The organism is Cognatundibacterium rugosum (genome assembly GCF_014284365.1).
Lineage (GTDB): Bacteria > Pseudomonadota > Gammaproteobacteria > Burkholderiales > Burkholderiaceae_D > Undibacterium > Undibacterium rugosum.
In genome coordinates this window covers 173,015-288,357 of the sequence record NZ_JACOGG010000001.1, presented here as the reverse complement: position 1 = coordinate 288,357, position 115,343 = coordinate 173,015, and the positions used below count along the sequence as shown (strand labels likewise).

The following is a 115,343-nucleotide window of genomic DNA, read 5'->3' as shown; positions in this document are numbered from 1 at the left end:
CTGTGTTCCAGGCTGACCTCAGCGAAATGACCATATTTCACTGCATTGTCGATCAGGTTGGTCAGACAGCGGCGTAAAGCCTGCGGCCTGGCCAGCACGATATAGCCGGGCTGACCACTGAAGCGCACATCCTGTCCGGCATCCACCGCATCGGTACACACACTGTCCAGCAACGAGTGCAGGTCCAGTACGCTGCGCTGTTCCTGGCTATCCATACTGCGTGCCAGATCCAGACCTTCCCGTATCATCATCTGCATCGCTGACAAATCGCCGATCAGACGGTCTTTTAAATCTGTATCCTGCACTTTTTCCAGCCGTAGCCGTAAGCGTGTGAGCGGCGTTTGTAAGTCATGGGTGATTGCGGCCAGCATATGCGTACGCTGCGCAATGTGTTGTCGGATCTGAGCCTGCATCGCATTAAAAGCACGTGTCGCTTGCCGGATTTCGCTGCTGCCCTGCTCATTCAGGGCGGGACGATTGATATCCTGACCCAGTGCGCTGGCAGCCGCAGCCATTTGCTGTAAAGGGCGCATCGTCATACGTGCGATCAGATAAGCCAAAATACCGATGCTGATAATCAGAATCATCAGATACTGGATAAAGTCTTGCCGTACCGGTGGCGGTGGGGTACGCGGTGGCATGACCACCAGCTTCAGTGTGGTACCGTCATTGAGTGTGATGCCCAGCGCTTCACATTGCAGGCGACGCTTTTGTTTATCGCGTAAATCGTGGGGGCAGGATTCGTCAGCGGCCTCCGCCAGCGAGTACACTGCAAAATTCTTCCCCAGCCTTTCGCTAACTGCGCGTGCGTATTCTGTGCGTGGCAAACCGGTGTTACTGTGGTTGGTCAGCTTGGTTACCTGCAAACCCAGCCGTGGTGCGGTCGCCAGAAACTGGGCACGGTTTTCGGTCGGCAGCACATCAAGTGCACGGACCAGCTGTTCGACGCGGTCTATCGTATGGGATTCGCGGAACTGGCTCAGTGTTTTTTCACGCTCGCCCAGCGCCAGCCAGCTGGTCAGGCCAGCTGTTACCGTCACGCCTAGCAGGAGCAGGGCAAATACCCGCCCCCACATTGACGCCAGGATGTTCATGCATATTCCGTGCTGACTGTCATCGCCAGCACATAGCCACCATTCCTGACAGTTTTGATGATTTGCGGCGATCTCGCATCTTCACGCAGTTTCTGACGCAGACGACTGATCTGGATATCGATAGAGCGGTCAAAAGGATCTGCGTCACGGCCATGCGTCATGTTGAGTAACTGATCGCGGTTCATGACCCGGTTAGGATGTTCAAGGAAGATACTCAGCATTTTGAATTCAGCACCGGACAGTGAAATGACCGTTCCTTCCGGGCTCAGCAAATGGCGCGCCGTGGTATCGAGCGTCCATTCGCCGAAGACATATTTGCGCGGACCCAGCTGGTCAGGCTGTTGTGGGGTGTGAGCACGCCGCAATACACTGCGTATGCGCGCCAGCAATTCACGTGGCTCAAAGGGTTTAGGCAGATAATCATCCGCACCCATTTCCAGCCCGATAATCCGGTCCAGTGGTTCACTGCGCGCAGTCAGCATAATGACTGGCAAATTGGATTTCCCACGTAGCGTACGGCACAGCGTGAGCCCATCATCGCCAGGCAAATTCAGATCCAGCACGATCAGCTCAAAGTGTTGCTCGGCCAGCGCAGCCCACATACCTTTACCATCGGCGACCATGGTCGCCTGGTAGCCGTTATCGTTCAGGTAATCCGCTAACAGGCTGCGGATGTCGTGATCGTCGTCGACGATTAAAATTTTCTGTTTGGTATCCATAAGCATGATTATGCAGGGCTGGTGTGTTGCTATTGTAGGTGGTTTTGTATCGTCTTGTTATCATACGCCTTGAAATACATACTGTGAAACAGAGCATCATGGTGAGCAGACTTGCCTCTTTCATCATCTGTTACACGGGGATACAAAGCCAGCCTAAATTGAAACGCCGGCTTTAAAAAAAACAGGCAATATGCGTCCCATGCAATTGACGGAAAAGCGAAATTGCTGCATTAACCTAACCCACACCAGAAAGCCAGCCTAAGCCAGTGTTTTTCGGTGTCTGCTCAGAGAGAGATCATGAAAAGCATACAAACAGTGATTACCAGCATGTTGCTGACTTCCGGCATTGCATTATCAGCCGCTGCCAGCGCCCAATCTGTCCCACCCCAGCCACCACCACCTCCTCCGGGCGCAGGTCAGGAAGGTGCACCTGGCTATCATGCGATCGATATGGCGAAATGGCAGGAAAAAATGAAGGAAAGAATGGCGAAGCGGCAGGCTGAATTGCATGAGTTGCTAAAGCTTACGCCGGCGCAGGAACCTGCCTGGAAAACGTATGTTCAGAGCATGGAACTCAAGAATATGCCGCAGCCGCAAGATCCAAGAGAGATGGATAAACTCAGTACGCCGGAACGCATGGAGCGTTCGCTGGAGCGGATGAAAGAGCATCAGGCCAGTTTGCAAAACCGTTTGGCTGCGTTGAAGACTTTTTATGGCACGCTGACACCGGAGCAGCAAAAACTGTTCGATGAAAATCACCGTCGCATCAAAAAAGACATGCAAGACCGCATGGCTAAAGAGATGCAGCGTAAAGACGGACCACCACCACCTATGCCGCGTCCATAAAAAAAATAAAAAAAAACGGGCTGTTCAGCCCGTTTTTTTTCATTGGGCACAGATCGTACAATCATGATGCGGAGCGGTTCAACACGATATAGGTTTTGCTTGCTGTTGCGCCACCCAAGCAATCAGGTCATCTTCCAGCATGGGCCGGCCGATGAAAAAGCCTTGTCCCTCGTGGCAGCCCATGGCTTTGAGTTTATCCCAGTGTTGCTGGGTTTCTATCCCTTCCGCAATCACAGCCAGACCAAGTTTACGACCGAGCTGGGTAATCAATTCCGCTATCCTGGGGCCGCCCGGTGTATCAATCTGGGTTACAAAAGCGCGGTCGATTTTGAGCCGGTCTACCGGCAATTTATCCAGATAACTGAGCGAAGAAAATCCGGTACCGAAATCATCAATCGCAATTTGTATCCCCATTTTTTTGAGCGCATGTAAGTGCTGTTCAAATATCGCAGTTCCGGCCACGGTCACAGATTCCGTGATTTCCAGTTCCAGATGCTGTGGATTGAGCCCGCTGTCATCCAGCGCCTTTTTGACGTTCAGGATGAAATCTTCCTGACGGAACTGCACTACCGACACATTGATGGCAATGCGCAGCGGTGCGATTCCGGCTTTTTGCAGTCTGACCATATAAAAGCAGGCGGTGCGTAATACCCAGGCGCCCAGGCTGACAATCAGACCGGAATATTCAGCGAGTGGAATAAAATCGACTGGGGGGATCATTTCACCTTCGTCGCTACGCCAGCGTATCAGTGCCTCCATACCGATGAAGCGACCGCTGTTGAGTTCGATTTGTGGCTGATACATCAGGAACAGACGCTCAGCATCAAATGCGCGGTGCAGATTCTGCATCAGCGTCGCGCGTTCGCGTATCTCTATACCCATTTTGCGGGTGAACACCGTAAAGCTGCCACGTTGCATGGTCTTACTGCGCTTCAAGGCGATGCTGGCATCCTTAAGGGCCTCAGCACCATCACCTTCATAACCATCCAACGCTACCATACCGATAGAGCAGGACACAGAATGGGCTGTTTCATTGATGAGGTAAGGCGTGCTAAACAGTTGTTTCAGTTGTTCAGGCAGCAGCTTATCTTCATTGCCGAGCAGACCAAATACATCGCCGGAAATCCGCGCAATGAAGACTTCATCACCAAGTGCTTTGCCCAGCCTGTCAGCAACTGCCTGCAGTAACAGGTCGCCATAATGATGGCCCAGCACGTCATTGATTTCAGCAAAATCGTCGATGTCTATCAATGCCACCATTTGCGGTGCGGCCTGCGCATGACGGCTGCTGTCGATCTGACCGATAAAGCGTAAGCGGTTAGGCAGGCTTAGTAACTGATCGCGGTAGGCGTGATTTTTAAGTTGATTCACCAGCGTCAGATTATCCAGGCAGACGCCCAGGTTAGAACAAAATACTTCCAGCAAATTGCGGTTAATTTCGCTGAGCGCGAATGGCAAATCAATATACGCTGCGAGCGGGCGGTTGCCGCGTCCGGCGAAATACAGCGTCATATTTTTTTCGCTGAATAAGGGTTCTCTGTGTGTCAGAACATACTTCAGCGCATTACGGATTTCAGGGTTGCGGATATCATCAATCGCACAATTCATGAGCTTGCTGTACTGACCGGCGGAAGCGATCACATTGAATTGTTGACTGGGACTGTCATCACAGCCATCGCCCTGAGCACACAGCACACCCTCAGGGGGGACACCACAGAGTGCCGCGATCTGGGTAATCACACCGGCGGCAAAGGCTTGTATGCCATGGTCGAAGGTAAACGAAGCACTCGATTCTATGATTTGGTGCAAGCCCTTGCGGCTGGTATCGATGGTCCGTATCTGTTCATAGGAGCGTATTGCCGCCGTCAGCGAGGTCAGCAATTTTTTGCGGGTCAGTTCGCTCTTGGTTTTGTAGTCATTGATGTCAAAGTCGCGGATCGCGTCTTCTTCCGGTGCATAACCTGGCTGTCCGGTACGCAGGATAATGCGGGTATCGTGCCATTTGAGTTCGTCGCGGATATAACTGACGAGTTCCAGTCCTGCGTGTTCGGTTTCCATCACCACATCCAGCAGGATGACGGCAATATCGGATTGAGTGGAAAACACCGCACGCGTTTCGTCTTTAGAATAGGTGTGAATGAATTCCAGTGGACGGTTCAATATCAGCGCATGTTGTAAGGCAAAGCAGGTCGTTTTGTGGACATCTTCATCGTCGTCCACAATGGCGATTTTCCAGCAGCGTCCTGCTTGGGGTGGCGGTACCAGGTCGCCGCTATCTTCTTCTATGAACAGTGCATCATCATCCAGGTCAGACATGTCGACTCCATTCAGGAAGCCCACAGTAGGCGCCGCGGGCATGGCAAAACAATATTTTTTGCTTTACTGCACCTGCTACCTGCTACCACCACACGTTCGCCAGAATAAGTGCGCTGGCAGGTGGTGTGATTGGCGTGAGTATAACCTAGCTGCCATCAGGAAATGTAGCGTTTAAGCAAATCTCCGTGCCGCATCCAGTGCCAATCCTGCACCGATGCTACCGAACAGGTCACCCTCTACGCTGCGAGCATGTGGCACCACGGCGCTGATTTGCTGACGTAAGCCACGCACTCCGCTGGAACCGCCCGTGAAAAATACGGTATCGACCTGGTCAGCCTGTATGCCCGCCATCGTAATGACTTGCCCGACAGTCGCGGCAATCTGGCTGCCCAGACTGTGTACCGATTGCTGGAAGCTGGCCTGGTCCAGCTCTAATACACAAGGCTGATCCGCTTGCTTGCTGCGCAAACGGTCCAGCTCCAGCCGGATCTGATCCTGATCGGACAACATGATCTTGGCGCTTTCTGCCTGTATCGCCAGCCAGTGACCGTCGCGGTAATCCACCAGATTGAGCAGACGCTCAAATGCCGCTTTGGTGGCTGGCTCACGGATGTCGCGGTAGACGTCCTGCAATTCGCGCCAGATTTTCTGGGTGTACACCAGGTTAATCGTGTGCCAGGTCGCCAGATTGAAGTAATACCCGGAAGGGATATCACTGGCATTCCCAAGTCGCCCGCCCAGACCCAGCAGTGGCATCAGATGCGCCAGGCTCAGGTATTTATCGAAATCTGTACCACCCAGATGGACACCGGCATTGGCCAGAATGTCATCGCGCCGGTCGCTCAGATGCGCGCGTTGTGGGGATAGCCTTACCAGAGAAAAGTCCGAGGTACCGCCGCCTATATCGGCAATCAGCACCAGCTGTTCACGGTCTATGCGCGATTCATAATCGAACGCCGCTGCGATCGGCTCGAACTGGAAGTGGATGTCTTTAAAGCCCGCGGCACGTGCAATTTGCTCCAGCGTATCCTGTGCCAGTTGATCGGCTACCGGGTTATCGTCGATAAAGTGAACCGGACGACCGAGTACCACCTGGCTGAAGTTCTGGCCAGCGCTGCGTTCTGCACGCTGTTTTAATTCAGCGATGAACTGGCTCAGTAGTGTGCGAAAGGCCAGCGATTTACCCTGTACTTCAGTCTGCCCATCCATCAGGGAGGTGCCGAGCAGGCTCTTCATTGAGCGCATCAGGCGGCCTTCGGTACCGGCCAGATAGCTGGCCAGCGCAGCGCGACCATACTGAATCTGATCTTCTTCAGCATCAAAAAACACTACGGACGGCAAGGTGACTTTATCTTCTTCCAGCGCCAGCATTGCAGCCTTGTCGGCTTGCAGCCAGCCTACCGTTGAATTCGAGGTACCAAAATCTACACCACAAGCTTGCGACATGAAAAACATCCTGAAAAAACGAAAACGCCGTCAGGGAAAAGCCTGGCGGCGTGGAAAATTAAGATTCGGGGGTGACCGGCGGCGCATTGGTACGCACCACCAGCAATTGATCAATCCGGTAATGGTCGATATCGACCACTTCAAATTTGTACGCGCCTACCATCACGAAATCAGTCCGTTTCGGAATTTTTTTCAGCATCGTCATCATGAAGCCCGCAATAGTCTCATAGCTGCCCTGTTCCGGCAAGCTGTCGATCTCCAGTGCGCGGCATACATCTTCGATCGTGGTGGCACCATCGATGAGCCAGGAGTTGCTGTCGCGCTGGACGATCTGATCTTCCAGGAAGGGGTGGACCAGGTTGCCCATCAGTGTGCTCAGCACATCATTGAGCGTGATCACCCCTACCACCAGCGCATATTCATTGAGGATGACCGCAAAATCTTCGCGCGTACCTTTGAACTGTTCCAGCATCTCAGACAGCGTCAGCGAATCGGGTACTGCCAGCGCGGTGCGCAGCGATAATTCCTGTACCTTGGTGAAGGGCTGATTGGTCAGCACGCGTTTCAGTATGTCTTTGGACTCGACATAACCAACCACATTATCGATATGGCCGTCACACACCAGAAATTTGGTATGCGGATGTTCTGCGATTTTCTGGCGTATCACCACATCACTGTCCTGTAAGGTAAAAAACACGATACTGTCACGTTGCGACATGGCTGAAGGTACGGTGCGGCTTTCCAGCTCGAATACATTGCCTATCATATGGTGCTCGCGCGCTTGCAGCACCCCGGCTTCGGCCCCCGCATCTACCATGGCGTAGATTTCATCCGGGGTGATTTGTTCATCACGCTCGGTCGGCAAATTCAGGATATTAAAAATCAGATTGGACAAGCCATTGAAGACCCAGACCAGTGGCTTGAATAAGCGGACTGACAACATCATCGGTGTCACGATCATGACGGCGACCCGCTCAGGCGCAATCATGGCGAGTTTTTTCGGAATCAGGTCAGCAAACAGAATAAATAGGGAGGTGACGAATAAAAACGAAGTCAGAAAGCTGGCGGTATTGACCCAGCTATCATACCCAAATAGCGATTGAAATACCCTCTCCAGATACGGGGTCAGCGCCTGTTCACCCAGAATACCGCCCAATATTGCGACGCCATTCAAACCGATCTGAACCACGGTAAAGAAATGGCCGGGCTCCTGCTGTAACTGTAAGACCTTGCTGGCGCGCAGTTCGCCCTCCGCTTCCAGCACCTGCAATTTCCCTTTACGGGCGGCGGCCAGCGAAATCTCGGACATGGAAAAAAACGCGCTGATCACCACCAACAGGGCAATCACCAGAAAATGATCGAATAATGCCATTCTGACTCCTTTAAGACGGGACTGCTATTGCATCAGCTGTTGCATCATATACTATCGTGTTGTTTTTATGACCGATGCAACGGCGCAGCTACACCTGCTTCAGTAGCCCAACTTTGCTTACGTCCCGAGTGCGTTGTCCCCGTAATGCCGTTGGGCTTTGCGTCATATTGCCTGTTTCTTGCCCGCCTGGCACGGGTATTTTCTGAAAGCGTACTGAATGACTTCACCTACTGCACAGGATAGCGGTGCCCTGGCACCCAATGTCCGTTTTGTATTACTGACGGTATTTCTGGATATTCTGGGGATAGGCCTGATCATCCCGGTCTTGCCAGCGCTGGTGGCCACATTTCATCTGCCGGCGGATCAGCAGGCATACTGGTATGGGCTGATCGTGGCGGCGTACGGCCTGATGCAGTTTTTCTTTGCGCCACTGATCGGCGCGCTGAGTGACCGCTACGGGCGGCGTCCTGTATTGCTGACCTGCGTATTCGGACTGGGCCTGAATTTTCTCTTGATGCCGCTGGCTGCCAACGTGAGCTGGTTACTGCTGATCCGAGCGGTGGGCGGTGTTACCGCGGGCAATCTGTCGGTGGCCAGTGCCTATATCGCTGATGTCTCCACGCCGGAAAATCGCAGTAAGGCACTGGGTAAAATCGGCGCTATGTTCGGGCTGGGCTTTATCTGTGGCCCGGTCATCGGTGGCGTGCTGGGGGAAGTCGATGTGCACTATCCTTTCTTCCTGGCCGCTGCGGTATCGATGGGCAATGTGTTATACGGTTACCTGGCTTTGCCGGAGTCGCTGCTGCAGACCCACCGCAAACCGTTCACATTCAAGTCCGCCAATCCTTTTTCTGGTTTGCTGGGTCTCGCACATCTGCGTGATGTCGGTGGCCTGATCTGGGTCTATGCATTGTTCAATTTTGCCCAGTTCACGCTGCAAACCACCTGGGTATTATCGACGCAGCTGCGTTTTGGCTGGACGCCGCTGCAAAATGGACTGTCGCTGTTTATGGTCGGCGTTTCTGCTGTGCTCATGCAGGGCGTGTTTCTGGGGGCGTATACCAAGCGGGTCGGTGATGAAAAAGCGGTGCAATATGGCTTGATGTCCTCTTGTGTGGCGTTGACCTTGTACGGGCTGGCGACCGAAGGCTGGATGATGTATGTGTTGATACTGTGTAATTTGCTCGCGTTTGCTGCAGGGCCCGCCTTACAGGCGATTTTTTCCAGGGCGGTCGATGCCGGTTCTCAAGGCATGGCGATGGGCTCTTTAAGCTCCCTGGCCAGCGTGATGAGTGTTACCGCTACGTTGGCAGGCAATAATTTGCTGGGCTATGTCAGCCATGCGCCTCAGCATAGCTGGACACTGGGCGCGCCGTTTTTCATGGCGGCAGCGGTACAGCTGCTGGCCTTGTTGCTGGCAACCCGCTATCTGCGTCGAAAGCGTGTCGTAGCGAGTGCATAAACGCGGTTTCGCTGTTTGACATATATGCCGAATGAGTGAAGAAAAGGGTGAGATTTAGATAATTTTTTGACATAAATAAGCGAGCTCGCCAGAATGTTCCGCCTATTTATGTCTTTTTGAACAAAATGCCGATCAAGTCTGATTTCCCCCATCTCCGCCAGTGGGGCTGGCTGGTCTGTTTTTTATTGCCTGGTTTGCTGACTGCGTGCTCCAGTCCGTATTCCCGTTTGCATTACCAGTCGGATTGTTCCGCTACGTTTGCCCAGCAAGCGATCAACTGGAGTTTTATCCATCAGGTGCCTGGCGCTAAACGACAATGGCTGATCGACCCCAGCGGCATACAGACCCAGGATGAGGCGATCCGGGTAGCCAGCACACTCGCACCCCTGTTTTTGCTGGATAGTTACGCGATCAGGCCGGAGCCGGTTTCCGGTTATGACGCGGCTTCGGCATACAGAACTTTATTCACTGCCAAAGGCGCGGCAACGCCATTTCGCGCCGGACCGTTTCCGGGTGGTGACACGAAGATGCAGCGCAGCGGTTTCAGCCGCGCTTATGACTGGCAGTTTGTGAGCCCGAATGCACTCCATGTCTCGCTCGACTTTTTCGATAAAGACGCGCAACAGATATACACAGATCGCATCGTTCTGCTTGGCAGGGATAGTTTGTGGCAGTTTGACGGTTATGCCGATACCGGGCGCACTACCCGGCCGTATCAGGCGCGTAGCAGTTATTGCAGCTTATAAGGCGTGAGCGTGGCAGCGTTTAGTCAGCAAGACGAAAAAAAAGCGGATCAGCCGATCCGCTTTTTTGTTGGTACAGCTGGATTTCAGCGCACGTTCATTTGCTGAGGATGACGGTCATGCATCGCTTCATAGTCCACATCGTCGACCGGAGTAGGTGCATCCAGTTCCGCATTGAGGGTTTGCATATTCACGTCATTGCCCCATTTGCCAACCACGATGGTTGCGACACCGTTACCGATCAGATTGGTCAGTGCACGTGCTTCTGACATGAAGCGATCGATGCCCAGTATCAGCGCCAGGCCAGCTACCGGTATGCCGCCAACTGCCGACAAAGTCGCTGCCAGTACGATAAAGCCACTGCCTGTGATACCTGCTGCACCTTTGGACGTCAGCAGCAATACCGCCAGCAAGGTCAGCTGCTGCATCAGTGACATTGGTGTGTCCGTTGCCTGTGCAATAAATACCGCCGCCATCGTCAGGTAAATTGAGGTGCCATCCAGGTTGAATGAGTAACCGGTAGGGATCACCAGACCCACCACGGATTTTTTCACACCCAGTTTTTCCAGCTTGGCGATGATACCTGGCAGTGCAGATTCAGACGAGGAAGTGCCGAGTACGATCAGCAATTCTTCTTTAATGTACTTGATGAATTTCCAGATGCTGAAGCCATGCACAGCGGCGATAGTGCCGAGTACTACAAAAATAAACAGCAGGCAGGTCACATAAAAGCTGGCCATGAGATTCGCCAGCGACAGCAGCGAAGCGATGCCGAACTTACCAATCGTGAATGCCATCGCACCGAAAGCGCCAATAGGAGCGACTTTCATGATGTAGCCGATGATCACGAACAGCACATGGGAGAATTTTTCGATGCAATCAAAAATCAGGGTGCCACGGCCACCAAAACGGTGCAGTGCGAAACCAAAAAACACGGAGATCACCAGTACCTGCAGGATTTCACCTTTAGCAAATGCGTCGACAAAAGTCGTCGGTATCATTGCCATCAGAAATTCCACCGTGGTCTGCATCTTACCGGGCGCTGTATAGGTCGCAATTTCTTTGGTGCTAAGGGTGTGCGGGTCGATATGCATGCCTGCACCGGGTTGCCAGATATTGACGACCAGCAGACCCACAATCAGCGCTAAAGTACTGACAACTTCAAAGTACAACAAAGCCATACCGCCAGTCTTACCGACTTTTTTCATGTCTTCCATACCGGCGATACCCACCACCACGGTACAGAAAATAATCGGCGCTATCATCATCTTAATCAGCTTGATGAACGCATCACCAAGCGGCTTTAAGGATGCGCCGGTTTCAGGATAATAGTGACCAACCAGCACACCAATCACGATGGCTGAGATCACCTGAAAATACAGGGATTTATAAAAGGGTTGCGATTGCATGACTAGTCTCCGGATTGGGTATCATTTTTTTTGCCCGCCTGGCGGCTGACGACGGATAGGTAGATTACCGTCTTTTCACGATTATCGAAAACTGCTTGTTGCTTGACTATTGTGAATATCCACACTGAGGCTTGCGGCTACTACTTAGCTACAGGAAGCTATTCACCGAATTGGTGCAGTTTTCCTGTATTTTTACCACAAAAACGTTGTCAGGCGACTGCTTTGCGTGGTTTTTGGTGTGCGACAATTAAACCCAGATTGCGCATCGCTGCATCCAGCTCCTCGGAATAATGGGTGCCGCAATTAATCCTCAGGAAATGATCAAAGCGGTTGGAGTTGGAGTACAGCAGGCCGGGTGAAATCAGTATGCCTTGTTCCAGCGCGGCGTCGAATACTGCCTGAGACGAACAGTAGGCCGGCATTTCTACCCAGATTGAGACACCGCCATCGGGCATGCTGAAGCGTGTACCCTCCGGAAAATAGCGTGCAATCGCTTCGGCCATTTTTTCGCGTTGTTGTCTCAGCGTCACACGCAATCTGCGCAAGTGGCGGTCGTAATGCGTCGATTGCAAAAATGCTGCCGCCACTTTTTGCGACAACTCTTCGTTATAGCGGGTCTGTGCGTATTTGAACATGTCGACCCTGGCTTGCCAGCGTCCGGCCAGCATCCAGCCTATGCGCAGGCCCGGGGCCATGATTTTATGCAGCGAGGCGCAGTAGATCACATTGCCGCTTTTATCCCAGTGTTTGCAGGCAGTCGGGATGTTGTCGGCGTTACATAAGGCGCTGTAGGAGTCGTCTTCGATCAGTGGAATATGCTGCGCCTCGCATAAGCTGACCAGCCTTTGCTTATGCGTGTCCGGCATGATGCTGCCCAGCGGATTTTGCAAATGTGGCACCACCACCACCGCTTTGATATTGTCATAAGTCTGCATCGCCAGTTCCAGCGCTTCGATAGAAATCCCGGTATGCGGGCTGGTCGGGATTTCCAAAGCTTTCATGCCCAGGCTTTCCAACACCTGCAGCAAGCCGTAAAAGGTCGGTGACTCAACCGCAATCACATCACCCGCGTGCGCGACGGCACGTAGTGCCAGATTCAGTGCTTCGATGCAGCCATGGGTGATCACCACTTCATCGGCGCGGGTGCTGATGCCTACGTCCAGCGCACGCTTGGCCAGCGCAGCGCGCAGTTCGCGGTTGCCGCCTGGTGATATTGCCTTGGTCAGCAGATAAGGATGCTGGCGCAGGATGCTGCTGGTCAGCTGACGCAATTGCTGATGCGGATACAGTTCTGGCGCACCAGTGGCGCGTGCCAGATTCACCTTCACCTGACGCTGACCCTGAGCAATGATGGCAGATACCCGTTCATGGATGCCGACAAACTGAGCCGGATCGATGCGCTTGACCGGCCTGGGTTCCGCGGCTGGCGCCAGGTTCATGCGGCGCGGCTGACGGACGAAATAGCCTGAGCGTGGCCGCGCTTCCAGCCAGCCTTGCGCTTCCAGATAGCGGCACATTTGCAATGCCGTCGACAGACTGATGTGATGCAACTGCATCAGCTTACGCACTGAAGGCATGCGTTCACCGCAGGCCAGGGTACCGGCCTGTATCGCACTCAGATAATGGTCGGCCAGCTGGCGGTAAAGAATGGGTGTGGACATGCTGAATTCTTCAAAAACTAAATTAAGTGGTGACCGTCGCAGATTGGCGTGCCTGCGTGACAGCGGGACTGACACCGGCATCATCAGGCTAAGCACGCTGCGGGCAAAGATACAGTTTGCGCTGATTCTGACAATAACAGAAGGAAAAATCGCGAATTGCTGCGATACAGTTTCTGCTTCTCTGTGCCTGTTATGCTGTGCCGCTCAGGCTTAAGCTGTGCTCACCATGCTCAGTCGGGGTTGAGGCCAGGAAGGATGAATACGATGCAGATCGAATTGCAGAACACACAGTGTTGGTATGGCTATCTGGAAAAAGGGACTTGCGTCAAGCTGCACAGCGGTCGCGCGCTGCTACGCAATCTCAGCGCGGAAATCAGCGGTGTACCGCACACCCTTATCCTGGAGCAGGATGTGCCGCAGGTATTAACACAGTCAGGCTGGATGTTGATTGCGGCGCAGTCGGCGCTAACCTGCACCTGTGAGCCGCCACCCGAGCATTCTTTGCTGCAATTTCTCAGGGACAGGCTGGCGGATACCGGATTACTGCGCCTTATCCGAAAAACTCTCTCATCAGGAAGTTTTCCAGCTCGGCGCTGTCCTGAGGACGGGCCGACAGGGTGATCACTTTACCCAGGCGGCGTGATTCCCAGCTGAAGTCGCCCTGATAATGGGTGCGTATCAGCTCTATCATGCGTCTGACCATGGCCAGCTCGACGTTACCCCCCAGCCCTGCGTCGACTTCGATCACCTGCTTCCAGCTGCTGCTGGAATTCGGACGCCAGCCCCGGAAAGAGAAGGTACCGACCCGCGTGCTCTTACTGAGTATCTGGAATACGCCATTGGTTCCGTCGCGGCCAGCGGCTTGTTGCATACTGCGTCGCACATTGGCTTCCGCCACTTCCTGCGGCGACATACCGCGCCCATTCTGGGAAGACGAGCTTTCTTGTGGCGTATTGTCTTGCTGTGCCTGACGTTTGGCACGTACCGCATTGAGCATGGCCATCATGTCTTCAGCAGGTGCCGCCTGCGCCACGGGTGGCGGGGTTTGCGCGATCGGTGCCGGCGCTTCCACCGGTGGCACTGGGCTGGGCAGATTGGGTGTCTGTCTGGTTTTGGGGATGCTGACTGGCGGTTTGGCTTTGGGCTCGGATTTCTTAGGCGCTGCCTGTTTGGCCTGTACCACCTTATCCATGATCAGCATCATGGGGGTATTGGAGGCAGCGTTATCGCCCTGCTTTTTCTTTTTTTCCAACTGCATGTGCAGCAGAAAATACAATAACACCGCGTGCATCAGCACCACTAACAGCAGACCTGTCATGCTGGCCGGACGAAAACGGATGTGCAGATGCACTTCGCCGGGCTCTGCAATGTCATTTTCAGGTGCTTCTATACTGAACTTCATGGATAGCTGGATTTCATGCACGAATCATAGAGCTCGCAAGCATACAACAAACTTTACTTGTTTCTGTAACAAAGATGCTGGTCCCGGCAGATGCGTCTTTGAGCACCGTCGCAAGAAAGTGTAACAAAGCATGACATTTGTTGCGACGGCAAACGCCATGTTCCGCTATGAAAACTGAATAAATTCAAACCGAATATTTCAGACTGGCAGGGAATTGCACGGATGGGCAATAGGAAAGCGGTCTTCTTTCTACTAAGATAGACACACTCATTAATCAGGATGTACCCAAAATCGTTCCGCCAGCCGTATGGCTTCTTGTCATACCCGCGCCATGATTGACTGGAATAATTTTTGCCTGAATTCTCATATTGAAAAAAAGGTAGCGCCATGCCAGATGAAGTGGTTGACATATCAGCAATGACCGAAATACGTATTGCATCGCCAGCAGACGGAAAGCCCGAAATAGCCAGTACCTCCAATTTACCTGTCATCGCTGCAACAGCGGCTGCCAGTCTCGCACTGACTGCCTGTGGCGGCGGCGGGACAGGTAGCAGTGATAGCGGTGGTAGTGGCAGCACTCCGCCGGTGACACCACCTAAAGCTTTGACGGAGGCCGAAGCGGCGCGTTTTCTTGCTCAGGCTGCCGTCGGCATTACACGCACTCATATCGCCAGAGTACAGGCTATCGGTTACTCGGCCTGGATCGATGAACAAATCGCGCTGGCACCGTCGACCAGCCGCTGGGACTGGCTCAAAGCCAAGGGCTTTGATGCCGCGACCAATATTTTCACGCAAAATGGTTTTGACGGTGCTGTCTGGGGCAAACTGATTTCTTCGCCGGACACCCTGCGTCAGCGTGTCACGCAAGCCTTGTCCGAAATTATCGTGGTGGGAATAGATGGTTTGGTTGGCGCGGGCTGGCAGTCTTTCTCGGCAGCGGCTTATCTCGATATGCTGGAGGCGAACTGCTTCGGTAACTTCCGCAGCTTGCTCGAGTCCGTCTCTACCAGTGTCGCGATGGGACAGTATCTGACTTTCCGTGGCAATACCAAATTCAATGCCAAGACAGGCGCGCTGCCAGACGAAAATTATGCGCGTGAAATTATGCAGTTATTCACTATCGGCCTGGTGCAACTGAATCTGGATGGTACGCCTAAGCTCGGTAGTAACGGCGCGCAGCAGGAAACCTATACGCTCGACGATATCACCGGTTTAGCGCGGGTATTCACAGGCTGGGATTTTGATCTGAGTACCAGCAAAACCGATACGCCGGATTTCGCCAAACGTCCGATGACACAAGTCGCGGCCAGGCACGAGACTGGAGAGAAAAAATTCCTGGGCAGTACTATTGCAGCAGGAATGGACGGCGTGCAAAGCCTGAAAGCGGCACTGGATATCATTTTCGTGCATCCGAATGTCGCGCCTTTCATCAGCAAACAATTAATTCAGCGTCTGGTCACCAGCAACCCTTCGCCTGCTTATGTCGCGCGGGTAGCAACCATCTTTAATAACGATGGAAACAATGTGAAAGGCAATCTGGCCGCCGTGGTGAAGGCGATACTGTTGGATGACGAGGCGCGTAATGCGGCAAATCTCAGCAGCGCACAATTTGGCAAAATCCGCGAGCCTATTTTCCGTTTTCTGGCCTGGGCCAGAGCATTTAATCTGCGTACTGTGAGCGACCTTTGGAATGTCGGCAATACCAGTGATCCTTCGACACGACTGGGACAAAGTCCTATGCGTTCGGGGTCGGTATTTAATTTTTTCCGGCCGGGTTATGTACCGCCTAACAGTCCCGTTGGCGACGCGGCACTGGTTGCACCAGAACTGCAAATCACCAATGAATCCACGGTGGTTGGATATGTCAATTTTATGCAGCGCATGGCATCGCAGACCAATACGGATCTGGTTGCCGATTACAGCAGTTTGCTTAAGCTGGTCAGTGACCCGGCCGGTCTGGTCAAGGAACTCAATCTGGTGCTGGCTGCGGGTCAGCTCAGTGATGCGACTGTCAGTACGATTGTGTCCGCAATCGGTGGCATGGCCAGTGAAACCGATGCCCAGAAAAACAACCGTATCTATGCAGCATTAACCCTGGTGCTGGCTGCTCCGGAATTTATAGTTATTAAATAAGCGGATTGATGCGAGAGCGTCACGGTGACTTGCAGGCTTGCTCGCTACGAGCGCCAGACTTTACCGGGATGCTTTTGCTTCAGTCCTGATTAGGAAAAATCATGACGAAACCGACTACCATGAATGCCTCGCGCCGTGCTTTTATGCAGCGTGCTTCCGCCCTGTCTGTGGCCGGTGTGGCGACGCCCTGGGCACTGAATCTGGCGGCCTTGTCCGAAGCGTCTGCTGCGACTGCGAGCGATTACAAAGCCATCGTCTGTGTCTTTCTGTATGGCGGCAATGACTATGGCAACACCTTAGTGCCTTACGATACCAGTGGGTATAACGCCTATCAGGCTTTACGGCCTACGCTGGCCTATGCGCGCGACGCCTTGACCCCGACGGCGCTCAAGCCCGTAGCGGATCCAAAAGACAGTGCTGGCTTCAGCCATCAGTATGCGCTGGCACCGGGACTGGCGCCTTTACTACCTGTCTTCAATGCCGGGAAACTGGGCGTGGTGCTGAACGTGGGTACCTTGATACAGCCAACTACCAAGCTCCAATACACCAACAAAAGTGTGTTGTTACCGCCTAAGCTGTTTTCGCATAATGACCAGCAATCCGTGTGGCAATCTTCGGCCGCCGAAGGTGCGCGTTCCGGCTGGGGTGGACGCATGGGTGATCTGTTTCAGTCTGGTAACGCAGTTTCCACATTTACCTGCGTGAATGTATCTGGTAACGCGGTGTATTTATCGGGAAAAACAGCAGTGCAGTATCAGGTGTCAACGAGTGGATCCGTGCCATTGTCTGCTTTGCAGTCACCCTTATTTGGTTCGGCAGCCTGCTCGAATGCCTTACGCAGCCTGGTTACGCAGAGCCGGACGCATTTACTGGAAAACGAATACAACCGTGTGACTAACCGTGCGATTGATGCCAATGTGACCCTGACTGCTGCACTGGCATCGGCACCGGTATTAAAAACCGTATTCCCGGCCAAAAATAGTCTGGCGGATCAGTTGAAGCTGGTGAGTAAAATGATTTCGACAGCGTCCACGCTGGGCGCGAAGCGCCAGGTGTTTTTTGTATCCATTGGTGGTTTCGATACCCATGATGGCCTGGTCGATAAACATCCTGTACTGATGACGCAGGTTGGTGACGCGATGGCTGCGTTTTACAACGCGACGGTCGAGTTGGGCGTGGATAGTCAGGTCACGACTTTTACTGCCTCGGATTTTGGCCGTACATTAAGCGGTAATAATGATGGTTCTGATCACGGCTGGGGCAGTATGCATTTCGTGATGGGCGGTGCCGTCAATGGACAGCGTTTTTACGGCACGTCGCCGGTGATTGCGTCTAACGGTCCGGATGATGTGGGACAAGGCCGTTTATTACCAACCACCTCGGTCGATCAGTACGCTGCGACACTCGGTAAATGGCTAGGCGTATCGGACAGCGATTTGCTGATGTTGTTACCCAATCTGGCTAACTATAACGTCAGCAGCCGCAATCTGGGTTTCGTTTAAGTCAGTTTTTTTGGCTTTATTGTGAAGCAGCAGGCTGGCTTAAACCCAGCCTGCCCAGCCGCATAGCGCACCGGCTGCCAGCAGCCACAATAAGTGCAGCCGGGTACGCCAGACGATGATGGCGGAGAGCCCGGTAATCAGCCACAGTGGCCAGTCATACTGTACATCATGGTGGGTACTGCCCATAATCCAGCCAGTCGCTATCAGTAAGCCTATCACTACCGGTGCCATCCCAAGTTTGAAGCTACGTACGGCCAGCATCTCGCGGTTGGCATGTCCCCAGCGTGCCGCAACATAGGTCAGGGTAGCACTAGGTAGCAGAATACCGCTCATCGTGACCAACACACCAAGCAAACCGGCCCACATGCTGCCGGTATTCAGACCCACATGCCAGCCCATCAGCGCCACAAACAGGACATTCGGTCCCGGGGCAGCCTGAGCTATCGCGACCGAGGCATTGAACTGCGCGTCGCTGAGCCAGCCCTGCTGATCCACCAGATAGCGATGCATATCGGGTAAGGTCGAGACTGCGCCGCCTATCGACAGCAGCGACAACATCAGATAGTGACCGAGCAGACTGAACCAGTCATGCCAGTGCAGCTGCAGTGTCAGCAAGGGTGCGGCGGCGCTCATGGCTTCCTCATGATATGGTAGACCCAGAACCAGCAGGTGCCGCCCAGCACCAGCAAGACATAAAACAAAGGAATGCGTATCCAGGCAACGCTAATAAAACATAGTGCGGCCATGCTGATGGCTTTCGCTCTGCCCATAGGATGTAGTCTGAGTGCGGAACTTAATTTCAGACCGGTCGCGATAATCAGACCAGCCGTGACTGCACTCATGCCGCGTAATGCGCCGATGACTTGTGGATTTTGAGAGAAATGCGAATAGACGATGGCGAGGCACAGGACGATGATCAGCGGCACGGTCAGCATACCGGCCAGTGCGGCTAGCGCACCGCGTAGCCCGAAGTAACGGCTGCCTATCATCATCGACAGATTCATCACGTTTGGACCGGGCATGATTTGCGCGACCGCCCAGTCCTCAACAAATTCTTCGGTCGTAAGCCAGCGTTTACGCTCTACGATTTCCCTTTGCACTACAGCGAGTACACCGCCAAAACCCTGCAGCGCAAGCCAGGTAAAAGAAAAGAACAAATCTGCCAGTGAGGCAGGACGCGGTGTTTGGGGGGTGAGGGCTGGATCAGACATGGCAGTACCTGTAAGTGTAGCCCTATATTAGCAGAGCTTAGGTTTCAGTCTGCTTGCGAACACTACGGTGGGCACGGATGCGCGCCCGCCATTCACCCAACACGGTCAGTGCCTCCTGGAATTCACGTTCGATCAGATCGGCTTCTGAGTCCGTGATCACGCCATCGAGTAAGGCTGTCGAGACGGCTTCTGCCACATCACCAACCCGACTCATGACACGGCACACGGTTTGCGACAAGTCGTCGTCGCTGACTGCGCTGGGTTCTGGTACGACGAAGGCGGCCAGACCATGGCGGCCCAATAAAGCATGCAAGGGAAGATGTGACTCTTTGACACCAGCTTCGTGGCAGTGCTCTATAATGACAGACAGCTCTTCGAAAGACGGGTAATGTGATTCTATGCCCGGGGCGAGCTTATTGCGCAGCACATTAACCGACATTCCCATGCGCGCAGCGAGGGCCTCTAAGCCACCAGGATAAGCGCGTGCCACTTTATACAGCGCATCATGCTGGTTCATGTCCGAATATTTGCGGGTCATGGTGAATCCTTTAATTTATTACCGATGAACTTGTTGATCGTGCTCACTATCATGCGTTGCAGACAGTGATACGGGATTGTACAGATTCGTTAGCAACTTCTCCATATACGAAAGACCATGAATTCATACCGACAAAAGATTTTGGTCGTCATCTTGGCAGCGCTGCTGCCGCTGACCAGCATAGCGGCATCCTCCAGTGGACGATCAGGCGGCTCTTCTTCTGGCATGCGTGGTGGTTTTTCGTCGCAAAAACAAGCTGTGAATAAAGCGCCTGCACGGCAAACGAATTCTTCTTTCGGCAGTTTCAGCCAGAATAAAGACAGTGCCGCCGCACCTGCCGGTAATTCCCGCTCCGCCATGCAACGTGATATGGATACCACTCAGGCGCGCAGCAATGCATTGAAGAATATGGATGCACGTGAAGCACCATCCCGTCAGGCCAGCAATGCGCCCGACTATCGCTACAACAATAATCAGAACAATCCGGCTTCGCCTGGGTATGGCAACGCAGGTGGGAATAACAATGCCTTTGGTAACAGCGCGCGTCAGCCTGGCTATGGGTATGGTTCACCACAAAACCAGCCAGCTCAGGCGCAGCAACAAGTCTATTCTCAGCCCCCTGTGGTTCAGCGTAATAATTCTGGCCTGATGACCGGTGCGGTTGCGGGCATGGTACTGGGCAGCGTGATGAGTCATGGTCACGCCAATGGCAATCCTCAGCCTGCAGCTACCCGTAGCAATCAACAGATTTTTGAACCCCTGCCGGATGCAGGTACTGTGTCCCCTGCACCGCAAGCAGACAATAGCATCAGCGTGTCTGAGGCCACCTCAGTGCCGGCAGTGCAACCATCCGCGCGTACTGACACTGTGACGCCGCAAGCAAGGGCCAATGCGGGCATGGGTGCAGGTGGCGTATTCGTGATTCTGCTGTTACTAGGCATCTGCGCCTGGGCCGGGCATCGTATCTGGCGCAAAATGAATGAAAACAAACAGGAAAAATCTGTTCACTACAGCTTAGGAAAGGGTTAAGTCATGGCATGGAGAGACGCCTATCAGTATCTGGGTAAGATGTTTCAGTCTTCCGGTAAGCCGGATTCAGCCGGGCAGCAACATGAAGAGCAGAATCGTCAGGATGCCGGTCTGCCGCTGGCAGCCCGTATAGGCAGTATCGTTCATCTGCAACAGACGCCGCTGATCCGGGCCCAGGCCATGGGTTCTCTGATCAGTTTGCCGGATGCTGATGAAGACCGTATCGTCGCGATCAGCCGTGTACAGTTTGCGATGCAGGGCAATGTCTACCGTTATTACTTGTCCACCAGCGAAGAAGGGGTGGAGAAATTCATCGAGCTGTATTGTGCACATGAGCAGGAAATCAGTGAGCTGCGTTATTGCAGCCGCCTGACCCGCCTGATACCGGAAAGCACGGAAGACCAGCAAGCTTACACCGGTGAACTTGGCTATGGCCTGGGTGACCGCAGCTATACCTTGTGGCGTGCACAATTGCAGGATATGGGCTGGAGTGCAGCTGATCTCGATACCGTATTTGCCGATCAGGAAAGCATTAGCTATGAACGTGAAGCTGGTGATGCCGGATTAGATTTTGTTGCACCTTATCGCGGTAAAGAAACCCGTATCGACGACGCGCAGGGCCAGCATGGTTTGCAGCAGGATATTGTGTTCATGCCCTATGGCCGTGTATTGCCGGCGGATCAGCAAGTGCACGAGCAGTTACTGATCACCACGGAGATGATACGTTCTGTGAATGGTGATCGTCAGCAACGAGGAATATACGTCGATTTCACGATAGCGCTGGCCATAGAGCCTGAGCGTTTATCGATACAGTAGCACCCTGCATACACAGGTTAATTTTTACCCTCAGGACTGACGCTTACATCGCAGTTTGCGTACAGCCCTCACTCTCTGAAAGGAAGTAACATGAGCAATTTAAATGGCTGGGGTTTAACCGCACGTCTGATTTCCAAACATTTTGGTGCACTGGGTGACCGGGTTTCCGAAGCCATCGCGAATTTTGATCCTGAGACAGCGACCGAAGCTGATCGCGACCGTCTGGCCGTGACCCTGCGTGAAACTGCGCAGAAACTCGCTTCGGCGCGTTCTGCTTTCGATAAAGAACATGGTGACGTGGTGCGTTTGCGTGAGTTGATCGCGAACGATGAAAAAGCCGCACTGACGCTGGCAGAACGTCTTGCCGCTGGCAAAATTTCAGAAGCTACCGTAAGCCTGTTCTGTGACGAACTGGAAGCGAATAAGGCGCGCTTACCTATCGAGATTCAGGAAGAAGCCGATGCGCGAGAATACATGGACGAGTTACAGAAAATCGTCGATGCATTGTCTAAGCAATTGGCTGATTTTGATGCTGCCGCTAAAAAAGCGCTGCAGGAACTGGCGGCTGCCAAGGCACAGAAAGACTTACAGCAATTGCGTATGGAGAGACAGGAGCAATTGTCCAGCCTGAGCAGTATGCAAACGCACTCCACCGCACTCAATGCCCTGACCCGCCGTGCACAATCAGTCAGCAATGAAGCGGCAGGTCTGCGCATCGTGGCTGACATCGCACAAAAACCGCTGGATCAGGCGGCAGAAATCAATGCGATCCGCCAGTCCGTTGCACAGGCAGATACGGCTGGTGAAACCGCCTTACAGCGCCTGCAGCGTTTATCAGGTGCCAAGCCAGATGCAGCTTAAGCGTTGTTACGCAGATGCTGAACGCAGGCTGAGTGCTTGCAAATAACGATCTGCCTCACTGACTTCGCTGATCACCAGAGCGAAGTCAGTGACGGTGCGCGCTGCACGTTCCAGCAATTGAATATCTGCTTCGTGTTGACGCGCGACATGCGGATCTTCGAGAAACAGGATGCGGCGTATTTTGCGTTCCAGCACCAGTTCAGCCAGCTGCGCGTCGCCGCCTAAAGGGCCGGAACGATACGGATGCACCCAGGCAGGCAGCTCTGTTGCTTTGAGTCGGCTGGCGGTTTGATTTAATAAACCACCCGTAGTGCCAGTCGCATAGCGACAGGCAAAGCGATCCAGGACCGCAAAATGCTTTTCCGCCAGTGTCAGCATTGCTGGTTTGAGCGCATCATGCGCAATCAGAGCGATGCCTTCCCGCTCCAGTTGAAAGCGCGCATCCAAGGCCGGGTTGCTTGTTTTGCCAAGCAGGCAGGCTTGTAGTTCCAGCCATTCCTGAGCGCTGGCCAGTGTCGCTAAAAAAGGCTTTTGATGGATCACGCACTGACGCTTCAGTGCGACGGCTTCCGGAAATACGGAGGAAGGATCGACCGGATCGATGAGATAGATGACAGCATCCACGGCACGTAGCGGATCTTCATCCACCACACGCGACACCAGTTTCATGAGCCCGCCTTCGCGACCGTAAGGAAAACGTTCGATAGCAGGGCATAGTGTGTCCAGCCCATGCTTGTGGATCGCATCCAGCGTGCGGCCAACGACCACGAATTCTATGTTCAAATAGGTGATCGCTGCCTGAGAACCCGTCAGCAGTTGTACCAGCGCAGATTGTGGATCGTCCTGATGGGAGCGATTAGCGATCAGGCCTATCCGGCGTTTTGGCATTGCAGCCGCAGAGCGAAGAACTTGCACACGGAACTCCGTAACAGTCAGTAGAGAAAGCATGCAGTGTAGCTTGAGATTTGCAACATTTGTGGCAACTGCCTACAATTCGTTACTGAAAGCAAGTACAGAGATATATGATTCTTAAAAGAAATGCGTACACTTTGTACACCATGTCAAAACGGGGTAGGCCAGCATGAAAAAAATGCGCCATCTTTTATTGTGCCTGACGATATTGCTCGCTTGTGGCAGCGCGCTGAGCGATGACGAGTTCGAGGATGATGAAAGCCTGCTGCAGCGCTGGGCAATGCTAGGCGATATGCAGGCACAAAATACACTGGGTTTGCTGTATTTGAATGGTGATCTGGGTTTTCAAAGTATAGAAGATGCCAAACTTTGGCTGAACCGCGCTGCGCTACAGGGGCATCCGGGTGCTCAGACGAATCTTGGACTGTTGTACCTGACTGGCGAGGGGAATGAGCGTGATGAGGGGAAGGCCCTGGAATTTCTGAATATGGCCGCGCGTCAGCAATTTTCTTCCGCGCAGATGATTATGGGTTTTTTGTATGAAAATGGACGCGGTGTCACCCAGAATTATCAACAGGCAGCCAGCTGGTATGAGGCTGCGGCCAATCAGGGTAACAGCAGCGCACAATATCACCTGGCGATGATGTATCGTGATAGCAGAGGTGTGCACCGGAACGAGGCCAAGGCGGCTTACTGGTTCCGTCAGGCGGCTGATCGCGGCATGTCGTCGGCCAGTTTTCAGTTAGGCATGCTGTATCTGTATGGCCAGGGCGTGGAAAAAAACCTACTGACCGGTTATCAGTATCTGCTGTCAGCCAGTTTGCAGATAGGCTTGAAAGCAATGGATAGCCGCGATCTGGTCAGCAGTGCGTTGACCGCTGAACAAATCGCCGATATTCAGGAAGAAACCCGCAACTGGCAGCTCAAACCCTGACCAGATAAGAACAAATTCTCAAATTCAGTCGCGCTGACAGCCGGTGAGCACAGAAAGCCCTGATACTCATCGCATTGCAAACGATCGAGTAAGCAGCGTTGCTGTTCAGTTTCCACACCTTCAGCGATCACTTGTTTCTGTAAAGCGTGGGCGAGATGCACAATCGCTGTCACGATAGCGACATCGCTGTCATCGTCAGGTAAATCATCCACAAAAGAACGGTCGATTTTCAGCTTATGAATCGGGAAGCGCTTCAGATAGCTGAGACTGGAGTAGCCGGTACCAAAATCATCGATCGACAAGCGTACACCCAGCTGTGACAAGGCTTCCAGTTTGCGCAGGGTTTCTTCGGCGTCACGTATCAGGACAGATTCGGTCAGCTCTAATTCGATACCATCCGCTGCAACATCATATTCTTCCAGCGTCTGCGCCACACTGCTGACAAAATTCGCCTGTTGAAATTGCAGGGCTGAGACATTGAATGCCATACATATCTGATGGCCGGCACGACGCCATTGTGCCGCCTGGGAAATGGCTTCACGCATCACCCAGTGACCGATAGCGACGATGGCACCGGATTCTTCCGCAATCGGAATAAACTGCGCAGGACTGATCTCACCCAGCTCTTCGTCATGCCAGCGTATCAGCGCTTCAGCACCAAATATCCGCCCGGTTTTCAGATGGATCTGCGGCTGGTAATGTAGCCGGAATTCCTGTCGCTCCAGAGCCTGACGCATGGCATGATCCAGCTTCATCCGTGACAACAGGCCGATATTCATTTTCTTTTGATAAAAACGAAAATCCGAGCGGCCACGTTCTTTGACGTGATACATCGCGCTGTCAGCATTCTTAATCAGATCCGCCATATTGGCGCCATCACCCGGGAACATCGCAATACCGATACTCGATGTGACGGTAAAGCTCATGCTGTCTAACAAGATTGGCGCGGTCAGTTCTTCCAGTACGCGGCGGGCACAGATTTCTGCGCCCTCTGCATTGGCTTCATGCAGCAACAATACAAATTCGTCACCGCCCAGACGCGCGGCGGTATCGACCTGACGTATGCAGTGCTTCAGGCGTTCAGTCACTTCGAGTAAGACGCGGTCACCGAAAGGATGGCCCAGCGAATCATTAATCTGTTTGAAGTGATCCAGATCCAGAAACAGTAAGGCGAAGGTCCCGTTTTTGCGGCTGGCAATCGTAATCGATTGTTTGATCCGTTCCGCCAGTAAGACGCGGTTTGGCAAACCGGTCAGCGCATCGGTAAACGCCAGCTCTTCGATGCGTTGTTTTGCCAGATGGGTTTCGGTACGGTCTTTGAAAAAACCGATGTAATGGATGGTTTTACCGTATTGATCCTGCACCCGGACCAGAGTGATCATGCACAGATAGGCATGGCCATTTTTGCGCCGATTCCATAATTCCCCTTCCCAGAAACCAGCGAGTTCCAGCTTTTGCAGGATTTGGTCGATCAGGTCTGCATTACTTTCAGATGAAAAAAACTCACGCGGCGTTTTGCCCCGCATCTCATCTTCGTGGTAGCTGCTCAGACGTTCAAAACTGGGATTGGTGGTGATGATGCGCTGATCGGCATCGGTAATAAAAATCGCATCAGTACTGGACTCAAATACCTTGGCCGCCAGTTGCAGGCGCGCTTCATCTTCCAGTTTTTGGGTAATGTCACGATAAGAAAAAACTCTGCCTATCGGTCTGCCTCTTGCATACTGCGGCAAGGTAACACGCTCCAGTATTTTTCCGGAGCGCAGTACCAGCACATCGGTTGCTTCCATCAGGGGAGAGCGTGTGATCGTCCCCAGACGCTCCGTATAATGCTCGGCATCGATCATGCACTTATCCATCCATGCATAGATCGCGGCATCGTCGCGCTGCGTCATGAGCTTATCGGGCAATCCCCACAATTCTGCAAACAAGTGATTGTAGCTGCGGATGCCACCTTCCATATCTGTCACCAGTATGCCGTCCGCCGTGGATTCCAGTGTGGCGCGCAATTCAGCGATCAGTTTTTCCAACTCATTTTCGACATGACGCTGATCAGAGTGATCGCAAATAGCGACTACGTACACAGAGCTGTCCATGCCGACTTTGACCAGACTGACCCGGCGTTCAACTTGCACTACGCTGTTATCGGCCCGGCGTAACAGGGTTTCAGAATAAATACTGTCGGATAAACCAGCTGCCACATCCTCCCAAAAAAACACATCTTCAGGTGCAGCCGCAATATCGATCACTGAGCTGCCGTGTAAGCAGTTTTCTGGCAATTGCAATATCTGATGTATCTGGCGGTTAGCCGCGATGATTTTCAATTCTATCGGGTCGACCAGAATGACTGCTTCCAGCATGCCCTCTATCAGTGCCTGAAGTTGATGTGGCTTCATATGCCTTCTCCCAGCGGTGCGCCGGCTTCCAGCCCACGCTCAAAGAAATAGCAAAGACGTTTGCGTGGCGACAGATAGTCGTAAGCCGCCTTCGGAAGTTGTAAGGGTTTCAGACTGCGATGTATACCCAGCTGCTTTTCATGTTCCAGATTGATCACCAGTGCGTCTTCGCGTGGCACACGGCTATCATGGATAATGACTTTGGGTTTGATCGGGCGGCTGGAATTCACCGATACCACCAATGCATAGCGGTCATCGGTCAGTTGTACCACTGAGCCTGGTGGGTAGATACCCATCATGCGGATAAAAGCCGTCAGTGTGGCTGGATCAAAGCGCGCCTTACCCTGGGTAAAAATCTGGGACAGGGCTTCATGGGGGGTGACTGCAAGTGCAGGATTAGACGGATTGCACAGATTATCGTAATGATTGACCAGTGCGACAATGCGCGCCAGAGGTGAAATTTTATCGCCGTTGACGCGGCTGGGATAACCGCTGCCATCGATAAATTCATGATGCTGGGCGATCAGTAACATCGCCGATGGGGTCAGTGCCATCTTACGTGCCAGCGCGACGCTATGGCTCACATGCTCATGGAAAAGCAGTTTTTCCGCATGGTTGAAATGTTCATCCATCCAGCGCAGACGGTCGGGCAAATTGACTTTGCCAATATCGTGCAGCAGCGCGCCCAAGCCCAGTTGCAGCATGTCGGCTTTGCTCAGTTGCATGGCTTTTCCCAGCAGCAGGGAAATCACAGTCACATTAATTGCGTGCAGCGAGGTTTTTTCACCAGCTTTTTCTGACAGCAAGCGTATTGCAGCTTCATCTTCACTCAGCACTTCACCCAGGAAGGCCTGAATTAATTGCTCCGTCAACTCCTTAGCCAGCTCAGGTTGCGCATGCACCTGTTCGTTCACTTGCCGCAAGGTCTGGGCCGCATGATTGAATTGTTTTTCACAGACTTGCAGGCTGGCCGCCTGGCTAGCCAGTAATTCACGGCGCAGTCTGGCAGCCCGGCTTTGTTCGGATTCCTGAGCAGCAGGGGTCAGGCGGTCATTTGCAGCCCCGACGGGTTCAGGCGCTGGCGTACTTTTTTCAGGCGCATAGCGCACTTGCTCCAGACCTAACGAACGTATGGTATTGATTTGTTCCTGGCTGCTGATTTTGAAATTACTTACAGGAAATGGATGGTCCATCCACCCCATATCCAGGTAGATAAACATCCCGATTCTAAGCAGGGATACATCAATAAACTGGGTCTGAATATCAGTCATAGTTCCTGCTGTACTCATCTTGTTTTAAGGCGGCATTCATCTCTTAAGAAAATGCTAAATAGTCTGAGCGCCCTATGTTACATCAAAGCATGGCAACAATTAGTACATTGCCATGCAGAATTGTTGTTCTGCAAGGAATGCGGCTTTCCGCACAAGATTGCCGCGTGCGACACGCAATAATCATTTTCATACAATAAGATGATTGTCCCTAGTCCTCACGCCGGCTACGGAATGCGAGCCACCCGGCGATCAGGGTAAAACTGATGACGATCGCAACCACGATCCAGAAACCAAATTCATGTTGTGCCAGCGGAATTCCACCTACGTTCATACCCAGCAGACCGGCGATGATATTGATCGGTAACGCCAGTACCGTGACGATAGTCAATACGAACAATGAGCGGTTATTTTGTTGGTTGACGCTGGCCGCAATTTCTTCCTGCAGCAATTTGATTCTTTCCTGCAAAGAGGCCATATCACTGAGTACCATCGCAAATTCCTCGGTGGATTGCCGTAATTCCTGAATATCGCTTTCGGCAACCCAGGCAGGTGGCTTCTGTAGCAGGCGGAATAAGGCTGCAGGTTCCGGCGCGAGCAACCTTTGCAAGCGCACCAACACGCGGCGTATTCCACCCAGATTAGCGCGCTTATGATTCAGACGTTCAGCCAGTAAATGGTCTTCGATTTCATCGACTTTGCGAATCACGGTACGGACGATGCCAATCAGCACATCAGCCTGATCGCGTAGCAAATGGATCAGTAAATCCGTTGGTGAATGAAAGCGCTCACCATGGTTGACCGCATGGCGCAAACGATCGACGGCTTTGAGTGAGGTGCGGCGGGTGCTGATCATCATGCCCTGATTCAGACATATCCACAGGGTGGCGATGTCTGAGGCTTCGTAGGAAAAATCATGCACGACGTCATTCACCACCGCGATCAGATGCCGGTCAGCATGCTCTATCCGGGTTGAGCGTGAGCCTTCATGCAGGGTTTCAAAAAATTCTTCGGGCGCTTCCGCATGTTCATGCAACCATTTTTCTGTTGACACATTGCTGAGATTGAAATGCAGCCAGATAAAGCTGCCATCATCCGCAAGCTGGCGCTGTTGCAGCCAATGTGCGGCTTCTTCGCTGGAAATCGCTTTACCCGCCTGATTGGCACAGAACAAATAGCCGCAAATTAAACCGGTCGCGTCCGAGCCATAAGAAAGGTGTTCCAATGCCATATCCAATTCCCAGCAGAAATGATCGTGATGGCAGCATTGTAAGGGCTTTGTTGTGCATGTTGTGCAATTCAGCATGCGCAAATTGAGGGCGCTATTCGCCATGCGCGGCGGAAAAGAAAACGGCAGCTTTGCAGCTGCCGTTTTTTTAAGCATGCTTAAACACTTCTAAGCATACTAAGGTCATCAAAGCTTTTGTATCAGTCTTCTGCGCTGGCCAGGAAGTTATACACAGCTGCACCTATCACGGCACCAACCACGGGAGCGACCCAGAACAGCCATAGTTGTTCCACCGCCCAGCCACCTGCATATAAGGCGACGCCGGTACTGCGGGCCGGATTGACTGAGGTATTCGTGACAGGAATACTAATCAGATGTATCAGGGTCAGGCACAGACCGATGGCGATAGGTGCAAACCCTTTCGGTGCGCGTGCATCCGTGGCGCCCATAATCACCAGCAGGAACATGGCCGTCATCACCACTTCAGTGACCAGTGCTGCAACCATGGAATAGCCGCCAGGCGAATGTTCGGCATAACCATTCAGCGCAAAGCCTGCGCTGATATCAAAGCCAGGTTTGCCGCTGGCGATCAGCAACAGTACGCCACCGGCCAGTAATCCACCGGCGATCTGAGCAATAATGTAAGGTAACAATTGCTTGCCAGGGAAGCGTCCACCTACCCACAAGCCCACAGAGACGGCGGGATTCAAATGACAACCTGAAATATGGCCAATTGCAAACGCCATCGTCAGTACCGTCAGACCAAATGCCAAAGATACCCCGTGCAAGCCTATACCCACGCCGGGAATAGCGGCCGCCAGCACTGCACTGCCACAGCCACCGAGCACCAGCCAGAAAGTGCCGAAAAATTCTGCTGCATATCGTTTCATGTCGATTCTCCTGTCAATTAAGTTCTTGGTGATACTGAGTCGTTCACCAGTTCCCGCATGCTAGGGCAGCAATCCTGATCGTGGCTGTTAATTTTTGTCAAAAATGAAATATTGGAATGTCATTTAACAATTCTTCATCGAAAAATTTCTCATAGGAATTGAATTAAATCCTGGCATCATAAAATACCTGATGGCTGGCGCTACGCTGGCCACGGATATTGCTGTATTTATTCAGACTAGGGTGGGTAGTACCAGTCGTGTAATTTGTCCAGATCAATTCCAGATCACAATAACTCACCAGTGCGGTATTCGCGTTATTGTTATTGGCTGCTACGCTGCGCGCATTTAGTGCGCGGTCCAGATCGAGGGTGTCAATGCGGTAGGCATCCGGATCCAGCTTATATGGCAGATCTGATTGCTCGTTGAAACTGCTGCCATCGTAGCGCGTACATTTCATGGTGACGCCGACAGCCACGTTATCCGGCATGCTGCGGCTGAACTGGACCCGCAGTTTGCCTGCACTGCGTGCCAGGGTGACAGGGCCAGCAGGATTCACGATGCTGAATACTGCTGGCAGTGTGACCATATTCGGATAGGCGGTACCAGCCCTGATGAAATTCACAGTGACGACAGGTTGTACACTCGCATCCGGGATTTGTGCGCGATATTTATAACGCGTTCCATCTATATCGCTAAGCATCACAGTCTGACCATTGGAGCTGGCGCTGAGCTGATCACCGCCGCTGGGGCGAACCACGGTCAGGAGGTTGGCACTTTGGCCCAGACCTCCATCGACCTGTACCACACCATTACGCTGCGTGACGATAAAATGCATGGAAATATCCTGCAAGCTCACATCCGCTGAGTCTTTGCAATTCGTCAAGGCACAGGCAATCCCGGCACCGAGCGCGTTTCCCATATCGTTGGCAATATCGGAGCCAATACCGCAGGCGCTCAGACTCAGCAGCATGCCCGCGATACCGCTTTGTTTCAGTAGGGATGTTGAATAGTGCTTGCGCATGACAGTCTCCTGGTGGCATTGAGGACTGTATCTGCATCACCGTAGACAGAAGCTGGCAATCACTTTCGGGATGAGCGGATGAGCCCTGATTATTTTCTGTTAATTTTAATAATAACAAAAAAATATCAGTCCATGTGTTTGTCTGGCAAGATTTTTTTTGACTCAGCTAGGCAAGGCATCCAGCCTGCCCGCCTCAGCCAGTTCACGTATCACTTTGACGGTATCGATATCCGCTTCCTGGTAAGCGGATTTACGGTAGTCGTTGTACATCTTGCTTTCCTGGTCTTGCGCCTCCGGCATGCCATCGTCATAGATAAAACGCAGGAACAGCCGCTGATCCTGTGGCTCTTCAATTTGCATACGCAATGTGGACGCGGTAATTTCACCCTGGGCTGGTACCGCGTAATGCACATGTTGCTGATGCTCGAAAGTCACGCTGTCACGCACTTCCAGCGCGCCGTACTTCAATGTGCGCTGCATGCTGACGTCACTACGGTCTGCGATCAGTGCCTCATCCAGGTAGGGAATAAACATTTTCGGCGCTTCGGCGCGCAGTATCAGTCCGCGCCACAGTTGTTCGCGTGTGATGAAGTAAGCGAGGGGGTTGAGCAGGTCGTTGATTTCGACCAGATGTTCAAATTTCATGGGTTGCCCTTTCAAGTTGGGCATAGTTTACCGGAGTTTGCGTTGCTGTATGTTGCGCTGTGCCTGAATCCAGGCACAGCGTTGTGCTTCAGGCCGCTGTACAAAATCCTGATGTTAACCCTGATTCAGCCTGCAGTCCGGGTTTTACGACTCTGAATTAACGCATCACCGGAGCCAAAATCCACTGGCGATTGCGCAGCCATCCACGCAAACACGGCAAACGCAGCGCAGGACTGGCGCAGGCGTGCCGGGTCGATTTTATCGAAGGTATCGTCAGCTGTATGATGCAGATCGAAGTAATCATCGGCCTGCATATCCAGACTGAAGCTGGCGGCACCCGCTTCGCGTAACACGCCCATGTCTGGCCCCGGATGGGCCTGATTGCCACCGGCATTGACGCCCAGTCCAGTCAGTACCTGTTGTATCTGGCCGACTACCGCCAATGCGGCTGGGCGCACATCGGAACGCAACATCTTGACCGGTCCCTGACCCGAATCGGCTTCTGAGGCAGCCTGGATGCGGCTGATCTCATGGCGATGTGCGGTATGGTATGCGCGGCCGCCGATCAGGCCCTGCTCTTCATTGGCATACAACACCACACGTATGCTGCGGCGTGGCCGCAACTGATGACGCCGTAAAAACTCCGCCGCACCCAGCGTGATGGCGCAGCCTGCACCATCATCGACCGCACCCGTGCCCAGATCCCAGGAATCCAGATGACCACCGATGAGCACATAGTCATCCGGCTGCTCACTGCCGCGCAATTCACCGATCACGTTATACGAGGTGAAGTGACCACCCATCGCCGTTTGTATGCGCAAATCCAGCCGCACCGGCTCGCCTCGGTCCAGCATGCGCACTAACAGATCGGCATCGGGATTCGAGATCGCGGCGGCAGCAATGCGTGGTGCATCATCATCGTAATGCATCACACCGGTATGCGGCAGCCGGTGGCTGTCGGTCCCGACCGAGCGTATCACCAGTGCCAGCGCACCTTTACGTGCTGCCTCCGAGGCGCCACGCGAACGGCCCGCAGCGACCTCGCCATAGTCTGCCGATTTCTTTAATTTGTGGTCGATGAACACGATCTTGCCGTGTACTTTGGCCGGATCGGTATTTTTTAAGTCTTGCAGGCTGGCGACGCGTACGATGTCGGCCTGCACGCCGCCCTCGGGTGTCGATACGCTGTGACCCAGCGCAGTGACCTGTAAGCGGTGTGGATAAGGACTGATCACACTGGCTAGTTCCGACAAACGCTGCCAGACCGGATACTGCACCGGCTCTTTCCAGACCTTGTCCAGCCCTAACGCACGCATTTTGGCTTCGGCCCAGGCCACCGCACGCAGATCGGCTTCGCTGCCAGCCAGGCGCGCCCCGACTTCGGTGGTCAGGCTTTCCAGAATTTCATAGCTGCGGTTATCGCTGAGTGCATGCTCGCGTATCCATGCCGCAGTTTGCATCTCTGCTTCGCTGAGCCGTGCCGGACCCGCCGCTGGTATGGCGTCCGCCGCCTTCAGCAGCGGACTGAGGCTGACACCACCCAGCATCGTGAGTAAACCTGTGATTGCACGGCGACGGCCGGCCTGATGTTGCTGATCCATGTCATTCCCCTTTGTTGCCACCCGTTGCGTGGCGTTTTTTTTCGTCTTGTCAGGCTGATTGAGCGCTATTGCGCTGCTTAGTATCGGAATTCCGATAAGAGTTCCCGCTCTGGGCTAGAATACGTCGCTCAACCAGAAGAGCGAGTTATGTCACACGGATTAAATGCCCCCCAGCGCAATGCAGTCAACTACATGGACGGCCCATGTCTGGTGCTGGCCGGAGCCGGCTCCGGCAAGACCCGCGTGATTACCCAAAAAATCGTGAACCTGATCGAATTGCATGGTTACGATCCTAAACACATCGCTGCGCTGACCTTTACCAACAAGGCAGCGCTGGAAATGCAGGAAAGGATAGGCAAACTACTGGCAGAGCCACGCCAGGCGCGGCAATTGACGGTGTCCACTTTTCACTCGCTGGGCGTCAAAATTTTACGGCAGGAAGCGCAGGCGCTGGGTTTGAAAGACCGCTTTTCCATCATGGACAGCGATGATTGCTTTTCACTGGTACAGGATTTGGCGATCACCACGGACAAGCAATTGATACGCCGCATACAGACTGCCATGTCGCTCTGGAAAAATGCGCTGATCACGCCTGAGCTGGCGCTGCAGCAGGCCAAAGACGACGATGAAGCAACGGCGGCGCGGATTTACGCGAGTTATGTCGCCACCCTGTCGGCCTATCAGGCAGTGGATTTCGATGACCTGATACGCTTACCGGTCGAGCTGTTCCGCCACAATGAAGCGGTACGCGATAAATGGCAGCGCCGCCTGCGCTATTTGCTGGTGGACGAATACCAGGATACCAATACCTGCCAGTACGAACTGGTCAAGCTGCTGGTGACTGGCATAGGCAAGAAGCCCATGTTTACTGCGGTGGGCGACGATGATCAGGCGATCTACGCCTGGCGCGGCGCCACCATAGAAAACCTGAAAACCCTGCAAGTTGATTTTCCGAATCTGGAAATCATCAAGCTGGAACAAAACTACCGCTCCACCACCCGCATCCTGCAGGCAGCCAATGCGGTGATCGGCAATAATCCCAAGCTGTTTGAAAAATCCCTATGGTCAGAACATGGCTTAGGTGATCCCATCAAAGTGCTGGGCATGGCCGATGATGAACAAGAGGCTGAGCAGGTTGCGATTATGTTATCGGCACACCGTTTCGAGCGACGTGCCAAATTTTCGGATTACGCGATTCTGTATCGCGGTAACCATCAGGCACGTGTAATCGAACAGGCTTTACGACGCGAACGTATTCCTTACACCATCTCCGGTGGTCAGAGTTTTTTTGACCGCGCTGAAATCAAGGACATCATCGCTTATCTGCGTCTGATCGCCAATGAAGACGATGATCCGGCCTTCATCCGTGCTATTACGACACCCAAACGTGGCGTTGGTCAGGCCACGCTGGAAGTGCTGGGTGCGTTTGCCGGACAATGGCAGTGCTCCTTATTTTCTGCCGTGTTCAAAGGTGGCATAGAAGCGAAACTGACTGATCGCCAGCTGCGCCCTCTGCGTGAATTCTGTACCTTTATTAATCAGGTCGAGGCCCATGCCCATCGTGAGGGCCATGCGGAGCAATTGCTGGACGACCTGATGAAAGAAATTAATTACGAAGCCTATCTGTACGACAGCTTTGATGATCGTGCTGCGCAAAACAAATGGCAGAACGTGCTCGACTTTACCCAGTGGCTGAAAACCAAGGGCAGTGGCGGCAAAGACGGCACCGACGATCACCGCAGCCTGCTCGATTTGACTCAGATGGTCGCGCTCATGAGTATGATGGAAGGCAAAGACGAAGAGCCGGACGCGGTGCGCATGTCCACCCTGCATGCCTCCAAGGGATTGGAATATCCGCATGTATTTCTGGTCGGCGTGGAAGAAGGCATACTGCCGCATAAAGGCGACAGCGACGCCCCGATAGAAACCCTGGCCGCGCGCATAGAAGAAGAGCGCAGGCTGATGTATGTTGGCATCACACGCGCCCAGCGCAGTCTGCATGTGACCTGGTGCAAAAAGCGCAAACGCGCCGGTGCACCGGTACATTGTGACCCGTCGCGCTTTATCAAAGAAATGAAATTGGATGAGGGCGATGCCCCACCCAAAGAAAACGAGATACTCACGCCCAAAGAAAGACTGGCGAATCTCAAAGCCCTGCTCAGTCAGCCCAAAGATACCAATCCGTTGTAAGCCGCAGGATATGAACCATACTTCATCAGGCAGGTAACACCATGATATCAACTCTCCCATTGTTGCGTCGCATATCACAAGGTTTGGCTGCGGTCTGTGGCAGCCTGCTGATCGCTGGCAGCGTGCTGGCCGAAGGTGCCAGCCGCACACCGGAAAGCCCGGCCAAGGGCGTGTTATGGGAAGTCGTTCAAGGTGGGAAAACCGCCTATCTGTTTGGCTCGGTACATCTGGCTAAAAAAAGCTTTTATCCTTTTCCTGAAGCGGTACAGCAAGCCTATCAGCAAGCCGATACGCTGGCTGTGGAGGTCGACAGCAGCGATGCCCAGGCCAATCTGAAAGCCATGCCTTTGCTGATGTACAGCGGTGGCGACAAACTGGAAAACCATCTGCAAAAATCGACCTGGGAAGACTTGCGTAAAACCGTAGGTGCTGCCTCCGCGCAGTTCCAGCCATTGAAGCCCGCCATCGTTGCGACCGGCCTGATGATGGGCGTGTTTTCTCAACTCGGCTATGACCCGCGTCTGGGCGTGGATTTGCATTTCATCGAGCGTGCCAAAAAAGATAAGAAAACCGTGGTCGAACTGGAGAGCATGGAATTTCAGGCCCAGGTACTCGGTGGACTCAGCGATGAAGAAGGCGATGCCATGCTGGCACAAACCCTGAGCGCGATGAAAAACGGTGAAGCCCTGCGCGATACCCAGTTCATGATCGACGCGTGGAAACGTGGTGATGCCGAGACCCTGGCCACTATCATGGAAGACATCGCGAATAAAGACGAAGGCTCGCGCAAAACCATGAAGTCCTTGCTCGACGACAGAAACCTGCCCATGGTTGAAAAAATCCTGAGCATGATGGACAGTGGAAAACGCCTGTTCATCGTCGTTGGCGCCGGCCACCTGTCCGGCAAAAACAGCCTGACCGATTTACTGCGTCAACGTGGGGTGCAGGTGAGGCAGATTAAGTAGGCAGATGGTACTTTTGAAGGGGGCTTACGTTTGTAAACATTATTCTCAGCATGAATATTCCACGATCAGAGAGAAAGTCCGAGATGTTCATAGGAGAGTGTGACGTTCAAACTTGGTCAGGTGCTGAACGTTGCCACGGCAAAGAGCCGTATGCACGCTGAAGCGCATCATCACCGGGGCTTAATTAAAAGCGACTATGCCGTTTCCGTATTCGGTGCTGGGTGTAAGAATTCAAACAATTTTGCAGTGGATGAGCTCATCCTCATCAAATCCATACACAGCACAGAGTCGGTGATAGCCATCAGCGATGATGACTTTGGCATTCGCTTCATCTCTGACTAATAGCAACGGTGACAGGCTGTTGCCTTTTCTGATTTTTTTCCTGTCTTTTTCTACATGCGAATTACTGACACCGAGCAAAGATAATTGGGAGGCTCTGAAAATATCTTTAGCCTTGAATTGGACGATGGCAGCATCTCTTAGTTTTGCAACCAGCTCCCTGGCCTTGTTTTCAGCGTAGATAATGCTGAGGTAGGATTCTGCAGCCGGGTAGTCATGTTCTTCCACTTCACTGAGCCACAGGATTTGCACAGTATTCTGGGATTCTTGCATCAAAGTTCTCCGTCATAGCCGGTGGTCAGTGCGCTTGAATCAGCTCTACTCCGCGCTGTTCAGTGCATCACATCCATCGTAGGATGAATTGGATTAGGAATGCAGGCTGGCGCCATTCGTGGCTGTGGCCTGCATGCCACGCTGGATCGTCGGGTTGGCTTACTTCACGACGCCGCAAGCGACGCGTGCACCGCCACCGCCCAACGGTGCAGGATGATCAGAATGGTTGTCACCACCGGCATGTACCATCACGGAGCGTCCGGCCAGATCGGCGAGTTTCAGGCGCGGTGCCAGCACAGGCTGTGTTGCATTGCCTGTGGCATCGACGAATAGCGGTGGCAGATCGCCTAAATGCCCGTCGCCCCAAGGTTCGCCATGCTTATTGCTGCCTGCCGGGTCCAGGTGGCCGCCGGCGCCCAGCGCAGGAATCAGTTTGCCGTCTTTTTCTTTGGTATCGCAGCTGGCGTTTTGATGGATATGAAAACCATGCAGACCTGGAGTCAGGCCACGCAATGTGGGTGTCAACACCAGCCCGTATTTGGTATCGACGGCAGAGATACTGCCTATGGCGGTGCCTACGCCTTTTTCATCGACGATATTCAGGCTGATCTCTGTACGCGCGTTGGCGTTCGCAGCGGCGATTGACAATAGGGCGATCAGCGAAAGTTGTAATTTCATGTTGACTCTCCAGTGAGGTAACTACAAAAATTCTGGGTAAGCCGTAAGTCATGAACACTATTCTGAGCGTCATGAAATCTGGCGGCAGCTTGCATGATAGTGAAATATACGAAACCGCGCAGTGTATACCTTACAACAAAGAGAAAACAGGCTGATCCAGCTGTGTGCTGGTGCCATGCGCTGAAATTTCTCCGGGTGAGGGTTATGTGATGATTTTTCAGGCCGGATAGCAATGAAGGCTTGCCCCGTTGATACCGCCATCCATTACAATCTGCGTCCCGGCCTGACATCGGTGTCTGCCGGATATGGAAAGTCCCTCAACGACCGTGTGTCGGTCTTAATTGCAAAGTAGATGGAATGAAAACGGAAGTAAAGCGCTATCCTGACCTGCCCTGGGTCGTGCTGGAAGATATCCATGAGGCGGAAGCCTGGCTGGATTTGTATAACCGTGAGCTGCAGCAGCTGATACCGCCACAACAGCAGTCGCAGGGGCAGGGTGTGTGTCTGACTTTATTGCATGGCGGCGAGCTGTATCTGCACACCAATGGCGATGGCGATATCTTGCTCGACATGCTGCCGGAAGCAGCCTGGGTAGCACCGGTACTGAGCGCGATTACTGGTGTGCAGCCGCCACGTGGCCAGGTCTGGCTGATCGCAGCAGACCATTTGTTGCCGCTGGTGCTGGGTTTGAATAGTCTGATTGCAAGCACCCGTCTGGTGTTACAACATGATTTTGGTCTTCGCCGTCAGTTCTGAGCTGGCCTGACTAAGGCTGAACCTGCCTCACTGGCTGAACATTTTCTGGAATGCGTCGCTTTGTTTGAGTTTGATCAGGGCAGCATCCAGCTTTTGTAGTTTGTCCTGATTGATGTCATGGCGGATCGCAAAATGGATGTCGACGTTGGAGATGGGTTTGGACTGTACGCAGAACAGTTTCTCGGATTGGCTGGCCTGACCCTGAATTTCTGAAAAATAGTAGTGATTCAGGCTGGTTTCCAGTGCAGCGGGATGTAGATAACTGTAGTGAAAAAAACCATCCATGCGACCTTGCAGTAATTTCGTCATGCGGCCTGACAAACGGCTGGTGTCCTGTTCGACCTGAAACAGCTTACCCATTTGTTGGTCGACCGTTTCACCATAGCTGGTTCCGCGTACGACACCGATGCGCTTATTTGCTAAATCCTGCAGTTTTTCATAACGAAAATGGTTTTGACAGCGAGTGATCAGGTGTACCCGTTCGGTATAGACCACTTGGGAAAAGTCCAGTTTGCTGCGTCTTTCGGCCGTGGGAGAAATGCCAAATATCATGCCCTCGCCCTGATATGCCTTTTCGAGCGCGCGTTTCCAGGGATAGCGCTGGACGAGCAGCTGTACCTGCATTTCCTTACTCAGACTGCGGAACAGCTGGATATGTTGCTCGGACAAAGGAATTACTTTGCCATACGCATCGGTTTCTTCACTGACCAGTAAAGTCAGAAAGTCAGCAGGGTTACCGGCCCGGCTGATCTGGGTTGTCAGAGCCAGGCAGCAAGCCAGGCTACTGTAGGTGAGGCGGCGCAATGCCGGGACATTTCTGAAAATAGACATTGTCAACAGTAGGCAAGAATTTGACTGTCCACACTGGGCCGGCGACCAGTGGGGATAAAAGTCATCATTTGCATCTTAGCTGACTTTTTTCTGTGGATTCAGATTTCTTAGTCTACTTTTGACAGTATGTTGCATATAACCGATGCCAGCTTGCTGACTGAGCCTGAGCGTCTGGCGGCGCCCTCATGGTTGGGTACTTTGCTCAGTCAAGCACACCAGTCCGGTCTATCTTAACTTGCCGCGAGCCGCCGGCTTTTTTCACATTGACCACGGCTTGACTGGGACCAGTCACTTGCACGCGCGCGGTCTCCAGCAGCAAACCCTCTGCATCCAGGTCACCAGAGCCACTGATCTGGGCACGCAGGGATTTTGCCTTGCCTTGCATATTGACCTTGCCTGAACCTCGCATGGTCAGATCGATCTGGGCGTTAGAAGAAAAATCTGCTTCCAGATCGCCGGAGCCGCTGAGCTCGGCCTGCAATTGTTGCTGCACACCGCCTACACGGATATTCGCCGGGCCTTGATTAATCAGATAGAGACTGCTTGTTTTCAGTTGGTCGATATCCACGTCACCTGAACCTTTAAGTGTCATTTTCAATTCATCGGTCTCGCCGCGCAGACGCAACTCGCCTGAACCGTGTAACTGCAAATCAGCAATTTTGCTGCTCACACCAGAGATTTCGACATCGCCGGAACCAGAGTGTTCCAGTTGCAGACCATTGACCGGGCCGCGTAACTCAACATTTCCTGAGCCCGAATGACTGAGTTTGACTGCTACGCTTTGTAAGTCACTGACGTGCAGATCGCCGCTGCTGGTATGGCGCGCATTGAGTTCACCCGCGACGGTTGCCAGGCTGACCGAGCCCGAGCCATTCAAATCGAGTTCGGTGGCACCGGCGCGCAGCATGTCCAGCTGCAGTTCGCCGCTGCCGGCTGACATGACTTTCAAGTTGCCGGTTTTTCCGGACACCTTCACGTCGCCCGAGCCATGGTGTTCCAGTGTGAATTGCTCGTTATTGAGAGCACGCACTTCGATGTCGCCCGAACCCGATTGCAACAGGCTCAACAATACGGGAGTACTGACCGATACCGTTCCAGGCCTGTTAGTCCAGCTCATACGATATGACTTGCTCTTGGTGCGGATAACCAGGCGTTTGTTTTCCACGACCGCGATAATCTCAGGTACCAGTTTTTCATCGCCTGTGATCTCTACCGGGCTTTTCTGGCCTTGGGTGATCACGACATCAAAAAAACTCTCGTTTTGCACGCTGTCGAAATCAGCGACTTCTACGCGTTGCGTGGTGGTTTTTCCGTTGGCTTTGATGTCAACGCCATTCACTTTGACTTCGCAGGCGCTTAGCGCCAGAACGAACAGACTGCTCAGGGTCAGGGTTTTCAACATGATAGGTAGGGAATAAATATAAATTGGATATTGAGAAACAATCAATGAAGCCTCAGTGTAATCGGCTTCACCCAATTTTCGCAGTGGCTTTGCGATAGATTGCATAAATCGCAGCGTCAAGCGCGAAAAGTACCACTTGGTTTCAATCGTATAGTCACGCGGTATCCTGAAATTAAGCCATAATGTGTATACTGTGCTCACATTTTCTTACCCTGATTTTCTATGCCGACCAGACGCCAACTGCTCAAACAAAGCCTGATCCTGACAGCTGCCGGCCTGACCGTGAACCGTGTCTTTGCTGCAGATCCTCCCATTGAGAAAAGTTCTTCGCTGGAACCGCCACCGGAATTATTCGATGCCCAGACTCTGGATCTGGATTTCTGGGTCAAACCCCGCACGATAGACTTTATCCGTCCGGCGTCGGGTGAACGCAGTCGTTTGCTGTATTGGAAAGATGGTGAAATGCTGGACGCGGCGTATCAGGAGCTGTGCCATATCCTGCGCGATGTCCATGGTAAGAAAACCGCGCCTATCGATCCTAAGTTGTTGGAAACGCTGTGGGCGACTCAAGCCTACGTAGCCAGATTTGGCCTGACCCGGCCGCTGGAAATCCTGTCCGGCTACCGCACCCCGGAATCGAATAAGCATCTGATAGAGCAAGGCGTTCCGGCCGCGCGCAAATCCCTGCATATGGATGGTAAAGCCGCTGATATCCGGATTGGCAACCTGCATGAAGAGGTATTGGGCGGTTTGGTCAAAAGTTTTCGCCAGGGGGGGGTCGGGTTTTATTACCGGGCCAGCGCCAATGGTGGCTGGATACATGCAGATACTGGTTTACAGCGCACCTGGAAAGGCTGATGCACCCTGCGGATTTTGTTGCTGCTATCCATCACAATGTGAACATTGTTAATATTTTCCTTGCCGCACTTGTTTCTCTTTTGAAATTTAGTAAGCTTTGCACAATCCGGCTGAATAATGGAAAGGTGGATACGTGCGCAAACCCTGTCTGTGTCTGATCGCTACATGGGCCATGTCTGTCATGACGATGGTTCAGGCACAAGCACAGACGCAGGTACAGTCCACTGGCAATGGCACCGGCCAGCTCACGCTGGTCACAGAGGATTACCCGCCCTTTAACATGCAGCAGCATGGTAGCGCAGACATTTCAGGAATTGCAACAGATAAAGTGCGGCAACTGATGCAACGTGCCGGAGAAAAATACAGCTTACGTTTATTGCCCTGGTCACGTGCTTATCAGATGGGGCAGCGTGATCCTGATACCTGCGTGTTCTCTACTACCCGTACCGCTGAGCGCGAAGCCCTGTTCAAATGGATAGGGCCGCTGGTCAAAAACAACTGGGTGATTTTTGCGCGTGCAGATGACACCCGTCATCCGAAAACACTGGAAGAACTGCGTACCTATACGCTGGGAGGATACCGCAATGACGCGGTGGCTGAATATCTGGCCAGCCGTTCTTACAAAGTCGATCTGGCCAGCTATGACACCGATAATCCACGTAAATTGCTGTACCGCCGGTTTGACTTTTGGGCGACCGGTGAATTGCTGGGTTTATCCATCCTGAAACAACAGGGCTTGCAGCAGCAAATCGTGCCTTTATTCCAGTTCAACCAGACTGAGATGTACCTGGCCTGTCATCCCGGCATGGCGCAGGAGAAGGTGGATCATTTCAATCAGATACTGAAAGACATGGAGCGCGATGGCAGCAATGCGGCGATAGAAAAAAAATATAAATAAGGCGCAGCCCTGTGCTGCCCCGCCTGAGTGCAAAGGCAGAACAGCAATCGGTGAATCAGTCACTTATTTCCTGGCAGTAGTGTTGGCCGCTTTTGCTGCATCGGCTGTGGTGACTACGCTCCAACTTTCAGCTTGCATATATTTTTTTGCCGCCTGGTTTAACTGATGCAAAGTCAGGGTTTGTATCGACGCTTCTAATTGCTGAAATAGACGCAAGTCCTTACCTTCGTGTAGCGCCGTATTCCACATATCCGCCAGTTGTTGATTGTTTTGCCGGTGTTGTGCATCTGCGCGAGCGATGTTTAGCTTGGCCTTCGTCAGCTCTGCTTCCAGAAAGCCTTTTTGCTGGATATTCTGCAGTACTTCCGTCACCGCCTGGCGCAGTTTTACTACATTTTCCGGTGAGCTGCTGGCGACGATATCCCAACGTGCATACGGATCAGACTGATCGGCGGAAAATCTTGACTGTACGCTATAACTCCAGCCCTCCTGCTGACGCAGCCTTTGCATCAGGCGCGATTCCAGCCCAGCGTCACCCAACAGGTAATTAATGATCACCAACGCCGGGAAATCCGGATGCGCCCGGCCGACAGACAAATAGCGCCGGCCATAAAAATACGCGTTGCTTTCGCCCGGCGTATCGATGTTGGCTGACAATGCAGGGCGCTCCGGTGCCTGTTGATGAATTTCCGCATAAGGAGACTGACTATCCCAGCCAGTTAATTCCGGGGTCAGGCTGGCCAGCACATCCTGCGTATCAAAGTCACCAACGACCACCAGATGACCGCTGCTGGCACCATAAAAATTCTTATGGAATTCAAAAAAATCTGCCATTTTAATAGCATTCATTTCTGAGATACTTTGCTGGCTGGTTTCCAGTCTGCGCGGATCACTGGTCGGGTAGGTATTGAAATGCATGGCATAACGGTCTTCGATTTGACGCAATGGCGTTTTTCTTTCCAGATCCAGTGAGACGCGATGTCTGGAAACGATGTCCATGGCCTGACCGAAGCTGGGTTGCTTCAGGTTGAGCATCATCAGACTCAGTGCTTCGCGCACATTGTTTTTGGTGGTTGAAAAATGCCTGACGCTGCCCTCCATACGCAGTCGCGCACGTTCTGCTTCCAGACTTTCTTTCCCGTATTTGCCCGCACCGTTGAGCAGCGCCTGATCGGTAAAATACTCCAGCCATTTTTTTTCATGCAAAGATTGCAGATTGCCCCAGTGCAGACGAAAATCGACGGTCACCACCTGGCCGCGGCTGGGTTTGGGCAGCAGCACGACGTCGATATTTCCTATTTTTAAACGCTGCGATTGGACCATCAGATTGTCGTAAGAAGCATCGAAGCCACTGATAGGTGCATATTCATCCACATGCCGGAATTGCTGAAGGATGTCATTCACGTCCGGCGCGGCAGGTATCTCTACTGGCTGGTTTTGTTCCGCATACAGCAGGCCGGAAATGCGGTTATTTTTTTGCAGATATTTTTTGGCAGCGGTCTGTACCTGTTCGGCTGTCAGCGCAGCGATTCTGGCTTTCTCGACAAAAAACATGCGCCAGTCTCCCAGCGCAATATATTCGGACAGATGTATTGCCAGTGCTTCCGGGTCGTCCAGTGTATGGGTATAGCTGGCGGCAAATTGCGCTTTAAAAAAACGCAGATCCTGTTCGCTCATCAGGCGTTTCGGAAACTGATCTATGGCTTTTTGCATTAGTCTGCTTTGCTCTTCGATCTGCTTGGCCCATTGCTGGCGGGTCAAAAAGTAAATCAGACCGCTATCGCGCATACCAGGACTCAGGCTGTACATACTATGCGATAAGCGATGCACCGATTGATCAGCGTCGCGCTGTTCACGCTCAGACGACAGTACGGTTGCAGCAAATTTAATGGCTGCGAAATCCGGATGCAGGGCGGAGGGAACATGGTAGGCCTCGACCGCAGCACTAAAATTCGCAGGCTTGCGTACAACGACGCTACGCTCGCCTAAAGCGCCTGGCTCTACCGTAGCGATCAGTGGCAGCGACTGCGATGGCTTTGGTACGCTGCCGAAGTATTTTTGAATACTGTCCAATACCCGCCCGGGCTGGAACTGCCCTGCGACCAGCAAGACCGCATTGTCCGGACGATAGTAACGGTGGTAAAACTGCTCGAGCTCACTGGCCTGGGCGGCATCCAGATCACTGCGTTCACCGATTGCGATATGGCCATAGCCATGCCAGTCAAACGCCACAGACTTTACCTGATGCATCAGACTGGTATATGGATTCCCTCCCCGTAATTCCAGTTCATTTTTGACTATTGTGACTTCGCGCCGGAGTTCATCTGCGCTAAAGCGCACATTACGCATACGGTCAGCTTCCATCGCGAGCATCCAGTCCAGGCCGTTATCCGAGGCTGGAATGATCTCGAAAAAATTGGTGCGGTCATCGTTGGTGGTGCCATTCCAGCGGCCACCGCGCCGGCCGATTTCTTCCGCGATGTTCGGGAATTGCTGGCTGCTTTTGTACAGCATATGTTCCAGCAGATGCGCATACCCGGACTGTCCCGCGTTCTCGTGTCGGGAGCCGACCAGATAAGTCATATTGATTGTGACGGTATTTTTACTGGTATCTGGCATCAGCAATACCCGTAAGCCATTCGCCAGGCGGTATTCGGAAATACCTTCTGCACTGGAAATCAGCGGCGGGTTGCTGGCAGCCTGCGCTGGTGTGGCCGATGCAGCCAGTGTGTAACAGGTGAACAGTGCGATCAGGAGTGTGCGCATAAATAGTTTAAGGGCTAAGGTAAAACACGCGAAAAGTAAAACCGCTGCGGCTGTTATCCGCGCGCAGCTTGATACGGACAATAAAAAAGTCAGGCACCGCTTGTAGCTGGTACCTGACCGTTGTGCATGCCTAAGTCAAACCTGACAGGCGAATTGACGGCATTACTTACCTGCAGCGGCAGCAGCCTGCGCAGTTTTTGCCTTTACCTCGTCACCCGCGATAAAAGTGCTCATCTGGGCTGGTTTGATGTAGGTGCGGAAGGCAGCATTCACCTGTTCCAGCGTCAGATTTTTGATTTTGTCATCCATCGCCTGTGACCATGCCCAGTTGCGTTTGAGTTCAAGATGATTGGTCCATCCGGATGCTAAGGCGCCATCGGTCGTCCGGCCTTGTGCACGTTGCTGCAACATACCCGACTTCGCTTTTGCCAGTTCTTCCGCGGTAAACCCATCTTTCAGGGCCCGCTGGAGCTCTTCCTGTATCGCGATTTCCAGCTTTTCCAGATTTTGCGGCGCTGCTGTGGCAGAGATCGCAAAACTGCCCACCGGGTCGATTTCACCGACGGATAAGCTGGAGCCACCACCATAGGACAGGCCATCTTTTTGACGGATGCGTTCCATGATACGGGAATTCATACCGGCACCACCGAAGATGTAGTTGGCCACGCGCAGGGCAGGATAATCAGCATCATCTTCGCGCATGGAAATCGTCATGGCGCTGGAGTAAACCCCATTTTCTTTATCCGGTGTATGGAAGGTTTTACGAATCGCAGGCGGATCGTTGCGCTTGCTGACCATGCGGGTGTACGGGGCTTTGCTGGTCCAGCCATCAAAGGCTTTGGCAATTGCTGCTTTGGCCGCCGCTACATCCATATCACCGACTATGGCGATCTCGCCTTTAGAGGCACCGTAATAATCTGCATGATAGGCTTTGATCTCGTCCAGCTTGACTGCACGGATGTCAGCCAGGCTTTCATCCAGCGTTTTGGCAGCACGGAAGTCGCCTTTCGGATACCCGTTGAAATACAGGCCTAATTCGCGGTTGACGATAGAGCCAGGTTCATTGCGTGATGCTTCCAGGCCGACGATGGCGCGTTCACGTAACTGGGTGAATTCGCTTTCCGGGAAATTCGCTTCACGTAGTACATGCGACACCAGTTCCAGTGCGGCGGGCAGATGTTCTTTCGTGGTTTGGAAGGAGAACAAGCCACCGCTCATTTTCAGCTTAGACATTTCGTCGGCCAGTTGAGCACGACTGTATTTGCTGGTACCGGTCATCAGCAGGTTGCCAGCCAGGCTGGATACCGTACTTTTACCAAACAGGCTCTTTTCATCACCCCAATGCAAATTCAGCGAGACATTGACCGTTTCACCACGGTTTTTCTTAGGCAGTAAAGCGACTTGCAGATTGGCGATCTGCGTAATTTCTGTACGCTTATCGATATTCGCCGGCGCCGGATCGAAGGCTTCACCACTCAGCACGGAGGCCTTGGGTTTGAAGTCTTTCATGACCTCCGCCATGCTGGGCGCTGCCGTGATCTCTGCGCGTTGTGGCGTGTCTTCCGGAATGAACATGCCGACGGTACGGTTGTCGCGAACCAGATAGCGTTTAGCGACTGCATTGACCTGTTCCGGTGTGATGGCGTCAACTTCATCGCGGTCTTTGAATAAGTAGCGCCAGTCGCCCATCGCGATGTATTCCGACATGCTGATACCGATGGACTCGTGATTGTTCAGCATCTTCTCGAAAAAATTATGCGTATCACGTTTGATGCGGTCAATTTCTTCCTTGGTGGGTGGTGTTTTCTTGAAGTCTTCTATGGCAGCTAACAAGGCATCACGCGCCGCATCCACTGATTCGCCTTTTTTCACCACTGCACCGATGATGGACAAACCAGGATCAACCTGCCCGACTGCACTGGAAAATACCTGCACTACTTTGCCGGTTTCTACCAATTGTTTATGCAAACGGCCATGTGGCGCACTGGTCAGCACGCTGCCGGCGAAACTCAGCGCATCGCGGTCGGGATGCAGGCCGGACGGGACTTTGTAGCCTATCATGACAAACTGCACATCGCCTTTGCGGCGTACGACCACATTGCGTTCACCATCCTGAGTTGGCTCTACGGTCCACAACTGTGGCAGGCTACGTTTAGGTTTAGGAATTTTGCTAAAGGCAGCATCGACCCATTGCAAGACTTTTGCGGTGTCGAACTTACCCGCGACTAGCAAGACGGCGTTATCTGGCTGGTAGTACTGACGATAAAAAGCCTGCAGGTTTTCAATTTTGACGTTTTCGATATCGCTGCGGTTGCCGATGGTGGAGTTGCCATAGTTATGCCAGTCATAAGCCACGCTTTGCATGCGTTTCATCAGCACGCTGCCCGGAGAATTTTCGCCACGCTCATATTCATTGCGCACGACTGTCATTTCAGTATCGAGGTCTTTTTTCGCAATGAAGGAATTGACCATGCGGTCGGCTTCCATGTCCAGTGCCCATTTCAGATTGTCGTCATTGGCCTGGAATAATTCGTAGTAATTGGTACGGTCAAGTGAGGTGGTGCCATTCATGCGCATGCCACGTTTATTGAATTCTTCGGGAATTTTTGGATTGCCTGGCGTGCCTTTGAATAACAGATGCTCGAGCAAATGCGCCATACCGGTTTCACCATAGTTTTCATGGCGTGAGCCAACCAGGTAAGTCATATTGACGGTGACGGTAGGTTTGCTCGCATCCGGCATCAGCAACACGCGCAGGCCATTCGGTAAGCGGTATTCGGTGATGCCTTCTACGCTGGTAACCTGACTGACGCCCTTAGGCAGACTGTCAGCCAGCAATAAAGGCGCAGTGAACAGCAAAGCGCCACCGAGTACCAGCGAACGCAATACAGGTTTGAGTGACAAAGTGATTGAGGCATTGGGCATAATTTGTTCCATCGTATCAGCATAAAGTCAGCAATGGATGGCACTGCTGACCGGGTGTATGTTCCGCTGTGCAGTCAGCACAGCGGAAACGGTTTCATCAGGGAAGTAATACGCATTGCAAGTGCTGGCTGCCGCTCCACTGTGCACCGGGTGCGAGGTGTATAGGGTGGCTGATTGCCGCTGCTTCGACGCATAGCATTTTTTGTTCACCCCCGAATTCAAAGTCTGGCAGTCTGACCGCGGCATCGGGTCCCGGGTTCCACACTACGGCATCGCTAAATCCCGGCTGCCGGATTTCCAGCCGCTGATGCGCTTGTTCCAAGGTCAGTAAATCCGGCACATTACGGTAAATGCGATCAGTCTCTCCATGGATTTGCAGGTATGCCGCGTGCTCTGCGCAATGATCCTGAGCCAGCAAGCTGTCGCGATAGAGGCAATCCTGCAATCCATGCAGGCGTGTCTGGCTGACATCGTTGACCGCCAGATAGGTATGTAGCGCGGAGGTAAATTGAAAGGCCGTGTCACCCGTATTTTGTACAGTCAGCGTCACCTGCAATTGCCGGGCCAGCACCTGCACCCGCAGAGTGGCTTGAAACACATAAGGCCATATCGTCAGGCGGGCGATATTTTCTTTCAGGTGGAACTCCACCACTGCGGTACCGTCATTTTGCAGAAACGGTGTATCCGCCTGCCACAACGTGGTGCGCGCAAAGCCATGTTTGGGCAGGCTGCCCAGACCGGCAAATTGGGGAAAGATGACAGGAATGCCACCGCGGATCGCCACGCCTTCTTTGAATTCCGTTTTTTGACTCAGGAATAGCTGCTCGCTGCCTTGTGCCGGTATCCAGGAACAGACATGGGCACCGAGTGGACTGATTTTTGCCGTTGCACCATCGGCTGAGCGGAGATGAATGAATTCCATACGTGAAGATTTCAGCAAAAAGAATTAATGATAACTTAACACTCTATAAGGATTGACGCAAAATTGTCCTGGCAAGGCGAAACAGCACCTTTGGTGCATTAGGAAACATCGCTGGTAAGCGGTGTCCGTTACGCCAGCAGGCAACATGTTGCCTGCAAGCCTGGTGTCACCATGGTGACGCAGGTCGTACGCAGTGTACGAGGTGCGCAACGTGGAGCCATCACGCCGCTGGGGCGGTTTTGCGTCAATCCTATCTATGTCAGCTTTACCACATCCTGCATGAGAGCTAAGGGCGAACGCAACAATTTCGGGTAGTATCGCCTGCATGTCACGGCATTTGGAGCGAAGGATTGAACATCTTGTGGTTAAAACATCTGCATATCAGTCTGGCCATGCTGAGCGGTGCGCTGTTTGGTATGCGTGCTTACTGGCGCTGGATCCGTCCGGAACGCTTGCAACAGCGCTGGGTCAGAATGACACCGCATCTGGTGGACAGTGTGCTGCTCATGAGTGCGGTTGGTCTGGTGCTGCGGACACAACAATATCCTTTGGTTCAAGACTGGTTGACGCTGAAACTGGCGGTACTGCTGCTGTATATCGTGGCTGGCAGCTTTGCTTTAAAGCGCGCAACAACCCCGCTGCTACGCGCGCTGGCCTTGCTGGTGGCGGTATTCGCATTCTGTAGTATTGCAGGCATCGCACTGCATCATTCCTCAACCTGGTAAAGAAAGAGTTGAAACGATGAAACTTTCCCGACTAAGCCTGATATTGGCCGCTTTGCTGACAAGCCATAGCAGTTTTGCTGAGATACCGGCCACCCTGGAGCAACAACAAAGCGCACTGCGCAGCGGCAAGCTGAGCGCGACCGAACTTCTGCAGTATTACGAGCAACAGATTGCAGCGCGCAATCCGGCGACCGGCGCGGTGCAAGCGCTGGATCCGCAGGCGAAACAAGTCGCGGCACGCATCGATCAGCAAAAAAAATATAAAGGTGCGTTGACTGGTCTGCCTCTGCTATTGAAAGATAATATCGATGCACAAGGCATGATCACGACGGCTGGTTCACTCGCACTGGCTGAAAATCTGGTGCAAAAAGATGCACCGCTGGTCGCCAGATTACGTGCTGCCGGTGCGGTGATCGTCGGTAAAACGAATCTGAGTGAATGGGCGAATCTGCGCTCGTCTAAATCCACCAGCGGCTGGAGCAGTGCCGGGGCACAGGTGCGTAACCCGTATGATCTGAGCCGCAGTCCCTGCGGTTCCAGCTCGGGATCAGGCGCAGCCGTGGCGGCGCGCATGATCCCGGCTGCGATCGGTACCGAGACCGATGGCTCCATCGTCTGCCCCGCCTCTGTGAATGGTCTGGTCGGGTTGAAGCCTACCGTCGGGCTGGTCAGCCGCACCGGTATTGTGCCTATCAGTCACACCCAGGATACGGCAGGGCCGATGACACTGACAGTCAAAGACGCAGCGCTATTGTTGAATGTAATGGCGGGTAGTGATCCGGCTGATCCGGCTACCTTGGAAGCCGATAAACGGCGCCGTAAGGATTATGCTAAAGGCCTGAGCCGCAATGGTCTGCAGGGGCGCAGGCTGGGCCTGGTCCGGCAACTGGCGGAAGGCTACGATGCCGAGACCAAAGCCTTATTTCAACGTTCTCTTGCTATCTTGAAAGCCGCAGGCGCGACCGTGGTGGAGGTGGATTTGCCGGGACTGGAGGAACTTGATAAAGACGAGCTCACCGTATTGCTGTATGACTTTAAAGCCGATCTGAATCAGTATCTGGCAGCGACTCCGGCGACGGTGAAGTACAGGCAGATGGCAGATGTCATTGCGTTCAATCAGGCGCAGGCCGAGCGGGTGATGCCTTATTTTGGTCAGGACTTGATGGAACAGGCTCAGACGACCAGTGGTTTGCAAGACCCGGTCTATCTGGCAGCGGCGGCGCGTATCCGGCAAAAGGCGGGTATACAGGGTATCGATGACACCATGAGGCGGCATGGTCTGGATGCGCTGATCGCGCCGACGACAGGCACCGCCTGGCCTATCGATTACAAAGCAGGTGATGTGATTGAGGGTAGCGCCAGTACACCGGCAGCAGTAGCAGGTTATCCGCATCTGACGGTACCGATGGGGCTGGTACGTGGCTTACCGGTCGGGCTCTCCTTTTTTGGGCATGCCTGGGGCGAAGCCAGATTGCTGCAGTTAGGCTATGCGTTTGAAAAAGCGCGCCCTGCCTTGCCTGCGCCGCAGTTAGTACGCTGAGATCAACTCAGCCCGACAAGCAGCACCGGACGCAAGCTGCGGCGTCCGGTGAGCTGTCAGGCAGTTCTGCTGCTTAGAATCAGGTCTGGTTTTTCAGTCCATCGCGTATCATCGCAGCGGCTTTCTCACCTATCATCATCGCTGGTGCATTGGTATTGCCACCGATCAGAGTCGGCATGATGGATGCGTCCACCACCCGCAAGCCTTGCAGGCCAATGACTTGCAATTGCGGATTCACTACCGCCATCGCATCGACCCCCATCTTACAGGTACCGACCGGGTGATACACGGTATCGGCGGTCTGACGTATCACGGCGCGGATTTCATCATCGCTGTGCACTCCGGCAGTCTGGAAGTCGCTGTCACGCAGGCTGGCCAAAGCAGGTGCATCCATAATGCGCCTGGTCAGGCGAAAGCCTTTAACCATGCTGTCCATGTCCTCAGGATGCTCCAGAAAGCGTGGATTGATCAGCGGCGCCGCCAGCGGATCCGGGCTCGCCAGTCTGACATCACCGATACTCTTAGGTCTGAGCAGGCACACATGGCAGGAATAGCCATGTCCCAGATGCAGCTTACGCGCATGGTCGTCCAGCATTGCAACGACAAAATGCAGCTGGATGTCCGGCATGCCGAGTGCAGGATCGGTTTTCAGGAAGGCACCACCCTCGGCGCCATTGGAGGATAGCAAGCCGCGCCGCTCCCGCTGATAGCGTAACAATTCCTTGCCCATGCGCAGCGTGCCAGCCGCAGAAATGCCGAGCAGATCCAGGCTTTTGGCACGGTATTTGAATACAAAATCCGGGTGGTCCTGCAAATTCTGACCTACGCCGGGCAAGTGCTGAAGCACGGGGATGCCCATTGTCTGTAACTGCGCTGCATCGCCTACACCGGACAGCATCAGTAATTGCGGGGTTTGGAAAGCGCCAGCGGCCAGCAGGATTTCGCGTCTGGCACGCAAGGTTTTGCGGACGCCACCCTGCAGATATTCGACAGCACAGGCACGCTTACCTTCGAACAGGATACGCGTCACCTGACAGCCGGTTTCTACCTGCAAATTAGCCCGATTACCTTGATGTGGACGCAAATAGGCACGCGCCGCAGTCCAGCGCTCACCGTCCCCTTGCGTGACCTGGTAAATACCGACTCCTTCCTGCTCACTGCCATTGAAATCCGGGTTCAGGCGGAAACCAGCCTGCTGTGCAGCTTGCAGGAAATGCTGTTGGAAAGGATTATCGCTACGTAATTCGCTGACCCGTAGTGGACCGGATTGCCCATGTAGCGGCAGGCCATGGGTTTCATTGCATTCTGAATGCATGAAATACGGCAGCACATCCTGAAACGACCAGCCGGTATTCCCGAGTGAGGCCCAATGATCGTAATCCTGTTGGTGACCACGGATATAGACCATGGCATTGAGTCCGGATGAACCGCCCAGCATTTTGCCGCGTGGCTGATAACCGCGTCTGCCATTCAGACCAGGTTGCGGTACGGTTTCAAAGGCCCAGTTATTGAGCCGGGTCGGCACCATCGCTACCACGCCGGCCGGGGTATTCACTACCCAGCTGTCTCCGGCGCCGCCCGCTTCCAGCACGGTCACGCGTAACTGCGGGTCTTCACTCAGCCGTCCGGCGACGGCGCAGCCGCCCGATCCGCCGCCGACTACGATGTAATCAGTTTCAGTTTGCATACGGTCTCCTGTCGTTTTTTTGTTTTTTCGCAGCCCGGCGTTGCCGAAAGCAGGCAAGCGGTGTACGTTGTACGGATAGTAGAACGCACGTTCGTTTCCGGTAAGGACAAATCCTGCCAACCCCTTATCAGCACCGTATTTCTATGCCATCTGTTGTTGCGCCACCACTTCTGTCCGTGAATGATGCTGTGTTCCCTTTGCATCCGCTCAGTGGCGTGCTGAGTCTGGCACAGGAACAGCAATGGCAATGGCCTGCACCTTTGCTGGTGCTGGCGTCGCAACCAGGCAGTCAAGCCCAGCCCAGATTGAGTTATTTGCAGGCACGCGAAGCGATGTTGATTGCCAAGCATCAGTTGGGCAATCAGCTCGGTGTCCTGTCCGGCGCGCGTAAAGCCTTGCCGCAACTGAGTTATCTGGCGGCAGGAATGGCGGCACAACACAGTCTGGCCGACGCCTTGCAATTTGGTCTCGATTACCAGTTGATCGCCGGAGCAATGGTGCATCTGACTCTGGCGCAGGGCTACGAAGATGCAGCCGTAGTCGCCTGCGCTTTGTTCGAAGATACTGAACTGGAAGACGTGCTGGCCATCGATCATCTGGCAACTGCAGTCAATGCTGCACGTCAGTTGTGTCCGCGGCCATTTACATTAAACAGTGCAGAATTCCGCCTTTGTGACGACGGCAACCGATCCGTGTATGAGGCATTTTTTCAGTGTCCTGTGCGCTTTGGTGCGGATAACAATCAGGTGAATTTTGATGTGCGCCAGTTACAACAGAAGTTAGTGTCGTCTGACCCGTTGCAGGTCGTACTGGCCCGTTCAGCCTGTGAGCAGGAATTGCAGGCGCTTGGGGTATTGGGACAACAAAGCCTGCTGCAGAAATTGCTGGCGCTGCCTTGTGCGAATCATGGCATTGCGCAGGCGGCACAGGCTTTACAACTGAGTCCGCGCAGCTTGCATCGTTTACTGGCCAGAGAAGGTATTTCGTACTCAGCGCAAAGTGACAGGCAACGCATAGGTCTCGCGAAGAACCTGCTGCAGCAGGGCATGGATCTGGAAGACATTGCAGCCCGGCTCGATTACTCAGACAGCCGCAGTTTGCGACGTGCCTTTCAGCGATATACCGGCTTCACCCCGGCCGCTTATCGTTCAGGGAAACACCGGTAAATTGAACCAGAACGTGGTACCGCTGCCAACCTGGCTGCTGAAATGAATTTGTCCCCCCATGCCTTCCACCAGCGCTTTGGTAATGGCCAGCCCCAGACCGGTACCGCCCTGTTGACGGGTATTGGTGCCGTCAGCCTGTGTGAAAGGCTCAAACAAGTGTGCCTGAAATTCGGTCGGAATGCCGGGACCACGGTCGCTGACTGAGATATGGAACTCCTGTTCCTGCCTTGTAATCCTGACTACCACGCTCTCGCGTTCTGGTGAAAATTTGGCTGCATTCGAAATCAGATTGGCCATGACCTGCATCAGCCTGTCATAGTCTCCCAGACTGGTGGCGCACAGCACTTCCTGCTCCAGGATCAGTCCCACCTGCAGTGAACTGGTATAGGCTGCGTTGGACTCAATCGCGCTGTGCAGCATGGCCAGCAAATCGACAGGCTCAGATTTGATGGGCATTTTCCCATTGCTGAGTTTGTCCATGTCGAGGATGTCATTGACCAGCTTGATGAGACGCTTGCTATTGTTGTGTGCAATTCTCACCAGTTGCCGTGCCGGATCGCTGAGCTCGCCCGCTACGCCGGATTCCAGCAGGCTCAGCGATCCACGGATGGACGTCAGTGGCGTGCGCAGCTCATGGCTGACTACGGAAATAAATTCGGTTTTGAGTTGATTGATGCGCAGACGGTCACTGATATCCATCGCAAAACCAACCCACTCGCGCTTGGAGTTTTCCAGGTGATTAATACCAACCAGGACTGGCACGGTATGACCATCAGCATGTTTGAGCATGATTTCAAACGGCGCTGTGGTACCGGTTTCACTTAGTTCGTTGTAAGCCAGTTTGCACAAATACTGGTCATTTTCAGAAAGCAATTGTTTCCAGATATAGGGCTCACCCAGTAAATGGTCCCGGTGATAGCCGCATAGCTGACAAAAAACGTGATTAACGTCGATCAGGTAGCGGCTTTGATTTCCCTGAACGATGCCAATCAGACTGGAATTCATCAAACGTTTCAGACGGCTTTCACTGTCACGTAAGGCATTCAGGGTTTGGCGCTGACCGGTGATGTCTTCTATCATCCAGACTGCGCCTTTTTGATAATTTTCAGTCGGCAAAGCACGCCCGGCCAGCCTTGCAATAAACGGCTTGCCATCCATGCGCCGCATATTCCATTCCAGCTCTACCGGTTCATCCGCCAGCAAGGGGGCTTTCACGGTTTCCTTGAAGGCCAGATAGTCTTCAGAGGTCACGAATAAAAAACTGGTTAACGCACCGATCATCGCTTGTGCATTTGGGAAGCGGCATAGTGCGGCCAGCACATGATTGGCTCTGACGATCAGATCATTGCTGACAAACATGATGCCAACCGGTGCATTGGCAATCAAAATTTCCAGCTCGCGCGCTAACTCTTTGTAACGGTTTTTGCTGGCATTGAGTAAATCCTGATTCAGCTTGATTTGTTCTTCAGTTTCCTTGCGGTCGGTGATGTCTATATGTGTGCCAACGATGCGTACCGCACGCTGATGACTGTCACGTTCAACCACCGCACCGACTGACATCATCCAGCGCCATTGGCCCGCCTTATTTTTTTGCCGGAATTCGGCGTGGTAGTCGCCTTCGGCATGTTGAGAAAAATGGCGCTGATAAGCCTGCTTGAGTCCGGCGACGTCATCGGGATGGATGCCTTCTGTCCAAAAATATTCCCAGAAGCTGTCAGGGTCCGGAAAATCGTCATTGGAATAGCCCAGCATTTGCAGATATTCCGGACTAAACGTGCCTAGCCCGGTTTGCAAGTTCATGTCGTATAAACCCTGATTCGATGATTTCATGACCAGGCGACGCTGTTGTTCTGCCGCCAGCAGTTTTTGTTCGGTCTGCTTACGTTCAGTCTGATCGCTGACAAAACCATGCCAGAGCACACTGCCATCTGCCAGGCGCTCTGGGGTGGCATCGCCAATTAACCAGCGTTCCTTACCTTCTGGTGTAGTAACGCGATACTCATGTTTCCATACTCTAAGACTGGCAGCAGATTCCCGTATACCGACTATCAGTGCTGGCAGATCATCCGGATGTACTTTGGAAAACAGTATGGATGCGTCAGTGCTGAGCTGTTCCGCTTTGACGCCAAACAGGGTTTCGACGGAAGCACTGACATAAGGAAAGAAGATGCGACTTTCTGGGCAACGCTGAAACTGGAAAAACATACCAGGCAGACAGCGCGAGAAATTATTGAGTAAAGCATGACTACGTTGCAGAGGTGCCGTGCTGACGGCATCTGGTTCGGCTGGCGTTGCATTGATGATGGGCTGGCTACCGGTCATACCTACGCTCGCGAAACGTCATCAGGGAGCAGCGTCAGGTGAATTCTGACGCTGTAAGTGTCGTCTGATCAGGCTGGATTACTGGTGCTGGGTGACGATTTGATTGAAGAAATCATACACGCCTTGTTCACTCATTCGGCGCGCATTTGATAATTCACCACCTTTAGAAGCGAACAAGACGGTGTTATCCGGTTTTAACACGACGGCTGCCGGAATACCTTTTTTGGTCGGATTGCCATAGGTCTCGATCAGTTCCTTGTTTTTATCGAACTGACCCACATTCACTTTGACTACCACGAATTTCTTGGCGATGAGGTCTGCGCTTTGGCCATGCATGGATTTATCCAGCTCCAGGCAGTCTTTACACCAGTTCGCGCCAAAAATGACCAGTACATTTTTTTTGCCGGATTGTGCTTGCTTCAGTGCAGCTTCTACCGCAGCGGGTGCATCGGCCGTTTCATCATAAGGGGCATTGCCCGCAGCCTGAGCAGTGTGTAACGCAAAACCGAATACCAGCGCTGAAATGAGAGTAATGATTTTTTTCATAAAATGGATTCCTGTAAAGCTGGCAGTACCAGCGAAATGACAGCAGAAGAATAGCGTGTTCCACACCAATTGGAATGCAGTATTTCAACCTGACATGTAAAACTATGCCGCAAAACAGAAATAGTTGCTTGAGCGATAAACATTTTCTGTGAAAAAAGTATATTTTTGCAAAAAATGCTGGATATATATACAGTTTAATTGTGCTCGGCAGCTACAATAGACAGCTTGCTTTCCTCCAGGATCACTCAGTTATCACTCAGTTGGTGTTGTATTGAAGAAAATTATTCATTGCGATTGTGATTGTTTTTACGCTGCCATTGAGATGCGCGACGATCCTACACTGCGCGGAAAACCCTTGGCTGTGGGTGGGCGCCCCGATCAGCGTGGTGTGGTGGCGACGTGTAACTACGAAGCAAGGCGTTACGGAGTACGCTCTGCCATGGCCATGTCGCAGGCAGTACGGCGTTGTCCTGAGCTGATGATACTGCCGCCTGCGATGGAAAAGTACCGCACGGCTTCGCGCCAGATATTGGCAATTTACCGCGACTATACCGATCTGGTAGAGCCGCTTTCTTTAGATGAGGCTTATCTCGATGTGAGTGCTTCCTCTCATCATCAGGGCAGCGCAACAAGGATAGCGATGGCGATCCGGGCCCGGGTGGCCGCAGAGGTCGGGATTACCGCATCTGCCGGAGTGGCACCAAATAAGTTCCTGGCCAAAATTGCCAGCGACTGGAATAAACCCGATGGCCTGTTCGTGATTTTGCCGCATCAGGTACCGGATTTTGTTGCTGCCCTGCCTGTGGCCCGTCTGTTTGGTGTCGGTAAGGTGACTGCTGCCAGGTTACATCAGCTAGGCATACAGACTTGTGCAGATTTGCTGCGCTGGTCTTTGCCTGACTTGCTGCAGCATTTCGGCAAGTTGGGACGTAGTCTGTATTTTTTGGCACGTGGCGTTGATGAACGAGAGGTTATCGTGAGCAGCGAGCGTAAATCAGTCAGTGTGGAAGAAACCTATGCGCAGGATTTGCCCGATGCAGCAGCTTGCCTTGCGGAGTTACCGGTATTGCTCAGCGATTTGCAAAGGCGGGCGAGTGCATGTAATGCATTGCCCCATATCCACAAACTCTATGTCAAATTACGCTTTTCTGATTTTCGTATCACGACGGTAGAATGCGTGGCCCGCGAGCTGGATGCAGACATGTTCGGGCAACTGATACAAACAGGTTTTCAACGTCGCCAGTTGCCGGTTCGTCTGCTGGGTCTTGGCATACGTCTACAGGAACATCAGCCCATGGATTCGGCACAATTAGAACTTGGTTTGTGAGTTACTCAATTGCCACGTTGGCTCACTGACTGACAGTTGCAGTTGCTGAAAATATTGTGCTTCCATCTTTTTGACCTGGAGTTTTTCCAAGCCGGTATTAAAAGCTTTCTGTTTTGCCTGTCCCTTGGCGTTGCGCTGAAAACAGATATGCATGGAAAACTGGGTCAGTTCCTTAGGATGAAACACAATATGTTGCTTGTCCGGACCCAGACTCAGATCACTGATCAGCAGGCTCTTATAGACCCATTTATCAATTACGATTACATCTACCCGTTTTGCCAATAGCTTACGTAAATTACTGATATCTGAAGGTGCGCTATCAACCAATAGTTGTTTCTGTCTGACCATGGCATCGAATACCTCACCGTTGGCGTATTCGTGGACTGTACCGATTTTATACTTCTTCAGATCTTTTAAATTTTCCCAGTCGAAATGGGTATCACTAAGACTGGCAAACCCTATGACGCTGTTGCCCAGGCTGCCAGAGAAGTAGCAATTTTTTTCCCTCTCCTTCAGATAGAAAGCCGGAAAATAACCATCGAATTGCTCACTGTTGAGCCCATCCTGTACAGCTCTGCTCCATGGGAAATAGCTGATTTCTGTACGCAAGCCGGCAGTTTGCGCTGCTGTTCTGACGATGTTGGCAGTCATCCCGTCACCTGGCAGCACTTTGCTTACATATGGCGACCATTCCAGCGAGGTAAGACGCAAGACATCCTGCTGCGCGCAGGCTGGTCGGCTGCAAGATAAGGCAACACAAAACAGACTTAGAAAAGGAGGGATGATTCGTGTAAACATTTCTGCCTCGCAAGAGAATGCGAGGCAGTTTAGCGCATGTATTTGATTCTGAGTTTTTCTATCAGGCCAGACTGTTGCACTTTTTCAAATGATTGTCTGATTCTTTGTACCAATACCGGATCAGAGTCTTTTTGCATGGCCAGGTAATATTGATGCTTATTGTCCAATAACAGCACACTTTCCAGTTCGTCCGGATGTCTGCCCAAGGTTTTCATGAGATAAGCAGCACTCCAGTCCTGTGACACCACCAAATCGACCCTGCCAACCAGAAATTTCTTCATATTTGAGTCTACTGTTGGCGCGTAATCGATATATTTATCCTCGATCGCATACTGTTTGACCAGTTCTTTACTGGATGCCATTTCCCTCACCAGGCCCAGCTTATAGGACCGCATATCCGTAGGACTCCGGACCTGAATGTCTTTGCGGCTTTTTAATTTATACAAATGTATTTGTCGTGGGCTGACCGGACCTATCCACACAAAATCTGACTCTCTTTCTTTCGTCCGGGTAATCGAAAATATCAGGGTATTTGCTTGTGTCAGTGCCAGTTGGTAGGCGCGTGCCCAAGGTAATACGTGTATCGGTACCTGCAGATTGGCGTTGCGCATGACCGCATTGACTATTTCTGTGCTGTAACCGGTGACTTCTCCTTGTTCTTCATAATTTAGCGGCGGCAAATGCTCAGTGACGATAGTCAGTTCAGCAGAGCGTGCATGACCGGAAAAGCCAAGCAAAGCAATGAGCGTCAAACGTAAGATCAGCAAAGAAAAAGAGGAAATACCCATAGACTGATTGTAATCGCTGGACATGAAACTGGCGTGACAGCTTTACAAACAACACGATGCTTTTACAACATGGGGAAGTCAAAGAGCGGAAGCGAAAAGACTAAGAACTTGCTAAGCGGGGAAATGATGGCGCGCCAGACACGAATCGAACGTGCGACCCCAGCCTTCGGAGGGCTGTACTCTATCCAACTGAGCTACTGGCGCGGAGATGATTTACTGCAAGCGCGGTATTTTACCCTAATTTACCGATAGTCCAAGGACCGCAAGGGATAAATTGTCGATTAGCACATAAAATTGACACGTTTCTTGTTTCTGCTCAGATGACGTGCGTTCCCAACCCTAATCTTTGGCTCTATAATCGTTCGCTTTCAGGCTGCCGATCTGGTCTTGCCGGCAAGCTTTCCCTACACCTATTTTCAACGAGGAAATCATGAGCGACGCGCACGACGAACACGAATCAGCGATTAAAACACCTAAACAACTGATCCTTGCTGTGCTGGCTGGATTTCTGGTGCCAATTATTGTGATTGTTCTGTTGGTAAAATTTGTATCGAGTGACAAACAAACCGGTGCAGGTTCGAATGCGCAAAGTCCTGAAGCTGTTGCTGCCAGGATTCATCCGGTGGCGGATGAAGGCTATACCTTTAAAGATGTGAGTGGCCCTAAGCAATTGCAATCTGGCGAAGCGGTCTACAAAATGGTGTGTGCTGCCTGCCACGACAGCGGTGCGGCTGGAGCACCAAAATTTGGCGACGCTGGCGCATGGGGCCCACGTATTGCACAGGGATATGACAAGGTCATTGAGCACGCTTTAGGTGGCTTGCGCGCGATGCCGGCAAAAGGCGGCAACCCTGACCTCGACGATGTCGAAGTTGCACGTGCCGTTGTTCACCTTGCCAATGCAGGTGGAGCCAAATTTAAAGAGCCAGAAGTGAAAGCCGCAGCCTCGGCTGAAGCGAGTGCTAAATAAGTATGAAAATATGTATTTAGCATGTGAGTGCTGGACCCTTAAAAAACTCCGCTTGCGGAGTTTTTTTTTTGAAAGGGGGGGCTGTGCATCGCTTGAATCTCGCACAGTGCCGTAGCAAAGTGGAATGCAGCACGCACTGCCAAGATCTTTTCTGTAACGAAAGTAGGTGCGGAAATGAGACAAAATTTTGTCAATACAACCAATTCTCTTTAAACCAATTAAATATTTTTTTTGCCCAAAAAAAGTGAGATTTTTGGCATTGAATTACGTGGTCTGCACAAAAATGGTGAAAACAAAAAACAGATGTAGAAATAAGTACCTTTATTTTCAATGACTATCTGAAAGCAGGGAAAACTTTATTTTGAATTTTCTGGTTTTTTAGAGAATTAAGTACAGTTTTGTTGGGGAAAGTAGCTTTTGAGAAATTAAATATTGCGACGCACAAAAAAAGCTCATATTTTTTTGCTATGAACATATGTAGGTCTTTCTAATGTTGTTTTTAAGGGAAACCTGCCTAAGGGGCAATTGACACTCACTCAGACAAAATGGTTCTATGACACATAATATTTTTTGGCAAATTAATTTACATCGATAAGTTTTTTACGAAAACCTTGTTTGCATGTGAATACAAAAATCAAACCCCAAGGGTGAAAAATAGATTTGTCAAAAATATTGTGAGGTGTTGAACAGCTGCATGCCTCTGTATGACCACGAACCGTAGCAATGACTACAAAAATTAATCGGGGCATGCAGAGCAAGCAACTAAACAAGCTGCATAGAACTAGTTTTACTTGTTTCGATGTTGCATTTTGTTGAATTGGATACTTAGGAAATCATATGTCAAAGAAAAATCTTGTGTTTAAGAAAACACTGGTGGCACGTGCATTAATGCTGGCCTTTGGAGCTGGTGTTGCTTCATTTGGCTACACACCAGAGGTCATGGCGCAGTCGAATACGGCCGGTACCGTCTACGGTAAAGTCGCACCTGGAACAGCTACGACGGTTGTTCTTAAAAACACTGAAACAAATCTGACACGCACCGTTAATGTTGATGCGTCAGGTGTTTTTCAAGCAACAGCCTTGCCAAGCGGACCATATCAGGTCAGCTTGTTGAAAGATGGTAGTGTGGTTAAAACAACTACAGTTTCTGTGTTGTCCGGCCAAGGTGTGGAAGCGGAGTTTACTGTCGCGAGTACAGGTGTGCAGTCAGTGGAAGTATCTGCTCGCCGCACTAAAATCGACGTTTCTAATGCGACAAACGGCGTAACGTTTACCGCGAAGGAACTTGACAAGCTGCCGATGGGACGCAACGTTGACGCTATTATCCAGCTGGCACCAAACACGACACGCGCGGATCCTCGCTATGCGGGTGGTGCGAGTATCGGTGGTGGTGGTGCATCTGAAAATGCATACTACATCAATGGTTTCCCGGTTACTAACCCCCTGACCCAGCTGGGTGCGGCTGAGTTACCATTCGGTGCTATTTCACAGGCACAGGTTTTGACTGGTGGTTTTGGTGCAGAGTTTGGCCGCTCTGTTGGTGGTATTGTTAATATCACGACTAAAAGCGGTACAAATAATTGGGAAGCGGGTGGCTTAGTCACTTACAGTCCTAAAGCATTACGTGCCGACCAGATTGATATTTACTTCCCTAGAACAGGTGCGTTTGCTTCTACAGACGGCACTTTGCGTCGCTATCGTCAAGCTAATACGCTCGAAAACACGACATACTCAGCTTATGTAGGCGGTCCTATCATTCAGGACAAGTTGTTTATGTTTGCAGCGTTTGAAGGTCAAAAAACCAACAGTGAGGGAACAAACGCTTCCAACATCCGCACCAGCTCAAATAACAACACTACAGGCTGGCTGTCACAGGAAGCGAAGTTAACCAGATATTTAGGGAAACTTGATTGGAATATCACGGATGATCATCGCTTGGAATTGACCTTGATGGGCGATTTGCCTAAACGCGACAATAGTTATTCTGGCTTCGACTACAACACAAAGTCGCGTTTGCCAACGGGTGTAACGTCGACTGAACACTACGAAAATGTGGGCGAAAACGGTGGCGAAACCCAGATTTTGAAATATACGGGTAACATCACCAACGATCTGGTTGTTTCAACTTTGTATGGACAAAGTAAGAGCAAACATATCAACTCGTTTGGCGGCTCTAATCAAAGCCAGTACCTGATCGTTGCTGATACTGTGAACCAAGCTCCAGGATTTGTGTACAACAATCCACAACCAGTCTCCGGCAATGTGTTGGATAACGGCTCTGAAGACCAGATCAAATCATTCCGTCTCGATATTGAATATAAACTGGGTGCACACAAAATCCGTGCTGGTTTGGACAACAACAAACTGAGCTCTATCAATGCCGGTGAACGTTCATCTGGTGGTGGTACCTGGACATACCTGAAAAATCCAACACCAGGAAAACCCATCACTCCTGGTGGTGCTGATGCAGCAGGTAACACAGTTGTATTGCCTGCGTTCACGGATCCAAAATATGGACCATTGGCAGCGCAAGGTTACTACGTGGATAAAACATTGTTCACGACTGTAACTAATGCTTACTCTGATACTGACGCGCAATACATTGAAGATCAGTACCAGGCAACAAAGAATTTGTTGATCACAGCTGGTTTGCGCCGTGAATCTTTCTCTAATGCAAACGGAGATAAGAACAAGTATATCGAGCAAAAAAATCAGATTGCGCCTCGTCTGGCAGCAGTGTGGGACGTCAACGGTGATTCTTCCACTAAGGTGTTTGGTAGTTTAGGTCGCTATCACTTGCAAATCCCGACTCACCTTGCAGTTCGTGGTGCAAGCCGCTCTACTTATACTGACACTTTCTATTCCTACACTGGCGTGAATCCAGATGGTACTCCGAGTGGTTTAGTACAGTTAGGTGGTCCTGCTTCTGGTAATAATGAATTTGGTCAGGAAAAAGACTACAAGTCTGTTTCTGCAACCAATTTGAAACCAACTTACCAGGATGAATTGACGCTGGGCTTTGAACAAGCGTTTTCACCAAACCTGAACTACGGCGCGAAAGTAACGTTCAGAACTCTGAAGTCGACTATCGATGACTGGTGCGATGATCGTCCTATCCGTGCATGGGCAGATCGTAATAAGGTTGATCTGAGCAATTGGGGCGGTTTCAACTGCTCTAATATCAATCCAGGCGAAGATGTTGATTTGTTACTGGACTTTACTGGTAACGGCAAGAAGCAATATACAGCTGTTCACCTGACTGCCGCTGAAACAGGTCTGCCAAAAGTTGAACGTAAATATACTGCTCTGGACTTATTCGTCGAGCATCCATATCGTAACGGTTGGTACGGTAAGATTGCTTATACGTGGTCCCGTAGTACAGGTAATACCGAAGGCCAGACCTTATCGGATGTGGCACAAACTGACGTAGCTGCTACACAAACTTGGGATTACAAAGAGTTGATGGTCGGTGCGAACGGATTGTTGCCAAACAACCGTACACACCAGATCAAGGCTTATGGCTTCTTTGACCTGACTAAAGAAATCACAGTTGGCGGTAACTTGCTGTTAGCTTCCGGACGTCCACGTTCTTGCTTAGGAACAGATCCTAACCCAGGTGATTCTCCTAACTACAATTCGGCCTCTCATAACTGCTTTGGTACAACTTCAGCCCAAAATGTGCCATCGCCACGTGGTACTGCCGGCAATTTGGAATGGGATCGCCGTTTGGATCTGAACGTAGTGTATAAACCACAAGCGTTCAAAGGACTGTCTTTGAAACTGGATGTATTCAACGTGTTCAATGCACAGACGATACAAGCCGTCGAAGAGCGTTACAACAACCGCAATGCACTGCGTAATACATATGCTGTATGGTTGAGTACTACTGCACCACGTAGTGCCAAACTGAGTGCAGAATATAACTATAAATTCTGATAGTCAGTACTAGTTTTTATTTCAACATTCAGACTTTTGAAATCCTGCCAGGTAACTGGCAGGATTTTTTTTTGACTGACAAGCTTGGGTAGCTTGGGTAGCAGAAATTTTTATAAATAAGAAAAATCGAAATAAGACTCTCATTAAAATTAAATTCTGCAAACAAGAGTTTTTTTGTTTTTTATCGTAAAAAAAAAGAAAATCTCAATATTAAGTAAGTTTTTGTTAAAAATTAAGCGAAAAACTTGAATTCGCGTTGTTGTATTTTTGCGAAAAATATTTTTCTGTGGCATTGACACTAACTAATGCGAAATGTTCTTATTGCGACTCTGATTTTTTTATCATGACAATATGAAACATTGTTTATGAGAATTGAATTTAGTTTTGTTAGCTAATCAAGACAAAACTCAGAGCCATAACAAAAGAACATTTGATCATCAGTCATTTTGATTGGTGATCCAAACTTTGTAAGTGTCTAAATGGAGGAATCCCATGTTAGTTGAGAAAAAAATATCCCGTGCAGTCAGGGTAATTTGTGCAAGCGGTTTGGTGATAAGTGCGGGCATGATGACTCAGGCAGCCTACGCTGACGATGCTGTTCAGCGTGTTGAAGTGACAGGTTCGTCGCTGAAACGGGTAGACGCTGAAACAGCTTTGCCAGTACAAGTCGTTAGCAAAGCTGAAATTGCAAAAAGCGGTGTCACAAGTACACAAGAATTGCTTTCAACAATTACAGCAATTGCATCATCGGGTAGTACCTCGAACGCTGCAGGTGCTGGTTCTTCTACGGGTGGTTTGTCTTCAATCTCTCTGCGCGGTATCGGTGATTCACGCACTTTGGTTTTGGTGAACGGACGTCGTTTGGCTCCATTCGCTAGTGGTGGTGGTACTGTCGTTAACGTTAACGTTATCCCGTTGTCTGCGATTGAGCGTGTCGAAGTTCTGAAAGACGGCGCTTCCGGCATTTATGGTAGTGATGCGATGGCAGGTGTGGTCAACTTTATTTTGGCCAAGAAATATAACGGCATTGAGCTCAGCGGTACATACGGTTCCCCAGCTGAGAGCGGTGGTGGTCAAAATGGTCGTGCCTCTATCGTAGCTGGTTTTGGTAGCGATAGCGGAATCAGCGGTGTTGTATCCGCTTCGTATGAAAAAGAAAAAGCATTGTTCGGTAAAGATCGCTCCTATGCGAAGTCTGCCAACAACTTCCCGTATTACGGCGCTGGTGCGACTGGTCAAGGTAATATTCAAGGGCCATGGACGCTGGGCGGTGGCGATGACCAGGCAACTGGTGGCAGTGCTTATGGTAATCCGCTCGCAGCTTCAGGTCAGTGTGACTCCATCGGTATGGTCTTGTATCCGGGCGTGTCAGCAAAGAAACAGAAATATTGCGCTTACGATAGCGGCCCTGATGTTGGTCTGACACCAGATCGTGAACTCATTAACTTCACAGGCAACTTGAACTATCGTGTGAATGACAGCGTCGAACTGTTTGCCGACGCTTTGTATTCCCAAAGTAAAGTGACACAAACATTCCAGGCGTCGCCAGCACGCAGTGACTTCTTTGATACGGATGCTTTGTTTGATTCAAAAAAAGTGGAACGTGCACTGCTGCTTTATCCAAATAATCCAGTGTATCAATCGATTGCTGTACCCTATCTGAATTCAATTGGCCAATCGAAATTTATTGGTCAACCTCTGGCAATTACCGCTCGCGTCAAAGATTTTGGCCAGCGCTCTGGTCTTGATACTGCGACCCAATATCGTACGACTATTGGCGCAAAAGGTACTGTTGCAAATCAGGATTATGAAGTTGCTTACTCAAAAAATCAGTCTAAATTAACCAGCAGCGTCACTAGTGGCTATTTCTCACAAGTTGCATACGCGCAAGCGATTAACGACCAAAATAGTGGCTGGAATCCTTGGGCACCGGGTGGCGTACAAAACCCTGCACTGACAGCAAAGATCAAAGCAGCAGCGTTCGCTGGTGATTACTTGTCTGCAACATCGAAACTGGATACTTTCGATGGACGAATTTCTGGTGATTTGTTTAAGTTGGGTGATTCTGCAGTTCAATATGCAGCTGGCGGACAACTATCGAAGCAGAACTATGCTTTGAATCCTAGCCAAGTATATATCGATGGTGACGTTGCAGGTTTGGGTGGAACGATAGTCCCGTTGGATAAAAGCCGTACCATTAAGTCCGTCTTTGGCGAATTGAACGTCCCAATTCTTAAAAATCTGGATGGCAACCTGTCGGTACGTAACGATCGCTACGACGATGTAGGTAACACAACCAATTACAAAGCAAATCTGCGTTATCAACCGATTAAGTCCGTTTTGCTGCGTACATCTTACGGTACTGGATTCCGCGCGCCAACTTTGGTTGACTTGTGGTATCCACAAACGCTTGGCACTTCCAGCCAATTTGATGATCCTACAACAAATCAGTATGGAATCCAGGTTAATCAAAAATCGGGTGGTAACCCTGATCTGAAGCCTGAGAAATCAAAACAGTTCTCTTTGGGCATCGTATTGCAGCCGACGAACAACCTGAGTTTCAGTTTCGACTGGTTCCGTATCAGAATCAGCGACTATATCTCTACGCCATCTGAGCAAGAAATAGTTGATGGTTTCCGTCGCGGTGACCCGACTTATGCGCGTTCGGTGATTGTGGATGCAACGAATAACATCACTCGAATTAACGCAATCACAGCGAATGCTGGTACGGCTGACGTGCAAGGTTTGGACATCGCTGCAAACTGGAAAGACAAATTCGCATTCGGTGGTTTGAATTTGAGTTTCAGCGGCACTTATATGAACAAATTTGACCAGACTTCACCAGGTGGTCAGTTGTTCGGTAAAGTAGGTACTTTGGTCAATGACATTGATGGCACAGCTACCCCAGTCATTGGTGCGAACAACGGCGGTGTGATCTTGCGTTGGAAGCATCAAGCTGCTGTTACGTGGACACATGAAGCTTGGGCGACGACATTTATTCAAAATTTCTCGTCTGGCTATCGTACTAAAAACACGACGCAAGATAAGCCTAACTTTATCGGTTCTTCGCAAGTATATGATCTGAACGTGACGTACACAGGTGTCAAAAACACTACACTCGCAGTTGGTGTTAAAAATCTGTTTAACAAGCAACCAGACGTATTTATTCCTGCAAGCAATCAGTTCCAAAGTGGCTACGATATTTATCAATATGATCCACGTGGCCGTTTCGTTTATTTAACTGCGTCGTATAAATTTAAATAACGACATATAGCAAGGTTTGCACGTCGTAATGAATTCATCATTGCGACGTGCAGATAAATAAGTTTGACTTGATGTTGAGATGTGTAGATTCAACGCGTTCTAATTCCGCCATATGTACGGTTTACCCCGTATGTCTTCCTGCCACGCCACACTGATACAACGGTTTGTACTTTCGCAGCAAACTGAGTACGGATCTCGAATTGACGTAGTTCTAGACGAAGATGTTGTATCGATTTGAAATCAATAAGCTTGCAATGAAGAAGTGAAGCAAGTCGTTAAATTTATAGTGGCGACCTAAGCTCACCTGCAATATAAGTCCTTTCCACAACACGATCATCCCCCAGCATCGCCAGCACAAACAATTGTTCTTCGAGCGAGTTCAGATGTGCGCTGCGGCGTGCCAGCAGCGGAGTCGCCTTCGGATTCAGCACGATGAAATCGGCTTCTTTGCCCACTGAAAAATTGCCGATCAGGTGATCGAGTTGCATCGCTTTTGCACCACCTAAAGTCGCCAGATAAAACATCTGGCTCGCTGGCAGATAGCGCCCGCCCATACGCGCGACTTTATACAATTCATTCATGGTTTGCAGCATAGAAAACGAAGTACCACCACCGACGTCGGTCGCGACCGAGAGCTGGACCTTGGCTGCATCGGCTGCATCAAAATCAAATAAGCCGCTACCCAGGAACAGATTCGAGGTCGGGCATAAGGAAATGGCAGAGCCGGTCTCTGCCAACCGTGCACGGTCGGTATCATCGAGCCAGATGCAATGCGCATACATGGCACGTTCGCGCATCAGACCGAACTGATCATAGATATCCAGATAGCTGCGCGCATTGGGAAACAGTGATCTGGCCCAGGCACATTCCTCTTTGTTTTCAGCGACGTGGGTCTGGATGAAAGTATCGTGGTATTGTTGAGCCAACTCCCCGGCTAATCCGAGTTGCTGTGTGGTAGAGGTTGGTGCAAAGCGTGGTGTAATCGCGTACAGCTGGCGGCCATTGCCATGCCAGCGTTGTATCAGCGTTTCCGTATCCTGTGCGCCACTTTCGGCGGTATCGCGTAAAAATTCCGGGCAATGTCTGTCCATCAGGACTTTACCAGTGACCATACGCATATTGCGTGCGGCACTTTCGGTGAAAAACGCATCTACCGATTCCTGATGCACGGTGCTGTACACCATGGCTGTCGTGGTGCCACAGGCGCTGAGCTGATCCAGGAAAAAGCGCGCCACTTCGCTGGCATGTTCACCATCCTCAAATTGCCGCTCAGTTGGAAAGGTATATTGTTCCAGCCATGGCAATAAGCCCGGTGCCGGTGAGGCAATCATATCTGTTTGCGGATAGTGCACATGACTGTCGATAAAGCCTGGCATGATAATGCGGTCAGGCAGATGCTGAACTTCAACACCTGCGGGTATCTGTGCTTGCAGCTGCGTATAGTCACCCGCTGCGACGATTTTTCCTTCGTTGACCAACAGCAGGCCATCCGTGTGCCAATGTAAGGCATCCGGGTGATACTGAGGGTTGGCGCTAAAGTGCAGGATACTGGCGCGCAAGGCGAGTGTGGTTGTCATGATGATTTCTGTGGGTTGATGGCCTGCGCTGCGCGCAGTATCGCCTCCGGCGTGGCGGGGGCCGTTAGCGGGATGCTGATTTTCGCATCCGGATTCAGGCTGGCGATCGCATCGCGTAGTGCAAAGAAGACGGAAAACGCCAGCAATAATGGCGGTTCACCGACCGCTTTGGAACGATGGATGCTATCGGCAGGATTAGCTTGGTTAAATAATTTTATGCGGAAATCTTCAGGGCAATCTGAAATCGCTGGAATTTTATAGGTAGAAGGTGCATGCGTAGTCAGCTTGCCCTGTGCATTCCATACCAGTTCTTCGCTGGTCAGCCAGCCCATGCCTTGTATGAAGGCACCTTCTACTTGGCCGATATCCAGCGCCGGATTCAGTGAGTGACCCGCATCATATAAAGCATCGGCACGTAACAGTTTCCATTCTCCGGTCAGCGTATCGACCAGCACCTCGGAGACGGCTGCACCGTAGGCGAAATATTGGAAGGGGCTGCCTTTCATGGCCTTGCCATCCCAGTGTAAGCCCGGTGTTGCATAAAAGCCGTCAGACCATAGCTGTACCCGCGCCAGATAGGCTTTTTGTACCAGATCGCTGAACGCCATGCGCCAGTGATCTATCGTCACCTGGCCTGCTGCAAACTGTGCATGTTCTGCACTCAAGCCGGATAAACCAGCGGCGAATGCGGCTAGCCGCTCACGGATCTGGCTGGCTGCGTGCTGGGCTGCCTTGCCGTTCAGATCCGCGCCGGTAGAGGCTGCGGTGGCGGAGGTGTTGGCAATCTTAGTGGTATCGGTGGCACTCACGCGCACCTGTGCCAGCGGGATGCCCAGCTCATGCGCGACTACTTGTGCCACCTTGGTGTTGACGCCTTGTCCCATTTCTGTTCCGCCATGATTCACCAGTACCGAGCCATCCAGATACACGTGAACCAGCGCCCCAGCCTGATTCAGATGCGTGACATTAAATGCGATACCAAATTTATGCGGCGTCAGCGCCAGTCCTTTTTTCAAAATCGGGCTGCTGGCATTGAATGCCGCAATCAAGCGGCGGCGCTGTTGGTATTCACTGCTAAGTTCTAATTCTGCGACTAATTCGTGGATCACATTATCAGCCACGGTCTGGCCATAATGCGTGATATTTCGTTCGCCACTGTCGGGACGGTCGTAGAAATTCTGACGCCTGACTTCCAGCGCATCTTTGCCCAGATAGCGCGCGATATCATCCATGATGTATTCAATCAGGATCGCGCCTTGCGGCCCGCCAAAACCGCGGAAGGCAGTATTTGACTGGGTATTGGTTTTCGCGCACATGGCGCGGATATCGACATCGGATAAATAATAAGCATTATCCAGATGACAGACCGCACGTGTCGCTACCGGACCCGACAAGTCGGCTGAAAAGCCGGCTCGTGAAATCATGGAAACACTGATTCCTGTTAAGCGTCCGTTGTCGTCGAATCCAGCTTCATAGTCGTAGTGGAATTCATGCCGCTTACCCGTGACCAGCATGTCGTCATCACGGTCGGCGCGTAGCTTGACCGGACGTTGCAGCAGCCAGGCGCTCAGTGCAGCTGCACCTGCCCACAAGGCTGACTGGGATTCTTTGCCGCCAAAGCCACCACCCATGCGACGGCATTCCACCTGCACACTATGTGAAGGAATATGCAGTGCATGCGCGACGACATGTTGCATTTCACTCGGATGCTGGGTGGAGCAGTAGACGTGCATACCCTGCGCTTCTTTAGGAATGGCGTAGGCAATTTGTCCTTCCAGGTAAAATTGTTCCTGACCGCCGACCTGCCATTGCCCCTGTATGCGATGCTTAGCTTGCATGAGTGCCTGTTCTGCATCACCGCGCTGCAAAGCCATAGGCGGTAACACATAGCTGCCAGCTGCATGTGCTGCGCGCGGATCGAGTACCACAGGCAGCACTTCTACGTTGAATTGGGCTAAACGCGCGGCGCGACGTGCCTGCTCATGGCTATTGGCAACCACGACAAATACTGGCTGCCCCAGATATTCGACCACATCCTTTGCCAGAATCGGGTCGTCTTTCAGAATGGGGCCACACTGGTTATCTCCAGGGAAGTCAGTGGCGGTGAATACCGCTACCACACCGGGCGCAGCACGTACCGCCTCCAGATTCAGCTCCAGCAGTCTGGCATGCGCATACGGGGACAAACCCAGTGCCGCATGCAGGGTGCCGTGTAATTCCGGTATGTCATCGGTATAGCTGGCTTGCCCACATACATGCAGACGCGCCGATTCATGTGGATGAGAGACGCCTACTTCAGCCCAATTGATCTCGCTGGATGTCATACTTGCTCCGTCTGGTCAGCGACCGAAAAAACATTCGTAGGAGAAGCCGGTGACGCTGGTCCGGCGTGGGTTTCCAGCCAAAAGCGTTTCAGCAGATTCTGTGCACTCAGCAAGCGGTATTCAGCGCTCGCACGCATGTCTGACAAAGGCTGATAGTCGTTCGCCAGCGCCGCCATGGCAGCCTGCAGGTGGGCTTCATCCCAGGGCTGGCCTTCCAGCGCCTGTTCTGCCTGCGTTGCGCGTTGAGGTGTAGCAGCCATGCCACCGTAGGCGATGCGGACTTGTTGTAGTTTGTTGTCCACTAAGCGTGCAGAAAATGCGGCACACACCGCAGAGATGTCCTGATCATGGCGCTTAGCCAGTTTATAGGTACGGAAAAATCTTGGCGATTTGCCTGGTCTTTCTGGTAGCGGAACCAGGATCGCACTGACGATCTCATCGGCGCGCAAATCTTTTTTCTGATAAGCCAGATAAAAGTCTTCCAATGCCAGTTGGCGCTGTCCAGACAAGCTGCTCAAAACGATCTGTGCGCCCAATGCAATCAGCCAAGGCATGGAATCGCCTATCGGCGAGCCATTCGCCACATTGCCGCCCAGCGTACCGGCATGCCGTATCGGCAGCGAAGCAAAGCGCTGCGCCAGTTCACCCAGTTCATCGGGGTAATACGTGCACAGGCGTTGATAAGCCTGATCCAGCGTCACACCGGCACCGATGTTCAACATGTCGCCTTGCTCACGGATGCACTGCAACTCCTTCACTTTTCCCAGCGAGATCAGATGCGGTAAAGCGCGGAATTGCTTAGTCACCCACAAACCGATATCAGTGCCGCCAGCAAGCAGCACCGCGTCAGGATGGGCTGCTCTTAATTCCAGTAATTCTTGCAAGCTCTGGGGGGCATCAAAACGCTGGCCCTCATGTTCTACGCACAGACTTTGTTCGCGTTTTAGCAGGCCCAGTTGCTGTGCCAGTGCCTGGCTATTGAATTTGACGCGCGGCAGCTGTTCCATCCTGTAGGCCGCGTCGATGATGGGCCGGTAGCCAGTGCAACGGCATAAATTGCCAGACAGCGCGATATTGATGGTGTTGCGCTTCAGCGGCGTCTGGTTGTCTTCGCGTTGCAGATACAAATCCCATAAGGACATCACAAAGCCAGGTGTACAAAATCCGCATTGTGAACCATGGCATTCCACCAGCGCCTGCTGTACCGGGTGCAGTTGCTGAGCCTGTTGTATGTCCTCGACCGTGAACACAGCTTTGCCATCGATAGCGGGCAGCAATTGTAAACAAGCGTTAACAGACTTCATTTCAACCTTGCCGTCTAGCAATTCTCCTACTACAACGGTGCAGGCACCACAATCGCCTTCCGCGCATCCTTCTTTTGTTCCTGTGCAATGCAGATCTTCGCGCAGGTGTTGTAACAGAGTGCGGGTTGGTGATACCTGCGTCACTTCACGGACTTGTTGTTGAAACAGATAACGAATCGGCACAGACATGCTGTCTCCATGGGAAATTGTTGTGAAAGTGCTGCTGAGCGTCAGACTTTTTATATGAAGTACAGGTTAGCATTTTCGCTAACCCCGATTCATATCAATTAAATGATGCGCGTTATCAGAAGCCAAATGCTTACAGCTCATTTGCCATCTAAGCTGTGCCTAAAGCAAAGAAAATTCAGGCTTTTTGCGGATGGCAGCATATAAATCATTTGCACAAAAATAGTGCAAATGCCTTGGCTGCTTAAATTTGGATTTGGTCTTGTCGGAGGTACACAAAAAGCGCTGCTTTACTTTGATAAAACTCCAAAAAAGCGATTGCCCAGTGGCAAAATTAAAGTATATTTGTTACAGATTCCCTGAATAATCTTTTTTTGTCGGAAGTTTGCAGTGGTCTTTGCCAGTGTGGACGAAAAAAATCAGTGGTTTTGCTTCCTGGTCCTGCTGTGTATTGTTGCAGTTTTCATGGCGGGATTTTGTTCTTGTTTTAACTTTTTCATACCAGTTACGTACATGAATTTTTCAAATATGACCGTTAGCAAGCGTCTGGGGTTAGGTTTCGCTCTGGTATTAGCTTTTCTTATTGCCGTTACGATTGTCGGCATTACCCAGATGTCCAGGATACAGGGCCGGCTGGAAAAAATCGTCAATGTCAGCAATGTCGAGACCCGTCTTGCCTTGGACATGCGTGCAATAGTCTATGATCGTATGGTGTCTTTGCGGAATCTGACGCTGTTAAACGATGCTGCAGATATGGAAAAAGATCTGTCGAAAATCGCAGAACAAACGAAGAAATACGCTGAAGCCAATGACAAACTGTTCAAGTTGATCGAAACCGAAGGCAGTTCTACGCCAGAGAAAAAAACACTGCTCGATAAGTTGAAAGAAAAAGAAGCAGCGGCTGCTTCCTTACCTGCCAAGGCACAGGAATTGGGTCTGGCAAACAATCCTGAAGTTGCGACGATTTCGCTGATAAAAAAAGTACGTCCGGTGCAGCAGGCCTGGTTAGATTCACTTGATGAATTGGTGACTTTGGAAGATAAGATCAATGGCGAAGTAGCCGACGAAGCTAAGTCAGCATTTAGTTCTGCAACTCGCTGGATGTTGTTGTTGGGCGCACTGGCGACGGTCGGTGGTATCGCTGCAGCCATTTTCATCAGCCGCAGCCTGCTCAAACAACTCGGCGGTGAACCGGATTATGCAGCGCAGATCGCTGGTCAGATCGCAGCGGGTGAACTGACTGCGCCGATAGACATCAGCCAAGGCGACAACGACAGCCTGGTCGTTGAAATGAAAAAAATGCGTGACAGCCTGGTGCATATTGTGGCCCAGGTACGTTCAGGTACCGATACGATTGCGACTGCGTCCAGCGAAATCGCGACCGGTAACCTGGATTTGTCTTCCCGTACCGAGCAGCAAGCCAGCTCCTTGGAAAAAACTACTTCGTCCATGCGTGAGCTGACGTCGACCGTGAAGCAAAATGCGGACAATGCACGTGAAGCGAATCAACTGGCCGCATCGGCATCAGAAGTTGCGCGTCAGGGTGGTGTGGTAGTGGCCCAAGTGGTCGACACCATGGGCTCTATCAATGAGTCGTCCAAGAAAATTGTCGACATCATTAGTGTGATTGATGGTATTGCGTTCCAGACCAATATTCTGGCGTTGAACGCTGCAGTAGAAGCAGCGCGTGCCGGTGAACAGGGCCGTGGTTTCGCGGTGGTGGCAGCTGAAGTCCGTAACCTGGCTCAACGTAGTGCGGCGGCGGCCAAGGAAATTAAAACCTTGATCGATACTTCAGTAGAGAAAGTTGAAGTTGGTACCAAGCTGGTAGGACAAGCCGGTGTGACGATAGATCAGGTGGTCAGCAGTGTTAAACATGTGACCGACATCATTGCCGAAATTACGGCGGCAAGTCAGGAGCAAAGCGTGGGTATTGAGCAGGTTAACCATGCCATTATCGAGATGGATGGCGTCACCCAGCAAAATGCTGCATTGGTCGAACAGGCAGCGGCGGCAGCCCAGAGTCTGCAGGATCAGGCGGCAGAACTGGCGAAAGTGGTTAGTGTATTTAAACTGGATGCCAACGAAGGTTATTCGTCCTACCAGGCAGCGACGCCAGTCCATACACCGCAAGCGCGTCGTGTAGAGCCAGTCAGCGTAAAACCTAAAGCAAAACCGGCTGCGGTGAGATCCTTGCCGGCGGCGAAACCTGTGTCTAAGAAAGCAGCTGCTGATGATGATTGGGAAGAGTTTTAACTCATTGTGTACCCGCTGGCACCACTGGCGGGAAAGTGACAACAATTCCTGTTTATTTTTACCAGAAATGAAAAGAAACGATATGATGAAATCTCTGCGCTCCTCCCTTCTCCCTGCTATGTTACTGCTGGCAGCTTCCCATGTTATGGCAGCAGACACTGCACCTGTGATGGACAGCAAATCTTGCGAACCGCCGAAATATCCTAAGGCAGCACTGATCAACGAGGAAACCGGTACGGTCACTATGGGTTTTCTGGTCGGACCTGATGGTAAAGTAGTTGACTCCAAAGTCGAGAAATCCAGTGGTTCCAAGAGTCTGGATAAAGCAGCGTTGACGGCTTTGTCCCAATGCAAATTCAAACCTGGTACGAAGGATGGTAAAGCGGACCAGGCCTGGGCTAAAGTAGATTTTGTCTGGAAGCTGGAATAAGTAATTCAACAGGTAAAAAAAAAGAGCGCCACGGCGCTCTTTTTTATTGATGGGGGCAAATGCTTGCCCCGGTTAAGCCTTATTTCAAACCACGACGTAGCAGCAACGGTTCTATTTTTGGATCGCGTCCACGGAACTGACGGAAAGACTCCATCGGATCGATACTGCCGCCGCGTGACAGCAATTGTCGACGGAACCAGTCGCCGTTTTTACGGCTCAGACCACCCTGCTCATGGAACCATTCCACCGTATCTGCGTCCAGCACTTCACTCCACAGATAGGCGTAGTAACCTGCAGAATACCCACCGCCAAAAATATGGGAGAAATACGTGGTGCGGTAACGTGGTGGTACCGGGGCGAAATCGACACCCATGTCTTTTAAGGCAGCCTGCTCAAATGCGATTGCGTCGCCAGGGATCTGCGCTGGAGTCAGTTGATGCCAGCGTTGATCCAGTAAGGAAGCGGCGATGTATTCCGTTGTGGTGTAACCCTGATTGAATTTTTTACTGGCAGCGACTTTATCCAGCAAGTCCTGCGGAATCGGTGCGCCGGTCTGGTAGTGCTTGGCATAATTTTTCAGCACTTCCGGCCAGGTTGCCCACATCTCATTGACTTGAGATGGATATTCCACAAAGTCACGTGGCACATTGGTACCGGAGAAGCGCGGATACTTCACGTTAGAGAACAAACCGTGCAGCGCGTGACCGAATTCATGGAAAGCGGTTTTGACTTCATCGACAGTCAGCAGCGTCGGTTCGCCAGCTGGCGGTTGAGGAATATTCAAATGATTTGCGATCACCGGCTTGTTGCCGAACAAATGAGACTGCTCAACATAGGAATTCATCCAGGCACCGCCGCGTTTGCTGTCACGCGCATACATATCTGCCAGGAACAGCGCCATCGGCTTACCATCGGCATCAAAAATTTCATAGACGCGTACGCTGGGGTGGTAGACCGGTAAGTCCTTACGTTCTTTGAAGGTAATGCCATATAGCTTGGTCGCAGCAAAGAACACGCCTTTTTCCAGTACCTGATTCAGCTCAAAATAAGGACGTAACTGACCATCATCAAATGCGTATTTTTCTTTACGCAATTGTTCGGTGTAGTAGGCCCAGTCCCAGGCAGCCAGCTGAAAGCCACCTTGTTTGGCATCGATCAGCTTCTGCAATTCTGCGGCCTCTGCTTTGGCATTGGCGACGGCTGCCGGTGCCAGGCCGCTCAGCATCTTGTTGACCGCTGTGCTGGTCTTGGCAGTTTCATCTTCCAGTCCATAATCGGCATAGTGTGCATAGCCCAGCAATTGCGCGCGTTCGGCACGCAGACGTGCCAGTTCGATGGCGATTTTGCGGTTGTCATTCTCACCGCCGTGGCTGCCGCGATTGACGGAGGCTTCATGCAGACGTTGACGAATTTCACGTTTTTCCAGGCTGGCGATAGCGGGTTGTCCAGTGGTGTTCATCAAAGGAATCAGGAATTTTCCGTCCATGCCCTTGGCCTTGGCGGCAGCGGCAGCAATCTGGATTTCCGCATCGGATAAACCGGCCAGATCTTCTTTATGTTCCAGTACCAGCGCTGAGGAATTGGTTTCTTTTAATACGTTCTGGCTGAACTGATTACCCAGCGTCGCCAGTTGTGCGTTCAGGGCTTTCAGCTTGTCTTTTTGCGTGGCGTCCAGTTTGGCACCAGCCCTTACAAAATCGGTGTAGTAACGGTCCAGCAAGCGCGAAGACTCGGCGTCCAGCTTTAACTGATCGCGTACTTTAACGATTTGCTCAATACGCGCAAACAGTTTGTCATTCAGTGAAATCAAATCCTGATGCGCAGATAATTTGGGTGCCATCTCGCTGGACAAGGCTTCCAGCACTGGATTGGTATGCGTTGCGGTCAGATTGAAGAAAATCGTGCTGACGCGGTTCAGGGTCTGGCCCGAGCGTTCCAGCGCCACGATGGTGTTTTCAAAGCTGGGTTTGGCGCGGTTATTTGCAATCGCTGCGATTTCTTTTTCGTGTAAGCGGATCGCGGTGGCAAAGGCTGGGGCAAAATGTTCGTTGCGGATTTTATTAAAAGCCGGTAACCCGTATGCCAGTGTACTGGTGGCTAACAAAGGATTGTGCGCTGTGCGGGCGATGGATACTGGTTTGTTGCTGGCGGTCTGGGTAGGCGCTGTTTCATCTGCATAGCTGGTCTGGATAGTCAGCGCAGAGCACAACAGCATGAGCAGGGTTTTGTTCATGACTGGATACGAGTAAAAAAAGAATAAGGGAACAGAGCATAGCATCAGACCGCCGTCAGAGAGAAAAATTCCTCAGTGCGGAAAGCGCATTAGCAGCTATGTGCTAAGAGTAAAAACGAAGATTCGTTTGATTACATTGCTTGTAAGACGTTGTCAGAACAGACGCTGGCACAGCGTCTGCTTAGCGACCCCAGCGCCAGCGTGGTGGTTCACCTTTCAACCAGCACACGACGATCAGAATCAGGCTGGCTACAGTAACGCCAAGCAGAAAAAACAGCGAACCATAGACGGGTTGCACCACTACGGTAACAAGTACCAGTGCAAGCAGGTAGACCGCCAGTACCATCCAGCCGTGCCAGCTATTGGGGATACCCCAGCCCCAGCCGTAGGTCTTAGCCGGAAACCAGTAGTTGTTGTCTTTTGTATTCATCGCTTCACCCGTCATGCTTATTTAAAGTGGATAGGACAGCAATTCAGCATAGTACAAAGCGGTTAGCCAGCTCAAAAACAAAGGAGGTTTGCGAGTAGCCGAGCAGGCATAGCCCCAGCACCAGCACGAGCAACAGGAGCAACAGCAGACGGCGGATTGCAGACCATTCAGGCATGAGCCAGACCTTCACGTTTGAGTGCAGCTTCATTGATAGGCAGGTTGACCAGTGCAGCAAAAATGCCCAGCATCAGCGCAATGCCCCAGACCACATTGTAGTTGCCGTTCAGCGTGTACAGATAGCCACCCAGCCAGACGCCGAGGAAGCTGCCGACCTGATGCGAAAAAAAGACAAAGCCTGACAGCATCGATAAATACCTGACGCCGAAAATACTGGCGACTACACCGTTCGTCAGCGGTACGGTAGATAGCCATAAGAAACCCATGGCGGCGGCAAAAATATAGACAGAATAAGCTGACAGCGGTGCCAGTAAAAACAAGGCAATCACGATGCTGCGGCTCAGGTAAATCGAGGATAGCAAATAACGCTTGGGAAATAATCCCCCCAGTTTGCCCGCATAGTAAGAGCCGAAAATATTAAATAAACCAATTAATGCCAGTGCAGAGACCGCCACATTCGGGTCCATGATGCCGCGGTCTTTCAGATAAGCGGGCATATGCACACCGATAAAGACGACCTGAAAACCGCACACAAAATAACCCGCCACCAGCAACTGAAACGGCCGGTAATACAGCGCTTCACGTATTGCCTGGCGTATGCTTTGCTGTGGTCCTTCGCTGGCAACCGGCGCCGGATCGCGTAATTGCCAGGCCATAGGAATCATCAGCAATAGCAGCACGGCAGACAGGATAAAAAAAGCGCTTTGCCAACTGGTGTGGTGGATCAGTTGTTGTTCGACCGGCATCATGGCGAACTGACCGAAGGAGCTGGCAGCGGAAGAAATACCGAAGGCCCAGGAGCGTTTTTCCAGCGGTGCGGTACGCCCTATGATGCCGCTGACCGCACCGAATGCAGTACAGGCCAGCGCTAAGCCAAGCAAGATGCCGGAGCCTGCAATAAACAGCCAAGCCTGATCTATGATCGCCATCCAGAGCAGTCCCGCTGCATAGCAGAGCGCGCCGAAAATCACGACCCGGTGCGTGCCAAAGCGATCAATCGCAATGCCTGCCAGCGGCCCGAATGCACCCCATAGCAGGTTTTGTACTGCCAGTGCCATGGAATAGGTTTCTCGGGTCCAGCCGTGTGCCTGCGAAATCGGCTGCAGCCAGAAACCAAAGCCATGGCGGATGCCCATTGCCAGAGTCAACACGACGCCGGAAGCGATGAGGATAGTTTTAAGATCGGGACTTTGTTGCCGGGACATACGCTGCTTTCTGAAAATGCGCTGGGAGAGTGCGGAGTCTAACGTAAAGTCAGGTGGTCTGTGGACTGGCAGAATCACCGTGACGGCGCAGGTGTTGGTGCCTGCAAAGGCAGCAGGAGGCGGAAACGGGTGCCGTTGCCGGGTGTGCTGCTGACTTCTATGCTGCCACCCATGATAGCAGTGACCAGATTGTGCACAATACTCAATCCCAGCCCGCTGCCACCCTGACCAAGCTTGGTGGTGAAAAAAGGATCAAAGATACGGCGTAAATCTGCCTTGGGTATACCGGCACCGTCGTCGCAGAACTGTAGTTCGACCTGACTCAGACTGTGTCGCCTGGCGTGTATTTTCATGCTTCCTGCGCTACGTCCATTAAAACCATGCAGCATGGCATTATTGATCAGGTTGGTGAGTATCTGTGCTAAAGGACCGGGGTAGCTGTCGAGGATAATGTCTTTGGAGATGTCCAGCGCCAGATGGTGGCCTTGTTTAAGTATCTGATTTTGCAGGGTGCGGGCGACCTCGTGTACGGTTTGCGCCAGTTGAAATTGCCGCCTTTGCTGGCTGGTCTGATCAGCGCTGACTTGTTTAAAACTGGCGACCAGTTCGCTTGCATTGTGCAGGTTGCGCATCAACAATTCACAGGCCTCGGTCAGACCCTGGGTGAAATGTTGAAGATCTGAGCGCTTCAGATGATTGGATTCCAGCTGTACTTGAAAGCGCTGGGCTTCTTCCTGCAAGGTACTGGCTGTCAGCAGACTGTTGCCAATAGGCGTATTGAGTTCATGGGCGACCCCGGCTACCAGTGAACCCAATGCTGCGAGCTTATCCTGAGACACCAGAATTTTTTGGGCCTCGGCCAGTTGCTGATAGGTATCGGCATTGTCGATTGCAATGGCCGTATAAGCACTCAGGGTTTTCGCCATATCCAGATGAATGGTTTGAAATGCATTGGTCTCGGTACTTTGTATCGCAATAACACCACTGATTTTCCCTTTTAAAATCAGCGGTACGTAAATATGGGAAGCCGGTACAAATAATGCCTGTCCCTCTGCATAAGACTTTTGATCGGTCAGTCTGTCCAGTCCGGCGGCACCGATATAAGCCGGATATTCGTCGAAAATATTATTGATAAAAATTTCTTTGCCTTCCCTTACGCAATAAGACGCCAGCAAATCGTGGTCATTTACGTCGCGGAAATAAGGTCGCATGAGTTCGCCGCGCAATATATTGCCGGGAAATTCGATGAGCTGTTTGTCAGGATGGTAAATCCCGATCGCAAATACCTCCGCGCCGATCAGCGTGTGTAAATGCCGGTAGACCACACTCATAATGGTATTTTGATCGAGGCTGGACGTAATCTCACGACCAATTTCACTGAGCTTTTGCACCATTTGCTGGGCTTGCCGCAGCTCTTCTGTTTGCAGTCGTAATTCATAGGTGCGGTGCATGACATGCTGATGCAACTCACGTTGCAATTTTTGATAATCATCTTCGACGATTTTTTGTTGCATCAGCGCGCATAGCTGAAACGCCAGTTGTTGTTGATCGCTATGCCAGATCTGGTGCGCCTGATGCGCTAACAAGGCCGCGCCTACACGTTTGCCATGTGCAAGCAGTGGCACCACCAGTAGCATGGGTGCGCTTAAATCAGCGCAAAGTAGGTGCCATTCCTGACTAAGCCCCATATTGCTGGCTGATTCCAGCTGCAGCGTGCCATTGACCTGTGACAGCAGATGCCAGAGTTCAGGAAAATTGGCTGTATTAATGACCGGGCACTGTTCTGCTTTACCAGGCTGTTGGGCACGGCAGACCAAATGACCACTCGCACTGTCCTGTGTCCAGGCTGCGCAATAAATAGCAGAGAGCTGCTCGGCAGCCAGCGTCACCAACTGTTGCATGGCGCTGGATAGTCCGGTGTCACTGTGCATGATACGGTCCAGCACTTGCATGAGACTGCTCATCCTGTTAACCCATTCGTATTTACTTGTCCGAAAATGGCGAGTACAAAGCCACCAGGACGCGTATAAATGCCATATCACCGCTCAGGCAGTAATGGAAGAGGGTAACTGATCCCATCGGCTGAGCAACTCTGGATATTCATCTTAGTCCAAGAAGCGCAAATTGTCGCATTCTGTGCAGCGAGCAGCGCGTGTTCCCTGAGTGCAGCAGCACTGACATTGCGTTGCGGTCATTTTGCGTTCTATAACGACAGACAAGAAAACGATGAACACTGTACACCATGAATTTCCTGGCCTGAGCAACATTGATCAGCGGCAGTGCTATCAGGCGGTGCTGGCCAAAGATAGCCGTTTCGACGGTGTGTTTTTTACGGGCGTGACCAGTACCAGTATTTACTGTCGCCCGATTTGCAGTGTGAAGCCACCTAAGGCCAGTTCCTGCCAGTTTTATCACAGCGCCGCTGCTGCTGAAGCGGCTGGTTTTCGCCCGTGTTTGCGCTGTCGGCCTGAACTGGCACCGTACGCCTTACAGCAAAATCTGGCATATGCGATCTGGCAAAAAATTGCCGATGGCGCACTCAACGAGCAGACGCTGGACGCGTTTGCGGCAGATGTGGGTTTGTCTTCGCGTCAGATCCGTCGTTTGTTACTACAACAGTTTGGCGTGACGCCGGTCGAGTTGGCCCAGACCCAGCGCCTGCTGTTCGCCAAAAAATTACTGCAGGAAACGCAGCTGCCTATGGCAGAGATCGCTTATGCGGCGGGTTTTGGCAGTGTGAGACGTTTCAATGCCTTATTCTCGGAACGCTATCAGCTGGCACCGGGTGCGATCCGGCGCAGTAAACAGCCACCGCAGGCCGTCATGACGCTGAGGCTGGCTTATCGCCCGCCTTATGCCTGGTCCGCCATGATGAGGTATTTGGCGGGTCGTGCCATGCCTGGGCTGGAAGCTGTGCAGACTGAGGGGGATCAGCAGGTGTATGTCCGCAGCGTCAGGTTGAATGGCCATACCGGCTGGCTGAAAGTCAGCTGCCAGTCAGACAAAGCGCAGCTGCAGCTGGATCTGGCACCTGGTCTGAGTCCGGTATTGCTGGCACTGATCAGCCGTGTCCGCGAGCAATTTGATCTTGACGCGAGCCCACTCAGCATACACGCGCATCTGGAGGCAGATCTTACTTTGCATGCGGTTTTACAGGCCTTTCCCGGCTTACGGGTACCGGGTTGTTTTGATGCGTTTGAGCTGGCCTTACGCGCCGTATTGGGACAACAGGTCAGCGTGGCCGGTGCCACTACCATTTCCGGTCGGCTGGTACACGCTTTGGGAGAAACTGCAGAGACGCCATTTAGCGCAGTGACACATCATTTCCCTACACCTCAGCGTGTGTTGCAAGCCAGTATTTCCGAGCTGGCCAGCTTGGGTATGCCCGCAAAACGTGCCGCGACTTTGCAGGAAATCGCCAGATTTGCATTGTCACATGGGTTGCACAAAAAACCAGCAGACAGCCTGGCTGGATTCGTTGCCGCGATCACTGCCTTACCCGGCATCGGGGCCTGGACCGCACACTATATAGCGATGCGCGCGATGCGTTTTCCAGATGCGTTTCCGGCCGGGGATTTAGGTTTGCAAAAAGCCGCCGCCCGCCTCGCCGGTCAGCCGGACGGGCGTTACACCGAAACGCAATTGCTGCAGCAAGCCTCAGCCTGGTCACCCTGGCGTGCTTATGGTGCGCTGCTACTATGGCATTCGCTGTCCCTGGCCTGACTTTTTCCCCTTTCCCCCAATTCAAAACGGAGTCACAGCGCATGCAATACTCATATACCGATAGTCCGACCGGCACGCTGTTACTGGCTGCCAGTGCGCAAGGCCTGAGCGGCGTGTATTTTCCTGAACACCGGCATTTCAAAGGTATCGCCGGGTGGCAGGCTGCGCCGCAGCATCCGCTATTGCTGGCAGCGGCAGAACAGCTCGCTGCATATTTCTCAGGCCAGCGTCAGCATTTCGATCTGCCGCTGGATTTGAGTGCAGGCACTGCGTTTCAGCAGGCGGTCTGGCGTCAGTTAGCCCGGATTCCGTTTGGGCAGACCTTGAGTTATGGCCAACTGGCACAACAGCTGGGTAATCCCGCAGCGGTACGCGCGGTCGGCGCAGCGAATGGCAAAAATCCCTTATCGATTATCCTGCCCTGCCATCGCGTGATCGCTGCGAATGGTGCGCTGACCGGATATGCAGGCGGCTTAAAAAATAAGCAGTATTTGCTGAATTTTGAGGCAAATTTGCGACATGGCAACAGCCTTGAATTGCATGCTTTTTAGTCCAGAAAGGGCTGGAAACCCGCATGGATAATAGATGTTGCTATTCAGGAAAATAATATCATTTAACTCATTTTGGTGCGATGCACAAAAAATGCTTGACCTGTGAAACAGCAGGTGTAGAATTGGGGTTGTTGCGGTGCACCATTCAATTTGATTCTCATGGACGGCGCTGCCAATTTTGATATCCTTTTCTGGAGAAAACCATGACAACTACACCTGAACAATTCATCGCTGCAACTAAAGCTAACCTCGAAGCGCAATTCGCGTCTTTGACTGCATTGAACAAAAAAGCTTTCGAAGGCCTGGAACAATTAGTCGCATTGAACGTCAATGCAGCGAAAGCCAGCCTGGAAGAAGGTACAGCGACAGCGAAACAACTGATCGCAGCCAAAGACCCACAAGAATTTTTCACGCTGAGCAGCGCGCAAGTACAGCCATCCGCAGAAAAAGCATTGGCTTACGGTCGTCATCTGGCCAGCATCACGACAGCAACTCAGCAAGAATTCACTAAAGCAGTTGAAGCACACATCGCTGAAACTAACACTAAAGTGATCACACTGATTGATGAAGTGACTAAGAATGCACCAGCTGGCTCCGAGCAAGCTGTGACAGCACTGAAATCTGTGGTTGGCAACATCAACGCAGGTTACGAGCAGTTGACCAAAACAACGAAGCAAGCCGTACAGACTTTGGAAGAAAATCTGAACAAAGCAACGCAGCAATTTACACAAGCTGCAGAAAAAGCGACCGCTAAGAAGAAGTAATGATTCTTTGCCGGTTTGTTTTAAAAAGCTCCCGTCTCCCCCGGGAGCTTTTTTTACGCCTGTCGCATGCGCATGCCGCTGTGACAAATGTCCGCTGATAGGTGTAAGCTAGCAAATAGTTCTTTTTGCAATGCAAAAATAAGTCAGGGACTCAAGCCGCATTCTGAGCCGTATCAGGTGCGCACCTTACATCGTTTCTTTCTACCCATTGATAGGAGATTTTTATGCAAGACGTCGTTATTGTGGCTGCTGGCCGTACTGCTGTAGGTAAGTTTGGCGGTACGCTGGCCAAGATTCCCGCTGCCGAGCTCGGTGCTACTGTGATCAAAGGCTTGCTGGCGAAAACCGGTCTGAACGGCGCGCTGGTCAATGAAGTCTTGCTGGGCCAGGTTCTGACTGCAGGCGTAGGTCAGAACGCCGCGCGTCAGGCCGTCATCAAAGCCGGTTTACCGGATGCAGTGCCAGCCATGACGATCAATAAAGTCTGCGGCAGTGGTCTGAAAGCCACCCACTTAGCAGCGCAGGCGATTAAAGCCGGTGATGCCGACATCATCATCGCTGGCGGCCAGGAAAACATGAGCGCTTCACCCCACGTGCTGGCCGGTTCACGCGATGGTTTCCGTATGGGCGATGCCAAACTGGTCGACACCATGATCGTCGACGGTCTGTGGGATGTCTACAACCAGTATCACATGGGTGTGACTGCTGAAAACGTGGCGAAGAAATATGAAATCAGCCGTGAAGAACAGGATCAGTTCGCGCTGGCTTCGCAAAACAAGGCAGAAGTCGCACAGAAAGCAGGCAAGTTTGTCGACGAAATTATCCCCGTTGAAATCGTGAGCAAAAAAGGCACGGTGGTATTCGACACGGATGAATTCATCAAACACGGCACCACCATCGAATCTTTGTCGGCGCTGCGTCCGGCTTTCGATAAAAACGGCAGCGTCACAGCCGGTAATGCTTCTGGTTTAAATGACGGTGCAGCTGCAGTCATCATGATGTCTGCCAGCAAAGCCGCAGAACTGGGCTTGCCGGTACTGGCACGTATCAAAGCCTATTCATCCGCCGGTATTGATCCGACTATCATGGGTATGGGCCCGGTACCAGCGGCTAAACTGTGTCTGCAAAAAGCGGGCTGGACGCATCAAGAAGTCGATCTGATGGAAATCAATGAAGCCTTTGCAGCACAGGCGATCGGTGTCAATAAGGAAATGGGCTGGGATACCAGCAAGATCAATGTGAACGGCGGCGCAATCGCAATCGGCCATCCTATTGGTGCTTCCGGTTGCCGTATCCTGGTCAGTCTGATCCATGAAATGATACGCCGTGATGCCAAGAAGGGCCTGGCCAGCCTGTGTATCGGTGGTGGTATGGGTGTTGCACTCGCGATCGAGCGTGACTGATCTCTGTCATCTGTTTGTGCATAAAAAAACCGCTGTAGTTCACAGCGGTTTTTTTATCACCAGGGCGAATGACCGGCATGACCGGTCAGCCAGTGCATCAATGAATACCATGCATTTTCTTCGCCATCCATTTATTCAGCAGCATCAGTACGATACCTGCAGTAATCGGGATGATCGTAAAGATCAGGAAGAAAGTTGACATCGAATAGGTGTTCGAAATTTCATCGATGTAGCTACCGGTAGAGCCGGCAATCTTATTCGCAATCGCGGTGTTGAGGAACCAGATACCGAACATCAGGCCCAGCAGGCGTTGTGGTGCCAGCTTACTGATGTAGGACAGGCCAACTGGCGAAATGCACAATTCACCCATCGTATGGAAGAAGTAAGCAGCGATCAGGAAGATCATGCTGACCGAAGCCGTCTTCGCACCAACCGGAATGCTGGACGCACCATAGGACAAAGCAGCAAAACCCAGACCCAGCAAAATCAGGCCAGTACCGAATTTAATCGGACCGCTCGGGTTCCAGTGTTTTTCCCACATTTTTGTGAACATCGGTGCCAGTACAACGAGGAAGAAAGAGTTCAATACGCCGAACCAGGTGGCAGGGATATTCGATTTATCCATAGAGAATTCACGGCCCAGCATCCAGATCACCAGTGCCCAGATCGCGCTGATACAGATTACCAGCAGGATGTTAGACCACAGATAGCGCTTTGCCGTACCGGCGAACAATTTAACCAGCAACCAACTCAGGATCGCAGTTGGGATCACCGTCATCAGGCTGTTGACGATCTTGAAAATCATACCGCTGGTGCCAACCAGTTCGCGGTCGGTATAGTCAGCCGCAAAAATGGTCATGGAACCACCGGCTTGCTCAAACGCAAACCAGAAGAAAATCGTGAAGAAAGAGAACACGCAAATCGCTTTGATACGGTCAACCACGACATGACTAGGCGGTTCTTCCTGAGCGACGATGTCTTTTTCTGCTTTCTGTGCTTTAGACAGGCCGATATCGCCAAAGATGCCCTGACCCAGATAGAACTGGATCGCACCCAATATCATGAAGGCGCCAGCCAGACCGAAGCCATACGACCAGGAGATTTTTTCACCGATATAACCGCACAGAGAAATACCAAAGAAAGCACCGGCATTCACCCCCATGTAAAACAGGGTATAACCACCGTCACGGCCGCTTTCATTGTCTTTGTTGTACAGTTGTCCCACAATTGCCGAAATATTCGGTTTGAACAAACCGGTCCCCGCCACTACCAGAGATAAACCCAGGTAGAACATGGTAGGCGTATCAAACAACAGCGAAGCGTGACCCGCTGCAATGATAAAGCCACCCAGTACCACCGCACGGCGGCTGCCCAGGAATTTATCGGCGATCAGGCCACCCAGGATCGGCGTCAGGTAGACCAGGCCGGTGTACCAGCCATACAGTGCGGTCGCATCTGCGCGGGTCCAGCCCCAGCCACCCTTGGCGGTTTCCGTGACCAGAAACAGCACCAGCAGCGCACGCATGCCGTAGTAAGAGAAACGTTCCCACATCTCTGTGAAAAACAGGACAAATAAGCTGTCGGGGTGCCCTAAGATGGTGTGCGCCCCAGGGTTTTGAATTGTGTTCAAACTGCTCTCCGGTTTTGGTTTTTTGTTAGACAAGTTCATCAGCAAAATTTTTTTCATTGCTGATATCAGAATGATGTGAATTGAGTCAATTCGGCGCGTAGCTTACCACGATGAAAAACTCATAAAGAAAGACATATGCTGCAACGCAGCAAAAACAGTGCCAGCCTGGCCTGAAACCATACAGAAGTTAAGTGACAAGCATATAAATGTAAGTATTTACTATCATTTATATGCTTTTAAATCAGAGATGATAAAAAAACAGCCTGAAATCTCTGATGAAATTTCAGGCTGTTTTCAGGCTGTTGCAAGTGTGCTGCAAAGTGAGTTGCGTGGATGCGAAATAGCGCTTTAACGCAAGGTTTTTGTCGCACGATGCACAGTTTGTGTGTGGCCTGCCTCTGTTTTGAACACGGTCAGCGCTTGCCATAATTTATGTGCTTCGTCCTTGAGCGAATCTGCTGCCGCGGCGGATTCTTCCACCAGTGCCGCATTTTGCTGGGTAGACTGATCCATTAGGTTAATTTCGCCGTTAATACGCGCAATACCCGCACTTTGCTCAGACGAGGCAGTGGAAATTTCACGCATGATGGACGTCAGTCCTTCCACCGCAGTCAGTATGGTGCGCATCGTGGCACCCGCCTGATCGACCGCCACGGTACCATGATCCACTTTGGTCATGGAGTTTTCGATCAGGGTTTTGATTTCGCGTGATGCCTGAGCGCTACGCTGCGCCAGGTTTCTGACTTCGGAGGCGACCACGGCAAAACCACGGCCCTGCTCACCGGCACGTGCCGCTTCCACCGCGGCATTCAGCGCCAGGATATTGGTCTGAAAAGCGATGCCTTCGATGGTGGTGATGATGTCTGCCATTTTTCTGGATTCTGCCGCGATGTCGTTCATGCTGACGACTACTTTGTCGACCTCAGCACTGCCGCGTTGTGCGGTACCTGCTGCTTCCACACTGAGCTGACGTGCGCGTTCCGCGTGGGCGGCATTGTTTTGCACGGTTTCATGCATGTGCTCGACGCTGCTGGCGGTTTCTGCCAGCGATGCAGCCTGACTTTCTGTGCGTTGTGACAAATCCAGATTGCCTTTAGCAATTTCACCTGAGGCGTCTGAGACAAATTCACTGCTGACCCGGATATCGGCGACGATGCCGCGCAACTGCTCCTGCATCTGATGCAGCGCATACAGCATGCTGTGCTGATCGCCGCGTTGCAGACTGACCTGGGTGGTCAGATCGCCTTCAGCCACCCGGCGTGCGATTTCAACGGCAGTGTCCGGCTCGCCACCGAGCGGACGGATGATGAGTTTATTCACCACATACAGCAACATCGCCGACACCACGGCTACGCTGATCAGGCCAATCAGGATGGACAGATTGCGCAGCTTTCTGACTTCAGCCAGGATTTTATCTTCCGGTACGCTGATCGCAAACGACCATGGCGTGCTGCTGGCGCCGATGCGGACTGGTACGAAAATGCGCGTCATGCTGGTGTTCAGTGTTGCGTCAAACAGCGTGTCCTCCCAGGATTTTCCCGCTTGTACCGCAGCGATCAGCTCGGGCGGCGCAACTTTGCTGTCTATGGTTTTTCCCACCAGTGCAGGATTGGCATCGCCGATGTACACCGCTTTATTCGACAGCAGGCTGGCTTGTCCTGTTTCATAAGGGCGGATTTTACTGATGCTGTCCTGGAAGCCCGCCACTGGTAAATCCACAGTCACCGCGCCTGCCAGTTTACCATTGCTCATCACGGGGACCGTCACGGTCGTCATGAATACATCTTTACCAGCGATCTTATACATATACGGTTCGAGCAGAACTTCTGTACCGGATTTTTTGGCCAGCAGATAATAGTCACCTGCGCCTTCTTTCTCATAATCGGTCAGGGCTTCCACCTGTATGCTGCCGTTGCCACGGTTCCAGTAAGGCAGATAACGGCCAGTCTGGTCGTGGCCAGGCTTGCCTGTAAATTCAGCATCTTTGCCATCAAATGCGTTTGGCTCCCAGATCGTGCCGACACCGGTAAATTCAGGATTGGCAGCCAAGACGCTCTTGAGCAACTGATCAGCCGCCTCCCGGCTGGGATTGCCTGCTGCTTTCATGCCGCTGAGTCCGGCCGCCAGATTTCTGGCTGCATACAGCGCCACATTGATTTTTTCGGCAACCAGATTCGCATTTGAAATAGCAAGCTGACGCGCATAGGCTGCAGAGGCCTGCGATTGCATCTGACTGGCCTGATAACTCAGCAGGCTGATGGTAATAGTAAAGCCGATGATGACCATGGCCAGCACGGCCAGCAGCATTTTCGCGCGTAAGCCTAATGAACTGGCTGAAAATAAGTTTTGTTTCTTCATACTCTAGAAGTCCTGGTTGCCCGATCTGGGTGCACGTAGTGGCACCTGGGTGTGTTTTTTTGTTCGAATGTTGGCAGCTTGCCAGAGATAAGCAGAAAATGGGGCGCTTCAAGGCGATTTTTGCTGTTTGGTAACAATTTAGCTGTGAGAATTTAAAACTCAGTGTGGTGTGGCAGGCACAAATTCTTATCCAAATGGAACCCATTTCCATGTGCGTGCTCTAACAGAGCCTTGGGACACACTCAGTCAGCATTCAAACAGGACTAAAAATTGCACATAACCGTCCTTACTGGTCTGGCAGACGCACTGGCTGAGCTTTTTAAATTTTGGAGACATATGATGAAGTGGAAAAACCTCGCCCTGGCAGCCAGTCTGCTGTGCGGCCTGGTCAGCCATAGTCAGGCGCTGACAGCAGATCAGGTAAAAAGCTTTACCTTACCGAATGGTATGAAATTCCTGGTGTTGGAAAGTCATACAATCCCGAATGCGAATATGTACACCTACTGGAAAGTTGGTTCACGCAATGAGGTGCCAGGCATTACCGGTTTATCCCACTTCTTTGAACACATGATGTTCAATGGCTCAAAAAAATTCGGCCCTAAGCAATTCGACCGCACCATGGAAGCTGCGGGCGGCGCGAACAATGCTTATACCAATAACGATCTGACTGTGTACCAGGACTGGTTCCCGGCGACCGCGCTGCCCGTGATCTTTGATCTGGAAAGCGACCGTATCGCGAATTTGTCGATTGATCCGAAAATGGTCGACAGCGAGCGCGGCGTGGTGTTGTCGGAACGTAGTACCGGTCTGGAAAATTCGAATCTGCGTTCGCTGTGGGGCGCAGTCTATGCGACGGCTTTCCATGCCCATCCCTATGCGATACCGACCATAGGCCACGAATCCGATATCAAGGCCTGGACTCAGGCCGACTTGGAAAACTACTTCAAGACCTATTACTCGCCGAATAACGCGGTCGCCGTGATCGTCGGCGCGGTGAAGGCCGATGAAGTCAAACGTCTGGCCGAACAGTATTTTGCCAAAGCACCGCAACGCGCTTTGCCACCGGTGGTACGCACCGTGGAACCTGAGCAAAAAGGAGAGCGCCGTGTGTTTGTGCGCAAGGAATCCGCGACGACACCGAATCTGATGGTGTCGTACAAGGTACCGGCTACCAATAATCCTGATTACTACGCCTTGCAAGTCCTGAACAGCATACTGACCGAGGGCAAAACCTCACGTTTGTATCAGGCGCTGGTCGACAAGCGGCTCGCGACGCAGGTGGGTGCCGATTACGGTAAGGCTTTTGATCCCGGTCTGTTTAACTTTTTTGCGGTCGCCGCCAATCAGGTGCCTGCTGCCAAAGTAGAAGCAGCCCTGCTGGCAGAAATCGACAAACTGATCCGTGAAGGCGTGAGCGAAGAAGAAGTGCAGAAGGTCAAAAACCAGAAGCTGCTGAATTTCTATCGGGCGCAGGAAACTATCAACGGCAAAGCAGCCCAGATCGGTGACTATGAAGTGTATTTCGGTGACTATAAAAAACTGTTCGATGCGCCTGAGGCTTATCGTCGCCTGCGTGCAGCGGATATACAAAGAGTCGCCGCCACCTATTTTAAAAAATCTCAACGCACCGTTGGTGTGCTGGCCGCCAGCGAGGAGTAAGCCATGAAACAAGCGATGAAACAAGCCATAAACCAAGCATGCCGTCTGATACAACAAAGTGCCTTAGTCGCAGCCACCGTCACCACCGTGGCAGCATCTGCTCAGGCGGCGGAATTTCAGTTACCGGCATTTGACACTGTCCGTTTATCCAATGGCTTAACCATTTATATGATGGAAAGGCATGAAGTACCACTGGTCGCGGTGCGTGCCGTAGTGCGGGCCGGTGCCACTGTGGACGGTCCAGCCGCTGGTCTGGCTAATCTGACCGGTGACGCCTTGCTGCTGGGGTCGCGTGCTTACAGCAAACAGCAGATCGATCAGAGTTTCGATTTCCGCGGTGCGCGTTTATCCAGCGGTACGTCCGCTGACGGCACAGTGCTGTATGCAGATTTTTCTAAAGACGATATCCAGACCTTGTTGCCCATCATGGCGGATGCCTTGCAAAACCCGCTGTTTGACGCGGCTGAATTTGGCAAACTGCGCGCCCGTACCGTGGATGGCTTAAAGCAGGCCAAGGAAAGTCCGCGCAATGTGGTGCAGCCTTATTTTTACAGCATGCTGTTTGGTCAGGGTGCCTATGCCAATCCGGTCTCCGGTACTGTCAGCAGTGTGAGTATGCTGGAAACCAAGGATGTACAGGGTTTTCATCAGCGTTACTTCCGTCCTGATAATGCCGCACTGGTCGTGGTCGGTGATTTCAAACCCAGCACTATGCGTGCCCAGCTGGAAAAACTGTTTGGTAACTGGAGATCGGCCGGACCATTGCCGGCCCGTGCTGACACTGGCAAAGTCAGCGCCGATAAGGCACGCGTCTGGCTCGTGAATAAAGCCGATGCAGTCGAAACGACCTTTATGTTTGGTGGTGCCGGTATCGCCAGAAATGATGCGGACTATGTGCCACTGCAAGTCATCAATACTATCTTGGGCGGGCGTTTTACGTCCTGGCTGAATGATGAATTGCGTGTCAATTCCGGCCTGACTTATGGGGCGAACAGCAGCTTCCAGACCCTGGCGCAGGCCGGCGTGTTTGGTGTGTCCAGTTTCACGGCAACGGCCAAAACTGAGGCAGCGCTGGCGCTGGCGCACAAAACTTACCAGCGTTTGTGGGATAAGGGCATCGATGCGGCCACGCTGGAATCAGCCAAAGCCTATGTCAAAGGCCAGTTCCCGCCGCGTTATGAAACCAATCAACAACTGGCGGGCTTTTTGAGCGATATGTATGTGTCGCAGATAAATCGTAGCCAAATTGATCACTTTATGCGCGATGTCGATGGTTTGACACCGGAAAAAGCGAAACAATTGGTGGACAAACATTTTCCACGCGATAAACTGCAAATGCTGTTAATCGGCAAAGCCGAGGCAATACGTCCTGTCGCCGCACAGTATGGCGAAGTGACAGAACTGGACATCAAAGCGGATGGATTTAAGCCAGCCGTCAAGTAATACTTAGCACTCAGCCCGGCTCCACCGGGTAACGGTCTCACAAAACCGCTCTGTTATTGACTTGCAGGGCGGTTTTGTTTCATCGGTCGGGCAGCGTGTGATCTGTCTTCTTGAAAGTGTATGCATTTGAAAAACATGAAATCAGCGCCAGTGCGCCCCGTGATGAGCGCGCTGGCTTTGCTGCTGTGCCTGACGCAGCCAGCACCAACGGTGCAGGCTGCCAATGCCAACGGCGCTGCGCGTACCAGCCAAAACGAGAATGGCTACCACTTACCGGCACTGGAATTACAGGCCATTGTGGATGCGCCACGCGGGCCGCTGTTCAAGCTGGGACCGCAGCGCAAAACCGCCTTGATGGTGCATTTACCGGGTTTGCCGGGCATTGCTGATGTGGCGCAGCCTGAGCTCAAGCTGGCTGGCCTGCGCATCAATCCGCGCACCCGTGCTGCCAGCCATTTTGATTTTGGCACCAGCTTAAGTCTGCTTGATGTCGCGACCGGTAAAAGCCGCGAAGTCAGTGGCCTGCCAGCCAAAGTACGCATCGCAGAAACCCTGTGGTCACCGGATGAACAATGGGTAGCTTTCAGCCGCTGGGTCGATGATGGCGTGGAATTGTGGCTGCTGGATGTGCGTAAGGCGCAGGCAAGGCGCCTGATGGCGGATAAGCTCAATGCCACCACCAGTGCCGGTTTTTCCTGGACGGGTTCAGATGAATTGTTTGTCAGATTAGTACCGAAAAATCAAAAACCGCTACCCCCGCCAGCTATCGTGCCTGCAGGCCCAAATATGGTGGAAAGCCGCGCCGGTAAAGGGGCGCAGAACCGCACCTTCCCCGATATGCTGAAAACAACCGCGGATTCCGACATGCTGGACTGGCAGTTACAGACCCAGCTGGGTTTCGTCAGTATTAAAGGCGAAGTCAGGCGTATCGGTCCGGTCATGACGCTGTCTAAGGCCAGTGTCTCGCCGGATGGCAGTCTGATCCTGACTACACAGTTGCGTCGCCCGTATTCCACCATGTTACCTATGGACAGATTCGGTCAGCTGATCGAATTGTGGGATGACGAAGGCCGCAAGGTACGTACCGTGGCTGAGCGGCCTATGCGTGAGCGCATTCCCTCCGGGAATGATGCGGTGCAGGCCGGGCCACGGGACTTCTCCTGGCGTGCGGATAAACCGGCCAGTCTGACCTGGCTGGAAGCGCAAGGCGGCGGTGATCCTGAATCCCATAGCAAGGTGCATGATGTCTTCATGCAGCAGGCAGCCCCCTTTGATCATCCGCCACAGAAGCTGATGGAACTGGCCTGGCGTTTTTCCAGCGTACAGTGGGGCAATGATAACCTGGCGCTGGTGACCGAAAACTGGAGCAAGACGCGCGATACCCGTACCTGGCGCATCCGTCCCGGTGTCGCGGACAGCAAACCTGAGCTGGTGTTCAGCCGCAAGACTGAAGATCAGTATGCCAATCCGGGTAATCCTGTGATGACGACCAATGAGATGGGGCGTCAGGTCTTGCGCATCACAGCGGATGGCAGGTCCATATTCCTGACCGGTACCGGTGCCAGTGCAGAGGGCGACCGTCCTTTCCTGGACCGGCTGGATCTGGTCAGCCGTCAGACCACACGCTTATTCCGTTCGCATCCGCCGTTTTACGAAGAAGTGGTCGGCATACTCAATGACAAAGGCAGTCAGATTATCCTGAGCCGCGAGTCGAATGAAGAGCGCCCCAACTATTATGCCGATGATCTCGGTGATCCTGTGCCACCGCGTGCATTGACCAGTTTCGCGCATCCTTACCCGCAACTCAAGGGCGTGAAAAAACAGCAAATTCGTTACGAGCGTGAAGATGGTGTAGAACTGACGGCCAATCTGTATCTGCCGCCAGGGTACGAGCCTAAACGCGATGGCCCGCGTCCCACCCTGATCTGGGCCTATCCGCGTGAATTCAAAACCGCAGAAGCAGCGAGTCAGGTCACCGGTTCGCCGCATCGTTTCAACCGGATTTCCTATAACGGCCCGCACGTGATGCTGGCACGTGGTTATGTGGTGGTCGATGGACCCGGTATGCCGATTATCGGTGAGGGAAAAAAAGAGCCGAACGATAGTTATCTGGAACAACTGAAGATGAATGCTGAAGCGGTCATCGACGAGGTAGTTAAGCTGGGTGTGACTGACCGTAACCGCATCGCGATTGGTGGCCATAGCTACGGTGCATTTATGACTGCCAATCTGCTTGCGCATACCAGGCTGTTCCGGGCAGGGATTGCGCGTTCCGGTGCGTACAACCGCACGCTGACGCCGTTTGGTTTCCAGTCGGAAGACAGGAATTTCTGGACTGCGAAGAAAACCTATCTGGAAATGTCGCCATTTAATTTTGCGAACCAGGTCAAGGACCCTATCCTGTTCATTCATGGCGAGCAGGACAATAACAGCGGTACCTTCCCTATGCAGAGCGAGCGTATGTTCCAGGCTTTACAGGGCTTGGGTATCGCCTCGCGGCTGGTGATGCTGCCCAATGAAAGTCACAGCTACCGCGCGCGCGAGTCGATATTGCATATGCTGTGGGAGCAGGATCGCTGGCTGGACATGTATGTGAAAAATGCCAAAGGCGAAGCTGGCGGCAAAGACTGAGGCACAACGCGCTGTGTGCGGCTCAGTAAGTAAAAGGGGAGGCAGAGGTCTCCCCTTGTTTTTTTGCACCCATGTAAAGTTTTGCATTAAGATGCCTACTGGCTTGCAACACTTTTGCATCGTTGAGTTGTGCTGCAGCCCGCCTCATCCTGACACCGATTTCACCAATAAGGCCACGCTATGCTCAAAGCCGTCATTTTAGATGCCAATGCGGTTGCCCGTAATTTACTGACTTCCGTACTCAATAATGGCGGGCATGAAGTGGTGGGCGATGCCAATCTGGCACCCGCCAGCCTGGCACGCGTGATCCGCCTGAAACCGCAAATCGTATGTATCGATATTGGCGAAACCAATGAAGAAGGACTGGCGATCATCGATCAGTTGCGCCGCGAATTGCCTAAGGCGTTGTTATTTCTGGTCTCGGCCAAAATTGATGCGACTATTCTGCAGGCTGCACAACAACGTGGTGTCCATGGCTTCATCGTGAAACCATTTAATTCGGTGGCGGTACTGACATCTATCCGCAATACCATCCTGCGTATCGCCAAACAGCAAAGAGCTGCAGCCCAGCCACCCGCCGACACACAGGACAGCGCAGCATTGGATAATTCCTCTGCACCGGATGCGGTTTAATCCCCACAAACCGGACCTTCATCCCCTTAGCCTGTGTTTCATCGCAGGCTCACGCAGTGGCAGGTTCAGCTTATACACTGAGCCCTGTTCTGTTAAGCGGCAGCCGGAGTCTTCATGTCAAATCCATCCCATGTCAAACGTCCTGTAGAGGCAGATTCCCCCTTACCCGCAGAAGTTGCGGTCAGAACCGATACCTGGCTTAACCGGGCGCGTAACTATCCGGTATTTTCGCGTACCTGGTTTTATTACCGCAGTCTGGCCTGGTCGGTACCGGTCGGTATTATTGCTTTGTTCAGTTGCATCGTCGCCTATTTATCCGGCGTCAGTCTGCCAGATATTGTCGCTAAAGCGATTCCAGCCACGCTGACGTTTACGATGTTGCATTTGCTGGGCCCGGGTCTGGCGGTATTGATACGGCAACGTCATTTCAGCTCACGTAAAGAGTCGGTCCTGATTGTGCTGGCGTTGCTGGCCGGTGCCTTGATCAGTTGGGGCGCTTTGTACGGTAGTAAATACAGCGTCAAACTGGCCGTGTATGGTGACCCGCATCATGTAAGCAAAAAGGCGATTGACGACAAAGCTAAAAAAGCAGCTGCAGCGGCACATAGCGAGCCTCAGGCCAGCAGCGCCTCCCAGCCTGACAGCGCAGAAGATAAAGTGGCTCCTGAAATGGAGAAAGTCAGTGAACAAGCCATAGAAGGTCTGGCCAATGCCTTTGTTGTCATCGGTTTGTTGTATTTGGCAGGTGGCTTTGATCTGTGGCTCTACTTCCGCCAGAAGAAGCGTTTAAAAGAAGTCGAACATCAGCGTGAATTGCAACGCGCGCAAGAAGCCAGACGCGAAGCGGAGTTACGCCTGTCGGTACTGGTGGCACAGGTCGAACCGCACTTTCTGTTCAACACACTGGCTGGTGTACGTTCCGCCATCAACACTGAGCCGGCGCGCGCGGTCAGCATCGTCGATCATCTGGTCGATTATCTGCGTGCTACGATCCCACAAATGCGGGATGATGGCGCCTCGGTACAGGGCAGGCTGAAAAAACAATTTGATGCAGCCCGCGCCTATCTGAGCCTGATGCAAGCCCGCATTCCACGTCTGAGCTTCAGCGTGTATTCGGAAGTGGAGGATGCAGCACTGCCGCCATTGTTGCTGATTTCTTTGGTAGAAAACGCGATCAAACATGGCGTAGAGCCTAAGATAGGTCCTGCCCATATTGCGATCACCGCTGGTCGTATCGAACAACATGAGCAATCCTATTTGCAGATACGGGTGGCCGATGACGGGGTCGGTTTTGGCGGCAGCAGTTCTGGCTCCGGCATCGGTCTGACCAATATCCATCAACGCCTGCATTCCATGTATGGCACAGCAGCCAGCCTGGAATTGAAAGCACGTGCTGAAGGTGGCGTACTGGCAGTGATCACGCTGCCTTACGAGCCATAAGTACGACACGATGGATGTATGTTTTTCTGAGTTTTCCTGAATTGATTCTGTATAAAAATACTTAAGACTAGAGACATCATGATCACAGCTATCATCGCCGACGACGAAGACTTACCTCGTAAAGACCTCAGACGCATGCTGCAGGAGCACTGGCCCGAGCTCAGTATTGTCGCTGAGTGTGAGCATGGTGCTGATGCACTGGAAGCGATTCATACCCATCGTCCGGATATCGCCTTTCTCGACATCCGTATGCCGGGCATGACCGGGCTGGACGTCGCCCATGCCACTAAAGGGCAATGCCATGCGGTGTTTACTACTGCCTACGATCAGTATGCGCTGGATGCATTTGTCGCCGGTGCGATTGATTATCTGCTCAAGCCTATCGCTGCTCAGCGTCTGAACGAGGCCATCACCCGGCTCAAAGAACGCATGAAAGCGGCTCAGCCAGCACCTGATCTGACCCAGCTGATGTCTGAGCTGGATAAGCGTATCCGCGGTAACCAGCCCGAGCGCATACGCTGGATCAGTGCCAGTGTGGGCGATACCATTAAGATGTTCGCGGTCGATAAAATTCTGTTTTTTACTTCCGATGAAAAATACACCCGGGTTGTGAGCCAGCAGGATGAGGCGCATGTGCGCAAACCGCTCAAAGAACTGATGGAAGGCTTAGATCCTGACGTGTTCTGGCAAATCCATCGCGGCACCCTGGTGCGCGCCGACGCAATTGCGCGCGCCCACAGAGATGAAATGGGACGCTATTCCGTGGAATTGCATGGCAGTGCGGAGAAGTTGAGGGTGAGTCAGGCATATGCCTGGCGTTTCAAACCCATGTAGTCCGGACTGACGAAAAACCGCCCCGGCTGCGTTGTGGCGCCTTGCCAGGGCCTGTTAGCATTTAAATTGCGAGACACGCAATTTAAATGCTAACAGGCCCTAAAGTACTGTCTGCGGCGCCACGCCTTGCCGGGACGGCTTTGCGTCAGTCCGGGTAAAAACTTCCAGTTGCATTGTGGTCGTGATTAATATCCTGTCCGGATTGAGCCAGCATAAACTGGCCAGATTTGTTAAGCTGCTACGCTTTGTCAGGCGCCCTGCCTGTCCCCTGAGGAGTTTGCATGCGTAGCAGTGACTTGATCCGCCTTTTGACCCTGGCCGCCATCTGGGGCGCCTCTTTTCTGTTTATGCGTGTGATTGCGCCGGTACTGGGCGCACTTTGGACCGCCGAATTGCGGGTCATGATTGCCGGTTTGGCGCTGAGTGGCTGGATGCTGCTGACAGGGAAGCCGCAGAACTGGCGTCAGAACTGGAAATCGTTTCTGGTACTGGGCGCGATCAATTCTGCGCTGCCGTTTGCCATGTATGCCTATGCAGCCCAACATATGCCGGCTGGATACTCCGCCATCATGAATGCCACCACACCCTTATGGGGCGCAGTGATGGGCGCACTGTTCCTGAGCGAAGCCTTCACCGTACGCAAACTGGCTGGTTTGCTGGTCGGGGTGCTGGGTGTGGCCTTGCTGGTCAAGCTGGGGCCGGTAGTCTGGAGTACCGAGCTGATGCTGGCGCTGCTGGCCTGTTCAGGCGCGACGGTGTGTTATGCGCTGGCTGGTGTCTACACCAAAAAATTATCGGTGAATGTGAATCCCTTGCTGATGGCGACCGCTTCCCAGCTCGGTGCGGCTTTCGTGCTGCTGCCTTTTCTGCCACTGGTACCGGTGCAAGGCGAGATCACCACGACGGTGATGGCGCTGGCGGTTGCCTTGGCACTACTGTGCAGTGCGATCGCCTATCTGCTCTACTTCCGCCTGATACATGATATCGGCCCGACTAAGGCACTGACGGTCACCTTCCTGATTCCCTTGTTTGCGCTGTTATGGGGTGCGATTTTCCTGAGCGAGCACCTGACCTGGAGCATGGCCGCCGGTTGCGCTGGCGTGGTGCTGGCGACCTGGCTGGTGGTATCAGGACCGCGTAAATAATTTTTCCCAGTAGCCTACATCATGCCATTGCCCGAATTTCTGACCGACTTCAGAAAAACGGGCGACCTGACGCATCCCCATTTTTTCATGCAATGCGATGCTGGCCGGATTGGGTAAAGCGATCCCTGCGATCACACTGTGTATGCCCAATTGCTGCAGCTGAGTGAATAAGGCCTGATATAAGGCTGAGCCCAGACCCTGAGCTACTGACTCGCGTGCCGCGTAGACGGATACTTCGACGGAATGACGGTAAGCTGGCCTGGTGCGCCAGGGCGTGGCGTAGGCATAGGCGCTGAGTTTGCCTTGCTGTTCGTACACCAGCCAGGGCAGCCCCGCGTCCAGCACGGTCTGTATGCGTTGTGCCATTTGTTCATGGCTGACAGCAGTTTCTTCAAAACTGATGTAGGTTTCCAGTATATATGGGTTATAGATTGCACAAATTGCGGCAGCATCAGCAGCCAGGGCGGGACGTAGCATTGCATACTCCATTCAAGGTTGACTTGCTCAGGCCTTGCAAGGATTGGGCCAGTCCAGTCAATACGGGGCAAAACGGAACCAATTGTAAGTCTGTCTATCCAAGTGGCTCAACCATCAGACAGTCGCTGACTTTCATCCATGTCCAAATTCATCACCACCCTGCAGGCTGCCAGATACGGCAGCCTGTTTTGTCTGTCACTGTGTAGTCTTACTGCGCAGGCGCAGCAAGCGCCACAGTCGTTCTCATCACAACAACTGCCGCAAGTGCAGGAAGCACCTTTGCGCGCCCATCTGGCCTTGTTATCGTCTGACCTGTTTGAAGGCCGGGGCACGGGGCAGCGTGGCGGGGATCTGACCGTCGCTTATTTGGAAGCGCAGGCCCAGGCGCTGGGCTTATTGCCTGCGAATGGACAGTCTTACCGCCAACCGGTACGCATCAGCGGTGTCAAAGCGCTGCCTGCAAAAAGTACCGTTCATCTGGAACTGGCTGGAAAAATCCTGCCCATGCAATTTGCCGACGACTGGGTGTGGTGGACGGGGAATGCCCAGACCCAGCAAAGCTTTGATCATGAATTGCTGTTTGTTGGCTACGGCATCAGCGCACCCGAAGAGCAATGGGATGATTACAAAGGCGTCGACTGTCGCGGAAAAATCCTGGTGATGCTGGTCAACGAGCCACGTCCTACGGAGGCGGAGCCTAAACGTTTTGGCGGAGCTGCCCTGACCTATTATGGGCGCTGGAATTACAAGTTCGAGGAGGCCAGACGGCATGGTGCGGCAGGTGTGCTGCTGATTCATACCGATGCCAGTGCCAGTTATGGCTGGTCGGTGGTCAAAAATGGCGGCAGTGCTGAACATTTTCAGTTGCAGGGAGCAGACAGTGGCGTCGGGCTGCAAGGCTGGATCACCGATGCGCTGGCGCAGCAGGTATTTGCCGGTGCCGGACTGAAGCTCGATAAATTGCGTGAAGCCGCAGAAAAAAATGATTTCCGGCCTGTGCGTTTGCCATCTGCCAGACTCAAAGGCGAGGCGCGTTCCGCCTTACGTCAGCTGGAACAATACAATGTTGTCGGTATTGTGCCCGGTACTGATCCGCGCCTGAAGCAGGAACTGGTGATTTACAGCGCCCACTGGGATCATCTGGGTAAGCAAGAAACTAAGCAAGAGGGAAGCGGCGAGGTGATTTACAACGGCGCGATCGACAATGGCTCAGGCACAGCGGGTTTGCTGGCGATGGCCAAAGCGGCCGTGGCTCAACCGGCCCGGCGCAGCCAGATGTTCTTATGGGTCGCGGCGGAAGAGCAGGGCTTGCTCGGCAGCGCTGCCTATGCGGCACAGCCTTTATGGCCCCTGCGTAAAACGGCAGCGGCATTGAATATCGACGTGATGAATTTTGTCGGTGTCACGCGTGACATGGGTCTGACTGGCAGCGAACGCAGTGAACTACAGCAGCATGCACTCAAGGTTGCGCGTGATATGCAATTACAGGCCAGTCCGGAAACGCCGGATACTGCCGGTGGCTATTTTCGCAGCGATCATTTTAGCTTTGCGAAGGCCGGTGTGCCTGCGTTTTCAGTGAGCCGTGGCCGTGACTTTATCCACCATCCGCAAGAGTCCGCTGAAAAGGCCCGCGCCTATGGCAAACGCTATCATCAGAGCACGGATAAATATGATCCGGACTGGGATTTGTCAGGCATGGTGCAACAGGCTCAATTCACCCTGCAACTGGGTTATGAAATTGCGAACAGCCCCAAAATGCCAGCCTGGAAAGCCGGTGACCCATTTGCTCAGCCACGTCAGACTGAAACCACGCCCTGAATCGGGATAAAAAAAAGCTGCGGATTTCTGGTCCGCAGCTTATAAAAATGCTGGAGGATACTTAGGAATAGACCCCAGCATGAGGTGAACAGGTACCTACAACAATCGCTCGCGTCAGCAGAATTGATGGACGTGCTGCTGGCGCATTGATTCAGGCCGGTTTGATCGTCTTACGTCCTAAAAGTTGCAGCAATTTTAGCAAACCGCGCCAAATCATGCGCAGACCACACAAAGTCAGTACTGCTTCCACCATCGTCATCGCGATCGCGATCACAGAATGGAAGCGTTCGCTGCGCAGGCGGATTTTCCGGCGTATACCATCTTTCGCAATTTCTATGCTGTCGTAGAAGGTAGGCACGACTAACAGGGTCAGCAAGGTGGAAGTGATGGTGCCACCGATAATCGCAATCGCCAGCGGACGATAGAATTCACCACCCTCACCCATTCCCAAGGCCACCGGCAGCATGCCTGCGATCAGCGCAAAGGTAGTCATCAGGATAGGGCGCAGACGTACGCGTCCAGCCTGCATCAGGGCGGCTTCACGTTCCATGCCCTCTGACTCAAATTTACGTGCTGCATCCAGCAACAGAATCGCATTTTTTGCCACCAGCCCCATGAGCATAATCACGCCGATCAGACTCATCAGGTTAATCGTGCTACGTGTGATCAGCAGCGCCAGTACCACGCCGATCAGCGACAGCGGCAACGATAACATGACACCCAAAGGCGCACTGAAAGAGCCGAACTGCATCACCAGGATCAGATACATCAGACCTATGCCGGACAAGACAGCGATACCCATGGCACCGAACACTTCTTCCTGATCCTGACCGGCACCACCCACTGACAAGCCATAGCCAGCCGGGAAGTTCATGGATTCAGCCAGTTTCTTGGCATCGGCAATCACTTCACCATTCGAGCGACCCTGCGCATTGGCAGAGACGGTGATAGTCCGTTTGCCATTCGCATGCTCTATGCTGGATGGGCCTTTACCCATGGTGATGGTGGCGATCTGATCGAGCGGTACCATTTGGCTGCTGCCTGCTACCGCGATAGGCAGACGTTCGATATTCTCTTTGCTGACGCGGTCATCCGGATGCAAACGCACCGCGACGTCACGTGTCTCTCCGGTAGGATCGACCCAGTCACCGACTTCGATACCGGCAAAGGCGACGCGCAAGGTCTGGGCTGCATCATTCGATGAGATGCCCATCGAATTGGCGAGACCACGGTTGAGTTCGATTTTCAGTTCTTTCTTCGGATCTTGCTCAGACAAACCGATATCGACCGCACCTGGGACATCGTGCAGTTTTTCCATATACAGACTGGTGATTTCCAACAGTTTCCGTGAATCCGGGCCGGTAAATTCCATTTGCACCGGCTTTTGCGCACCATTGTTCAAATCATCCTGTACCGTATATTCAGCACCGACCAGCGTGCGGATTTTCTCACGCAATTCAGTGGCGATTTCCTTAGCACTGCGTTTGCGTTCGGTACTTTTGCCTATGTCTACATAAATCCGGCCACCAGCCGGTGTGATATTGCTGTTGGTGTCTTTCGTCTCAGGTAAGCTGCGTGCGATCGCCGCGGCTCTTTCCATTTTCAGCTTCGCGTATTCCAGCGACGATGACGCTGGCGTGCGCACCGAGATCATCAGATTGCCGGAATCGGTCGCCGGTAAAAAGCTGGTGCCACCGAATTTGGCCTGCAGTGCCATCGCAGCCACCAGACTCAGGACAGCAATCGCTGTCATAGAACGACGATGATGCAGTGCCCAGGCAATCACATGGCCATAGCGGTCGGACTGACGATCAAACCAGTCATTGAAGCGAGCCAGCAGCTTGCTCAAGCCTTTTTTGGGCGCGGTATGATGATCGGCCGGATCACCCCAGTAAGCGGACAACATCGGATCCAGCGTAAAGGAAATCCCCAGACTGACCAGCACCGAGCAGGTCACCGTCAGTGCGAACGGACGGAACCATTCACCAGGCATACCCGGCATGAAGGCGACCGGTATAAACACCGCAATGATAGAGAAAGTAGTCGCCGCCACGGCCAGACCAATTTCTGCAGTGCCCTGTAAGGCAGCTGTGCGACGATCTGAACCCATTTGCATATGGCGCACAATGTTTTCCCGCACCACAATCGCATCATCAATCAATACACCAATCGCCAGCGACAGACCCAGCAGCGTCATGAAGTTCAGCGTGAAACCACACAGCCAGACTGCGATAAAGGCAGCAATCACCGAGGTTGGCAGACTCAATGCCGTGATCAGGGTAGAGCGCCAGGAATTCAGGAAGGCATACACCACAAAGATAGTCAGCCCTGCACCCAGAACCAGCGATTCGATCACATTATTCAGGCTGCGCTGTGCGTCTTTGCCGCCGTCACGCGTGATGTCGAGCTTGGTACCCGGATAGGTAGTCTCATATTCCTTATTGGTTTTCTCCAGGAATTCACGCACTGCCTTTGCGACAGAGACGGTACTGGCTTCGCGTGATTTACTGACCTGAATACCGACATTCGGTTTGCCGCTGCGTATACTCAGGCTGTTCAGATCGGCAAAGTTGTCTTCAATAGTGGCAACCTGTGCCAGGCGCACTACCTGTTCGCCATTGCGTTTAATAACAACTTGCTGAAATTCTTCCGGTGTTTCAATACGACCAACCAGACGTATGCTTTCTTCGTCCAGCTTGCCACGGATTTTGCCGACCGGGGCATTGGTGTTTTGCATGCGCAGTGCATTGACGACTTCACCGACCGAGACATTGTATTCACGCAGTTTTTCTGCGCGCAACAAGACCGACAGTTCGCGTTTTAAAGAGCCCCCGACGGTGACGGTGGATACGCCGGGTAAGCCACGCAGTTTATCTGCCAGGTTATCTTCTGCCAGACGCGAAATCTCGGCATGACTCAGTTTGCTGGACGACAGCGCGATATTCACAATTGGCTGCGCCGAAGGGTCCCAGCGCTGGATGATGGGTTCGCGCATTTCAGTCGGCATTTTGAAACGCACATTAGAAATCACATTGCGGACTTCATCAGTGGCTTCGATCATGTTCTTTTTAAATTCAAACATGATGTCAAAACGGGCCATACCTTCATTTGAGCTGGAATACACTTCCTTGACACCGGAAATACTCATCATCGATTTTTCCAGGCGATTGATGATTTCGCGTTCTACGGTATCCGGTGAAGCACCCGGATAGGGCATGACCACCGACAGACCCGGCACTTCCACATCGGGATTCTGATTGACGCGCAGCTTGCTTAAAGCCAGTAAGCCCAAAGCCATCAGCGCGATGATCATCACGATCGTCGCGATGGGGCGTTTAATACTGAAGTCAGATAAGAACATGATTAATGGCTCCCGGCAGCAGTTGTGTTTGCAGCGGTCGCAGTAGTCCCGGTGCTGCCTGCAGGATTAGCAGCCGCCAGTTCGATCGCCTGGCCATCCTTGAGTGCTGAACCTGGATTACGCATGACCAAATCGCCAACGGCCAAGCCACTGCGGATTTCTATATTGCCGGTACGCTGGTCGCGTTTGCCTGTGGCCAGATTCACCTTGCTCAGATTTTTGCCGGCTACGCGCCAGGCATAAGCGGTGTCACCGGTTTTCACTACTGCGGATTCCGGCAGCGTCAGCGCATTGATGGTCGTGGCTTCGATATTTCCCTCTGCATACAGACCGGATACCTTAGGCTGGTTTTTGTCAGCAAAGGCAACCAGTACCTCGACCTGACGCGTTACGTCATTAGCGGCCGGGTCCAGGCGCGTAATTTTGCCGCGGAATTCCTGCTGATAACCATTGATACGGAAGCTGACTGCTTGCCCGATCTGCACCTGGGCGATTTTATCGGTCGACACTTTGCCGGCAAAACGCATACTGGTCGGGTCGATGACTTTAACCAGCTCTTTGCCTGGTGTCGCAGTATCGCCTGCAGAGACTTTACGTTCACTGACAACGCCGTCAAACGGTGCGCGTACCACCGTACGCTGCAATTGCTGACGTGCGCTGGCGGCTCTGGCTTTGGCTGCGGATAACTCACTGCGTGCCGCATTGACGCGAACTTCAGCGTCATCCAGCGCTTGCAGGGAAGTCATACCGGAGGCACGCAAAGTCTTCAACCGCTGCAAAGCGCGATCTGACTGATCGAGTGCGAGCGAGGCACTGCGGGCTGCATCTTCGGCTGAATTCAGATTGTCACGGATCGAGGTTTCATCCAGTTTGACCAGAATATCGCCACGCTTGACGATGTCGCCGTTTTCCTTCAATACCTGCAGCACGATGGCCTGAACCTCAGCGCGTAAATCGGCTTTACGTTCCGGCTGGACAGAACCAGTGATGACGGGGCCTGAGGCGAGCGCATTACTTTCGACTTTCAATACATCTTCCGGCGCGATGGTCAGCTTGGGAGCTGGTTTTTCATTCTTAGTGCTGGCCGAGGAAGCGGCACTTGCTGCGTTCGCTGTAGTCGCAGCAGATGCTGAGGCAGCGTTTTTTTCATTTTCTTTTTGGCTGTTACAGGCGGCCAGCACAGAGGCGATGGCAATAACTATGAGGGTTTGACGTAACATGATCGCTCGCAGGTTGGGAAATAGGGAAAACCGGGATGCTGCAGTATTCCAAAAGGATGCCGCTCAGACAAGACGAAAAGGATTAAGTTGCAGTTTCAATAGGATAAAATGCAGGAAACAAGGGATGAGTTGCAGCCAGGTGCTGCAGTGACGCTGCCAATTGCTGGCAGGCTTTGTTAGTTGCTGTTGCGGAAACTGTTAAATGTAGGGACGACTCGCTGATGCTGGCTGCTGCGACAGCATCACATAAGCCAACAAGCCGGTGCAGGCATCGTCGATATAGTCGAGTACGGTTTCAAATCCCTGTGCACCACCATAGTATGGGTCGGGCACTTCTTGCGCCAGGATGTGCGTGGCAAACTTCATCAGCAATTCCAGTTTGTGCTGATAGCGCTCCGGGCAGGCAGCCCGCAGCAAGGACATATTGTGCTGATCCATCGCGAGTAGCAGGTCAAATTTCTCAAAATCTTCGGCTTTGACCTGGCGCGCCCTGTGCTTCGATAAATCAAAGCCCCGCTTCATAGCATAATCACGGGCCCGGGGGTCGGGCGCTTCGCCTGAGTGATAGGCATGGGTGCCTGCTGAATCAATCACTAACTGATCCGCTATGCCCGCCCGCTCCGCTTTTGTGCGGAAAACTGCCTCTGCTGTCGGGGAACGGCAAATACTTCCCATGCAAATAAACAGAATGGCGCGGACAGGTGCTTGATTCATTATTAAATCCAGGCAACTTTCAGATTGGCAATATAGTGGCGTGCAGTAATTTTACGCCCGAAGTCACCGAAAACCCGTGCCCGCAGATCCAAAAATTGTCAACAATATATAAATGTAGGGCTTACACAAAATAGCCCCTTGTATACAAGCTGACCCGCTACGTGGGTAGCCGCTCACAAGGGCAGGGTGCTGTATTGAGCGGGCGGTGCAGCTTGAGATGCTTAAGACAGCAATAAAATGGCCACGCTGCAACCGCCTGCTGCAAACCAGATTAGTGAACGCAAAGTCGCCTGATTGGCAAGATAGGCGGCGATATACAGGATGCGACATACAATAAAGGCCGCAGCCAGCATATCAATGTGTGATTGATCGGCATGGGCTTGCTGGGCCAGCACGACAGCTGCGATAAACAAAGGCAGCGCTTCCCAGCCATTCTGTTGAGCCGCATTGGCGCGCTGCTGCCAGCCTTGCAGTCTGTCCGTCCAGGCACGTGGATGGCGGTTGTTGTAACGCAGCTCGCGCTGATCTGCACGTGCAGAGGCGACTTTAGCCAGGCCGATGGTGGCTATCGGTAACAGGCAGGCGGCCAGTACGCACCAGTTTGCAAATGTCATGTTGTCTCCTTCACTGAAGTCGCCATAGTATAGTGAACCGGGCACCTCGCAAACTGTGTCGCGTATAGACACTGCGGTCCTGAGTAATTTAACGATGCAGAGTACGTGTCAACCATACCTCACCGCACCTCGTTGTATCAGCACGTAGCATGAGCTACGAAATGTGATACAGAATTCTGAATAAGGACGCAATATGAATAAGCTCAATATGTTGACGGTCGCTGCAATTGCCACTGTGCTGACTAGCGGTGCAGCGTTTGCTCAGAAACCAGCTGCTGTGTCGGCATCTGCTAAAGCCAGTGCACCTGTAGCAAGCGTTGCAGCCGCCCCGGCTTCGGTGACTAGCCCATCTGCGGCTGTACCAGCCAAAGCAGTGAAGCCTGAGCAATCCAGTACATCAGCGTCAGCAGCATCTTCAGTGAAGACAAATAAAATTGATGCTGATCCGTTGAAGAAAGCGGATCCAATACGGGCAAAAAAGGCAGAAGAGGTCAAGCAGGATTTAAAAAAATAAGGAATCACCGGTACTCAAAAACGGCGTCTGTATGACGCCGTTTTTTTTTGACCGACAAATTAAATCAATTCAAAACTGGCAGAAATATTTTATTTTTTACATTCGTACACAAATTTTGTGTCAACAGACTGCAAACCGGTTGCGTTATTAGCTTACGTAGCAAGACTACGAAAAAACAATCAACGCTGTATAACACTCATAGGAACAGATCATGAACAAAATTATCGCCGCTATCATCGCTTCCAGTTTCGTCATGGGTACTGCGTTTGCCCAGACACCAGCAAAACCAGTCGAAGCTGCTAAAGCAGCGGTCGCAACAACAGCAACCAATGCCGCCAGCGCTGCGAACACGCAGGCAACTGCAGCAGCAAGCACGGTGAAAGCAGCCGTGACACCAGCACCAGCTCCTGTTGCGAAGGCAGAAATCAAAACTGAAGCGAAGCCAGCCGCAGCACCTGCAGCTGAAACCAAGCCAGCGGTTGAGAAAAAAACTAAGCATCGCAAGCATGCTAAAAAAGCGAAAGCGGACACGGCAAGCACCGATGCAAAACCAGCCGCGACGATGAAATAAGCGATGCATCATTGCCGGCAATGAGCAGTTAAATTGCTGGCGCAAACAAAAAGCACAGATTATTTCTGTGCTTTTTGTTTTTTTAAAATAAATTTTTGGAAAATTATTATTGGAAATGCTGTTTCCAATAAATGAATGAGATGAAAAAAATAAAAAATAAAATATCTTCTGAAATGATGTCAACGCATCGATCGTTGGCCACGTTCTTAGCTTACGTAGCAACACTACGCAAAGACAATCAACGCTGTATAACACGCTTAGGAGCAGACCATGAACAAATTTATCGCCGCTATCATCGCTTCCAGTTTCGCAATGGGCACTGCGTTTGCCCAGACACCAGCCAAACCAGTGGAAGCAGCAAAAACCGCAGTCGCGACCACCGCAACTAATGCAGCTAGTGCTGCAAATACCCAGGCAGCTGCGGCAGCAAGTAGTGTGAAATCTGCCGTGACACCTGCGGCGGCACCGGCACCGAAAGCAGAAGTAAAAACTGAAGTAAAACCGGCGACAGGATCTGCAGCAGATGCCAAGCCAGCTGACGAGAAGAAAGTAAAACATCGTAAGCATGCAAAAAAAGCGAAAGCAGACACGGCTGGGGCTGAAGCAAAACCAGCTGCGACCATGAAATAAGGCATCTCAGCAAAGCAGGTTGGTATCAATTTACTGACCTGAAAAAACAAAAAGCACAGATTATTTCTGTGCTTTTTGTTTTTTAAATGAATAATTCAATGACTTATTTTTCAGTAATTTTAAAATAATTAGGAAACAAAGTTTCCTAAAATTGAAAAAATAAAATAAATTCGAAAAAATAAAAATATTTTCGATATTTGTGTCAACGCAACATGCAATGACCACGTTTTTAGCTTACGTAGCAACACTACGCAAAACAAATTAACCTGAACAATTCTTGAACAAGGACTCATCATGACTAAGTTAATCGCCGCTCTGATCGCTACAACTTTCGCAATGGGTACAGCGTTCGCCCAGACACCGGCAGCACCTGCTTCCGCTTCTGCGAAAGCCAGTGCACCAGCTTCTGCTGCAGCCGCTGCATCGGTAGCTGCACCTGCCAGCAAGGTAAAAGCGCCTGTTGCTGATATCAAGGCCAGTGCTTCTGTTGCGGCAGAAACCAAACCAGCAACTGAAGCAGCACCTAAAGCGGAACATGCAAAAACCGAGCATGCCAAGACAGAACATATGAAAAAAGAGCACGTTAAAAAAGAACATGCAAAAACTGATGTGAAAACTGAAGTTAAACCTGAAGTAAAAGCAGAAGCCGCTAAGGCCGCGTCTGCGAAATAAGCAGTCTCAGTCATAAAAAAACGGCGCCTAGTGCGCCGTTTTTTTATGGGTAGCCTGAAATTAGCAGCTTAAGTTGTGGTTAAATGCAATATCTCCGGCCTACTCAACCCCGAAGTAAAACTGATCTATGAAAAGATTCCTGTTCAGCTTAGTTGGTCTGTTTTTTTCTATGTCCTCCCATGCTATCGATTTGCGCGTCGCGGTTTGGGACGGTGCCGCGCCATTTATGATTAAAACTGAGCAAGGCTGGCGTGGGATTTGCGCTGATATTTATAAAGCGATGGAGATGATTGATCCCCATTTACGCTTTGTGATCGACGAGGAATCCATGCCTTTACGCCGGATAGAGTACGAATTGCAGGCAGGCCGCCGCGATCTGATTTGCGGCGCACGTAAGACACCTGCACGTGAAGCAGGCGGCATGCAGTTTCTGAAAAATGGCTTTTATACCAGTGGCTATCGGCTGGCTGTGCGTAGCGATGACGATGTGCAGGTCAGCAGTTGGGACGATGTGAAAAAATTAGGTAATCAGGGTATCGTCTTGATCATGCAAGGACACGCTGACATTGAACGTTTGCAGCAGTTAGGCATACAGCTTGATAGCGGAACGCCGTCAGCGGAGCAGAATCTGATCAAACTCGAAGCCGGACGAGCACGGTTTTTCTATCATCGCGATATCTTTTTTAAGTCCAGCAGCTTTAACCCCAAAGACCATCCAAAAATTCGACTGATTCCCACCGTGTTTGACCCCAATCCTGCCTACATCGCAACGGGAAAATTGGTCAGTAAGGATGTGATGAACCAGCTTGATACCGCTTTTAATCGCGTGATGCGATCCGGTGAACTGGCGCGCATAGTGCGGCAATACGGGCTGGAGTAAGTTGGCTGGCCGTGTATTTGCATCAGAGCGTCGTATCAGTGTTCGCTATCGCCCTTGTTGAGCCGCCATAGGGTTCGGCCACCTAGGGTTACGCGCTGCATATCCCCGTTTGCTTCGAGGTGTTCCAGTGCACGTTGGGTCAGGATCGTACTCTCTATTTCTCCCTTCCAGTCTATCCACCAGTTGTGTATGCCTTCCGTCGTATCACAAGCGTTCGGACGTATCCTCACATACTCCAGTATGGCGGCAAGAATATGGGACATGCGCCCATCGTTTATCTGATCTGTATCCATTTGCTCTCTTTCAAAACTTCAACGTTCATGCATGTAGATGACACGCGGACAGGGATTGCTGGCAGAGGGTTTCGGGCACCAGTAAGAAACCGTCACCGACCAGCGCTGGCAGGATAGCTCAATGAGTTCAGGTCGGTCACCCATGCCCATATTACAGACAGACTGCAGTGCCTTATCAAGCGACATGCCTTGAAAATATCCATAGCCCGCTACTTTACGCAGCGTATCCACCGCCTTTTGTGGATCAACGCTGCCAGGACGTATCACTACATCGCGTTTGGCCAGGCGCACTACGGTTTCCAGTTCAGCCGGACTACATTGCCAGCGTTGGCTATCCCGTGCACACTGAGCTACATAATACAGCGGCTGGCCACCAAGCTGTGCATGCGGACGACAGCGGACTTCCGCGAACTGGGCCGGGCTGCGTGCATCAAATGCACGCCCGTCCGCATCCGCTAATGCCAGACCATACTGAGCGCCACAAGCAAGCTGTTCTATCTGCAGTCTGTCCTGGCGGTTTAAAGCGACGCCGAAAGTGCCATCCTGTGCTGCAGCGGCCGGCAGCGCAATGCCGGTCAGCGTCGCCACAATCACCATAGCCAGAGCAGGCGTTGTATGCAAGCGCTGCCGTTTACGCCTGTCAGTGCTTCGCTCAATTTCCCGCATAGTGATCTCCTGTACTGAACTGAGCTGCCGTATACATTACCAATTCGCGCCTATGCTGAATTTGAGCTGGTGATTCTTAAACCATAACGACGCAGCACGGTTCGCCTTGATGCCGTATTTCGTCGATAAATAGATGCGGCGATTGAGTTGATAACGCAAGCCCAGCTCAGATTCTGACAGCAAATCTACCGGAAAACCGATAGGGAAAATATTTTCGGTTTTCGCAAAAAGTTCTATATTCCGATTAGGGAATTTGCGTTTAAATTTGACTGTCCACAACCAGGCATTCACATGAAATTCTGAGGCGTTGGTCGAAAAATTCAAACGGTTAAAAGTCAGCAAACTTTCCAGATTGCTGACTTCAGATTCCCAGATATGGCGTCCAAAGCCCACGCCATAATAGTAATAGCTGCTGTTATTCGCGACCTTATCGTTTTGGTAGTAAGCATTGTTGCGTATGTACCATTTTGGTGTCAGATAATAATCGAGCGCATAACTGCCCTTGCTGTCATTTTCTTTTTCCTGATGATCGGCCCGCAAGCGGTTCAGTTCCACATGATATTCATGCCGCCATGGTCGTATATTCCAGATGCCTTCGGTTTCCAGTTCCAGCCTTTGTGTTCGGTTGGAGTTGCGGCCCAGTTCCAGCGAAGTTTCGATATTGCCTTCAAAACTGGAGACGGCTTTTTCCAGCGCTTCCTGATCGAAGGATACTTCGCGTAGCGGCACCAGTTGCTGCGCCACTTCTACCATGCCGCTCTGCGAGCGCGGCGCGATGGTCGTGCGCAGTGTATCGCCATGTGGCAGCGTCAGCGGCAGGTTTTCTTTACTCGCCATCGTCATCACCGCTTCCGCGTCAATTTCAATCTCGCCTGCGTAATCCGTTTTCAATATCAGCTTATCGACCCCGATTTTCAACAAACGACCAGTCAGCTTGTCGCCATTTTTGAGCCAGATTTCGGTGCGTGACAGATTGGCATCTGTAGCAGTTTGCGCCAGGCTGGTGGCGGCATAGCACAGCAGTATGCTGAACAGACCCAATGGTGCCAGCAGCTTAGGCAAAGGCAGTAATCGAAAAACCATGATGGTAGTGGGCATCGGTACAGCGGCAGAAGTTTGAGCAAGCCGTATTGTGGCTGGAAGTGATGAAATTGACTATGGTTTGCTACAGATTTTACCTGGCGCGCAAAAAGCACAACGGGCGACCAGCGCCCGTTGTGATGCTTAAAATTCTGTGTTGCGGTGTTGCTGTGCTGGTATTAGCGGTAAAACGCTTCCACCACGCCCTTCACTTTGATCAGCATAGGATTGCCTTTGCGGTCGCGGGTTTTTCCAGCTTGTACGCTGATCCAGCCTTCGCTGATGCAATACTCTTCGACGTCGTTGCGTTCTTTGCCGTTGATTTTGATCCCTATGTCGTGCTGAAACACGTCAGCATTGTAAAAGGGGCTGCGCGGATTGATGGATAAACGATCCGGTAATGGGGGGAGTTGTGTAGTCGTAGTCATAGGGCAGAATTATCTATCAGATGCGCGCCGGGTTCAATGCCTGATTATTCGTTAAGTAAGTTGCGGCTGGCAGCAGCCTCGGCACGCAGGTCGCGCAGGCGCTGGTGCGTTTCGTCATCCAGATCCAGTTTCCACTGCTGTTTGGCGCACAGATAATGTTCGGTAAATACATCCAGATAGGCTTCCAGCGTTTGCGCGGCCAGGGTTTCACCGGCCAGTGCCAGACACAGTGCAGCGACTTCTGACGTACACAGATGATCGTCGCGGCGCGAGCGGCGTAGCTGGTAGCGCGATACCTGTTCCGGCTCCAGACTCAGCACCGGGAAAGGCAGCAGATACGGGCTTTTCTTAAAGATCTTGCGCGCTTCCGACCAGGTCGCATCGAGCAGGATGAACAGCGGGCGTTTGGTGGCAGCGTCAGTCGCACTCACATTGTCAGCAGCAGCCTGCTCACCGGGCAGCAATTGCGTGATCACGCGTTCGGGAGCGACAAATTCGCCCGGAAACACCACATACGGCTGCCACTGCGGATCGGCCAGCAAAGCCAGTAAGGCTGGATCGACTTCGGTGCGCGCCCAGCCAAAGGCCAGGGTATCGGGCACCAGATCAGCGATCAGCCAGCCGGTATTACTGGGCTTTAAGGTCTCGTGCTCCGCCATCAGCAAACAAAATCCGGCACGGGTAGGCAGCACCGTGCGCCACGCACACAGACAATGGCTGAGGATCAGGCGGCAGCTGCCAC

The 115,343-nt window shown here is 52.1% G+C and carries 90 protein-coding genes and 1 tRNA gene (2 of these 91 running past the window's edge); 39 read left to right on the top strand and 52 right to left on the bottom strand.

The genetic code is table 11. The features are described from left to right. Window positions 1-1,094 carry the 5' portion of an ATP-binding protein gene (locus tag H8K47_RS01185; protein ID WP_230410131.1) on the bottom strand. Its footprint begins 244 nt before the window's first position, so 1,094 of the gene's 1,338 nt are visible here — the first part of the coding sequence; it begins with the start codon at window positions 1,092-1,094; its stop codon lies off the left edge, out of view. Then, window positions 1,091-1,813: a response regulator gene (locus tag H8K47_RS01180; protein ID WP_186879592.1), complete on the bottom strand. Its 723-nt coding sequence runs from the start codon at window positions 1,811-1,813 to the stop codon at window positions 1,091-1,093. Before H8K47_RS01180 ends, H8K47_RS01185 begins: the two co-directional genes overlap by 4 nt. Window positions 1,814-2,110: 297 nt before the next feature. On the opposite strand from H8K47_RS01180, the gene H8K47_RS01175 reads away from it, so the two are divergent. Further along, window positions 2,111-2,659: a Spy/CpxP family protein refolding chaperone gene (locus H8K47_RS01175; RefSeq protein WP_186879591.1), complete on the top strand. Its 549-nt coding sequence runs from the start codon at window positions 2,111-2,113 to the stop codon at window positions 2,657-2,659. Between the two features lie 78 nt (window positions 2,660-2,737). Here the strand turns inward: H8K47_RS01175 and H8K47_RS01170 are convergent, their stop codons facing one another. The 3 genes from H8K47_RS01170 to paeA all read right to left on the bottom strand — a co-directional run bounded on the left by H8K47_RS01170 (window position 2,738) and on the right by paeA (window position 7,793). After that, complete coding sequence (locus tag H8K47_RS01170; protein ID WP_186879590.1) at window positions 2,738-4,975, bottom strand: bifunctional diguanylate cyclase/phosphodiesterase; 2,238 nt, start codon at window positions 4,973-4,975, stop codon at window positions 2,738-2,740. Window positions 4,976-5,146: 171 nt separating this feature from the next. Then, the gene (locus H8K47_RS01165; RefSeq protein ID WP_186879589.1) at window positions 5,147-6,421 is read right to left on the bottom strand and encodes an Hsp70 family protein; all 1,275 of its coding nucleotides are present in this window, start codon (window positions 6,419-6,421) and stop codon (window positions 5,147-5,149) included. A gap of 58 nt (window positions 6,422-6,479) precedes the next feature. After that, window positions 6,480-7,793 carry a polyamine export protein PaeA gene (gene paeA, locus H8K47_RS01160; RefSeq protein WP_186879588.1) on the bottom strand — a complete coding sequence of 438 codons (1,314 nt, stop codon included), beginning with the start codon at window positions 7,791-7,793 and terminating at the stop codon, window positions 6,480-6,482. Between the two features lie 217 nt (window positions 7,794-8,010). On the opposite strand from paeA, the gene H8K47_RS01155 reads away from it, so the two are divergent. Both H8K47_RS01155 and H8K47_RS01150 read left to right on the top strand, forming a co-directional pair. Beyond that, entirely contained in the window at window positions 8,011-9,255 is a 1,245-nt protein-coding gene (locus H8K47_RS01155) for a TCR/Tet family MFS transporter (RefSeq protein ID WP_186879587.1), read from the top strand. 125 nt (window positions 9,256-9,380) lie between these two features. After that, window positions 9,381-10,001: a hypothetical protein gene (locus H8K47_RS01150; protein ID WP_186879586.1), complete on the top strand. Its 621-nt coding sequence runs from the start codon at window positions 9,381-9,383 to the stop codon at window positions 9,999-10,001. A gap of 83 nt (window positions 10,002-10,084) precedes the next feature. Here the strand turns inward: H8K47_RS01150 and H8K47_RS01145 are convergent, their stop codons facing one another. The 3 genes from H8K47_RS01145 to H8K47_RS18230 all read right to left on the bottom strand — a co-directional run bounded on the left by H8K47_RS01145 (window position 10,085) and on the right by H8K47_RS18230 (window position 14,470). After that, window positions 10,085-11,407: a dicarboxylate/amino acid:cation symporter gene (locus tag H8K47_RS01145; protein ID WP_186879585.1), complete on the bottom strand. Its 1,323-nt coding sequence runs from the start codon at window positions 11,405-11,407 to the stop codon at window positions 10,085-10,087. Between the two features lie 209 nt (window positions 11,408-11,616). Further along, window positions 11,617-13,068, bottom strand: a complete 1,452-nt coding sequence (locus H8K47_RS01140; RefSeq protein WP_186879584.1) for an aminotransferase-like domain-containing protein — start codon at window positions 13,066-13,068, stop codon at window positions 11,617-11,619. Between the two features lie 550 nt (window positions 13,069-13,618). Next, complete coding sequence (locus tag H8K47_RS18230) at window positions 13,619-14,470, bottom strand: hypothetical protein (RefSeq protein WP_186879583.1); 852 nt, start codon at window positions 14,468-14,470, stop codon at window positions 13,619-13,621. Between the two features lie 417 nt (window positions 14,471-14,887). On the opposite strand from H8K47_RS18230, the gene H8K47_RS01130 reads away from it, so the two are divergent. Together H8K47_RS01130 and H8K47_RS01125 are read left to right on the top strand one after the other, a co-directional pair. Beyond that, the gene (locus H8K47_RS01130; protein WP_186879582.1) at window positions 14,888-16,603 is read left to right on the top strand and encodes a DUF1800 domain-containing protein; all 1,716 of its coding nucleotides are present in this window, start codon (window positions 14,888-14,890) and stop codon (window positions 16,601-16,603) included. Window positions 16,604-16,704: 101 nt separating this feature from the next. Beyond that, entirely contained in the window at window positions 16,705-18,105 is a 1,401-nt protein-coding gene (locus tag H8K47_RS01125) for a DUF1501 domain-containing protein (protein ID WP_186879581.1), read from the top strand. A gap of 39 nt (window positions 18,106-18,144) precedes the next feature. Here H8K47_RS01125 and H8K47_RS01120 read toward each other — a convergent pair whose 3' ends face one another. The 3 genes from H8K47_RS01120 to H8K47_RS01110 are packed head-to-tail and all read right to left on the bottom strand — an operon-like array spanning window position 18,145 to window position 19,854. Then, window positions 18,145-18,738, bottom strand: coding sequence for a chromate transporter (locus tag H8K47_RS01120; RefSeq protein WP_186879580.1), 594 nt, complete (start codon window positions 18,736-18,738; stop codon window positions 18,145-18,147). Beyond that, window positions 18,735-19,316, bottom strand: coding sequence for a chromate transporter (locus H8K47_RS01115; RefSeq protein WP_186879579.1), 582 nt, complete (start codon window positions 19,314-19,316; stop codon window positions 18,735-18,737). The genes H8K47_RS01120 and H8K47_RS01115 overlap by 4 nt, the downstream gene beginning before the upstream one ends. Window positions 19,317-19,353: 37 nt before the next feature. Then, window positions 19,354-19,854, bottom strand: a complete 501-nt coding sequence (locus tag H8K47_RS01110; protein WP_186879578.1) for a phage regulatory CII family protein — start codon at window positions 19,852-19,854, stop codon at window positions 19,354-19,356. 117 nt (window positions 19,855-19,971) lie between these two features. Here H8K47_RS01110 and H8K47_RS01105 point away from each other — a divergent pair, with 117 nt between their 5' ends. From H8K47_RS01105 to H8K47_RS01095, 3 genes are all read left to right on the top strand, one after another. After that, window positions 19,972-20,883, top strand: a complete 912-nt coding sequence (locus H8K47_RS01105; protein ID WP_186879577.1) for a hypothetical protein — start codon at window positions 19,972-19,974, stop codon at window positions 20,881-20,883. 3 nt (window positions 20,884-20,886) lie between these two features. Next, window positions 20,887-21,699, top strand: a complete 813-nt coding sequence (locus H8K47_RS01100) for a hypothetical protein (protein WP_230410130.1) — start codon at window positions 20,887-20,889, stop codon at window positions 21,697-21,699. 90 nt (window positions 21,700-21,789) lie between these two features. Continuing rightward, window positions 21,790-22,560, top strand: a complete 771-nt coding sequence (locus tag H8K47_RS01095; protein WP_186879576.1) for a coiled-coil domain-containing protein — start codon at window positions 21,790-21,792, stop codon at window positions 22,558-22,560. A 6-nt stretch (window positions 22,561-22,566) separates the two neighbouring features. Here the strand turns inward: H8K47_RS01095 and H8K47_RS01090 are convergent, their stop codons facing one another. After that, window positions 22,567-23,448 (bottom strand): methylglyoxal synthase, encoded by an 882-nt coding sequence (locus H8K47_RS01090; RefSeq protein WP_186879683.1) that lies wholly within the window; start codon window positions 23,446-23,448, stop codon window positions 22,567-22,569. Window positions 23,449-23,650: 202 nt separating this feature from the next. Between H8K47_RS01090 and H8K47_RS01085 the strand changes: the two genes are divergently transcribed. Continuing rightward, window positions 23,651-24,406: a tetratricopeptide repeat protein gene (locus H8K47_RS01085; protein ID WP_186879575.1), complete on the top strand. Its 756-nt coding sequence runs from the start codon at window positions 23,651-23,653 to the stop codon at window positions 24,404-24,406. Here H8K47_RS01085 and H8K47_RS01080 read toward each other — a convergent pair. The 7 genes from H8K47_RS01080 to H8K47_RS01050 all read right to left on the bottom strand — a co-directional run bounded on the left by H8K47_RS01080 (window position 24,370) and on the right by H8K47_RS01050 (window position 33,455). After that, complete coding sequence (locus tag H8K47_RS01080; RefSeq protein WP_186879574.1) at window positions 24,370-26,802, bottom strand: sensor domain-containing protein; 2,433 nt, start codon at window positions 26,800-26,802, stop codon at window positions 24,370-24,372. The genes H8K47_RS01085 and H8K47_RS01080 overlap by 37 nt on opposite strands. Then, entirely contained in the window at window positions 26,799-28,073 is a 1,275-nt protein-coding gene (locus tag H8K47_RS01075; protein ID WP_186879573.1) for an HD-GYP domain-containing protein, read from the bottom strand. Before H8K47_RS01075 ends, H8K47_RS01080 begins: the two co-directional genes overlap by 4 nt. Before the next feature lie 208 nt (window positions 28,074-28,281). Continuing rightward, complete coding sequence (locus H8K47_RS01070; RefSeq protein ID WP_186879572.1) at window positions 28,282-29,301, bottom strand: transporter; 1,020 nt, start codon at window positions 29,299-29,301, stop codon at window positions 28,282-28,284. A gap of 197 nt (window positions 29,302-29,498) precedes the next feature. Next, entirely contained in the window at window positions 29,499-30,188 is a 690-nt protein-coding gene (gene aqpZ / locus H8K47_RS01065; protein WP_186879571.1) for an aquaporin Z, read from the bottom strand. Window positions 30,189-30,351: 163 nt separating this feature from the next. Further along, window positions 30,352-31,209, bottom strand: coding sequence for a hypothetical protein (locus tag H8K47_RS01060; protein ID WP_186879570.1), 858 nt, complete (start codon window positions 31,207-31,209; stop codon window positions 30,352-30,354). Between the two features lie 162 nt (window positions 31,210-31,371). Then, on the bottom strand, window positions 31,372-31,854 hold the full coding sequence (locus tag H8K47_RS01055; RefSeq protein ID WP_186879569.1) for an SRPBCC family protein: 483 nt from the start codon (window positions 31,852-31,854) through the stop codon (window positions 31,372-31,374). Between the two features lie 125 nt (window positions 31,855-31,979). After that, window positions 31,980-33,455, bottom strand: a complete 1,476-nt coding sequence (locus tag H8K47_RS01050) for a M28 family peptidase (protein WP_186879568.1) — start codon at window positions 33,453-33,455, stop codon at window positions 31,980-31,982. Window positions 33,456-33,602: 147 nt separating this feature from the next. Between H8K47_RS01050 and H8K47_RS01045 the strand changes: the two genes are divergently transcribed. Together H8K47_RS01045 and H8K47_RS01040 are read left to right on the top strand one after the other, a co-directional pair. Then, window positions 33,603-35,645, top strand: coding sequence for a UvrD-helicase domain-containing protein (locus H8K47_RS01045; protein ID WP_186879567.1), 2,043 nt, complete (start codon window positions 33,603-33,605; stop codon window positions 35,643-35,645). A gap of 41 nt (window positions 35,646-35,686) precedes the next feature. Beyond that, window positions 35,687-36,610, top strand: a complete 924-nt coding sequence (locus tag H8K47_RS01040) for a TraB/GumN family protein (RefSeq protein WP_186879566.1) — start codon at window positions 35,687-35,689, stop codon at window positions 36,608-36,610. Window positions 36,611-36,841: 231 nt separating this feature from the next. On the opposite strand, the gene H8K47_RS01035 is transcribed toward H8K47_RS01040, so the two are convergent. Together H8K47_RS01035 and sodC are read right to left on the bottom strand one after the other, a co-directional pair. Beyond that, window positions 36,842-37,201 (bottom strand): hypothetical protein, encoded by a 360-nt coding sequence (locus tag H8K47_RS01035; RefSeq protein WP_329604114.1) that lies wholly within the window; start codon window positions 37,199-37,201, stop codon window positions 36,842-36,844. A gap of 180 nt (window positions 37,202-37,381) precedes the next feature. Next, window positions 37,382-37,900, bottom strand: coding sequence for a superoxide dismutase family protein (gene sodC / locus H8K47_RS01030; protein WP_186879564.1), 519 nt, complete (start codon window positions 37,898-37,900; stop codon window positions 37,382-37,384). 357 nt (window positions 37,901-38,257) lie between these two features. Between sodC and H8K47_RS01025 the strand changes: the two genes are divergently transcribed. Then, a complete protein-coding gene (locus tag H8K47_RS01025; protein ID WP_186879563.1) occupies window positions 38,258-38,656 on the top strand; it encodes a hypothetical protein in 399 nt (132 codons plus the stop codon). Between the two features lie 27 nt (window positions 38,657-38,683). Here H8K47_RS01025 and H8K47_RS01020 read toward each other — a convergent pair whose 3' ends face one another. Continuing rightward, window positions 38,684-39,487, bottom strand: coding sequence for a substrate-binding periplasmic protein (locus H8K47_RS01020; protein ID WP_186879562.1), 804 nt, complete (start codon window positions 39,485-39,487; stop codon window positions 38,684-38,686). A gap of 202 nt (window positions 39,488-39,689) precedes the next feature. Then, window positions 39,690-40,994: a GIN domain-containing protein gene (locus tag H8K47_RS01015; RefSeq protein ID WP_186879561.1), complete on the bottom strand. Its 1,305-nt coding sequence runs from the start codon at window positions 40,992-40,994 to the stop codon at window positions 39,690-39,692. A gap of 117 nt (window positions 40,995-41,111) precedes the next feature. Here H8K47_RS01015 and H8K47_RS01010 point away from each other — a divergent pair, with 117 nt between their 5' ends. Together H8K47_RS01010 and H8K47_RS01005 are read left to right on the top strand one after the other, a co-directional pair. Next, a complete protein-coding gene (locus H8K47_RS01010; protein WP_186879560.1) occupies window positions 41,112-41,747 on the top strand; it encodes a YcbK family protein in 636 nt (211 codons plus the stop codon). 133 nt (window positions 41,748-41,880) lie between these two features. After that, window positions 41,881-42,645, top strand: coding sequence for a substrate-binding periplasmic protein (locus H8K47_RS01005; RefSeq protein WP_186879559.1), 765 nt, complete (start codon window positions 41,881-41,883; stop codon window positions 42,643-42,645). Between the two features lie 63 nt (window positions 42,646-42,708). Here the strand turns inward: H8K47_RS01005 and H8K47_RS01000 are convergent, their stop codons facing one another. From H8K47_RS01000 to H8K47_RS00990, 3 genes are all read right to left on the bottom strand, one after another. Next, entirely contained in the window at window positions 42,709-45,411 is a 2,703-nt protein-coding gene (locus tag H8K47_RS01000) for a M16 family metallopeptidase (protein WP_186879558.1), read from the bottom strand. A 162-nt stretch (window positions 45,412-45,573) separates the two neighbouring features. Continuing rightward, window positions 45,574-48,336, bottom strand: a complete 2,763-nt coding sequence (locus H8K47_RS00995) for a M16 family metallopeptidase (RefSeq protein ID WP_186879557.1) — start codon at window positions 48,334-48,336, stop codon at window positions 45,574-45,576. 97 nt (window positions 48,337-48,433) lie between these two features. After that, the gene (locus tag H8K47_RS00990; protein ID WP_186879556.1) at window positions 48,434-49,258 is read right to left on the bottom strand and encodes a D-hexose-6-phosphate mutarotase; all 825 of its coding nucleotides are present in this window, start codon (window positions 49,256-49,258) and stop codon (window positions 48,434-48,436) included. A gap of 359 nt (window positions 49,259-49,617) precedes the next feature. Between H8K47_RS00990 and H8K47_RS00985 the strand changes: the two genes are divergently transcribed. Next, window positions 49,618-49,983, top strand: coding sequence for a SirB2 family protein (locus H8K47_RS00985; RefSeq protein WP_230410129.1), 366 nt, complete (start codon window positions 49,618-49,620; stop codon window positions 49,981-49,983). Between the two features lie 16 nt (window positions 49,984-49,999). Continuing rightward, the gene (locus H8K47_RS00980) at window positions 50,000-51,523 is read left to right on the top strand and encodes an amidase (protein ID WP_186879555.1); all 1,524 of its coding nucleotides are present in this window, start codon (window positions 50,000-50,002) and stop codon (window positions 51,521-51,523) included. Between the two features lie 79 nt (window positions 51,524-51,602). Here the strand turns inward: H8K47_RS00980 and H8K47_RS00975 are convergent, their stop codons facing one another. Further along, window positions 51,603-53,210 carry a GMC family oxidoreductase gene (locus H8K47_RS00975; protein ID WP_186879554.1) on the bottom strand — a complete coding sequence of 536 codons (1,608 nt, stop codon included), beginning with the start codon at window positions 53,208-53,210 and terminating at the stop codon, window positions 51,603-51,605. A 143-nt stretch (window positions 53,211-53,353) separates the two neighbouring features. On the opposite strand from H8K47_RS00975, the gene H8K47_RS00970 reads away from it, so the two are divergent. Further along, window positions 53,354-54,376 carry an AraC family transcriptional regulator gene (locus H8K47_RS00970; protein WP_186879553.1) on the top strand — a complete coding sequence of 341 codons (1,023 nt, stop codon included), beginning with the start codon at window positions 53,354-53,356 and terminating at the stop codon, window positions 54,374-54,376. Here H8K47_RS00970 and H8K47_RS00965 read toward each other — a convergent pair. Then, complete coding sequence (locus tag H8K47_RS00965) at window positions 54,359-56,698, bottom strand: PAS domain-containing sensor histidine kinase (protein ID WP_186879552.1); 2,340 nt, start codon at window positions 56,696-56,698, stop codon at window positions 54,359-54,361. The genes H8K47_RS00970 and H8K47_RS00965 overlap by 18 nt on opposite strands. 78 nt (window positions 56,699-56,776) lie before the next feature. Next, entirely contained in the window at window positions 56,777-57,244 is a 468-nt protein-coding gene (locus H8K47_RS00960) for a thioredoxin family protein (protein WP_186879551.1), read from the bottom strand. A gap of 271 nt (window positions 57,245-57,515) precedes the next feature. On the opposite strand from H8K47_RS00960, the gene dinB reads away from it, so the two are divergent. Further along, on the top strand, window positions 57,516-58,571 hold the full coding sequence (gene dinB / locus H8K47_RS00955) for a DNA polymerase IV (RefSeq protein WP_186879550.1): 1,056 nt from the start codon (window positions 57,516-57,518) through the stop codon (window positions 58,569-58,571). Here dinB and H8K47_RS00950 read toward each other — a convergent pair. The 3 genes from H8K47_RS00950 to H8K47_RS00940 all read right to left on the bottom strand — a co-directional run bounded on the left by H8K47_RS00950 (window position 58,554) and on the right by H8K47_RS00940 (window position 60,361). After that, a complete protein-coding gene (locus H8K47_RS00950; protein ID WP_186879549.1) occupies window positions 58,554-59,222 on the bottom strand; it encodes a substrate-binding periplasmic protein in 669 nt (222 codons plus the stop codon). The genes dinB and H8K47_RS00950 overlap by 18 nt on opposite strands. Window positions 59,223-59,398: 176 nt before the next feature. After that, complete coding sequence (locus H8K47_RS00945) at window positions 59,399-60,181, bottom strand: substrate-binding periplasmic protein (RefSeq protein WP_186879548.1); 783 nt, start codon at window positions 60,179-60,181, stop codon at window positions 59,399-59,401. Between the two features lie 103 nt (window positions 60,182-60,284). After that, a tRNA-Arg gene (locus H8K47_RS00940) sits at window positions 60,285-60,361 on the bottom strand. Window positions 60,362-60,587: 226 nt separating this feature from the next. Here H8K47_RS00940 and H8K47_RS00935 point away from each other — a divergent pair. The 3 genes from H8K47_RS00935 to H8K47_RS00925 all read left to right on the top strand — a co-directional run bounded on the left by H8K47_RS00935 (window position 60,588) and on the right by H8K47_RS00925 (window position 68,327). Further along, window positions 60,588-61,127, top strand: a complete 540-nt coding sequence (locus tag H8K47_RS00935) for a c-type cytochrome (protein WP_186879547.1) — start codon at window positions 60,588-60,590, stop codon at window positions 61,125-61,127. A gap of 837 nt (window positions 61,128-61,964) precedes the next feature. After that, window positions 61,965-65,063, top strand: a complete 3,099-nt coding sequence (locus H8K47_RS00930) for a TonB-dependent receptor (RefSeq protein WP_222612703.1) — start codon at window positions 61,965-61,967, stop codon at window positions 65,061-65,063. Between the two features lie 492 nt (window positions 65,064-65,555). Then, window positions 65,556-68,327 (top strand): TonB-dependent receptor, encoded by a 2,772-nt coding sequence (locus tag H8K47_RS00925; protein ID WP_186879546.1) that lies wholly within the window; start codon window positions 65,556-65,558, stop codon window positions 68,325-68,327. Window positions 68,328-68,608: 281 nt separating this feature from the next. Here the strand turns inward: H8K47_RS00925 and guaD are convergent, their stop codons facing one another. Genes guaD through xdhA form a run of 3 tightly spaced genes read right to left on the bottom strand, consistent with a single transcriptional unit; the run spans window position 68,609 to window position 73,721 of the window. Further along, window positions 68,609-69,904 carry a guanine deaminase gene (gene guaD / locus H8K47_RS00920; protein WP_186879545.1) on the bottom strand — a complete coding sequence of 432 codons (1,296 nt, stop codon included), beginning with the start codon at window positions 69,902-69,904 and terminating at the stop codon, window positions 68,609-68,611. After that, window positions 69,901-72,228 (bottom strand): xanthine dehydrogenase molybdopterin binding subunit, encoded by a 2,328-nt coding sequence (gene xdhB / locus H8K47_RS00915; protein WP_186879544.1) that lies wholly within the window; start codon window positions 72,226-72,228, stop codon window positions 69,901-69,903. The genes guaD and xdhB overlap by 4 nt, the downstream gene beginning before the upstream one ends. After that, window positions 72,225-73,721: a xanthine dehydrogenase small subunit gene (gene xdhA, locus H8K47_RS00910; protein ID WP_186879543.1), complete on the bottom strand. Its 1,497-nt coding sequence runs from the start codon at window positions 73,719-73,721 to the stop codon at window positions 72,225-72,227. The genes xdhB and xdhA overlap by 4 nt, the downstream gene beginning before the upstream one ends. A gap of 525 nt (window positions 73,722-74,246) precedes the next feature. Here xdhA and H8K47_RS00905 point away from each other — a divergent pair. Together H8K47_RS00905 and H8K47_RS00900 are read left to right on the top strand one after the other, a co-directional pair. Further along, a complete protein-coding gene (locus H8K47_RS00905; protein WP_186879542.1) occupies window positions 74,247-75,974 on the top strand; it encodes a methyl-accepting chemotaxis protein in 1,728 nt (575 codons plus the stop codon). 85 nt (window positions 75,975-76,059) lie between these two features. Further along, the gene (locus H8K47_RS00900) at window positions 76,060-76,404 is read left to right on the top strand and encodes an energy transducer TonB (protein ID WP_186879680.1); all 345 of its coding nucleotides are present in this window, start codon (window positions 76,060-76,062) and stop codon (window positions 76,402-76,404) included. A 79-nt stretch (window positions 76,405-76,483) separates the two neighbouring features. On the opposite strand, the gene H8K47_RS00895 is transcribed toward H8K47_RS00900, so the two are convergent. The 4 genes from H8K47_RS00895 to H8K47_RS00880 form a co-directional block, all read right to left on the bottom strand. Beyond that, the gene (locus H8K47_RS00895) at window positions 76,484-78,637 is read right to left on the bottom strand and encodes a M3 family metallopeptidase (protein ID WP_186879541.1); all 2,154 of its coding nucleotides are present in this window, start codon (window positions 78,635-78,637) and stop codon (window positions 76,484-76,486) included. A 181-nt stretch (window positions 78,638-78,818) separates the two neighbouring features. Then, window positions 78,819-79,067 (bottom strand): hypothetical protein, encoded by a 249-nt coding sequence (locus H8K47_RS00890; protein ID WP_186879540.1) that lies wholly within the window; start codon window positions 79,065-79,067, stop codon window positions 78,819-78,821. Between the two features lie 167 nt (window positions 79,068-79,234). Next, complete coding sequence (locus tag H8K47_RS00885; protein WP_186879539.1) at window positions 79,235-80,449, bottom strand: MFS transporter; 1,215 nt, start codon at window positions 80,447-80,449, stop codon at window positions 79,235-79,237. A 74-nt stretch (window positions 80,450-80,523) separates the two neighbouring features. Beyond that, on the bottom strand, window positions 80,524-82,401 hold the full coding sequence (locus H8K47_RS00880) for a GAF domain-containing sensor histidine kinase (protein WP_186879538.1): 1,878 nt from the start codon (window positions 82,399-82,401) through the stop codon (window positions 80,524-80,526). A 274-nt stretch (window positions 82,402-82,675) separates the two neighbouring features. Between H8K47_RS00880 and H8K47_RS00875 the strand changes: the two genes are divergently transcribed. From H8K47_RS00875 to H8K47_RS00860, 4 genes are all read left to right on the top strand, one after another. Continuing rightward, a complete protein-coding gene (locus H8K47_RS00875; RefSeq protein ID WP_186879537.1) occupies window positions 82,676-84,172 on the top strand; it encodes a DNA-3-methyladenine glycosylase 2 in 1,497 nt (498 codons plus the stop codon). A 41-nt stretch (window positions 84,173-84,213) separates the two neighbouring features. Further along, complete coding sequence (locus H8K47_RS00870) at window positions 84,214-84,723, top strand: methylated-DNA--[protein]-cysteine S-methyltransferase (protein ID WP_186879536.1); 510 nt, start codon at window positions 84,214-84,216, stop codon at window positions 84,721-84,723. 203 nt (window positions 84,724-84,926) lie between these two features. After that, window positions 84,927-85,487, top strand: a complete 561-nt coding sequence (locus H8K47_RS00865; protein ID WP_186879535.1) for a phasin family protein — start codon at window positions 84,927-84,929, stop codon at window positions 85,485-85,487. A gap of 224 nt (window positions 85,488-85,711) precedes the next feature. After that, on the top strand, window positions 85,712-86,890 hold the full coding sequence (locus H8K47_RS00860; protein ID WP_186879534.1) for an acetyl-CoA C-acetyltransferase: 1,179 nt from the start codon (window positions 85,712-85,714) through the stop codon (window positions 86,888-86,890). Window positions 86,891-86,987: 97 nt separating this feature from the next. On the opposite strand, the gene H8K47_RS00855 is transcribed toward H8K47_RS00860, so the two are convergent. Together H8K47_RS00855 and H8K47_RS00850 are read right to left on the bottom strand one after the other, a co-directional pair. After that, window positions 86,988-88,520, bottom strand: coding sequence for a peptide MFS transporter (locus tag H8K47_RS00855; protein ID WP_212680842.1), 1,533 nt, complete (start codon window positions 88,518-88,520; stop codon window positions 86,988-86,990). Between the two features lie 348 nt (window positions 88,521-88,868). Beyond that, complete coding sequence (locus H8K47_RS00850) at window positions 88,869-90,878, bottom strand: methyl-accepting chemotaxis protein (protein WP_186879533.1); 2,010 nt, start codon at window positions 90,876-90,878, stop codon at window positions 88,869-88,871. A gap of 336 nt (window positions 90,879-91,214) precedes the next feature. On the opposite strand from H8K47_RS00850, the gene H8K47_RS00845 reads away from it, so the two are divergent. From H8K47_RS00845 to H8K47_RS00815, 7 genes are all read left to right on the top strand, one after another. Beyond that, window positions 91,215-92,537 (top strand): M16 family metallopeptidase, encoded by a 1,323-nt coding sequence (locus tag H8K47_RS00845; RefSeq protein WP_230405062.1) that lies wholly within the window; start codon window positions 91,215-91,217, stop codon window positions 92,535-92,537. A gap of 3 nt (window positions 92,538-92,540) precedes the next feature. Next, on the top strand, window positions 92,541-93,980 hold the full coding sequence (locus H8K47_RS00840; RefSeq protein WP_230410127.1) for a M16 family metallopeptidase: 1,440 nt from the start codon (window positions 92,541-92,543) through the stop codon (window positions 93,978-93,980). Window positions 93,981-94,115: 135 nt separating this feature from the next. Continuing rightward, window positions 94,116-96,611 carry a S9 family peptidase gene (locus tag H8K47_RS00835; protein WP_186879532.1) on the top strand — a complete coding sequence of 832 codons (2,496 nt, stop codon included), beginning with the start codon at window positions 94,116-94,118 and terminating at the stop codon, window positions 96,609-96,611. A 180-nt stretch (window positions 96,612-96,791) separates the two neighbouring features. Continuing rightward, window positions 96,792-97,244, top strand: a complete 453-nt coding sequence (locus H8K47_RS00830; RefSeq protein ID WP_186879531.1) for an ANTAR domain-containing response regulator — start codon at window positions 96,792-96,794, stop codon at window positions 97,242-97,244. Between the two features lie 114 nt (window positions 97,245-97,358). Beyond that, window positions 97,359-98,684 carry a sensor histidine kinase gene (locus tag H8K47_RS00825; protein ID WP_186879530.1) on the top strand — a complete coding sequence of 442 codons (1,326 nt, stop codon included), beginning with the start codon at window positions 97,359-97,361 and terminating at the stop codon, window positions 98,682-98,684. A gap of 78 nt (window positions 98,685-98,762) precedes the next feature. Continuing rightward, entirely contained in the window at window positions 98,763-99,518 is a 756-nt protein-coding gene (locus tag H8K47_RS00820) for a LytR/AlgR family response regulator transcription factor (protein WP_186879529.1), read from the top strand. Between the two features lie 281 nt (window positions 99,519-99,799). Then, a complete protein-coding gene (locus H8K47_RS00815) occupies window positions 99,800-100,663 on the top strand; it encodes a DMT family transporter (protein ID WP_186879528.1) in 864 nt (287 codons plus the stop codon). Here the strand turns inward: H8K47_RS00815 and H8K47_RS00810 are convergent. After that, window positions 100,646-101,140, bottom strand: coding sequence for an arsinothricin resistance N-acetyltransferase ArsN1 family B (locus H8K47_RS00810; RefSeq protein ID WP_186879527.1), 495 nt, complete (start codon window positions 101,138-101,140; stop codon window positions 100,646-100,648). The genes H8K47_RS00815 and H8K47_RS00810 overlap by 18 nt on opposite strands. Before the next feature lie 138 nt (window positions 101,141-101,278). Here H8K47_RS00810 and H8K47_RS00805 point away from each other — a divergent pair, with 138 nt between their 5' ends. Further along, a complete protein-coding gene (locus H8K47_RS00805; protein WP_186879526.1) occupies window positions 101,279-102,958 on the top strand; it encodes a M28 family peptidase in 1,680 nt (559 codons plus the stop codon). A gap of 151 nt (window positions 102,959-103,109) precedes the next feature. Here H8K47_RS00805 and H8K47_RS00800 read toward each other — a convergent pair whose 3' ends face one another. The 5 genes from H8K47_RS00800 to H8K47_RS00780 form a co-directional block, all read right to left on the bottom strand. Next, entirely contained in the window at window positions 103,110-106,319 is a 3,210-nt protein-coding gene (locus tag H8K47_RS00800) for an efflux RND transporter permease subunit (RefSeq protein WP_186879525.1), read from the bottom strand. A gap of 2 nt (window positions 106,320-106,321) precedes the next feature. Then, the gene (locus tag H8K47_RS00795; RefSeq protein ID WP_186879524.1) at window positions 106,322-107,539 is read right to left on the bottom strand and encodes an efflux RND transporter periplasmic adaptor subunit; all 1,218 of its coding nucleotides are present in this window, start codon (window positions 107,537-107,539) and stop codon (window positions 106,322-106,324) included. A 198-nt stretch (window positions 107,540-107,737) separates the two neighbouring features. Beyond that, on the bottom strand, window positions 107,738-108,253 hold the full coding sequence (locus tag H8K47_RS00790; protein WP_186879523.1) for a low molecular weight protein-tyrosine-phosphatase: 516 nt from the start codon (window positions 108,251-108,253) through the stop codon (window positions 107,738-107,740). A 221-nt stretch (window positions 108,254-108,474) separates the two neighbouring features. Next, a complete protein-coding gene (locus tag H8K47_RS00785; protein ID WP_186879522.1) occupies window positions 108,475-108,867 on the bottom strand; it encodes an MAPEG family protein in 393 nt (130 codons plus the stop codon). 261 nt (window positions 108,868-109,128) lie between these two features. Further along, on the bottom strand, window positions 109,129-109,389 hold the full coding sequence (locus H8K47_RS00780) for a hypothetical protein (RefSeq protein ID WP_186879521.1): 261 nt from the start codon (window positions 109,387-109,389) through the stop codon (window positions 109,129-109,131). 203 nt (window positions 109,390-109,592) lie between these two features. Between H8K47_RS00780 and H8K47_RS00775 the strand changes: the two genes are divergently transcribed. The 4 genes from H8K47_RS00775 (at window position 109,593) to H8K47_RS00760 (ending at window position 112,134) form a co-directional block, all read left to right on the top strand. Further along, entirely contained in the window at window positions 109,593-109,952 is a 360-nt protein-coding gene (locus H8K47_RS00775) for a hypothetical protein (RefSeq protein ID WP_186879520.1), read from the top strand. Between the two features lie 270 nt (window positions 109,953-110,222). Beyond that, window positions 110,223-110,582 (top strand): hypothetical protein, encoded by a 360-nt coding sequence (locus tag H8K47_RS00770; protein ID WP_186879519.1) that lies wholly within the window; start codon window positions 110,223-110,225, stop codon window positions 110,580-110,582. A 294-nt stretch (window positions 110,583-110,876) separates the two neighbouring features. Further along, window positions 110,877-111,254: a hypothetical protein gene (locus tag H8K47_RS00765; RefSeq protein WP_186879518.1), complete on the top strand. Its 378-nt coding sequence runs from the start codon at window positions 110,877-110,879 to the stop codon at window positions 111,252-111,254. 127 nt (window positions 111,255-111,381) lie between these two features. After that, window positions 111,382-112,134, top strand: a complete 753-nt coding sequence (locus tag H8K47_RS00760; RefSeq protein ID WP_186879517.1) for a substrate-binding periplasmic protein — start codon at window positions 111,382-111,384, stop codon at window positions 112,132-112,134. Between the two features lie 35 nt (window positions 112,135-112,169). Here H8K47_RS00760 and H8K47_RS00755 read toward each other — a convergent pair whose 3' ends face one another. The 5 genes from H8K47_RS00755 to H8K47_RS00735 all read right to left on the bottom strand — a co-directional run. Further along, window positions 112,170-112,397, bottom strand: coding sequence for a hypothetical protein (locus H8K47_RS00755; protein WP_186879516.1), 228 nt, complete (start codon window positions 112,395-112,397; stop codon window positions 112,170-112,172). A 48-nt stretch (window positions 112,398-112,445) separates the two neighbouring features. Continuing rightward, window positions 112,446-113,093, bottom strand: a complete 648-nt coding sequence (locus H8K47_RS00750) for a hypothetical protein (RefSeq protein WP_186879515.1) — start codon at window positions 113,091-113,093, stop codon at window positions 112,446-112,448. Window positions 113,094-113,129: 36 nt separating this feature from the next. Next, window positions 113,130-114,176, bottom strand: coding sequence for a DUF481 domain-containing protein (locus H8K47_RS00745; RefSeq protein WP_186879514.1), 1,047 nt, complete (start codon window positions 114,174-114,176; stop codon window positions 113,130-113,132). 176 nt (window positions 114,177-114,352) lie between these two features. After that, window positions 114,353-114,601 (bottom strand): DUF3297 family protein, encoded by a 249-nt coding sequence (locus H8K47_RS00740; RefSeq protein WP_162019641.1) that lies wholly within the window; start codon window positions 114,599-114,601, stop codon window positions 114,353-114,355. 44 nt (window positions 114,602-114,645) lie between these two features. After that, a protein-coding gene (locus H8K47_RS00735) for a tRNA-uridine aminocarboxypropyltransferase (protein WP_186879513.1) crosses the window boundary here: on the bottom strand, window positions 114,646-115,343 show its 3' portion. 109 nt of this gene lie beyond the right edge of the window; only the last 698 of its 807 coding nucleotides appear in the window; the start codon falls outside the window, past its right edge; it ends in the stop codon at window positions 114,646-114,648.

Coding starts and splice junctions, on each gene's coding strand:
- H8K47_RS01145 (WP_186879585.1), bottom strand. CDS start 11,407: ATGCAATCGCAACCCTTTTATAAATCCCTGTATTTTCAGGTGATCTCA.
- H8K47_RS00770 (WP_186879519.1), top strand. CDS start 110,223: ATGAACAAATTTATCGCCGCTATCATCGCTTCCAGTTTCGCAATGGGC.
- H8K47_RS00815 (WP_186879528.1), top strand. CDS start 99,800: ATGCGTAGCAGTGACTTGATCCGCCTTTTGACCCTGGCCGCCATCTGG.
- H8K47_RS01105 (WP_186879577.1), top strand. CDS start 19,972: ATGAATTCATACCGACAAAAGATTTTGGTCGTCATCTTGGCAGCGCTG.
- H8K47_RS00750 (WP_186879515.1), bottom strand. CDS start 113,093: ATGCGGGAAATTGAGCGAAGCACTGACAGGCGTAAACGGCAGCGCTTG.
- H8K47_RS00755 (WP_186879516.1), bottom strand. CDS start 112,397: ATGTCCCATATTCTTGCCGCCATACTGGAGTATGTGAGGATACGTCCG.
- H8K47_RS00790 (WP_186879523.1), bottom strand. CDS start 108,253: ATGAATCAAGCACCTGTCCGCGCCATTCTGTTTATTTGCATGGGAAGT.
- H8K47_RS00785 (WP_186879522.1), bottom strand. CDS start 108,867: ATGACATTTGCAAACTGGTGCGTACTGGCCGCCTGCCTGTTACCGATA.
- H8K47_RS01040 (WP_186879566.1), top strand. CDS start 35,687: ATGATATCAACTCTCCCATTGTTGCGTCGCATATCACAAGGTTTGGCT.
- guaD (WP_186879545.1), bottom strand. CDS start 69,904: ATGACAACCACACTCGCCTTGCGCGCCAGTATCCTGCACTTTAGCGCC.
- H8K47_RS00820 (WP_186879529.1), top strand. CDS start 98,763: ATGATCACAGCTATCATCGCCGACGACGAAGACTTACCTCGTAAAGAC.
- H8K47_RS00885 (WP_186879539.1), bottom strand. CDS start 80,449: ATGTCCCGGCAACAAAGTCCCGATCTTAAAACTATCCTCATCGCTTCC.
- H8K47_RS01095 (WP_186879576.1), top strand. CDS start 21,790: ATGAGCAATTTAAATGGCTGGGGTTTAACCGCACGTCTGATTTCCAAA.
- H8K47_RS00965 (WP_186879552.1), bottom strand. CDS start 56,698: ATGACCGGTAGCCAGCCCATCATCAATGCAACGCCAGCCGAACCAGAT.
- H8K47_RS00775 (WP_186879520.1), top strand. CDS start 109,593: ATGAACAAAATTATCGCCGCTATCATCGCTTCCAGTTTCGTCATGGGT.
- H8K47_RS01070 (WP_186879572.1), bottom strand. CDS start 29,301: ATGGCATTGGAACACCTTTCTTATGGCTCGGACGCGACCGGTTTAATT.
- H8K47_RS00765 (WP_186879518.1), top strand. CDS start 110,877: ATGACTAAGTTAATCGCCGCTCTGATCGCTACAACTTTCGCAATGGGT.
- H8K47_RS01020 (WP_186879562.1), bottom strand. CDS start 39,487: ATGTCTATTTTCAGAAATGTCCCGGCATTGCGCCGCCTCACCTACAGT.
- H8K47_RS01130 (WP_186879582.1), top strand. CDS start 14,888: ATGACCGAAATACGTATTGCATCGCCAGCAGACGGAAAGCCCGAAATA.
- H8K47_RS01120 (WP_186879580.1), bottom strand. CDS start 18,738: ATGAGCGCCGCCGCACCCTTGCTGACACTGCAGCTGCACTGGCATGAC.
- H8K47_RS00870 (WP_186879536.1), top strand. CDS start 84,214: ATGCAATACTCATATACCGATAGTCCGACCGGCACGCTGTTACTGGCT.
- H8K47_RS00860 (WP_186879534.1), top strand. CDS start 85,712: ATGCAAGACGTCGTTATTGTGGCTGCTGGCCGTACTGCTGTAGGTAAG.
- H8K47_RS01010 (WP_186879560.1), top strand. CDS start 41,112: ATGCCGACCAGACGCCAACTGCTCAAACAAAGCCTGATCCTGACAGCT.
- xdhA (WP_186879543.1), bottom strand. CDS start 73,721: ATGTCTGTGCCGATTCGTTATCTGTTTCAACAACAAGTCCGTGAAGTG.
- H8K47_RS01150 (WP_186879586.1), top strand. CDS start 9,381: ATGCCGATCAAGTCTGATTTCCCCCATCTCCGCCAGTGGGGCTGGCTG.
- H8K47_RS00795 (WP_186879524.1), bottom strand. CDS start 107,539: ATGTTACGTCAAACCCTCATAGTTATTGCCATCGCCTCTGTGCTGGCC.
- H8K47_RS00925 (WP_186879546.1), top strand. CDS start 65,556: ATGTTAGTTGAGAAAAAAATATCCCGTGCAGTCAGGGTAATTTGTGCA.
- H8K47_RS00950 (WP_186879549.1), bottom strand. CDS start 59,222: ATGACTGCCAACATCGTCAGAACAGCAGCGCAAACTGCCGGCTTGCGT.
- H8K47_RS01055 (WP_186879569.1), bottom strand. CDS start 31,854: ATGAAATTTGAACATCTGGTCGAAATCAACGACCTGCTCAACCCCCTC.
- H8K47_RS01090 (WP_186879683.1), bottom strand. CDS start 23,448: ATGCCAAAACGCCGGATAGGCCTGATCGCTAATCGCTCCCATCAGGAC.
- H8K47_RS01025 (WP_186879563.1), top strand. CDS start 38,258: ATGAAAACGGAAGTAAAGCGCTATCCTGACCTGCCCTGGGTCGTGCTG.
- H8K47_RS01170 (WP_186879590.1), bottom strand. CDS start 4,975: ATGTCTGACCTGGATGATGATGCACTGTTCATAGAAGAAGATAGCGGC.
- H8K47_RS00980 (WP_186879555.1), top strand. CDS start 50,000: ATGAAACTTTCCCGACTAAGCCTGATATTGGCCGCTTTGCTGACAAGC.
- H8K47_RS01180 (WP_186879592.1), bottom strand. CDS start 1,813: ATGGATACCAAACAGAAAATTTTAATCGTCGACGACGATCACGACATC.
- H8K47_RS00960 (WP_186879551.1), bottom strand. CDS start 57,244: ATGAAAAAAATCATTACTCTCATTTCAGCGCTGGTATTCGGTTTTGCG.
- H8K47_RS00975 (WP_186879554.1), bottom strand. CDS start 53,210: ATGCAAACTGAAACTGATTACATCGTAGTCGGCGGCGGATCGGGCGGC.
- H8K47_RS01080 (WP_186879574.1), bottom strand. CDS start 26,802: ATGAAGCCACATCAACTTCAGGCACTGATAGAGGGCATGCTGGAAGCA.
- H8K47_RS01000 (WP_186879558.1), bottom strand. CDS start 45,411: ATGCGCACACTCCTGATCGCACTGTTCACCTGTTACACACTGGCTGCA.
- H8K47_RS01165 (WP_186879589.1), bottom strand. CDS start 6,421: ATGTCGCAAGCTTGTGGTGTAGATTTTGGTACCTCGAATTCAACGGTA.
- H8K47_RS01050 (WP_186879568.1), bottom strand. CDS start 33,455: ATGGATCAGCAACATCAGGCCGGCCGTCGCCGTGCAATCACAGGTTTA.
- H8K47_RS01155 (WP_186879587.1), top strand. CDS start 8,011: ATGACTTCACCTACTGCACAGGATAGCGGTGCCCTGGCACCCAATGTC.
- H8K47_RS01085 (WP_186879575.1), top strand. CDS start 23,651: ATGCGCCATCTTTTATTGTGCCTGACGATATTGCTCGCTTGTGGCAGC.
- H8K47_RS01140 (WP_186879584.1), bottom strand. CDS start 13,068: ATGTCCACACCCATTCTTTACCGCCAGCTGGCCGACCATTATCTGAGT.
- H8K47_RS01175 (WP_186879591.1), top strand. CDS start 2,111: ATGAAAAGCATACAAACAGTGATTACCAGCATGTTGCTGACTTCCGGC.
- aqpZ (WP_186879571.1), bottom strand. CDS start 30,188: ATGAAACGATATGCAGCAGAATTTTTCGGCACTTTCTGGCTGGTGCTC.
- H8K47_RS00935 (WP_186879547.1), top strand. CDS start 60,588: ATGAGCGACGCGCACGACGAACACGAATCAGCGATTAAAACACCTAAA.
- H8K47_RS00800 (WP_186879525.1), bottom strand. CDS start 106,319: ATGTTCTTATCTGACTTCAGTATTAAACGCCCCATCGCGACGATCGTG.
- paeA (WP_186879588.1), bottom strand. CDS start 7,793: ATGGCATTATTCGATCATTTTCTGGTGATTGCCCTGTTGGTGGTGATC.
- H8K47_RS00810 (WP_186879527.1), bottom strand. CDS start 101,140: ATGCTACGTCCCGCCCTGGCTGCTGATGCTGCCGCAATTTGTGCAATC.
- H8K47_RS00825 (WP_186879530.1), top strand. CDS start 97,359: ATGTCAAATCCATCCCATGTCAAACGTCCTGTAGAGGCAGATTCCCCC.
- H8K47_RS00990 (WP_186879556.1), bottom strand. CDS start 49,258: ATGGAATTCATTCATCTCCGCTCAGCCGATGGTGCAACGGCAAAAATC.
- H8K47_RS01125 (WP_186879581.1), top strand. CDS start 16,705: ATGACGAAACCGACTACCATGAATGCCTCGCGCCGTGCTTTTATGCAG.
- H8K47_RS00740 (WP_162019641.1), bottom strand. CDS start 114,601: ATGACTACGACTACACAACTCCCCCCATTACCGGATCGTTTATCCATC.
- H8K47_RS00805 (WP_186879526.1), top strand. CDS start 101,279: ATGTCCAAATTCATCACCACCCTGCAGGCTGCCAGATACGGCAGCCTG.
- H8K47_RS01015 (WP_186879561.1), bottom strand. CDS start 40,994: ATGCAATCTATCGCAAAGCCACTGCGAAAATTGGGTGAAGCCGATTAC.
- H8K47_RS00970 (WP_186879553.1), top strand. CDS start 53,354: ATGCCATCTGTTGTTGCGCCACCACTTCTGTCCGTGAATGATGCTGTG.
- H8K47_RS18230 (WP_186879583.1), bottom strand. CDS start 14,470: ATGAAGTTCAGTATAGAAGCACCTGAAAATGACATTGCAGAGCCCGGC.
- H8K47_RS01045 (WP_186879567.1), top strand. CDS start 33,603: ATGTCACACGGATTAAATGCCCCCCAGCGCAATGCAGTCAACTACATG.
- H8K47_RS00880 (WP_186879538.1), bottom strand. CDS start 82,401: ATGCAAGTGCTGGACCGTATCATGCACAGTGACACCGGACTATCCAGC.
- H8K47_RS01100 (WP_230410130.1), top strand. CDS start 20,887: ATGGCATGGAGAGACGCCTATCAGTATCTGGGTAAGATGTTTCAGTCT.
- H8K47_RS00930 (WP_222612703.1), top strand. CDS start 61,965: ATGTCAAAGAAAAATCTTGTGTTTAAGAAAACACTGGTGGCACGTGCA.
- H8K47_RS01110 (WP_186879578.1), bottom strand. CDS start 19,854: ATGACCCGCAAATATTCGGACATGAACCAGCATGATGCGCTGTATAAA.
- H8K47_RS00995 (WP_186879557.1), bottom strand. CDS start 48,336: ATGCCCAATGCCTCAATCACTTTGTCACTCAAACCTGTATTGCGTTCG.
- sodC (WP_186879564.1), bottom strand. CDS start 37,900: ATGAAATTACAACTTTCGCTGATCGCCCTATTGTCAATCGCCGCTGCG.
- xdhB (WP_186879544.1), bottom strand. CDS start 72,228: ATGACATCCAGCGAGATCAATTGGGCTGAAGTAGGCGTCTCTCATCCA.
- H8K47_RS00945 (WP_186879548.1), bottom strand. CDS start 60,181: ATGTCCAGCGATTACAATCAGTCTATGGGTATTTCCTCTTTTTCTTTG.
- H8K47_RS00905 (WP_186879542.1), top strand. CDS start 74,247: ATGACCGTTAGCAAGCGTCTGGGGTTAGGTTTCGCTCTGGTATTAGCT.
- H8K47_RS01075 (WP_186879573.1), bottom strand. CDS start 28,073: ATGACTGATATTCAGACCCAGTTTATTGATGTATCCCTGCTTAGAATC.
- H8K47_RS00865 (WP_186879535.1), top strand. CDS start 84,927: ATGACAACTACACCTGAACAATTCATCGCTGCAACTAAAGCTAACCTC.
- H8K47_RS00900 (WP_186879680.1), top strand. CDS start 76,060: ATGAAATCTCTGCGCTCCTCCCTTCTCCCTGCTATGTTACTGCTGGCA.
- H8K47_RS00845 (WP_230405062.1), top strand. CDS start 91,215: ATGATGAAGTGGAAAAACCTCGCCCTGGCAGCCAGTCTGCTGTGCGGC.
- H8K47_RS00760 (WP_186879517.1), top strand. CDS start 111,382: ATGAAAAGATTCCTGTTCAGCTTAGTTGGTCTGTTTTTTTCTATGTCC.
- H8K47_RS00890 (WP_186879540.1), bottom strand. CDS start 79,067: ATGAATACAAAAGACAACAACTACTGGTTTCCGGCTAAGACCTACGGC.
- H8K47_RS00850 (WP_186879533.1), bottom strand. CDS start 90,878: ATGAAGAAACAAAACTTATTTTCAGCCAGTTCATTAGGCTTACGCGCG.
- H8K47_RS00830 (WP_186879531.1), top strand. CDS start 96,792: ATGCTCAAAGCCGTCATTTTAGATGCCAATGCGGTTGCCCGTAATTTA.
- H8K47_RS00840 (WP_230410127.1), top strand. CDS start 92,541: ATGAAACAAGCGATGAAACAAGCCATAAACCAAGCATGCCGTCTGATA.
- H8K47_RS01060 (WP_186879570.1), bottom strand. CDS start 31,209: ATGCGCAAGCACTATTCAACATCCCTACTGAAACAAAGCGGTATCGCG.
- H8K47_RS00835 (WP_186879532.1), top strand. CDS start 94,116: ATGAAATCAGCGCCAGTGCGCCCCGTGATGAGCGCGCTGGCTTTGCTG.
- H8K47_RS01115 (WP_186879579.1), bottom strand. CDS start 19,316: ATGTCTGATCCAGCCCTCACCCCCCAAACACCGCGTCCTGCCTCACTG.
- H8K47_RS00895 (WP_186879541.1), bottom strand. CDS start 78,637: ATGAACAAAACCCTGCTCATGCTGTTGTGCTCTGCGCTGACTATCCAG.
- H8K47_RS00745 (WP_186879514.1), bottom strand. CDS start 114,176: ATGGTTTTTCGATTACTGCCTTTGCCTAAGCTGCTGGCACCATTGGGT.
- H8K47_RS00875 (WP_186879537.1), top strand. CDS start 82,676: ATGAACACTGTACACCATGAATTTCCTGGCCTGAGCAACATTGATCAG.